This window comes from Candidatus Enterococcus huntleyi, assembly GCF_009933175.1.
In the GTDB taxonomy this organism is placed as follows: Bacteria; Bacillota; Bacilli; order Lactobacillales; family Enterococcaceae; genus Enterococcus_K; species Enterococcus_K huntleyi.
Map to the genome: position 1 here is coordinate 1 of NZ_MAEJ01000012.1, position 115,343 is coordinate 115,343.

115 protein-coding genes, 2 tRNA genes, 2 pseudogenes and 3 other annotated features (1 of these 122 running past the window's edge) are annotated in these 115,343 nt (G+C 38.1%); of the genes and pseudogenes, 100 read left to right on the forward strand and 19 right to left on the reverse strand.

What is annotated here, in order from left to right; genetic code table 11:
- Nucleotides 1-1,254: 1,254 nt before the first annotated feature.
- Together BAU15_RS07985 and BAU15_RS07990 are read right to left on the reverse strand one after the other, a co-directional pair.
- Nucleotides 1,255-1,575: a hypothetical protein gene (locus tag BAU15_RS07985; RefSeq protein ID WP_161842222.1), complete on the reverse strand. Its 321-nt coding sequence runs from the start codon at nucleotides 1,573-1,575 to the stop codon at nucleotides 1,255-1,257.
- A gap of 155 nt (nucleotides 1,576-1,730) precedes the next feature.
- On the reverse strand, nucleotides 1,731-2,219 hold the full coding sequence (locus tag BAU15_RS07990) for an LURP-one-related/scramblase family protein (protein ID WP_161842223.1): 489 nt from the start codon (nucleotides 2,217-2,219) through the stop codon (nucleotides 1,731-1,733).
- A 566-nt stretch (nucleotides 2,220-2,785) separates the two neighbouring features.
- Between BAU15_RS07990 and dnaX the strand changes: the two genes are divergently transcribed.
- The 9 genes from dnaX (at nucleotide 2,786) to rsmI (ending at nucleotide 9,771) form a co-directional block, all read left to right on the forward strand.
- Nucleotides 2,786-4,573, forward strand: coding sequence for a DNA polymerase III subunit gamma/tau (gene dnaX / locus BAU15_RS07995; protein ID WP_161842224.1), 1,788 nt, complete (start codon nucleotides 2,786-2,788; stop codon nucleotides 4,571-4,573).
- Nucleotides 4,574-4,585: 12 nt separating this feature from the next.
- On the forward strand, nucleotides 4,586-4,900 hold the full coding sequence (locus tag BAU15_RS08000) for a YbaB/EbfC family nucleoid-associated protein (RefSeq protein ID WP_161842225.1): 315 nt from the start codon (nucleotides 4,586-4,588) through the stop codon (nucleotides 4,898-4,900).
- An 88-nt stretch (nucleotides 4,901-4,988) separates the two neighbouring features.
- The gene (gene recR, locus BAU15_RS08005; RefSeq protein ID WP_161842226.1) at nucleotides 4,989-5,585 is read left to right on the forward strand and encodes a recombination mediator RecR; all 597 of its coding nucleotides are present in this window, start codon (nucleotides 4,989-4,991) and stop codon (nucleotides 5,583-5,585) included.
- A gap of 62 nt (nucleotides 5,586-5,647) precedes the next feature.
- The gene (gene tmk / locus BAU15_RS08010; RefSeq protein WP_161842227.1) at nucleotides 5,648-6,292 is read left to right on the forward strand and encodes a dTMP kinase; all 645 of its coding nucleotides are present in this window, start codon (nucleotides 5,648-5,650) and stop codon (nucleotides 6,290-6,292) included.
- A gap of 13 nt (nucleotides 6,293-6,305) precedes the next feature.
- Complete coding sequence (locus tag BAU15_RS08015) at nucleotides 6,306-6,635, forward strand: cyclic-di-AMP receptor (RefSeq protein WP_161842228.1); 330 nt, start codon at nucleotides 6,306-6,308, stop codon at nucleotides 6,633-6,635.
- 13 nt (nucleotides 6,636-6,648) lie between these two features.
- Nucleotides 6,649-7,590, forward strand: coding sequence for a DNA polymerase III subunit delta' (gene holB / locus BAU15_RS08020; RefSeq protein WP_161842229.1), 942 nt, complete (start codon nucleotides 6,649-6,651; stop codon nucleotides 7,588-7,590).
- A gap of 32 nt (nucleotides 7,591-7,622) precedes the next feature.
- Nucleotides 7,623-8,450 (forward strand): PSP1 domain-containing protein, encoded by an 828-nt coding sequence (locus BAU15_RS08025; protein WP_161842230.1) that lies wholly within the window; start codon nucleotides 7,623-7,625, stop codon nucleotides 8,448-8,450.
- Nucleotides 8,443-8,790, forward strand: coding sequence for a DNA replication initiation control protein YabA (locus tag BAU15_RS08030; protein ID WP_161842231.1), 348 nt, complete (start codon nucleotides 8,443-8,445; stop codon nucleotides 8,788-8,790). The genes BAU15_RS08025 and BAU15_RS08030 overlap by 8 nt, the downstream gene beginning before the upstream one ends.
- 102 nt (nucleotides 8,791-8,892) lie before the next feature.
- Nucleotides 8,893-9,771, forward strand: a complete 879-nt coding sequence (rsmI, locus tag BAU15_RS08035; protein ID WP_161842232.1) for a 16S rRNA (cytidine(1402)-2'-O)-methyltransferase — start codon at nucleotides 8,893-8,895, stop codon at nucleotides 9,769-9,771.
- A gap of 153 nt (nucleotides 9,772-9,924) precedes the next feature.
- On the opposite strand, the gene BAU15_RS08040 is transcribed toward rsmI, so the two are convergent.
- Together BAU15_RS08040 and BAU15_RS15730 are read right to left on the reverse strand one after the other, a co-directional pair.
- Nucleotides 9,925-10,527, reverse strand: a complete 603-nt coding sequence (locus tag BAU15_RS08040) for a YcxB family protein (RefSeq protein ID WP_161842233.1) — start codon at nucleotides 10,525-10,527, stop codon at nucleotides 9,925-9,927.
- A 229-nt stretch (nucleotides 10,528-10,756) separates the two neighbouring features.
- Complete coding sequence (locus BAU15_RS15730; RefSeq protein WP_237580158.1) at nucleotides 10,757-11,029, reverse strand: hypothetical protein; 273 nt, start codon at nucleotides 11,027-11,029, stop codon at nucleotides 10,757-10,759.
- Nucleotides 11,030-11,199: 170 nt separating this feature from the next.
- On the opposite strand from BAU15_RS15730, the gene dinB reads away from it, so the two are divergent.
- Nucleotides 11,200-12,330 (forward strand): DNA polymerase IV, encoded by a 1,131-nt coding sequence (gene dinB, locus BAU15_RS08045; RefSeq protein WP_337247992.1) that lies wholly within the window; start codon nucleotides 11,200-11,202, stop codon nucleotides 12,328-12,330.
- A 15-nt stretch (nucleotides 12,331-12,345) separates the two neighbouring features.
- On the forward strand, nucleotides 12,346-12,804 hold the full coding sequence (locus BAU15_RS08050) for a hypothetical protein (protein ID WP_161842235.1): 459 nt from the start codon (nucleotides 12,346-12,348) through the stop codon (nucleotides 12,802-12,804).
- Nucleotides 12,805-12,913: 109 nt separating this feature from the next.
- On the opposite strand, the gene nrdG is transcribed toward BAU15_RS08050, so the two are convergent.
- Together nrdG and nrdD are read right to left on the reverse strand one after the other, a co-directional pair.
- The gene (nrdG, locus tag BAU15_RS08055) at nucleotides 12,914-13,516 is read right to left on the reverse strand and encodes an anaerobic ribonucleoside-triphosphate reductase activating protein (protein WP_161842236.1); all 603 of its coding nucleotides are present in this window, start codon (nucleotides 13,514-13,516) and stop codon (nucleotides 12,914-12,916) included.
- Nucleotides 13,517-13,707: 191 nt separating this feature from the next.
- Complete coding sequence (gene nrdD, locus BAU15_RS08060) at nucleotides 13,708-15,900, reverse strand: anaerobic ribonucleoside-triphosphate reductase (RefSeq protein ID WP_161842237.1); 2,193 nt, start codon at nucleotides 15,898-15,900, stop codon at nucleotides 13,708-13,710.
- A 513-nt stretch (nucleotides 15,901-16,413) separates the two neighbouring features.
- Between nrdD and BAU15_RS08065 the strand changes: the two genes are divergently transcribed.
- From BAU15_RS08065 to BAU15_RS08130, 14 genes are all read left to right on the forward strand, one after another.
- Entirely contained in the window at nucleotides 16,414-16,791 is a 378-nt protein-coding gene (locus BAU15_RS08065) for a YccF domain-containing protein (RefSeq protein ID WP_161842238.1), read from the forward strand.
- Nucleotides 16,792-17,155: 364 nt separating this feature from the next.
- Nucleotides 17,156-17,923 (forward strand): ABC transporter ATP-binding protein, encoded by a 768-nt coding sequence (locus BAU15_RS08070; RefSeq protein ID WP_161842239.1) that lies wholly within the window; start codon nucleotides 17,156-17,158, stop codon nucleotides 17,921-17,923.
- Nucleotides 17,913-19,967, forward strand: coding sequence for an ABC transporter permease (locus BAU15_RS08075; RefSeq protein WP_161842240.1), 2,055 nt, complete (start codon nucleotides 17,913-17,915; stop codon nucleotides 19,965-19,967). The genes BAU15_RS08070 and BAU15_RS08075 overlap by 11 nt, the downstream gene beginning before the upstream one ends.
- Nucleotides 19,968-20,038: 71 nt before the next feature.
- Nucleotides 20,039-21,013 (forward strand): DUF4767 domain-containing protein, encoded by a 975-nt coding sequence (locus tag BAU15_RS08080; RefSeq protein WP_161842241.1) that lies wholly within the window; start codon nucleotides 20,039-20,041, stop codon nucleotides 21,011-21,013.
- Between the two features lie 262 nt (nucleotides 21,014-21,275).
- A complete protein-coding gene (locus tag BAU15_RS08085) occupies nucleotides 21,276-22,358 on the forward strand; it encodes a M42 family metallopeptidase (protein ID WP_161842242.1) in 1,083 nt (360 codons plus the stop codon).
- Between the two features lie 14 nt (nucleotides 22,359-22,372).
- Entirely contained in the window at nucleotides 22,373-23,191 is an 819-nt protein-coding gene (locus BAU15_RS08090; protein WP_161842243.1) for a DUF975 family protein, read from the forward strand.
- Nucleotides 23,192-23,450: 259 nt separating this feature from the next.
- Entirely contained in the window at nucleotides 23,451-23,993 is a 543-nt protein-coding gene (locus BAU15_RS08095; protein WP_161842244.1) for a MarR family winged helix-turn-helix transcriptional regulator, read from the forward strand.
- Nucleotides 23,980-24,342, forward strand: a complete 363-nt coding sequence (locus tag BAU15_RS08100; RefSeq protein WP_161842245.1) for a rhodanese-like domain-containing protein — start codon at nucleotides 23,980-23,982, stop codon at nucleotides 24,340-24,342. Before BAU15_RS08095 ends, BAU15_RS08100 begins: the two co-directional genes overlap by 14 nt.
- A 217-nt stretch (nucleotides 24,343-24,559) precedes the next feature.
- Entirely contained in the window at nucleotides 24,560-25,300 is a 741-nt protein-coding gene (locus BAU15_RS08105; RefSeq protein ID WP_161842246.1) for an MBL fold metallo-hydrolase, read from the forward strand.
- 12 nt (nucleotides 25,301-25,312) lie between these two features.
- Complete coding sequence (locus BAU15_RS08110; RefSeq protein ID WP_161842247.1) at nucleotides 25,313-26,317, forward strand: lipoate--protein ligase; 1,005 nt, start codon at nucleotides 25,313-25,315, stop codon at nucleotides 26,315-26,317.
- Nucleotides 26,318-26,489: 172 nt separating this feature from the next.
- Nucleotides 26,490-27,200, forward strand: a complete 711-nt coding sequence (locus BAU15_RS08115) for an O-methyltransferase (RefSeq protein ID WP_161842248.1) — start codon at nucleotides 26,490-26,492, stop codon at nucleotides 27,198-27,200.
- Between the two features lie 186 nt (nucleotides 27,201-27,386).
- Nucleotides 27,387-28,127 (forward strand): hypothetical protein, encoded by a 741-nt coding sequence (locus BAU15_RS08120; RefSeq protein WP_161842249.1) that lies wholly within the window; start codon nucleotides 27,387-27,389, stop codon nucleotides 28,125-28,127.
- Between the two features lie 692 nt (nucleotides 28,128-28,819).
- A complete protein-coding gene (locus tag BAU15_RS08125) occupies nucleotides 28,820-29,374 on the forward strand; it encodes a hypothetical protein (RefSeq protein WP_161842250.1) in 555 nt (184 codons plus the stop codon).
- 103 nt (nucleotides 29,375-29,477) lie between these two features.
- A complete protein-coding gene (locus BAU15_RS08130) occupies nucleotides 29,478-29,993 on the forward strand; it encodes a family 1 glycosylhydrolase (protein WP_337247994.1) in 516 nt (171 codons plus the stop codon).
- Nucleotides 29,994-30,207: 214 nt separating this feature from the next.
- Here BAU15_RS08130 and BAU15_RS08135 read toward each other — a convergent pair whose 3' ends face one another.
- On the reverse strand, nucleotides 30,208-30,942 hold the full coding sequence (locus BAU15_RS08135) for a LytR/AlgR family response regulator transcription factor (protein WP_161842251.1): 735 nt from the start codon (nucleotides 30,940-30,942) through the stop codon (nucleotides 30,208-30,210).
- 932 nt (nucleotides 30,943-31,874) lie between these two features.
- Here BAU15_RS08135 and BAU15_RS08140 point away from each other — a divergent pair.
- Nucleotides 31,875-32,162: a hypothetical protein gene (locus BAU15_RS08140; protein ID WP_161842252.1), complete on the forward strand. Its 288-nt coding sequence runs from the start codon at nucleotides 31,875-31,877 to the stop codon at nucleotides 32,160-32,162.
- Between the two features lie 103 nt (nucleotides 32,163-32,265).
- Nucleotides 32,266-32,730: a hypothetical protein gene (locus tag BAU15_RS08145; RefSeq protein ID WP_161842253.1), complete on the forward strand. Its 465-nt coding sequence runs from the start codon at nucleotides 32,266-32,268 to the stop codon at nucleotides 32,728-32,730.
- An 85-nt stretch (nucleotides 32,731-32,815) separates the two neighbouring features.
- Here the strand turns inward: BAU15_RS08145 and BAU15_RS08150 are convergent.
- Nucleotides 32,816-32,889, reverse strand: a tRNA-Arg gene (locus BAU15_RS08150).
- A 595-nt stretch (nucleotides 32,890-33,484) separates the two neighbouring features.
- Nucleotides 33,485-33,558, forward strand: a sequence feature (ribosomal protein L21 leader region).
- A 20-nt stretch (nucleotides 33,559-33,578) separates the two neighbouring features.
- Here BAU15_RS08150 and rplU point away from each other — a divergent pair.
- The 6 genes from rplU (at nucleotide 33,579) to BAU15_RS08180 (ending at nucleotide 35,910) form a co-directional block, all read left to right on the forward strand.
- Nucleotides 33,579-33,887, forward strand: a complete 309-nt coding sequence (gene rplU / locus BAU15_RS08155; protein WP_161842254.1) for a 50S ribosomal protein L21 — start codon at nucleotides 33,579-33,581, stop codon at nucleotides 33,885-33,887.
- A gap of 22 nt (nucleotides 33,888-33,909) precedes the next feature.
- The gene (locus BAU15_RS08160) at nucleotides 33,910-34,254 is read left to right on the forward strand and encodes a ribosomal-processing cysteine protease Prp (protein WP_161842255.1); all 345 of its coding nucleotides are present in this window, start codon (nucleotides 33,910-33,912) and stop codon (nucleotides 34,252-34,254) included.
- 12 nt (nucleotides 34,255-34,266) lie between these two features.
- Complete coding sequence (rpmA, locus tag BAU15_RS08165) at nucleotides 34,267-34,560, forward strand: 50S ribosomal protein L27 (RefSeq protein WP_010767121.1); 294 nt, start codon at nucleotides 34,267-34,269, stop codon at nucleotides 34,558-34,560.
- 591 nt (nucleotides 34,561-35,151) lie between these two features.
- Nucleotides 35,152-35,355 carry a hypothetical protein gene (locus tag BAU15_RS08170; RefSeq protein WP_237580159.1) on the forward strand — a complete coding sequence of 68 codons (204 nt, stop codon included), beginning with the start codon at nucleotides 35,152-35,154 and terminating at the stop codon, nucleotides 35,353-35,355.
- A 74-nt stretch (nucleotides 35,356-35,429) separates the two neighbouring features.
- Nucleotides 35,430-35,666, forward strand: coding sequence for a hypothetical protein (locus tag BAU15_RS08175; RefSeq protein WP_161842257.1), 237 nt, complete (start codon nucleotides 35,430-35,432; stop codon nucleotides 35,664-35,666).
- A 40-nt stretch (nucleotides 35,667-35,706) separates the two neighbouring features.
- Nucleotides 35,707-35,910 (forward strand): hypothetical protein, encoded by a 204-nt coding sequence (locus tag BAU15_RS08180; protein ID WP_161842258.1) that lies wholly within the window; start codon nucleotides 35,707-35,709, stop codon nucleotides 35,908-35,910.
- 213 nt (nucleotides 35,911-36,123) lie between these two features.
- On the opposite strand, the gene BAU15_RS08185 is transcribed toward BAU15_RS08180, so the two are convergent.
- Nucleotides 36,124-36,516, reverse strand: a complete 393-nt coding sequence (locus BAU15_RS08185) for a hypothetical protein (RefSeq protein ID WP_237580160.1) — start codon at nucleotides 36,514-36,516, stop codon at nucleotides 36,124-36,126.
- A 417-nt stretch (nucleotides 36,517-36,933) separates the two neighbouring features.
- On the opposite strand from BAU15_RS08185, the gene BAU15_RS08190 reads away from it, so the two are divergent.
- Nucleotides 36,934-37,221 (forward strand): hypothetical protein, encoded by a 288-nt coding sequence (locus tag BAU15_RS08190; RefSeq protein ID WP_161842259.1) that lies wholly within the window; start codon nucleotides 36,934-36,936, stop codon nucleotides 37,219-37,221.
- 45 nt (nucleotides 37,222-37,266) lie between these two features.
- Here the strand turns inward: BAU15_RS08190 and BAU15_RS08195 are convergent, their stop codons facing one another.
- From BAU15_RS08195 to BAU15_RS08205, 4 genes and pseudogenes are all read right to left on the reverse strand, one after another.
- Nucleotides 37,267-37,722, reverse strand: coding sequence for a type II toxin-antitoxin system HicB family antitoxin (locus tag BAU15_RS08195; RefSeq protein ID WP_161842260.1), 456 nt, complete (start codon nucleotides 37,720-37,722; stop codon nucleotides 37,267-37,269).
- 37 nt (nucleotides 37,723-37,759) lie between these two features.
- Nucleotides 37,760-37,876, reverse strand: a pseudogene (locus tag BAU15_RS15735) (type II toxin-antitoxin system HicA family toxin); the annotation flags it as partial.
- 94 nt (nucleotides 37,877-37,970) lie between these two features.
- Entirely contained in the window at nucleotides 37,971-38,240 is a 270-nt protein-coding gene (locus tag BAU15_RS08200) for a hypothetical protein (RefSeq protein ID WP_161842261.1), read from the reverse strand.
- A 101-nt stretch (nucleotides 38,241-38,341) separates the two neighbouring features.
- Nucleotides 38,342-39,046: a GntR family transcriptional regulator gene (locus tag BAU15_RS08205; RefSeq protein ID WP_161842262.1), complete on the reverse strand. Its 705-nt coding sequence runs from the start codon at nucleotides 39,044-39,046 to the stop codon at nucleotides 38,342-38,344.
- Nucleotides 39,047-39,205: 159 nt separating this feature from the next.
- Here BAU15_RS08205 and BAU15_RS08210 point away from each other — a divergent pair, with 159 nt between their 5' ends.
- The 19 genes from BAU15_RS08210 (at nucleotide 39,206) to BAU15_RS08300 (ending at nucleotide 59,961) form a co-directional block, all read left to right on the forward strand.
- A complete protein-coding gene (locus BAU15_RS08210) occupies nucleotides 39,206-40,189 on the forward strand; it encodes a sugar isomerase (protein WP_161842263.1) in 984 nt (327 codons plus the stop codon).
- A gap of 274 nt (nucleotides 40,190-40,463) precedes the next feature.
- Nucleotides 40,464-40,883 (forward strand): PTS sugar transporter subunit IIA, encoded by a 420-nt coding sequence (locus tag BAU15_RS08215; RefSeq protein WP_161842264.1) that lies wholly within the window; start codon nucleotides 40,464-40,466, stop codon nucleotides 40,881-40,883.
- Entirely contained in the window at nucleotides 40,880-41,350 is a 471-nt protein-coding gene (locus BAU15_RS08220) for a PTS sugar transporter subunit IIB (protein ID WP_161842265.1), read from the forward strand. The genes BAU15_RS08215 and BAU15_RS08220 overlap by 4 nt, the downstream gene beginning before the upstream one ends.
- 15 nt (nucleotides 41,351-41,365) lie before the next feature.
- Nucleotides 41,366-42,151, forward strand: coding sequence for a PTS mannose/fructose/sorbose/N-acetylgalactosamine transporter subunit IIC (locus BAU15_RS08225; RefSeq protein WP_161842266.1), 786 nt, complete (start codon nucleotides 41,366-41,368; stop codon nucleotides 42,149-42,151).
- 17 nt (nucleotides 42,152-42,168) lie between these two features.
- A complete protein-coding gene (locus tag BAU15_RS08230; RefSeq protein WP_161842267.1) occupies nucleotides 42,169-42,984 on the forward strand; it encodes a PTS system mannose/fructose/sorbose family transporter subunit IID in 816 nt (271 codons plus the stop codon).
- Nucleotides 42,985-43,074: 90 nt separating this feature from the next.
- Complete coding sequence (locus BAU15_RS08235) at nucleotides 43,075-44,052, forward strand: SIS domain-containing protein (RefSeq protein WP_161842268.1); 978 nt, start codon at nucleotides 43,075-43,077, stop codon at nucleotides 44,050-44,052.
- 183 nt (nucleotides 44,053-44,235) lie between these two features.
- Nucleotides 44,236-46,965 (forward strand): sigma 54-interacting transcriptional regulator, encoded by a 2,730-nt coding sequence (locus tag BAU15_RS08240; RefSeq protein WP_161842269.1) that lies wholly within the window; start codon nucleotides 44,236-44,238, stop codon nucleotides 46,963-46,965.
- 8 nt (nucleotides 46,966-46,973) lie between these two features.
- A complete protein-coding gene (locus BAU15_RS08245) occupies nucleotides 46,974-47,627 on the forward strand; it encodes an HAD family hydrolase (RefSeq protein WP_161842270.1) in 654 nt (217 codons plus the stop codon).
- 278 nt (nucleotides 47,628-47,905) lie between these two features.
- On the forward strand, nucleotides 47,906-48,103 hold the full coding sequence (locus tag BAU15_RS08250; RefSeq protein ID WP_161842271.1) for a CopG family transcriptional regulator: 198 nt from the start codon (nucleotides 47,906-47,908) through the stop codon (nucleotides 48,101-48,103).
- A 63-nt stretch (nucleotides 48,104-48,166) separates the two neighbouring features.
- The gene (locus BAU15_RS08255) at nucleotides 48,167-48,931 is read left to right on the forward strand and encodes an ATP-grasp domain-containing protein (protein ID WP_161842272.1); all 765 of its coding nucleotides are present in this window, start codon (nucleotides 48,167-48,169) and stop codon (nucleotides 48,929-48,931) included.
- 353 nt (nucleotides 48,932-49,284) lie between these two features.
- Nucleotides 49,285-50,610, forward strand: coding sequence for a serine hydrolase (locus BAU15_RS08260; protein ID WP_161842273.1), 1,326 nt, complete (start codon nucleotides 49,285-49,287; stop codon nucleotides 50,608-50,610).
- A 237-nt stretch (nucleotides 50,611-50,847) separates the two neighbouring features.
- Nucleotides 50,848-51,079: a binding site (T-box leader), on the forward strand.
- Between the two features lie 70 nt (nucleotides 51,080-51,149).
- Nucleotides 51,150-51,962, forward strand: a complete 813-nt coding sequence (locus tag BAU15_RS08265; protein WP_161842274.1) for a MetQ/NlpA family ABC transporter substrate-binding protein — start codon at nucleotides 51,150-51,152, stop codon at nucleotides 51,960-51,962.
- A 30-nt stretch (nucleotides 51,963-51,992) separates the two neighbouring features.
- Nucleotides 51,993-52,505, forward strand: a complete 513-nt coding sequence (gene msrA / locus BAU15_RS08270; protein ID WP_161842275.1) for a peptide-methionine (S)-S-oxide reductase MsrA — start codon at nucleotides 51,993-51,995, stop codon at nucleotides 52,503-52,505.
- A 382-nt stretch (nucleotides 52,506-52,887) separates the two neighbouring features.
- Entirely contained in the window at nucleotides 52,888-55,731 is a 2,844-nt protein-coding gene (locus tag BAU15_RS08275; RefSeq protein WP_161842276.1) for a sigma-54-dependent transcriptional regulator, read from the forward strand.
- A 237-nt stretch (nucleotides 55,732-55,968) separates the two neighbouring features.
- Nucleotides 55,969-56,463, forward strand: a complete 495-nt coding sequence (locus BAU15_RS08280) for a mannose/fructose/sorbose PTS transporter subunit IIB (RefSeq protein ID WP_161842277.1) — start codon at nucleotides 55,969-55,971, stop codon at nucleotides 56,461-56,463.
- 120 nt (nucleotides 56,464-56,583) lie between these two features.
- Complete coding sequence (locus BAU15_RS08285; RefSeq protein WP_161842278.1) at nucleotides 56,584-57,576, forward strand: mannose/fructose/sorbose PTS transporter subunit IIA; 993 nt, start codon at nucleotides 56,584-56,586, stop codon at nucleotides 57,574-57,576.
- Nucleotides 57,577-57,611: 35 nt separating this feature from the next.
- Complete coding sequence (locus BAU15_RS08290; RefSeq protein WP_161842279.1) at nucleotides 57,612-58,430, forward strand: PTS mannose/fructose/sorbose transporter subunit IIC; 819 nt, start codon at nucleotides 57,612-57,614, stop codon at nucleotides 58,428-58,430.
- Nucleotides 58,431-58,449: 19 nt separating this feature from the next.
- A complete protein-coding gene (locus BAU15_RS08295; RefSeq protein WP_161842280.1) occupies nucleotides 58,450-59,361 on the forward strand; it encodes a PTS system mannose/fructose/sorbose family transporter subunit IID in 912 nt (303 codons plus the stop codon).
- Between the two features lie 225 nt (nucleotides 59,362-59,586).
- Nucleotides 59,587-59,961, forward strand: coding sequence for a DUF956 family protein (locus BAU15_RS08300; protein ID WP_161842281.1), 375 nt, complete (start codon nucleotides 59,587-59,589; stop codon nucleotides 59,959-59,961).
- 771 nt (nucleotides 59,962-60,732) lie between these two features.
- Here BAU15_RS08300 and BAU15_RS08305 read toward each other — a convergent pair.
- The gene (locus BAU15_RS08305; RefSeq protein WP_161842282.1) at nucleotides 60,733-61,062 is read right to left on the reverse strand and encodes a hypothetical protein; all 330 of its coding nucleotides are present in this window, start codon (nucleotides 61,060-61,062) and stop codon (nucleotides 60,733-60,735) included.
- 97 nt (nucleotides 61,063-61,159) lie between these two features.
- Here BAU15_RS08305 and BAU15_RS08310 point away from each other — a divergent pair, with 97 nt between their 5' ends.
- The 12 genes from BAU15_RS08310 to recN all read left to right on the forward strand — a co-directional run bounded on the left by BAU15_RS08310 (nucleotide 61,160) and on the right by recN (nucleotide 72,614).
- A complete protein-coding gene (locus tag BAU15_RS08310; RefSeq protein WP_161842283.1) occupies nucleotides 61,160-62,155 on the forward strand; it encodes a LacI family DNA-binding transcriptional regulator in 996 nt (331 codons plus the stop codon).
- A gap of 87 nt (nucleotides 62,156-62,242) precedes the next feature.
- Nucleotides 62,243-63,616 (forward strand): glycoside hydrolase family 1 protein, encoded by a 1,374-nt coding sequence (locus BAU15_RS08315; RefSeq protein WP_161842429.1) that lies wholly within the window; start codon nucleotides 62,243-62,245, stop codon nucleotides 63,614-63,616.
- A 203-nt stretch (nucleotides 63,617-63,819) separates the two neighbouring features.
- The gene (locus tag BAU15_RS08320; protein ID WP_161842284.1) at nucleotides 63,820-64,884 is read left to right on the forward strand and encodes a M24 family metallopeptidase; all 1,065 of its coding nucleotides are present in this window, start codon (nucleotides 63,820-63,822) and stop codon (nucleotides 64,882-64,884) included.
- Nucleotides 64,885-65,147: 263 nt separating this feature from the next.
- The gene (locus tag BAU15_RS08325) at nucleotides 65,148-65,573 is read left to right on the forward strand and encodes an Asp23/Gls24 family envelope stress response protein (protein ID WP_161842285.1); all 426 of its coding nucleotides are present in this window, start codon (nucleotides 65,148-65,150) and stop codon (nucleotides 65,571-65,573) included.
- Nucleotides 65,566-66,015 carry a transcription antitermination factor NusB gene (nusB, locus tag BAU15_RS08330; RefSeq protein WP_161842286.1) on the forward strand — a complete coding sequence of 150 codons (450 nt, stop codon included), beginning with the start codon at nucleotides 65,566-65,568 and terminating at the stop codon, nucleotides 66,013-66,015. The genes BAU15_RS08325 and nusB overlap by 8 nt, the downstream gene beginning before the upstream one ends.
- A gap of 95 nt (nucleotides 66,016-66,110) precedes the next feature.
- Entirely contained in the window at nucleotides 66,111-66,956 is an 846-nt protein-coding gene (locus tag BAU15_RS08335) for a bifunctional methylenetetrahydrofolate dehydrogenase/methenyltetrahydrofolate cyclohydrolase (protein ID WP_161842287.1), read from the forward strand.
- Nucleotides 66,957-67,088: 132 nt separating this feature from the next.
- Nucleotides 67,089-68,444, forward strand: a complete 1,356-nt coding sequence (xseA, locus tag BAU15_RS08340) for an exodeoxyribonuclease VII large subunit (protein ID WP_161842288.1) — start codon at nucleotides 67,089-67,091, stop codon at nucleotides 68,442-68,444.
- Nucleotides 68,425-68,646, forward strand: a complete 222-nt coding sequence (locus BAU15_RS08345) for an exodeoxyribonuclease VII small subunit (RefSeq protein ID WP_161842289.1) — start codon at nucleotides 68,425-68,427, stop codon at nucleotides 68,644-68,646. Before xseA ends, BAU15_RS08345 begins: the two co-directional genes overlap by 20 nt.
- A 2-nt stretch (nucleotides 68,647-68,648) precedes the next feature.
- Nucleotides 68,649-69,551 carry a polyprenyl synthetase family protein gene (locus BAU15_RS08350; RefSeq protein WP_161842290.1) on the forward strand — a complete coding sequence of 301 codons (903 nt, stop codon included), beginning with the start codon at nucleotides 68,649-68,651 and terminating at the stop codon, nucleotides 69,549-69,551.
- A complete protein-coding gene (locus BAU15_RS08355) occupies nucleotides 69,548-70,363 on the forward strand; it encodes a TlyA family RNA methyltransferase (protein ID WP_161842291.1) in 816 nt (271 codons plus the stop codon). The genes BAU15_RS08350 and BAU15_RS08355 overlap by 4 nt, the downstream gene beginning before the upstream one ends.
- 106 nt (nucleotides 70,364-70,469) lie before the next feature.
- The gene (gene argR, locus BAU15_RS08360) at nucleotides 70,470-70,919 is read left to right on the forward strand and encodes an arginine repressor (protein ID WP_161842292.1); all 450 of its coding nucleotides are present in this window, start codon (nucleotides 70,470-70,472) and stop codon (nucleotides 70,917-70,919) included.
- A gap of 18 nt (nucleotides 70,920-70,937) precedes the next feature.
- Nucleotides 70,938-72,614 (forward strand): DNA repair protein RecN, encoded by a 1,677-nt coding sequence (recN, locus tag BAU15_RS08365; protein WP_161842293.1) that lies wholly within the window; start codon nucleotides 70,938-70,940, stop codon nucleotides 72,612-72,614.
- A 620-nt stretch (nucleotides 72,615-73,234) separates the two neighbouring features.
- On the opposite strand, the gene BAU15_RS08370 is transcribed toward recN, so the two are convergent.
- Both BAU15_RS08370 and BAU15_RS08375 read right to left on the reverse strand, forming a co-directional pair.
- Nucleotides 73,235-73,351, reverse strand: a complete 117-nt coding sequence (locus BAU15_RS08370) for a DUF4044 domain-containing protein (protein WP_161842294.1) — start codon at nucleotides 73,349-73,351, stop codon at nucleotides 73,235-73,237.
- Nucleotides 73,352-73,431: 80 nt separating this feature from the next.
- Nucleotides 73,432-74,388, reverse strand: a complete 957-nt coding sequence (locus BAU15_RS08375) for a magnesium transporter CorA family protein (protein ID WP_161842295.1) — start codon at nucleotides 74,386-74,388, stop codon at nucleotides 73,432-73,434.
- A 226-nt stretch (nucleotides 74,389-74,614) separates the two neighbouring features.
- Between BAU15_RS08375 and BAU15_RS08380 the strand changes: the two genes are divergently transcribed.
- The 17 genes and pseudogenes from BAU15_RS08380 (at nucleotide 74,615) to ileS (ending at nucleotide 92,759) form a co-directional block, all read left to right on the forward strand.
- Complete coding sequence (locus tag BAU15_RS08380; RefSeq protein ID WP_161842296.1) at nucleotides 74,615-74,977, forward strand: DUF3397 domain-containing protein; 363 nt, start codon at nucleotides 74,615-74,617, stop codon at nucleotides 74,975-74,977.
- A 175-nt stretch (nucleotides 74,978-75,152) separates the two neighbouring features.
- The gene (gene mraZ, locus BAU15_RS08385; RefSeq protein ID WP_161842297.1) at nucleotides 75,153-75,584 is read left to right on the forward strand and encodes a division/cell wall cluster transcriptional repressor MraZ; all 432 of its coding nucleotides are present in this window, start codon (nucleotides 75,153-75,155) and stop codon (nucleotides 75,582-75,584) included.
- A 14-nt stretch (nucleotides 75,585-75,598) separates the two neighbouring features.
- Entirely contained in the window at nucleotides 75,599-76,561 is a 963-nt protein-coding gene (gene rsmH / locus BAU15_RS08390; RefSeq protein ID WP_161842298.1) for a 16S rRNA (cytosine(1402)-N(4))-methyltransferase RsmH, read from the forward strand.
- A 4-nt stretch (nucleotides 76,562-76,565) separates the two neighbouring features.
- Complete coding sequence (gene ftsL / locus BAU15_RS08395) at nucleotides 76,566-77,045, forward strand: cell division protein FtsL (RefSeq protein ID WP_161842299.1); 480 nt, start codon at nucleotides 76,566-76,568, stop codon at nucleotides 77,043-77,045.
- Entirely contained in the window at nucleotides 77,046-79,229 is a 2,184-nt protein-coding gene (locus tag BAU15_RS08400; RefSeq protein WP_161842300.1) for a penicillin-binding transpeptidase domain-containing protein, read from the forward strand.
- Nucleotides 79,230-79,270: 41 nt separating this feature from the next.
- A complete protein-coding gene (mraY, locus tag BAU15_RS08405) occupies nucleotides 79,271-80,233 on the forward strand; it encodes a phospho-N-acetylmuramoyl-pentapeptide-transferase (RefSeq protein WP_161842301.1) in 963 nt (320 codons plus the stop codon).
- A 12-nt stretch (nucleotides 80,234-80,245) separates the two neighbouring features.
- On the forward strand, nucleotides 80,246-81,613 hold the full coding sequence (gene murD / locus BAU15_RS08410; RefSeq protein ID WP_161842302.1) for a UDP-N-acetylmuramoyl-L-alanine--D-glutamate ligase: 1,368 nt from the start codon (nucleotides 80,246-80,248) through the stop codon (nucleotides 81,611-81,613).
- Nucleotides 81,614-81,629: 16 nt separating this feature from the next.
- Nucleotides 81,630-82,715 carry an undecaprenyldiphospho-muramoylpentapeptide beta-N-acetylglucosaminyltransferase gene (murG, locus tag BAU15_RS08415; protein WP_161842303.1) on the forward strand — a complete coding sequence of 362 codons (1,086 nt, stop codon included), beginning with the start codon at nucleotides 81,630-81,632 and terminating at the stop codon, nucleotides 82,713-82,715.
- Nucleotides 82,716-82,736: 21 nt separating this feature from the next.
- Complete coding sequence (locus BAU15_RS08420; protein ID WP_237580161.1) at nucleotides 82,737-83,828, forward strand: cell division protein FtsQ/DivIB; 1,092 nt, start codon at nucleotides 82,737-82,739, stop codon at nucleotides 83,826-83,828.
- A 152-nt stretch (nucleotides 83,829-83,980) separates the two neighbouring features.
- Nucleotides 83,981-85,309: a cell division protein FtsA gene (ftsA, locus tag BAU15_RS08425; protein ID WP_161842304.1), complete on the forward strand. Its 1,329-nt coding sequence runs from the start codon at nucleotides 83,981-83,983 to the stop codon at nucleotides 85,307-85,309.
- Between the two features lie 22 nt (nucleotides 85,310-85,331).
- The gene (gene ftsZ / locus BAU15_RS08430; protein ID WP_161842305.1) at nucleotides 85,332-86,570 is read left to right on the forward strand and encodes a cell division protein FtsZ; all 1,239 of its coding nucleotides are present in this window, start codon (nucleotides 85,332-85,334) and stop codon (nucleotides 86,568-86,570) included.
- An 11-nt stretch (nucleotides 86,571-86,581) separates the two neighbouring features.
- Nucleotides 86,582-87,259 (forward strand): YggS family pyridoxal phosphate-dependent enzyme, encoded by a 678-nt coding sequence (locus tag BAU15_RS08435; RefSeq protein ID WP_161842306.1) that lies wholly within the window; start codon nucleotides 86,582-86,584, stop codon nucleotides 87,257-87,259.
- A gap of 13 nt (nucleotides 87,260-87,272) precedes the next feature.
- A complete protein-coding gene (locus BAU15_RS08440; protein WP_161842307.1) occupies nucleotides 87,273-87,893 on the forward strand; it encodes a cell division protein SepF in 621 nt (206 codons plus the stop codon).
- A gap of 23 nt (nucleotides 87,894-87,916) precedes the next feature.
- Nucleotides 87,917-88,171 carry a YggT family protein gene (locus tag BAU15_RS08445; protein WP_161842431.1) on the forward strand — a complete coding sequence of 85 codons (255 nt, stop codon included), beginning with the start codon at nucleotides 87,917-87,919 and terminating at the stop codon, nucleotides 88,169-88,171.
- An 18-nt stretch (nucleotides 88,172-88,189) separates the two neighbouring features.
- Complete coding sequence (locus BAU15_RS08450; protein WP_161842308.1) at nucleotides 88,190-88,972, forward strand: YlmH family RNA-binding protein; 783 nt, start codon at nucleotides 88,190-88,192, stop codon at nucleotides 88,970-88,972.
- A gap of 18 nt (nucleotides 88,973-88,990) precedes the next feature.
- A pseudogene (locus tag BAU15_RS08455) lies at nucleotides 88,991-89,614 on the forward strand (DivIVA domain-containing protein); the annotation flags it as partial.
- A 73-nt stretch (nucleotides 89,615-89,687) separates the two neighbouring features.
- Nucleotides 89,688-89,905, forward strand: a binding site (T-box leader).
- A 58-nt stretch (nucleotides 89,906-89,963) separates the two neighbouring features.
- Entirely contained in the window at nucleotides 89,964-92,759 is a 2,796-nt protein-coding gene (ileS, locus tag BAU15_RS08460; RefSeq protein WP_161842310.1) for an isoleucine--tRNA ligase, read from the forward strand.
- A 248-nt stretch (nucleotides 92,760-93,007) separates the two neighbouring features.
- On the opposite strand, the gene zwf is transcribed toward ileS, so the two are convergent.
- The 3 genes from zwf to BAU15_RS08475 all read right to left on the reverse strand — a co-directional run bounded on the left by zwf (nucleotide 93,008) and on the right by BAU15_RS08475 (nucleotide 95,886).
- Complete coding sequence (gene zwf, locus BAU15_RS08465) at nucleotides 93,008-94,534, reverse strand: glucose-6-phosphate dehydrogenase (RefSeq protein ID WP_161842311.1); 1,527 nt, start codon at nucleotides 94,532-94,534, stop codon at nucleotides 93,008-93,010.
- Between the two features lie 13 nt (nucleotides 94,535-94,547).
- Complete coding sequence (gene efaR, locus BAU15_RS08470; protein WP_161842312.1) at nucleotides 94,548-95,195, reverse strand: transcriptional regulator EfaR; 648 nt, start codon at nucleotides 95,193-95,195, stop codon at nucleotides 94,548-94,550.
- 346 nt (nucleotides 95,196-95,541) lie between these two features.
- Nucleotides 95,542-95,886, reverse strand: coding sequence for a DUF4828 domain-containing protein (locus tag BAU15_RS08475; RefSeq protein ID WP_161842313.1), 345 nt, complete (start codon nucleotides 95,884-95,886; stop codon nucleotides 95,542-95,544).
- Nucleotides 95,887-96,023: 137 nt separating this feature from the next.
- Between BAU15_RS08475 and sfsA the strand changes: the two genes are divergently transcribed.
- The 18 genes from sfsA to BAU15_RS08565 form a co-directional block, all read left to right on the forward strand.
- A complete protein-coding gene (gene sfsA, locus BAU15_RS08480; RefSeq protein WP_161842314.1) occupies nucleotides 96,024-96,755 on the forward strand; it encodes a DNA/RNA nuclease SfsA in 732 nt (243 codons plus the stop codon).
- 17 nt (nucleotides 96,756-96,772) lie between these two features.
- Nucleotides 96,773-97,774, forward strand: a complete 1,002-nt coding sequence (locus BAU15_RS08485) for a Gfo/Idh/MocA family protein (RefSeq protein ID WP_161842315.1) — start codon at nucleotides 96,773-96,775, stop codon at nucleotides 97,772-97,774.
- Between the two features lie 20 nt (nucleotides 97,775-97,794).
- Nucleotides 97,795-99,072 carry a DEAD/DEAH box helicase gene (locus tag BAU15_RS08490; RefSeq protein WP_161842316.1) on the forward strand — a complete coding sequence of 426 codons (1,278 nt, stop codon included), beginning with the start codon at nucleotides 97,795-97,797 and terminating at the stop codon, nucleotides 99,070-99,072.
- 68 nt (nucleotides 99,073-99,140) lie between these two features.
- Nucleotides 99,141-101,864 carry a sigma-54-dependent transcriptional regulator gene (locus BAU15_RS08495; protein WP_161842317.1) on the forward strand — a complete coding sequence of 908 codons (2,724 nt, stop codon included), beginning with the start codon at nucleotides 99,141-99,143 and terminating at the stop codon, nucleotides 101,862-101,864.
- Nucleotides 101,865-102,002: 138 nt separating this feature from the next.
- Nucleotides 102,003-102,329 carry a PTS sugar transporter subunit IIB gene (locus BAU15_RS08500; RefSeq protein ID WP_161842318.1) on the forward strand — a complete coding sequence of 109 codons (327 nt, stop codon included), beginning with the start codon at nucleotides 102,003-102,005 and terminating at the stop codon, nucleotides 102,327-102,329.
- 42 nt (nucleotides 102,330-102,371) lie between these two features.
- Nucleotides 102,372-102,692, forward strand: a complete 321-nt coding sequence (locus tag BAU15_RS08505; protein WP_237580162.1) for a PTS lactose/cellobiose transporter subunit IIA — start codon at nucleotides 102,372-102,374, stop codon at nucleotides 102,690-102,692.
- Nucleotides 102,693-102,827: 135 nt separating this feature from the next.
- Entirely contained in the window at nucleotides 102,828-104,234 is a 1,407-nt protein-coding gene (locus tag BAU15_RS08510) for a PTS sugar transporter subunit IIC (RefSeq protein ID WP_161842319.1), read from the forward strand.
- 165 nt (nucleotides 104,235-104,399) lie between these two features.
- Entirely contained in the window at nucleotides 104,400-104,621 is a 222-nt protein-coding gene (locus tag BAU15_RS08515; protein WP_161842320.1) for a hypothetical protein, read from the forward strand.
- Nucleotides 104,622-104,642: 21 nt separating this feature from the next.
- Complete coding sequence (locus tag BAU15_RS08520; protein WP_161842433.1) at nucleotides 104,643-104,837, forward strand: DUF3188 domain-containing protein; 195 nt, start codon at nucleotides 104,643-104,645, stop codon at nucleotides 104,835-104,837.
- A complete protein-coding gene (locus tag BAU15_RS08525) occupies nucleotides 104,837-105,250 on the forward strand; it encodes a DUF3284 domain-containing protein (protein WP_161842321.1) in 414 nt (137 codons plus the stop codon). The genes BAU15_RS08520 and BAU15_RS08525 overlap by 1 nt, the downstream gene beginning before the upstream one ends.
- A 48-nt stretch (nucleotides 105,251-105,298) precedes the next feature.
- Nucleotides 105,299-106,483 carry a GNAT family N-acetyltransferase gene (locus tag BAU15_RS08530; RefSeq protein WP_161842322.1) on the forward strand — a complete coding sequence of 395 codons (1,185 nt, stop codon included), beginning with the start codon at nucleotides 105,299-105,301 and terminating at the stop codon, nucleotides 106,481-106,483.
- A 196-nt stretch (nucleotides 106,484-106,679) separates the two neighbouring features.
- Nucleotides 106,680-106,751, forward strand: a tRNA-Arg gene (locus BAU15_RS08535).
- Nucleotides 106,752-107,214: 463 nt separating this feature from the next.
- The gene (locus BAU15_RS08540; protein ID WP_161842323.1) at nucleotides 107,215-107,742 is read left to right on the forward strand and encodes a helix-turn-helix domain-containing protein; all 528 of its coding nucleotides are present in this window, start codon (nucleotides 107,215-107,217) and stop codon (nucleotides 107,740-107,742) included.
- A gap of 287 nt (nucleotides 107,743-108,029) precedes the next feature.
- Nucleotides 108,030-108,428, forward strand: a complete 399-nt coding sequence (locus BAU15_RS08545; protein WP_161842324.1) for a hypothetical protein — start codon at nucleotides 108,030-108,032, stop codon at nucleotides 108,426-108,428.
- 1,395 nt (nucleotides 108,429-109,823) lie between these two features.
- On the forward strand, nucleotides 109,824-111,680 hold the full coding sequence (locus BAU15_RS08550; RefSeq protein ID WP_161842325.1) for a beta-glucoside-specific PTS transporter subunit IIABC: 1,857 nt from the start codon (nucleotides 109,824-109,826) through the stop codon (nucleotides 111,678-111,680).
- A gap of 9 nt (nucleotides 111,681-111,689) precedes the next feature.
- Entirely contained in the window at nucleotides 111,690-113,141 is a 1,452-nt protein-coding gene (locus tag BAU15_RS08555; RefSeq protein ID WP_161842326.1) for a glycoside hydrolase family 1 protein, read from the forward strand.
- Nucleotides 113,125-114,183 carry an aldo/keto reductase gene (locus tag BAU15_RS08560; protein ID WP_161842327.1) on the forward strand — a complete coding sequence of 353 codons (1,059 nt, stop codon included), beginning with the start codon at nucleotides 113,125-113,127 and terminating at the stop codon, nucleotides 114,181-114,183. Before BAU15_RS08555 ends, BAU15_RS08560 begins: the two co-directional genes overlap by 17 nt.
- 580 nt (nucleotides 114,184-114,763) lie before the next feature.
- Nucleotides 114,764-115,343, forward strand: partial view of a MurR/RpiR family transcriptional regulator gene (locus tag BAU15_RS08565; RefSeq protein ID WP_161842328.1) — the 5' portion only. 296 nt of this gene lie beyond the right edge of the window; 580 of the gene's 876 nt are visible here — the first part of the coding sequence; it begins with the start codon at nucleotides 114,764-114,766; its stop codon lies beyond the right edge, outside the window.

Below are 115,343 nucleotides of genomic sequence, written 5' to 3' on the forward strand. Positions count from 1 at the left end.
TATTCATTGTGGTTTCAAGCTGATTGCGAAAAACTTCTGTTAAATTTGTATTTTCTAGTAGTGCTTGAGCGATTTCTTTGTTAAACTGATTCATGGGAAGACCTCTTTCGTTGATTTGGTTTAGTCGCTTTAATCATACGAATAAGGTCTTCCTTTTTCAATACCCTAATTTACACAAACTATTTTACGCTCTCTATGAAACGACAAAAAAGGAAGTGTGGGTGATCTATATGACTATTTTTTGGCTTGTTATAATCTTTTTTATCTGTTTATATGCGCACCTTCAGGCAAAAAAGAACAATCGGCGTCCTTCAGAAAAAGAGAAAAAGTTCGCGTATGTACTTTTTTCTATGGTTTTTTACAGTTTTCATAGAAAGCTTCTATTTATCTGATTTCATAGTCCTCAATATGTTATTTAAAATGCCGTAAGCACTGAATAAAGAACAAAAAATATCGTTTTATTGGCCACTTGTGGCTAGACGGCATCTTTTAGGGATAAAAGTGACATAAAAAAGCTCGATTTAAGAGCAAAACCTATTAAGCGATGACTTCTTGGTTTTTGCTACTCTCCTGAGATGTTCGAAAACACCACGCCTAGCCACAAGTGAGCAACTTCTAAAAATTCTGACTAACTAGCAAAAGCAGCCTCACAATAATTAATGATTCCCCCGTAAATTAACCGTAGAATCCCATATTTATAGGATTTAGTAGCTCATATATATTTCAATTCAAACATTTACTGAACTAGTAAATGGCTAATTTATTCCCACTTGTGGCTAGTTGCGCATCTATTGAGAGTAAAAGTGGCGGGAAACTAACAAATAGTGCAGAGAAATACACTAAGCATAGGATTCTCGCTTATTCACGTCCGGTTCAAACGCTGGAAAACACCGCAACTAGCCACAAGTGGGTAATTTCTCGTTTTCCACCAAAAAATAACGTCCATGACTGACTACAGATTCAATTTCAGATTATTTAATAAATCGTAAGAAGAGCTCAATAGGTGTAGAACTTTATCATTTTTGTAAATTTCAAGTCAGATATTTATTCGGTATAAAAGGTGAGTAAACCGATTCTTTGGCAGAGACAAAAAAAGTCACAATTGCTTAAAAAGCTTGCGACTTCTTTTCCTGTCATTTTGTCTAAACGAAACCTTCGCTTAACTTTTCAACCATTTGAGAAGGAATCACTGAAACGACGGTTAGAACGGCTAGAGTTGCGAACCATTTCCACCAAAACTTTTCCTCCATAATCCTATCTCCTTTGCAGTCGTTGGACTTCAAGTGTGACTTTATTTTTTATGTATTTACGATATCTGAAAAGTAAATAGTGTACATTATAGATTGCTGTAAGTACCATGGTCATTTCTAATAAAGTGAGATGAAGGAATCGCTGAATTTGATTTACTTTCAAAAACTCGAGCAATCCTACAACAATTAAAGTAAACACCACAAGTGTGCCCACCGCAGAAAAAGCATTCATCTTTTCTTCGCCAAATTCTGAAATCCCCATAATAATTAAAAATAGGAGAATTGACAAACCACCTATACTATAAAGAATCCCTTCGAAATTCATCTTCCCACCTCTTTTCTTACTGTTAATTATAGTTAAGTCAAAGGAGCACAGGACAATTACGTCCTGAATGGTCGATTTCTCGTCCCGAATGGTCAATGATGAAAAGATGTCTGTTGGTTGGCAGAATCTCTCGCTATAGTTGAGTTATCAAGTCTTTAGCCTACAGAGCCTCCACTACCATTCATACTATCGATATAGTCTAGTGCTAATGAAAAGGCCACAAGCAAAGGTTCATCTGTCCGATGTAGACAGTCAATCTCATAGGAATCGGCCATCTTCATCCATTGCTTATTCACATAGCCAATCTGTTGGCCATTTCGCAAGACTTGAAACTTCGACATCCAGTTGCCCTCCATGACTATATCTGAGCCGATGATCTCAAATTTTGGTTTAAACGACATCATTTTTTGCTGAATCAGGAGTTCTTTGCCATCGGTTGTTCGTAAATAGAAGGCCGTAGACCAACTTTTCACCTTCTGAGCCACTTCGGCGACTTGAGTGCCGTCCTTGTCGTAGAGGAAAAACCGTTTAGCGAAGCTCATTAACTTCTCCTCCGCGTAATAGACATCGTTCCCCGCAGCATCTTTAATATAGAAACGATCCTTCATACTCAATAATTGCTGTTTGACATATAGTTTTCTCATAAATATCAGCACTCCTCATTTAATTTGTTTGTGACTGTCACCAAGTGATTGGGTTATTTTCTTGGTTACTATTGTTTATTTTAGAAACTCTTTCGTGCAAAAGTCGTATGCACAATTAACTTATAGACTAAGTTTAATCTATCACATGCTTTTTTTGGCTATTTCGAATTTATATATTCATTTTTGAAAGCAAGCAGTCAATTATTTTTAGCGATTGGTTCAAATTAGAACCTATAGTTTCCCTAGAATAGATGAGAATAATCAAAGCGGGCGAGTAGCTGAGGGTATTCAGCTTGAAGTGATTAATATGGAATCAATAATAGGGAATGAACAATAGGAAATGTTCAACTTAAAGTGAACAATCTGTCGGAAATCTCCGATAGTTGTGGGACTTAACTGAAGGGGAGTGGACAGAAAAATTAATCAATACGTGTGTTCATTTTTTTGTTCATTCTGCTTTTTTTAAAATCGAAATTTTTTTCACCGATTCTAGCCATCTGGTAGTTTTTTTTATATAAATCACGTATAATGTGTACTAGTGAAATTTTCTAAGGAAGGGGTCCAATATGGCTTATCAAGCGCTCTACCGTGTCTGGCGTTCGCAACGATTTGATGATGTTGTGGGACAAAAGGCCATTACCCAAACACTTAAAAATGCGATTACCCAAAAGAAGACCTCTCACGCGTATTTATTTACGGGTCCTAGAGGAACTGGGAAGACGAGTGCGGCGAAGATTTTTGCCAAAGCAATTAACTGTCCGAATAGTCAAGAGGGCGAACCGTGTAATGAATGTGAGATGTGTCAGTCGATTACAGCGGGTAGTCAAGAAGATGTGATTGAGATTGATGCGGCAAGTAACAATGGTGTGGAAGAAATTCGTTTTATTCGAGACAGAGCGAATTATGCGCCAACTAAAGCTGCCTACAAAGTCTATATTATTGATGAAGTGCATATGCTTTCGACCGGAGCCTTTAATGCCTTACTGAAAACATTAGAAGAGCCTAAAGAGCATGTTATTTTTATCTTAGCTACAACGGAACCACATAAGATTCCATTAACGATTATTTCAAGAACGCAACGATTTGATTTTAAGCGAATTAATGCGCAGGATATTGTCGATCATTTAAAACATATTCTACAAGAGATTGATATTGCCTTTGAAGAGCAGGCGCTCTATATTATTGCGCGAGCGGCGGAAGGTGGTATGCGGGATGCGTTGAGTATTCTCGATCAGGCGATTTCCTATAGCGATGGGACGATTACGACTGAGCATGCGATGCAAGTCACCGGTAGTTTGACGTTTGAGATGATGGATCAATATGTCGGGGCTTGTGTGAATCAAGAAGTCCAACGTGCCTTAACTGATCTGGAACAAATTTTGTCTGAGGGAAAAGAAGCGCGGCGCTTTTTAGAAGATTTATTGTTATATTGCCGCGATTTATTAATGTATCAACAGGCACCACAGCTTCTTTCAGAAAAATCAGGTCATTTGACTGAGGCGTTTAAAGCGTTGGCGGGTCAAGTGTCGCCAGAAGCCATCTATCAAATGATTCAAATTCTGAGTGAGACCCAAAATGAAGTGCGTTTTACGAATAATGCGACGATTTATCTAGAGGTTGCGACCGTAAAATTAGCGACACCTAGCACAAATCAAGGAGTGTCTCAGGCAAGTGGTCAACCAGCTGGTCAATTAATGCCAGAAGCGTCAGGTCAGTCGGCTCATTCAGGGCAAACAGCGAATGCAGGTGAATTGCATCAATTGCAAGCACAGGTGGCGGCTTTACAAAAAGAAGTCCAGAGTTTGAAACAAAACGGAACCGCTAATGGTGCGGAACCAGCGGCAGCTAAGCCAAAAGCGAAACCTGTGAAAACTACTTTCCGGGTACCGACTGAGCGGGTCTTCCAAGTCTTAGCTGAGGCAACAAAACAAGATTTGTTAAATCTCAAAAATGTTTGGGATGATGTCTTGATGGCGATGTCCGTGACGCAACGGGCGATGCTGAAATCCAGTGAACCTGTTGCTGCAGGCCCAAATAGCTTAGTGATTGCTTTTGAATATGAGATTGTTTGTCAGAAAGCTATGGGGGATGAAGAGCTGTCGCTGATGTTAAGTAACACGATTAGTCGAATGATTCCCAACTATGCGCCAACTGCGGTCTATATTACGCGGGAAAGCTGGCCGGCGATTCGACAATCCTATGTGCAGCAAAATAAGCACCAAGAAAAACCATCTGAATCGTTTAGCGAATCAGAAGAAGAAATGACCGCACCTCTTCCATCAGAGGAAGAAGTAGCTGTTGAAAAAGCCAAAGAATTTTTTGGTGAAGAATTACTAACAATTATTGATGATTAGGAGTGAAGAGATATGATGCGAGGCATGGGAAATATGCAAGGCATGATGAAACAAGTTCAAAAAATGCAAAAAGAAATGGTGAAAGCACAAGAAGCTTTAAACGAGAAAGAATTTACTGGTGAATCAACCAATCAATTGGTGAAAGCCGTCTTTACTGGTGACCGAAAAATGAAAGATATTCAAATTAATGCAGAACTGATTGATCCGGAAGATCCAGATATGTTACAAGATTTTGTGATTATGGCAGTCAATGATGCTCTTTCAAAAATCGAAGTAGAAACTGAGCAAACGATGGGTAAATACACTAAAGGAATGCCAGGGTTCTAAGCTGTAGAACGCAAATAATGTGTAAATAAAACTGCAAAATAGGTGACAAACAAGTTAAAACGACAGAAAATATAAGGAGCAGACGCCCATGCAATACCCAGAACCAATCGCTAAGTTGATTGATAGCTACATGAAATTGCCTGGAATTGGGCAGAAAACAGCGACTAGATTAGCTTTTTATACCATTGATATGAAGGATGAAGTGGTGAATGAATTTGCCAAATCCTTATTGAGTGTCAAACGTGATCTACATTTTTGTAGTATCTGCGGCAACATTACAGAGGAAGATCCTTGTGAGATTTGTCAGGATACGACCAGAGACAAGAGTATGATTCTGGTGGTTGAAGAACCCAAGGATGTCATGGCAATGGAAAAAATGCGTGAGTTTCATGGTCTGTATCATGTCTTACATGGGGTTCTTTCACCAATGGAAGGCACAGGGCCAGAAGATATTAATATCGCGCCGCTGATTCAACGCTTGCATGATGAAGAGGTTAAAGAAATAATTATTGCGACTAATGCAACGACAGAAGGAGAAGCAACTGCGATGTACCTGTCTCGTTTGATCAAACCGGCTGGCATTAAAGTTACCCGTTTGGCCCATGGATTATCTGTCGGCAGCGACATTGAATATGCGGATGAAGTGACTTTATTAAAGGCCGTTGAAGGTCGCCGAGAGTTATAAGTTTTCAATTGAATAAGTTTTCCAGTACAATAGAAGTGTATTGGATAGATGGAGGCAAAAACGTGAACGGATTATTTATCACCGTTGAAGGACCAGATGGGGCTGGCAAGACCAGTGTCATCGAAGAATTATTTCCGAGATTACAAGCATTGACCAATCAACCACTTATAAAAACTAGAGAACCAGGTGGGATTGCGATTGCAGAAAAAATTCGCCAAGTCATCTTAGATCCTAAGAATGATGCGATGGATGAACGGACAGAAGCGTTATTGTATGCGGCTGCTCGTCGTCAACATTTAGTGGAAAAAGTGTTTCCCGCTTTAAATGAAGGCAAGATTATCTTATGTGACCGTTTTGTCGACAGCTCGTTGGCTTATCAAGGAGCCGGTCGCCGCATTGGAGTGGCCGCGATTGCTGAGATGAATATATTTGCGACAGAGGGGTTAGCACCTAATTTCACTTTGTACTTGGATGTGGATTCTGATACGGGCTTGCGCCGTATTTCGCAACATCGTTCGCATCAAATGGATCGTCTTGATTCAGAAGGCTTAGAGTTTCATCAACGGGTGCGTCATGCGTATTTGAAGCTTGCTGAAGAAAATCCATCACGGATTACCAAAATCGATGCACGACAAGACTTATTTCATGTAGTGGAAGCTTGTTTTCAAGCAGTGGTCAGTCGTTATCCAGAGAAGTTTACTAAATAGGAGGGTGTTAAGTATGAAAATCGTATTAGCTATTGTTCAAGATAAGGATAGTAACCGTTTGGCCAATGAGTTTATTGATTCAAATATTCGTGCGACAAAATTGTCATCAACAGGGGGCTTTCTAAAAGCCGGAAACAGCACGTTTATTATTGGGATTGACGATGATCGTGTGGAAGAAACACTTGAATTGATCAAAAAGACTTGCCAATCAAGAAAACAATATGTTTCAACACCAGTAACATTAGATATTTCGATGGATGGCCAAGTACCTTATCCAGTTGAAGTCGAAGTTGGCGGAGCAACAGTCTTTGTTCTTCCAGTTGAAGGATTCCATCAATATTAAGAAGGAGAACCACATGGAAGAAGCACAATTTTTAGAAAAAAATCAGCCAATTGTGTTTACCCAACTTCAGAAAAGCTTTGAGCATGGGCGTCTTGCCCATGCTTATCTTTTTGAAGGTGAGTCAGGCACAGGCAAACATGAAGCCAGTATCTGGTTAGCCAAACACCTATTTTGTAGTAATCTGCAAAATAATCAGCCGTGTAATCAGTGTAATAATTGTCAACGGATTGAACGAAGTGAGCATTTAGATGTTCAATCGATTGAACCTGAAGGACAGACGATTAAGGTGGATCAAATACGTAAGCTACAATCTGAATTTTCAAGAAGTGGCTTTGAGACAAAACAAAAGGTCTTTATTATTAAAGATGCGGACAAAATGAATAGTAGCGCGGCCAATAGTTTGTTGAAATTTCTAGAAGAGCCTGTGGGTCAATTCTTAGCTATCTTAGAAACGGATTCTGTGGGACGCATTTTGCCAACGATTCAGTCTCGCTGCCAAATCCTACATTTTCAGCCACTTTCAAAAGAATTGTTGCAAACAAAACTAATGGAAAATGGCTTGGGCCAGCAGACAGCAAAACTTTTATCTTCATTGACAAATAGTTTCGCTAAAGCAGTTGAAATCTCGCAAAATGAATGGTTTAATGAAGCTAGGGATTCTGTTCAGCAATGGTTTAATTATCTGAAAGAAGCGGATCCACAAGCCTTTATTTATGTTCAAAAGAAGCTGGTCAAGGTCTTTAAAGAAAAAAGTCTGCAGTTTGAGTCGTTTAGTATGCTACTGTTTTATTATCAAAGTCAGTTAGCTGAAAAAACAGCGACCGGGACAGTTAATGAAATTGCGGAGACCAATCGAGTGATTGAACTTATTTTACAGGCGGAACAAAAGTTGAGAGCGAATGTTTCTTTTCAGAGTACAGCTGAGCAACTCGCAGTAAGAATTATTTATAAATAAATTAACTAACGAATTGATGAAGGAGGATGAAAATGGTAGAAGTTGTAGGGGTCCGATACCGCGAAGCAGGACATATCTATTATTTTACTCCTGGGAAATCAGAGTATGTTTACAATGATAAAGTACTTGTTGAATCACAACAAGCGAAGCAAATAGCTACAGTTGCCATTCCAAAACGGGAGATTCAACCAGAGGATTTGCCTGATGAATTAAAACCTATTTTACACAAGGCGTCACCGAAAGAATTGGAGAAGGCGGAGCAGAACGCAGCAGATGCAGAGGAAGCCTTCAAGATTGCAAAGGAAAAGATTCGTCTTCATGAATTAGAAATGAAATTAATTCGAGCGGAATATACTTTTGATAGAAGTAAAATGATCTTTTATTTTACTGCGGATGGGCGTGTTGATTTCAGAGAATTGGTCAAAGACCTAGCAGGGATTTTTAGAACGCGGATTGAACTGCGTCAAATTGGTGTGAGAGATGAGGCCAAGATATTGGGTGGTATTGGTCCATGTGGTCGTCAATTATGTTGTTCGACTTTCTTAGGAGACTTTATTCCTGTGTCAATTAAGATGGCAAAAGACCAAGGTCTATCGTTAAATCCAACGAAAATTTCTGGCTTATGTGGCCGTTTGATGTGTTGTCTGAAATACGAGAATGATGAATATGAAAAGGCTAAAAAAGAATTGCCTGATTATGGCAAAGAAATTGAAACACCAGACGGCAAAGGTCGTGTTGTAGGATTGAATTTATTGAGTCGGATTATTAAGGTTCGCTTGGTTGGGAAAGAAACGCCAGTCGAATATGATTATGAAGAGCTCAAAGAAGTGACAGCTAAAGCAGGTGAGATTCATGGATAAACGGTCGTTGTATGATGGCTTAAATCGGTTAGAATCCGAGTTGCGTAATACATTGACGGAGCTCGTTGAACTGAAAGAAGGTTTCCATGAAATTGTCGAAAAAAATACGACTTTAGAGATGGAAAACCAGCGTTTACGGGAGCATTTAAGAGAATTAAATCAAGTGGCTGAGGAACCTTCTGAAAAAATCAAGCAGGCTCTTTCAAAATCACGGATGAATTTAGAAAAAATCTACGAAGAAGGCTTCCATGTCTGTTACGATTTGTATGGCTCACGTCGAGAAAATGATGAACCTTGTGCGTTTTGTCTTGAGGTCATTTATCGTGAGAGCATTAAGTAAATGAATCTTATCGGAAAATCAAAAAGTTGAGAGTGAAGCTCGTTTCGTTCCTCTCAACTTTTTTGTGGATAACTTTGACTGTGGATGGAAAGGTGGGCCTATATGAATAAACAAAAAAGTTTTAAAGGAGCCCAGACAAGTGGGACGCTTTATCTAGTTCCGACACCTATCGGAAACCTTGAGGATATGACGTTTCGAGCGGTTAAAACGTTGCAATCAGCGGATTTAATTGCTAGTGAGGATACACGAAATACGCAAAAATTATTGAATCATTTTGATATACAAGTACCACAAAAAAGTCTACATGAGCATAATTATAAAGAACGTGTTCCACAGCTTGTGGAACAATTATTGACTGGGCAGACGATTGCTCAGGTTAGTGATGCTGGCATGCCATCAATTAGTGATCCAGGACACGAGTTGGTTTTAGCTTGTATTGAGAAAGACATTCCAGTGGTTTCTTTACCGGGACCAACAGCGGGCATGACTGCTTTGATTGCGTCTGGTCTATTGCCGCAACCGTTTTTATTTTATGGGTTTTTGCCGAGGAAAAAGAAAGAGCAACAAACAGCACTGACTGCATTAAAAAGTCAAGAAAGTACCTTGATTTTTTATGAATCACCGTATCGAGTAGCGGCGACTTTGAAGAATATGCAAGAGGTCTTAGGTGGACAAAGAAAAGCTGTCGTCTGTCGTGAGCTGACAAAAATTCATGAAGAATATTTACGTGGCACAATCGATGAATTGATTGACTATTTGGAGACGACTGAGTTGAAGGGCGAATGTTGCCTCTTAGTTTCAGGAAATGACGGGACAGAGCTTGAGATCAACGAGTCTATCGGTGGTAGCTTGAAAGAACAAGTGCAAGCGAAGATTGATCAAGGATTGTCTTCAAAAGCGGCGATTAAAGAAGTTGCTGTACTAAATAGCGTGAAAAAACAAGAAGTCTATCGGGTCTATCATGAGCTAGAAAATGAATAGAAAGCTTTTAATTTAAACGGATCAGAGATGGGAAATGTTACCCATTTTTGGTCTTTTTTGATATTAAAGGGATTATAAAAAAATAGAAGACTGAAAATCATTTTGACGATTTTCGGTCTTCTATCTTATTGGTTTTAGAACTAGTAAATCAAGTTATTTTTTATGCGTACACATAAGCTTCTTACTCATGAAGAGTTCTAAATCGTCCACAGAAAGTAAATGTTTTGGGAGGATAATAATTTTGTCTTCTGTAATTTGAATTATAAAATACTCATCTGCATCATGGATTTTTTTTAATTCGTCCCACCTCCATGTTTGATCATAGTCTGGCTGAGCACTTATTTTGCTAGATATGCCTATAGTATCGATCATAATTTGTTTTTCAGAAAATAATATATTATTTTCTGGGTCTGTAAGCTGATGATTTATTTTTTGATTCGGATATGTTACTGCACGATAGACAAAGTAAATACCTATTATAAGATATATGACTATTATTGTCAGATAGATGTACTGTTGAGAAAAGAATTCTTTAGCTAGCCGGTGGGCTATATATTTAGGATGCTCTTGGGTAAGTTGATATAGTTGAATAACTATTAAAACACCTATGAATACTGATGCGCTTAGTAAGGAAATTCCAGCTATAAAACTTCTAACGATTATTTTTTTACCCCTAGAGGAGCATTTTCGATTGAATTTTCTAATTGCTTTATGATAATCTTCTTTTTTTAAACAATAGAGATAGGTCAAATTCATCACCCTCAAATTTAAATTTATATTAACATTAACAGATGACTATTAGATTAGAGTGAGAATAATTTGTCTACTGGTTTAAATAACTCCATGTTAAACATCCCTGCTAAAAATAGGAACATTTCTATGCCTACTGATATTATTTCTCCAATACCTGTACCATGAGCAGCAACTATAGTGATTACTGCAGTAGCGACACCTACTGTTAATTCAGCAACGTGGATTTACTCGTTCATATTGAACTCATTAGTTGAATATTAAGATAAATATCATCGTAGTCTTCTTGAGATATTCTAATACTTGTAGGTAACATGGGCTTTGGATAAATTTCAATAATTAATTGTATTTTCTCTTTATATTGAGAATCTTCAATGCTTGTTTTGATAACTATTTTTGTACCAATTAAGTTGTTTCTAGCGCTAGATACAGTCTCTACAAATTTTTCTGAAATAAATTTATAGTCATTGGTGTAGTCAAATAAAAACTTTATATTTCTATCAATCAAAAAGTTACGCAGAAAGATTGAATGGGAACGGATGTTTGTATTATAATAAGAGAGAAGCTTGTGTGATGTTAGCTGATAAATAACAAATAACAAATGACAGGGTCAACGGCGAGCTGTTCAGATCTGTAATAAATAGATAAGATAATACATAAACAGAAAGGATGATCCCCGTGGTCGAGATGCGTTTTCCCTTAAAAAATGATACTTCTAGGAAAATTATTCATATTGATATGGATGCTTTCTTTGCGGCAGTCGAAGAACGCGATCATCCTGAACTGGTGGGACATCCTTTAGTGATTGCTCGCCATCCTAGCGATACTGGAGGACGTGGCGTGGTGACGACTGCCAACTATATCGCTCGCCAGTATGGGATTCATTCGGCGATGAGTGCCCAGAAAGCTTTTGAGTTGTGTCCTCATGCAATATTTAAGCCTGGTAGTTACGAAAAATATAGTCAAATATCTAAAGAGATTCGTCAGATTTTTGCGCGGTACACGGATGTTATTGAGCCGATGTCGATTGATGAAGCCTATCTTGATGTGACAGAAAATAAAGTGCAGTCAAAGTCGGCGATTAAGATTGCTCGCATGATCCAACAAGATGTTTGGCGAGAACTGCGATTAACTTGTTCGGCGGGGGTAAGCTATAATAAGTTTATTGCAAAGTTAGCTTCTGATTACCAGAAACCAAAAGGTATGACGGTTGTGATGCCAGAGGATGCGGTGACGTTTTTGACGGCTTTACCGATTGAAAAATTTCATGGAGTCGGTAAAAAGACGGTACCCAAAATGAATGAGATGGGAATTTTTACTGGGGCTGATTTATACCGACAGAGTGAAATGGAGTTGATTCGGAATTTTGGTAAGATGGGTTATTCGCTTTATCGAAAGGTTCGAGGAATTCATGATTCACCAGTAAATGTCACGCGAGATCGAAAATCAGTTGGGCGCGAACACACCTATGGCACACCTTTAATGACAGAGGATGCAGTTTTAGGTCAGCTACGTCAATTGGCAGAAAGTGTCGAAGGCTCATTACAGCGAGTCCAAAAACATGGGAAAACAGTGGTTCTAAAAGTCCGCTACACAGATTATACAACCATCACTAAACGTGTAACCTTGCCTGAGTATGTCTATCGAAAAGAGGCTTTGTATCATGAAGCGAGTTTAATTTGGGAAGACATTCTAGGGATTGAAAAGGGCATTCGCCTATTGGGAATTACTGTTACTAATTTGGATCCAATGTCCTATGAAAACATTGTCTTGCCACTGTGGGGGAAAGAGAAAGACGATAATAATTAGAAGTGAGGGAAAAGTATGAGTGAGTATATCTATCTTGCAGGGAGCAAGCCTTTTTTGACTGGATCGATTGGTGATAACCCGCGTAAAATAGTCGGGGATACCATATATTATGACAGTGATGTAGACCTGGAATCATTTTATTTTGAAGATAATTATGACGTTGAAGATGATAGTAGATATCCGTTCAGCACTCATTTTTCAAATTACAAATTTCAAGTTTGTTCTTCTGACTTGCATTTACCTGAAGAGGGGACATCTCGTTTGAGTCAGAGAGAAAAGAAGGCAGTAAACGAATTGTTTTCTTATATCCATCGATATTTTGAACAAGATGAGGTAAATCAGTTAGAAATTTTGTACAGTTTGAATAGCTATGAAGATGAGCCTTTGAAAACCAAAAAGACAATAAAATTATCTGAGTTAAAAATGGAGGATTTATTTTATAAGCATTTTAAGTTTTTGACGATAGAAAGATAGGCTCACAATAGCTATACTTTCTTTAACAGGTACAAAATAAAAATGTAGGAAACGACTAAGCGCGTGTGGCGGCTTCAGTCATTCCCTACATTTTTTATTTGCATTAGCTTTAAATTAAATCGGCTTTTTTGATTTGTTCAAAGGTTTGTTCGCCGTCGTGACCTTTTGCCCACAGCACAACTTTTTGTTGAGCCAGTGATTGTTTGACGTCGATGATGCGTTGGTTACTGCTGCCACGAAATTGTAATTTAAGATCGCGTTTTGCAAGCTCAAAGCGACCGTCGACTAAGATGTCTACTTGATTTAGTAGTTCAAGTTTGTCTTCTGATTCAAGCAATAATTCTTCAAAGGTGTAACCTGTCCAAGACCAAATATCTTTGGTTGTACCAAAGACGTTTCGGACACGGTTGACGACTTGCAGACAGACATCCGTGTTTAAGAAGGGTTCGCCACCTAAAAGAGTTAATCCTTGCACATAATCATGGCTCAGATCGGCGATGATTTGATCTTCTAATTCTTGTGTAAATGGCGTGCCGTACCGAAAATTCTGAACGGCTTTATTAAAGCACCCCTCACAAGCAAATAAACAGCCGCTGACATACAAACTATTGCGGACGCCTTCGCCATCAACAAAATTAAAGGCTTTGTAATCGGCGATATAATTCTGACTATATTCTTTTGCTAACCATTCTTTTGGTTGGGGATTATTCATTTGGGAAAACTTCTTTCTTTGTCAGTCTAGTTAAAACGTGAAAGCCAGCCTAGCTAGCTACTTACTAATAAATGTGCATTTTGCCTTTAATACCTTTAGCTACAAATGAAGCCAGGAGTAGTGAGCAGTCTTTCGTCTAAGTGGCGAGAGGCTGCTCAATCCTGGCTAATTAATTGTCGGATTGTAGCTAATTATTTCATGTGTTTAACGCGTGAAGAGATTTCTTTGTGGCGTCCGTGAACCATTGGACGTGCTTGAGGATTTCCAAGATAGCCACAAGTTCGTTTAACAACATCACATGTTTTTGGATCGTGGTTGCCACATTCTGGACATTCAAAGCCTCGTTCAGTTGGCGTGAAATCACCTTCAAAACCACAACCATAACAATGATCAATCGGAGTATTGGTTCCTAAATAGCCAACTTTATCGTAGGCATAATCCCAGACTGCTTCTAACGCCTTAGGATTTTGTTGAAGGACTGGATATTCACAATAATGAATGAAACCACCTGAGCAATATTCTGGATAATCTTTTTCAAAATCTAATTTTTCAAATGGTGTCGGATTCTTACGAACATCGTAATGGAAACTATTTGTATAGTAATCCTTGTCTGTAATATTTTCGACAAGACCAAATTTTTCTGTATCTAAACGACAGAAACGGTCAGTTAAGCTTTCGCTTGGTGTTGAGTACACGCTGAAATGATAGTCGTACTCGTCGCTCCAATCATCTGCATGAGCTTTAAGAGATTTTAAAATGCTTAACGTAAATTCTTTGGCTTCAGGCGTTTTTTCCCATTCGCCACCAAAGAAAGAAGAAGCGACTTCATAGAGACCGATATAGCCTAGAGAAACGGTTGCGCGGCGATTTTTGAAGAGCTCATTGACAGACTGCTTGCGGTCCAAACGTTTGCCAAAAGCGCCATACATATAAAGAATCGGTGCATTGGCAGGTGTTGCTTCTTTACAACGATCCACACGGTAGACCAACGCATCCTTCACGATACTTAAACGTTCTTCCAGTAAAGACCAGAATTTGTCCATGTCGCCGTTTGCTTCTAAAGCGATACGAGGCAAGTTTAAGGTAACAACCCCTAAGTTCATCCGGCCAACATTAATTTCTTCGCCGTTCTCATCATTCCATCCTTGAAGGAATGAACGACAACCCATCGGAACCTTGAAACTACCAGTTATTTCAACAATTTTATCGTAGTTTAGAATATCTGGATACATCCGTTTTGTGGCACATTCTAAGGCCAATTCTTTAATTTCATAGTTCGGATCAGATTTTTCCATATTTACGCCACGTTTTAAGGTGAAGATTAATTTAGGGAAAATCGCTGTCCGATGTTCGCTACCTAGACCATTAATTCTGATTTGTAAGATAGCTCGTTGAATTTCACGTTCAAACCAGCTAGTTCCTAAGCCAAATCCTAGCGAAGTAAAGGGTGTTTGACCATTTGAAGTGAAGAGCGTATTAATCTCATATTCTAAGCTTTGCATTGCGTCAAAAATATCTTTGCGCGTTTTTGATTTTGCGTATTCTTCACGACGATCAGGATTTTCAATCCATTCTTCAGCATCTTTTAAGTGTTTTTGATAATTTAATTCGGCAAAAGGAGCTAACAGTTCATCTGTCCGATCTGCTGAACATCCGCCATATTGGCTAGAAGCTACGTTAGCAATAATCTGTGAAATCTGAGCGGTTGCTGTTTGGATTGATTTTGGTGATTCAACTTCAGCATTACCAATCTTGAAGCCTTTCGTTAGCATGCCTTTAAAATCGATTAAACAACAGTTTGTCATCGGCGTATATGGATGGTAATCCAAGTCATGGTAGTGAATATCACCTTTTTGATGGGCATTTGCCACATGTGGCGGTAACATTTTTAGACCGATTGATTTACCAACGATACCGGCGGTTAAATCACGCTGTGTGTTGAAAACATCACTATCTTTATTGGCGTTTTCGTTAACCACTGATTGATCTTTGTTGATTAATTTGCCGATAGTGAAGTTAATATCAGTTAATTTACTGCGTTCAAAATCACGACGTGTCCGGTAATTGATGTATTCTTCAGCTAATTCATATTCATTTTTCTCTAATAGAATATGTTCAACGACGTTTTGAATTTCATAAATTTTGATATTTTGATTAAAGCGTTCAACGATTTCTTGATCCACTCGTTCAACGATATCTTGGATACGTTCATGGGAAAGAGGCGTCAATTCATTGGTTAATTTTTGTTCTGCCTTAATTAGTGCATCATAAATTTTGCGGTCATCGAAATCTACGAGACGGCCATCACGCTTGATAATTTTCATACTTGCTAAACGAGTTTTTTCTGTCGTTCCTTGTGTACTCGTTTCTTTAATTTCCATCATTTGTATCCACTCCTAATTTTTCGTTCATTAACATCATAAAACAATTCAAGAGAAGTATCAACAATATATAGTGTTTTTGTTGATAAAATTTTCTATTCGTACACTATATGTAGTGTGCGAAGAAATTGAAAATTTGTGAAAACTTGTGGTTATCAGCTTTGTGATGAGTTTCATAATATCCGAAAATTTTCAACAGATTTTTTATTAAAATTTTAGAAAAGCGGACGGAATTTTCAGTCAATTTTTGTAATTATCGGATGAATTAACTTTACCGATAGCCAAATAAGTGAATTATTTCTCATTTAGTGGTTAAATAATCCCAAGTTTGACTGGCAGTTTTTTTGATTCGTGTAGATTAGCCACGGGAGAGGGGAGGTTGTCCATGAACAGATACTGAGCCATCAAAACCAAAATATTTTTAAAACAAATAGAGAAATTTTGATTGTAAATACCTAAGAGCTTCTTACTATCGTATAATGGATGAATAGTAAGATTTGGAAGGGACTGTTTTGATTGGGATGTTTAGGAAATATTATTTGGTTTATTTTTGGTGGTTTCTTTGGCGGACTTACTTGGTTTTTTGCTGGCGTTATCTGGTGCATCACGATTGTCGGGATTCCCGTTGGCTTACAGTGTTTCAAGCTAGCTGGTCTGAGCTTTTGGCCGTTTGGCAAAGAAGTCGTCTATAGTAGTAGCAATGTTTCTTTTCTAATCAACATTATTTGGTTAATCATCAGCGGTTTTTGGCTAGCGCTGGGGCATTGCATCAGTGGCATTCTTTTGTGTATCACGATTATTGGGATTCCTTTTGGTAAGCAATCATTCAAATTAGCAAAATTAGCCTTGATGCCTTTTGGGGCAAGAGTTGTGCTTTCGAATCGTTCATGGTAAGACGAATACTATCGAACGAATCGGAAAATAAGCCTACAAAAACGACTAGAGCTGTTACGGAAATTACTTTCTCGTAGCAGTTTTTTTGGTGGTGAAGAGGTTCAGTATTGTTGATTGAGAGACAAATTCCTTTACAGAAAATACTTTCTTATCTGCTCGTTTAAAAAAGCGATATTTACAGTCGTAATTCACAAAAATGTGTCAGAAAAAGCCGGTAAACTATGCTACTATAAATAGAAATAGGAAAAAGCTACATTCACTAGATAAACAACCGTGGATTAGGTGGAATACTGGGCTTGTTGCGTAGTCAAAAAAGGACTGATCAGTAAACTAACTGATGCGAACGGTAGAAAGGTGGCAATCGATGAAAACGATGATTGATGTAAAACATTTGAGTAAAACATATGGCAATAAAGGCAACCATGCCAAAGTTTTGGATAACCTTTCTTTTCAAGTTGAGGAAGGGGAATTTGTAGGGATTATGGGGCCGAGTGGTGCGGGTAAGACCACTCTTCTAAATATTTTGGCTACCATCAATTTACCGACAATTGGGCGTGTTCGAATCGACGGACAAGACATCACCCACATGAAAGAAAATCAGTTGAATAGCTTTCGTCGAAACGAGTTAGGCTTTATTTTTCAAGAATTCAACTTATTAGATACCTTAACGAATCGAGACAATATTGTCTTGCCACTTGCGGTTAATCGCGTACCAGTCAAGGAAATTAATCGGCGGATTGAAAAAGTCTCTGCCATTTTAAATGTTGAAACGAGTTTAGATAAATACCCTGATGAGGTTTCTGTTGGTCAACGCCAAAGAATAGCGGCAGCCAGAGCGCTTGTGAGTAAGCCAAGTGTTATTTTCGCAGATGAACCCACTGGATCGCTAGACTCAAAATCAGCCACCGAATTGTTGCATTATTTGACTGAGATTAACATACAAGAGGATACGACCATCGTTATGGTCACACACGATCCGTATACGGCGAGTTTTTGTAATCGTATATTATTTATCAAAGATGGCATAATTTTTTCAGAAGTAGTGAAGAGAGGCACCCGTCAGGAATTTTTTGACAAAGTCATTGATATGCAAGCAGCAATCGGCGGGGGAGGCAAACTGAATGGTCTATAGATTAGCCGTCCGTAGTTTTTTGAAGCAACTACAAGTGTACTTTGGTTACTTTCTAAGTATGGCAGTGGCGGTCATGATTTATTATTCATTCAGCGCGATGACCTATGATCAACCGCTACTACGTCGTGCTAGTCAAGATGTTCGGATTGAGAGTTTTTTGAAAACGGGGAGCATTATGGTTATTCTCGTGATTTTATTCTTTATGGTGAGTGCCAATCGGTTCTTTGTTAATAAGCGCTACAAAGAGGTTGGACTGTATCGTTTATTTGGCATGAGCAAGGTGCGGATCTCCGTTCTTTTCTTTGGAGAAACAATTGTTTTGGGCAGCTTTTCTTCTATTGTTGGTATCTTTTTTGGAATCATTTTCTCGAAGCTCTTCTCGATGATTCTCGTCAAGGCGATGAATTTATCTGTGGAAAGTGATTTCTTTATTTCATGGCCCTCGATTGGCAATACGGTCGTCGTTTTTTTCTTTGTGCTTCTCTTGGTTTCAATCAGAAGTACGCTGATGATTTTCCAGTATCAGTTAACTGGCTTCTTCAAAAAGAGAACGAGTTTGTTAGCCAAGAAGCTTCGTATGACCTTTTGGACCTATTTTTTTGGGGTGTTAGGGGTAGTGATGATTGGGACAGGCTATGGTCTGGCCGTCTACGGCCGCAATGTCTTGCCGGAGATGATTGCTGCGACCGATAGCTTTGGCTGGATTGTAGTTTTACCCTTCCTGATTTTTATATTGTGTGTGCTGGGCACTTACTTATTTTTTGGTTATACACTGAAAGTTATCTATCATTTACTGGGTGCGTGGAGAAATCGTCTATACACGAAGTTGCATGTGCTGACATTGGGCAATGCCAAAGTTCATCTAGCCAATAACTGGCGAATGATGGCCTGGGTTGCGATTATTTTGGGTACCTCGCTCGCCTTGATTGGTGGAACGGCTTTTTTCGCTTCCGTGATTATGAGAACCGTTCAGTTAGACAATCCGGCTTCTTTTCAAGTGAAATCAGAGGAAGTTGATCAGGTTAAGCAGCTTTTAAATGAACGTGAAATTCCGATACTTGAGGAGGTTTCTCTGAAATATAAAGTGGTTGCGGCAGAAGTCACGACAGCCATCGCAGATAAAAAGGAAACTTTCGTGACCGTCACAAACTTAATCACTGAAAAAGAGTACAGTTCCTTTAGAGCCATCAATCCTAATTTACCTGAGGTGTCATTGATGGATGATAAGCATGCAGTCGTATTAGATAGTCTAAGAACAATCCCAGAAGGCATCGAACATTATGAACCAGACTTGTTATTTTCAGGTAATATTGCTGCGACTTATCAAAGCACTATCGCCGATTATCTGGGAGATTCCTCCTTACGTTACATGGGGATGTCCGGAGTGACGTTTGTGGTCTCTGATGAAGTTTTTAGCGAATCTAAAGGACTTATCTATCAGATTGATTCATTAAATATTTCAGCAGAAGATGAAGAAAAATATGGACAAGAGTTAGCTAGTCAACTAACGCAAACCTGGGGTGATGAGGTTATTTCTACCTATCACTCGACTGCATCAGGACTAGCCGGGACCATAAAGCCCGCCACTAATAAAGCCGAACTAAATGCGAATCAGGCAAGTTCTTTACGATTGAATCTGAATAATCGTTTTCCTAATATTCGTGCCTCAAGACGACAGATGGGTGTGTTGACTTATGTGGCCGTATTTATTGGGATGGTTTGTATGATCGCAACAGGCAGTATCTTGATGCTACGTCAATTTTCTGAGGCCAATACAGAGCGGGAAAATTATCGCTTATTAAAGAAAATGGGTATTTCCCGCAAACAATTAAATCACTTCACCTATGAGCGTAATGCCCGCGTCTTCTTTACACCAATGATTGTCGGGATTAGTCATGCCTATTTTGCGATTCATTTCTTTAGTGAGTTCTCAGCAACCGCCAGCTATTGGCTCGCCTATTTATTCTGTGGCCTCTTGATGCTCGTCTACATTTTTTTCTACGTATTAACTATTTTACTGTACGGACGAATTGTTGAGAAATAGAAATGTAGGGTAAGAATAGGTGCAAGAGGGGTTAATGAAGCATAGATTACGTGATTCATAGGAGGAAAAGGATGAAGTATCGAGTTGGGAAATCTGTTGTTGGTATCCTATTGTTACTGACTTTAAGTGCTTGTACGAAAGAGCAGGAGACTTCTGTAGGAACTATTGAAAGGGCAACATCAAGTAGTATAATTAAGTCGACGACAGGGCCAAGATTAGATAAGTCTGAAGACGTTAAGGCTTTATGGAATGATGCAAAAGCAACAAACTTGAAATCCTATATAGCTTATTGGGGAACGGTGATGAACCAACAATATAAGGAGTACACCAAGGATAATAGTGCCAATTTTTATGGAGTATCTATTCCACTAGGTATTATAGAACAAGAGATGCGACCCAAAGTAGGTGAGCAATTTGTTCAAATGGGCTGGATGGACGAAAATAAGTCGGCAGATTATAAAATAGTTGCTGTCTATTCCGATATAGAAACAGCACAAGGTGGAGAAGGGCATTGTTATTTATTTGCAATACACAAAAAGCAGCCGATTGTCTTGGTCACGATGCAAAACCAAGGGAATGCCGAAAATTCACTGACGTTCAATGAGACAGAAAATCAAGAGCTGAAGAAAAATTTTCAGGCAATTTTTGACAATACCTATGTAGCAAAAGAAAGCGAGAGGCCAGATAAAAACAGCGCATTTGATAGTAAGACGATAGAAGCCATCGCATTACTCCAAGGGATTTATTATAATACGGAGACCGGTGAAGCCAGTTTTTCTATAGATGATGAGTTTTATACCGATTTAATCAGAAAGCGGAAGTTTAAAATTATTCGAATAGATGTTTATGAAGCGGATGGATACGTGAATTATCATATAGCTTGGGATATTGATGAATTCGAGCGACGGTACGGTGAGGGGAGTGCAGGTCCAGGCCCTCAAGGATTTATGTATAGATATCTTGTCGTTGAAACGGGTGAAGATATTATGCTTGATGATTATGTTGGAAGGTTCTACACGAGAGATGAAACCAAATTATTAAATTGAGAGACTAGACAGCCACTTGTCGAAAATTGTCGGTAGTGCCACAACAACTATAAAAGTGAAGTACGAGTAGGGAAATAATAGAAATAGCAATGATCGGTTCCTATCAATAAGATGAATAAAGGGGAAACAAGTTGCGCAATCTACACCCATATGCTAAATCGCTCAAACAAGTTAAAATCAAGTTCAAATAAATAACAGAATTAAGTCTTATCATTCCAGTAGCGTCATGATATACTTTTCAAGAGAAGAAAGGAGTTTTTCGATGGATAAAAAGGAAGAAAACTTATTAATAGAATTAACTAGCGCGCGAGGCGTTCCCGGAAATGAAGAAGAGGTCCGCGAGGTCTTTAAAAAATATGCAAAGCCATTTGCTGAAGATATCTTTTTTGACGGCTTAGGTAGTGTGATTGCCAAACATTCTGGCACTGGCGGCGGTCCGAAGATTTTCATTTCAGGACACATGGATGAGGTTGGCTTCATGGTCACTAAGATTACTGAAAAAGGCTTTATTGAATTTCAAACGCTTGGTGGTTGGTGGGGACAAGTTATGCTCGCTCAACAAGTGGAAATTAAAACGCAAGATGGCAAAATTATTCATGGGGTAATTGGCTCAAAACCGCCACATGTTTTGACGGCGGCAGTGCGTAATAAACCTTATGATATTAAGGATATGTTCATTGATATCGGTGCTTCAAGTGCTGATGAAGCAAAAGGCTGGGGCATTCGTCCAGGCGATATGGTGACACCTTATATTGAATACAAACGATTAAATGAGAGTAAATTCTTATTAGCGAAAGCTTGGGACAATCGCATTGGGACAGCTGTTTCATTGCGCGTACTTGAGAATTTATCAAAAGAAGAACACCCGAATGTTTTATTTGCGGGCAGTGACGTGCAAGAAGAAGTTGGTTTACGCGGAGCTAGAACCAGTACGCACTTGGTTAACCCGGATATTGCCATCGCTTTGGATACAGGAACAGCCGGAGATACACCAGGCATGACAGCCAAAGAGGCAGACTCTGTGTTAGGTGAGGGGCCGCAAGTATTGATTTTCGACGCTTCAATGATTCCACATAAAAAATTATTGAATTTCGTGATTCGTGTGGCAGAAGAATTGGAGATTCCTTTCCAATACACTGTTATTACTGGTGGCGGAACCGACGCTGGACAGATGCATTTGACTAGAGATGGTGTGCCTGCTGTAGCCATCACTGTCCCAGTTCGCTACCTGCATTCGCATACTTCTGTGATTCATGAGGATGATTATTTTAATACAGTCAAATTAGTAACGGAAGTCGTTCGTCGTTTGGATCGTGAAACGGTCGAAGAACTTAAAAGTTACTAGGATAAGGAGCCTTTATGAAAATAAGTATTTCAGAATATAAAAACCGAGCAAGAAACGCCTTGGCAGGTCAATGGGGTGTCAATGCTGGAGTGATCTTTGTTTCCTTTTTGACAACAAGTATTGTCAGCTCAATTGTGATGTCACTTTCCAATTTTGAGACAGACAGTATTCAACAAGCGGGGTTAGATTGGATAATTTCCGCCTGTATTTTATTTGCTTTCACTTACGGTTGTTTCTACGTTTCCCTATTTGTCAGTCGTGGGGGACGCGCGAGTATTGGACAAGTTTTTAGCATATTTCAATCGAAATATTATTTCCCTCTGTTATTAATCAACTTGATTGAAACGGTGGCTCAATTTATCATCAGTGCCATCATCATGATTCCTGTCCTTTTAATTGCGGGCGCATCATTATATGCAACTATCTTACTGACCGACAATACTAATCGAGCGATTCAATTGAGAGAACTGGGGGGAATGACAATCGGGATAAGTCTCGGTGCGATTGTAGTCACCTTGTTACTCATCATTGCCGTGATTGTGTTATCTTTCCTTCTTTCTGGCGTTTTTCGCTTTGTCGTCCTTGCTAAAATGGATTTCCCTCATTTAACTATCACTGAAGCATTACGGTATGGTTGGTTTTTAGTAAAGGATCGCTTAGGACAATATTTACTACTACAGCTATCATTTATTGGCTGGTATATTTTAGGAACAATCTTATTTTTCGTTGGAGTATTCTGGGTCAATGCCTATCAAAATGTTACAAATGCAGCCTTCTATGACGAAGCACGCAAACAAAAAGGCAACCCACAAGAAGTTTCAATCGGGGAATAATAAGACAAATTGGATGTATGTGTTAACAATCGACTGCCCTCATTTTCTAGTGACGGGTGGTCTTTTTTGTTTAGGGAGAATTTATGCGGTGGGATTTTAGGTGAAATCGTGGGGTAATTAATTCGTATGTTATAAAAGAGGAGGGCGTAAAGGATAAAATAAATTTGCGAAAAATAAATTTCATCGAGGACTTGAATTCTAAAGAAAATTGATTTAAGATATAGTTAGCCGGCTAACTAAATGCAAAAGGAGGATGGACATGGCTTATTTTAATTTTTCGGATCGACCAACAGAACAAAGAATTGCTTCAATTGCCTCACAGTTTAACCTAGAAATAAACCCTAATTCAATAAATTTATATTTAGAATTTCAACAAGTATACCGAGAGATAGAAAAGAGATATGATCAATTATTAGAAAAATTTGATTTAACTGAGTCACGCTTTGCGATTTTGATGTTTTTATTTTATTCAGCAGACAAACAGCTTTTGCCTTCAGAAATCGCTGAAAAGCTCGGAGTCGCTAGACCAACTGCGAGCAAATTGCTTAAAGGAATGAAAACACAAGGACTTGTTACGATTGAGATGTCGCCTTCTGATAAACGAGCGAGTATTGTTGGTATTACAGAAAAAGGGATTGCGACGCTACAGCGTTTTTTACCTTATAACTACCAAGCAGTTGATCGCCTTTTTGAAGAGTTTACAGAAGAAGAAAGAGCCCAATTCTATCGCCTTTTACATAAATTAAACAGTGGGAAAAATAAATTACAATTATTGGAGGAATCACTCGATGGAGACAACTAAAATAAATTTACTTGAAACTTACCTAAGCTTATATATTAATCATTTTGAGGTACTGAATCATTTGGAAGAAGAAAATTCACCTTATGTTATGTTAGATGTCAGAAATGCTCCAGCTCAAATGAAAAAAGATCAGATTAAAGGGGCGCTAGCAATTCCTGCAAAAGAATTAGCCGCTCATTTAGAGGAACTCGATAAGACAAAAACGTATGTGGTCTACGATTGGACAGCAGGAACAATATTAGGTAAACAAGCACTCTTATTGTTATTAAAAGCAGGCTTCACTGCCTATGAATTAGCGGGCGCATTGGAAGGCTGGAAAGGCATGAACTTACCCGTAGAAGAAATTTAATTTTCCGGAGTAAAAAAGCTTACGATGTAAGAATCAGTCGATGCGAACTTCAGACTGATTTTCATCTGTTTTATTGTGAAATAAATGCGGAGCTTAGTCTATTTCTTTCATTTTCAATAAAAACTAGCCACCTTAAAAAAATCACCTCAAAATCGGACAGGATTTTGGTGTGATTTTCTTTTTTATGATAACATATCTTATGGAAGGTGGGAGTTTTATGAAATTAACGGTACTTGGTTGTTTAGGTGCCTATCCATACAATGGGCAAGGGACGACGGGCTATTTACTGACGTCTGGCGATTACAACTTGTTGGTGGATGCTGGCAGTACAACCTTAGTGAATTTGGAAAAACATCTGGATCCATTAGCTTTAGACGCGGTTATTTTGAGCCATTATCACCATGATCATATAGCTGATTTAGGGGTATTGCAATATTATTGGCAGTTATTTCCCACAGATGAGAAGAAACCTATTTTACCGATTTATGGTCATACGGAAGATGAGCGCCACTTTTTAGAGCTGACGATGGAGAATGTCAGTCAAGGCTATCCTTATCTTGGCTCAGATGAATTACAATTAGGGCCATTCACCGTGACATTTATGAAAACGATTCACCCAGTACCTTGTTATGCGATGCGCTTTACGGAGACAGCCACTGGAAAAGTCTTTGTCTTCACCGGAGATTCTGGTTATTTAGAAAGCTTTGTCGACTTTGCCAAAGGCGCTGACCTATTTTTAGCCGACACGTATTTATTTGAAGGTAACGAGCGCCATAAAGCCCATTTTACCTCTAAGGAATCTGGTGAAATTGCTAAGGCAGCCGCTGTGAAAAAATTAGTGCTGACGCATTTGCCGCAAATCGGTGATTTAAATCAATTAAAAGAAGAAGCGCAAGCCGCAGCAGGCTCAACTATTTCGGTAGAACTTGCTGAGCCAAATAAAGAATTTATCATTTAGGAGGAAATTTCTGTGATCTTTGTACCCAACGAAAATAACGACCCAAGAGTCAACCTAGCAATCGAAACATATTTATTAAAAGAGTTACCTTTAGACGAACCAATCTTGTTATTTTACATCAACGAACCGTCAATTATTATCGGTCGTAACCAAAATACAATCGAAGAAATTAATGTCGATTACGTGGAAGAACATGGCATTCATGTCGTGCGTCGTCTGAGTGGAGGCGGAGCAGTTTACCATGACTTTGGGAACTTAAACTTCAGCTTTATCATGCCGGATGACGGCAATTCATTCCGTGATTTTGCCAAATTAACAAAGCCAATTATTCAAGCTTTACACGAATTAGGAATTGATGGCGCTGAATTAAAAGGCCGTAATGATTTAGTGATTAATGACATGAAATTCTCAGGGAATGCGATGTATGCAACGAGTGGCAGAATGTTCGCTCACGGCACGATTATGTTTGATAGTGACGTCAACGAAGTCGTTAATGCCTTGAAAGTGCGTAAAGATAAAATTGAATCAAAAGGCATTAAATCAATCCGTTCTCGTGTAACGAATATCAAACCATTCTTACCGAAAGAAAAACAAGACATGACCACTAAAGAATTCCGTCAAGATATTCTCTTGAAAATCTTTGGTGTGGATTCAGTAGATCAAGTCAAAACTTATGAACTAACTGACAAGGACTGGGTCGAAATCAATAAAATTTCTGATGAATATTATCGCAATTGGGACTGGAATTACGGAAAATCACCTGAATTTGATATCGAAAGACGTCATCGTTTCCCAATCGGTTCGATTGAAATTCGTCTAAACGTCTCAAATGGTGAAATCGTTGATGCAAAAATCTTCGGTGATTTCTTCGGATTAGGCGAAATCTCAGATGTTGAAAAAGCTTTAGTTGGTGTAAAATACGAAAAAGCAGCCATCAACGAAGCAGTCAAAGACATCGATGTTAAGAAATACTTCGGTAATATTGAAGGCCAAGAATTAGCAGATTTAATCTATTAATAAAAAGAACAGATAAGGTTATGGGTGCCGTAAAAGACGGTCCTCATAACCTTTTTTTGCTGAATAAGTAGAATCTATTTGACTATCCGGAAATTATTTTTCGCTAACAGCGTTTCCTTATTGAAAGAACGGCGCACTCTTCGTATAATAGATAAGGAAATGAGGGGAAAGTATGCGTAATGAAATGATGCATCGTCCAGTAGTCAAACAAGAACTAGTGGACTTTATGAGAAATGAACAAAAAAAACTACCAGGTGAATTAGGCAAGCTCGAAGAAGAAGCTCATGCAGACGGCGTCCCAGTGATTCCGCATGAGACCGTTGTATTTCTACAATTCTTTTTAGGCCAACTAAAACCAAAAAATATTTTAGAAATCGGCGCAGCGATTGGCTTTTCATCTAGTGTGATGGCTCAATATGTCGGCGATGAAGGACAAGTTACAACAATTGATCGCTTCGATGTGATGATTAGAAAAGCCAAGAAAAATTATGAGCGCTTAGGCCTAGAAGACAAAGTTACTTTACTAGAAGGCCAAGCAGCAGAAATTCTGCCAACCTTAACCGGACCATACGACTTTATCTTTATGGACAGCGCAAAATCAAAATATATCGAATTTTTACCAGAATGCCTACGCCTTCTAAGAAAAGGCGGTGTCTTAATGGTGGATGACGTCTTCCAAGCTGGCACGATTCTCGATCCAATCGAAGAAATCCCGCGCAGTCAACGGACGATTCACCGCAAGCTCAATCAATTCTTGCAAACAGTCATGCAACACCCAGGGCTAACCTCAACACTATTACCTCTAGGCGATGGCGTTATCTTGATGACTAAAGAAGAAGAAAACATTCAGCTAGATGCACCAGATGGGAAAGAAGAAGTGTAAGGGAATAAATTGTTATGAATGTGTAATTGAATAGGTACGAATAAGAGATAAGCAAAGTGATCAAGCTTATCTCTTATTTATTTTCCTTCTAGGCATTTCCCCATCACAAACTTCAATCTTTAAAAATAACGAATTCTATATTATACTCAAAGAGTCAAAAATTATTATTTGGGGAATGGGATGAAGATGAAAAAAAGGTCGAATCAATTTAAAACAGTTGTCATGTTAGTCATGGCGGTGCTATTAGTGGGGTGTTCAGATAGTGCAAAAGATGGTTCAAAAAAGAATCCGGATGGGGAAAGTACGGAGGAAAAAATAATCAAGAAGCTGGAAGGCGATTGGCTAGCTGAAGAGTATGATGGGGAAATTCATACGATTGCCTATGAAAAAGGCATTCTTTCTTTCGATACGGCTGCCTTGGAGATTGAGGGAGCGAAGAAAAATAGTTTGTCGACACATGAAGTGAGTGAAGAACGTTCTCATTATAACTTCGAATTATCTAAGGACACAGTAACTGTCAAACGCTATTATGAAACGGAACAAGAATCAGGAAATCCTTCTGCGGGTGGAGCTCTCGCACCGATTAAGATGCGGCGACCGAAGCAAGTGACACAAGAAAATATTCTTGGAGAATGGCATTCGGTGGAAGAGGATTATCCAGTTTTTGTTCGAATAACAGAGACGGATACAAAAGATCAACTAACATTGGAAGAGTCAGAAGATCCATCATTTATGTATAGTGACAAAACACTTCTCAAAAAAGAATCAAAATCAAAGGAATTTAGTTATTTGACTGAAGAGGGATCAGTGCGCTACACATTTTCTTATGGTAGCCATGACAACCTATACATTATCAGTTCAACGACTGATGAAGCAAGTGAAGGAACTGCCAGACCTTATATTTTAGAGGAAATTAACGAAGAGTAAATGTAGTGAAACCGATGTGTAAGTGCCATAAATAATCTATGGGAAGTCATGAATCAAAGAGAGCAATAAAGCTCATTACTTGATTCGTGACTTTTTTCGTTAAAGAAAGTATAGCTATTGTGCGTGCTAGGAAGCATGGAGATACATAACACATCTGAAGGTAGATTTGAATTCAAAAATCTAGATTATCTGTTGAAAAAAAGCTAAAAGTATCGTTACTAAATTTTCTTATAAATTTTAAGAAAAACGAGGTTTTTATGTTTTTTGAGGAGTAATATATTGAAAGTCCAAAATTGTGGCTAAAAATATTAAGTATACCAAATTTTTTGGATAGCTCTTCTATTAAGTGTCAAAATTCTTCAAAAGGCAAATAGGGCAAAATATTAAGTATACCAAATTTTTCCTTATTAGGAGGATTTCCTGTTACTAGAAGTGGTAAGTAGCAATTTGATTAAAAGAATCAATAAGATAACACTAAATGGAAGACTGTAAAAATAATTTTCTGGAAACATCATGAAGCAATCTACACTATTTAATTTGTAAGGATAGCTAATCTAACTGAAGTGTAGATCTGTCGAAAATTTATAAGATTTCTTAAGAAATCTGTTACGAGTATTCTTTATTTGCTAATATTAGACGATGCTTTTTTAAGGATCGTTATTTATAAAAAACTAGATAAAGAAGGAATCATTATGAAAAAGTTTTATCCGGTAATTTTGTTAACAGGAATTATTTTATTGGGAGCTTGTGGACCATCAGAAAAAGAAAGAGCAGTAGCGCCAAATTCGAATGTCCATGAATCAAGCCAAGCACAATCTTCTACCACTGAAGAAAGTCAATCGACTGCAGTATCTTCGACAAATGAACAAACTCAGCAGACAGTAAGCTCAACGAATCAGCAAGAAGCGACTTCTTCCACACAAGTAAGTGCAGACAGTGATAGCTGGTCCTCAATAGATGAAGCAATCGAGTTTTATGAAGCAGTCTACAAAAATCCTGAAAATGAGATTAGCAAAAATATTCTGTGGGATAATTACAATCGCAAATGTTGGAGTCTAATCGAGCAAGAAGGCAATACGATTGTGCTTCATTGGAGCAATATCGGTGGCGCAGGCGGTAGCTATGATAAATTTGTGAAGGATGGCGACACTACTCAACTGATTAAATACGATGGCAATGCTTCTTATCCGGATAGTCCTACCAAGACGTATACGATTCGAAACAGCGATAATTTAGTTGTGGAGTAGAGTAGTAGAGTCGGGAGATAGAATGAGCAAACGTATGAATCAAAACTGGTAAAAATAATAAATGAAAAAGCAAGATCATAGTCAGTAAAAACCTATAGCAAAAATAAAAAGTGATTATATCGCATTTAGTTACTACTGTACCGGGTCAATTAGTCATAAAAACATTTCGAATGATGTTGCGCCTAATTACTACTTAAGGCATGGCGAGGTTGAGAATCCTTTTGTTCTAGAAAATAAGTGGGGACTTGGGATTGATTCACTCGGTTTTAGAGATATCATTAATAAGATTTATCAGAAGTATCATATCCCAATTTTTCCAGTTGAGAATGGGATTGGTACACAAGAAAAATGGGATGGTAACAACCCTATTCAGGACGACTATCGCATTTTCTATCATGAGCAACATATCAAAGCGATGATGGATGCAATTGAAATTGATGGTTGTGAAGTACTAGGATACCTTGGCTGGGGCTTGATTGATCTACCCAGTTCAAAAGGCGATATGGAAAAGAGATATGGGATGGTCTACGTCAATCGTGGCAACCATGATTTACGAGATATGAAGCGAGTCCCTAAAAAAAGTTTTTTCTGGTTTAAAGAGTTTCTAAGAGATAGATGAATTAGAAAAATATAGAAATAGACCCAGCTCCTTAGCTGTATCATTCTGAGGGACTGGGTCTGTTTTGTATATCGCTGAGTCTAAAGAATGCACAAGCAAACTATATTATAGAAGGAACTAGCGTTTAATTGAATATAGTCGTAAATGATAAGTGACTAGCAAGAGCTCAAACAGGTGGTAAATAAGAAAATGGCTTTTAGATAGTGAAAAAAATTCAAGCTTCCAGTTGAAAAAATGTCTGAATGCTTCTCTTTGTAGATTTTTTGTAGCGCCTACTGATGGGGAGCTTTCTCTCCTCAGAATTATTTATCAAGATCTGAGCATTATGAAAATGATCTTCTATCAAGATATACGTGAATGTATAGCCTTTTATATGAGTTAAATTTACGACATAGGCAGAATGAATCTGAATAAAATGCGTAGTATCCAATTGATCGAGTATTGATTGGATCGTCATATTACTTTTTGAAATGCCAGCTTCGTGATAGATATAGGCAATCCGGCCTTTCTTTTCAAAGTATAAAATTTTATCGACATCTAGAACGTAATTGATTTTTTTGTAGCTAAAATGAAAATACTTCTTATCGAGAGCCAGATAATGTTGAGCCCTTTGCAAAACACTGGTTAAATTTTCTTCTGTGATTGGTTTGATTAGATAGTCAAATGTTCGCAGCTCAAATACAAGAGGCATATATTCTTTTGAAGAAGTTAAGAACACAATCAATGCATTTGGGGCGAGCATTCGAATTTTTTTGGCTATTTCAAGTGAGACGTTGCCATCTGATTCAAGTGTCACAATATAGAGCTCAAATAATTGGCTATTCTCATTGATATCACGTAGCAGTCGATTGCTGTCTGAATAGACAGAGTATTCGACTGCATGCTGTGCTAAGAGTTGTTCTAAGGCACTCAAATCGGACAGGTTTTCTTCATACATCGCTATTTGCATACATTACCTCCAAAAATTGGGTGACTAGAAATTTTTTCTAGTTATGTACAGCAGAACACCAAAGTTTATGTAAGTAAATCTCAGGCTAGTATGAAGTTAATTGGTTGTTAATTTGTAGAGTTGGATTCTGTGTTTGTATAGCTCTAAATATTGTGCATAGAAAAGACTATTTATTGAGCTGGATTATCGAGTATAGAGGGATAAATGCTACTTGCATTATGTGCTAGAAATGAATGAAAAGCAACTGAATAAATAGTTTTCCATTTCGAACGACCAATTAATACAGCTTGCTAGTTATTTGTGACAGGATAATTTTCAAATTGATGATTCATGCTATATTTTAGACAGAGATAATCGACTAGAACATCAATCGTACAGTATTCTACAATGCCTATTATTGATTAGAAAATCCTTTTCTAAATGAATAAAAAATAAAAGGAACACTAATCAAGAATAATTAACGGCAGGTGATATTCGTGAGTAAATGTAAGATTACAGGAGGATTTTAGATGAATAAGATGGAAAAATTATTGTTTGTAGATGGAGGCATGATAATGGAGAATAATTTTGGAGGAATTGTTGTATGCTAGGAGTAACTTATGACGCAGTACTCATGGGATTTCCATTTTTAGTTTATAAATTTATAGGTCTTGATAGAAAAAAGTGGGTATCATGGACTAAAAAGAAACGATTCCTTTTTCTTTTCAGCTGGTTAGTCGTCTCCTCCGTACTAGTCTATGCCGATCTTTCTATCTTTGTTTTGGCCTCAATAATACTTTTTTTAATTGAAATATATCTGTAATTTTTTAAAATTAAAAATTAGATTTGTAAATAAGATTAAGCTAAAATCATTTGTGGAATCTGAAAATAGTTAAGCGTATATGCGAATAAACTACAGATAAATTAGATCTAAAAAGTAGGGGAGTAAGAAGATGAAAAAGGTAATTTATTATTTTTTGGGAGCTTGTATCTGTGCGATTCCTATCGTTCTTCAAGTCTATCAAGATAGAGTACCTGCAGAGAAGCAGATTGATATTTCTCCTTTCTGTATAGCAGTGCTAATAATGACTAAGCTATCATCGGTTAATCCAAAGGATAAGAACAAACTAATTCTTCCAATAGGTGTGGGCGTCGGCTATACACTGAATTTTTCAAATAAATGGATTTTTTATCCCCTTTTAATTTTGGCAATAGTTCTAATTGCTAAATATTTTATTTAGTATCTATAGGATATTATTAATACTATCACCAGTGATTGTGAACTAGTAGGCAGCCTAGTCACATATGATAAAACTATAAAAAAGTAGAGAGGATCATCGAGTTATGAAAAAGAAAGTTAAAGCTATTGGTATCACGTTTATTGTTTTATTGTGTCTAGCAGCAATTAGTTATACGGTATTATTTTTCCATTTTAGAAGTCAATTCGAACCCTATATAAAAGAATTTACGACATTAGAAGAGAATCGTTCGTACTATTATAATGATTCAGATAATGGCTTTTTACTGAATGTGAAATATCCTGGTTATGGAACGTTAACTGGCAATTTGGCTGTTCAAACATCGGATAGTCAATATGCATTAATTATTTGGCCAAAAGTGAATAATAAGATAGAAACAGGATTCCAAACGGCGATAATCAATCCACAAAAAAAACAAGATCAATACTTAACAGTAAAGAATGGTCAGATAGATTTGGAAAAGACAAGCTATTCGAAAAAAGAACAAGAGATGATTCTATCTTTGGAAAAAGAAGCTAAGAAGATCTGGGGAGCAGACGTGCTGGGATAGAGATAAAATTATTCCTCATAATTACCAAAATTTGGCACAAAACACATAAAAACCCTTGAGAACACAGTTCTCAAGGGTTTAAATATGTGCCAGGAGGGATTCGAACCCCCGACCGCTCGCTTAGAAGGCGAGTGCTCTATCCAGCTGAGCTACTAGCACGTAGTTTACTGAAGTGATTTAGTTACAGATGTTCTAAATCAGCAACATATTGAATTTTAGCAGATTAACCGTAGATATTCAAGAAGAATTTGAAATAAATTGTTATTTTCACAGAAAATATTTTGTTTGTCGAAATAGTAATAAATCAGACTATATCTAAAGTCTTACTAATAATAACAGTCTCAATCAAATAAAAGTATTTGTTTTTATTCTAAGGATGGAAATGATCAGCGTGAGAAGTGCCAATTTATTATACAGTGAAGAGGAATTTGGGTGGTATTCCTATAAATAGTGGTGATTATTAGAACGCGTATCGCAATAAAATCAAATCCTTAAATGAGATTAACGGGTATTTTCCGGGGACTCATTTTATTATTATTAACAGTCGTCTTGGCTCTGGTGGAAAAGTGATCAGAGCAATATGATACTGTGGCTGATGTGCTACACATGTTGAAGCTGTCTGACAATTCGCGGCTAATCGAGAGAGTAATGATGACGTCTTGAAAATGAATATCTGAAAACTTTCAGTTAAGCCAAGTTTTTGTTGACTCAGTAGCATTTATTTGATAAGATATGAATGTTGTAATTGTGGTCTCCACAGCTACAACCGCACAGAACAAGTTAATAAGAACAGTCATGTCACTTGGGATGGCGAGTCTAAGTATAAAAATAAGGAGGTGCTGTATAGCATGTACGCAATTATCAAAACTGGTGGGAAACAAATCAAAGTTGAGGTCGGCCAAACAATCTATATTGAAAAATTAGATGTTGAAGCTGGTGAAAAAGTTGTCTTTGACGAAGTAATTTTAGTCGGTGGTGAATCTACGAAAGTAGGCGCTCCAACTGTAGCTGGAGCTTCTGTTGAAGGAACTGTTGAAAAACACGGCAAACAAAAGAAAGTCGTGACTTTCAAATACAAACCTAAAAAACATTCTCATCGTAAACAAGGTCACCGTCAACCATATACAAAAGTTGTCATTGAAGCAATCAACGCTTAATTAGCGAAAGAAGGCCTTTATAATGATTAAAGGGACATTTAAACGAAATGACTCCGGTCAGATTGTTTCATTTACCCTAACTGGGCATGCTGAAGCTGGACCTTATGGTAGTGATATTGTCTGTGCAGGTGTTTCTGCATTAGCAATTAGCGCCATTAACGGAATCGATGCGTTAGCAGGTTTTGAACCAATTGTTGATATGAATGAAACAGAGGGTGGCTATTTATACGCCGAGGTTGTTTCAGGAATGACGCAGGAACAAAATAACATTGCCCAAATTCTACTGGAAAATCTTTTATTAGGTTTACAATCCATAGAAACTGAGAATGCAAACTATATTCAGATTGATACAAACACTCAAAACTAGGAGGTGCAGACTATGTTATTAAATATGAATTTACAATTATTCGCCCATAAAAAAGGTGGAGGTTCTACTTCCAACGGACGTGATTCAGAGTCTAAACGTCTAGGTGCTAAACGCGCTGACGGACAAACTGTTTCAGGTGGTTCAATTCTTTACCGCCAACGTGGAACAAAAATTTACCCAGGTGTGAACGTGGGTATCGGTGGCGATGACACTTTATTCGCTAAAGTTGATGGTGTGGTACGTTTCGAACGTAAAGGCCGCGACAAAAAGCAAGTGTCTGTTTACCCAGTAGCTCAAGAAGCTTAATTATTAATTGCTCTATCCCTTGTCTCATAAGGGGTAGGGCTTTTTTGTTTTTGGTAAACAAACACTTGAATGCCATATTGAATGCCATTAGTTAGAAATTAGCAAATTTTGCGAGTTTTTCAGCTGTGGCATTCTTTTGTTTTCTGCTTAAGTGCGTATAGATTGAATTAGTTATCTCTAAACTAGCATGGCCAAGTCTTTCTTGTGGGTGTGACTACCTAGCAATTTTTGAACAGAGTAGAAATTTTCGATCCCGTACTAAAAAGTACATGCTTTTGAGAGTAGACTAGATACTTTCTAGGTTGTTATTGGTTACTTTAATGTGAAAAGATATTCGTAGCCAAGTCGAACTAATCGACCTAGCTCAAACTCTTAGTATCTAATAAGCTAAGAAATTAAGAGTTGCAAAATTTTTAGACCGCCCTCCAATAGCGATTCAGTATTTCTGAGGTATGTCTAATATTGGACACACTCTTTTAAACAGGAATGAAATACAGTATTATAGATTTATAAAGGTATAGCAGTCCTCAGTATTCTAAACAGGGATAAGTTAGGAATGATAAAATGATAATCTTTTTTTATGATTTAGAATTGGCTTACGGAATTTTAGATACTCATTATTCTGATAGCGCAGTTGATAATTTTACTGAGATGTTTAATAGTTTGGAAGCAGAAGAAGATGAAAGAGGCTACATTCATTTCACCAATATAGAAAAATTTTATTTTAAAGGTATAACTGAAGAAGATAAAGTAATACTTGCTAAAGAAATAGAATCCAAAAAAATATCAACATAATAAGCACTCAGTAATAAATGAAAGCACAGCGATTTATAACTATGTTAAAGGGCTAAAAGAATGGAGGAAGAACAATGGTAACATTCAAATTAATCAAGATTGTAGATGGGGTTTATCATTATGAAATCTATCCTGATGGTAAAGAAGAATATGTCGGAACTTTAGTTTTTAATCCCGAAACGAAAGTGTTGAAAGAAAGAACTAATCCTCCTGCTCCGTATGATTTTGATAAGTGGGTTAGCATGGCAATCAATGGTTTGTTCGATGAAAACGGAAATTATAAAGAAAATGGTATGGTTGCCTGGTGTTAATATCACCCAGTTAGTATAGATAGAAAAGGAGTTGTCAACCATGAGCGAGTGGAAAGGTTGGAGAAGTGATCTAGCGACTAAAAAAGAAGTGCCGTATTCAGCGCTACGATGGACTGAAAATCCTCTCCCAACAATGATTGGGCAGACTCCACTATCTGAGGAACAGAAGAAGAGTAGGGAGAAATTTTTAAAAGACTTTGCTAAAATAACTGGTAAAAAAATAGCATCCAATCACAATGATTGAGTGCAGTCTTTTGCCAGTAATAAATATATAGCGCCCCACGTTAGATGAAGAATTTTTTTGAATGCCATGTAGCTCAAGAAGCTTAAGAAATTTAAACGCTCAACTCTTTGTCTGACAAGGAGTTGAGCGTTTTTCTGTATCTTCAAATTTTAGGATTTTCAAAATTGACCATACTTTTGACCATATTTTTTGAAAAGTTTACCTAGTTTACGATTATTCAAGTTCTAATTCTGAAATGCTGTCATCAAACATTTCGATAAAACCTATCTCATCCATAAAATCGACCCAAATTTGATAGCCATTAATGAGAGGCATGCCTTTTTGACCTCTAATCTTATCATAAGCACCTGTGACCGCTCGTTTCCATTCTGCTAATCCATTTCTGAGTACTTTCTTTTCATCCCATCTTTTCTTAGGTTGACGCTTTTTATTTTTTTCTACTTGAGAGGCAGCCCATTTGCCCAAAAATACCTCTTTTGATTTTGAGTTAAGTTCCAACCATTCCTGAAATTCTTTAAATTGCATTATTCTTCCTGCTCTCTTTTTTGCTTTTTCTCTAATTTGAAGTTGCGCACACAATTTCACTTGTGCTTCAATCTTAATCATTGAATAACTGCATTTAAATAAAAACGGAATATACGTTCTTTTTAAGTTAAAAAATAATAAGGTTGATTAGTCAGATATATGTAGAAAATCTGCTATTATAGGGAATTGATATATTTATTGAACTATGGGTAAATACTACAGCATTCGCTACTTATTATCAATATAAACTGGTTAATTTAATTAGCTTGTAAATTTTGCGGACTAATTGTTCTGTTCTTAAAAACTGAAAACATCGAGGAGACAGCAAATCAACTCGGGGATTATGAGATTTCCAAGCCTGAGCGAATTGTTTTTCCGTTATTTTTCAATTTAATAAAGTTATCTGCAAAGTGGCGCAATGCCTATCTACCCTATTTTAATAATAGTCCTTTTCAAATAGGATTCCAACAAGTCGATAATGAAAAGATAGAGAGAAGAATGAAGGCAAGAATGGTACCGAATAGTCAGAAGAACGGAATAACAGGGATTAAAACAATTACATATTATGGACCATTTGACGAGAAAGAGTTAGAACGACTCAAAAAAATATTTATCTGTATGGAAGAGAAGGAAAAACAGTTAGAAATTCCGTTGTTAAAAGGACAGTCTCTAATTATCCGTAATTCTGATGAAGTAAAGACCGAGGTTCAACTATTCAATCACGAAGGCGATATTTCACCATTAATGATTGAAAATGTGACAATTATGGAGAATCCGCTAACATAATAAGATAGAGAACAGCCTCCAATTCAATGAAGATGGAGGCTGTTTTCAGATATTCAATTTTCTGTCGGCGATGGCATCGGTCAGTGTTTTGGAGAAGTTTAACTGCATCTCTCTGCCAAGTTTATCCGCCCATTTGGGAATAGTTAGAGTTTTCTTTACAGGCTCTTGGCTACCTAAGTATTGGGAAACATCAACAGTAACCATTGATTTAAATGATTTTTCGGTATCAAACACTGTCTCAACCTCTTGGTCATTTTTTAATGGATGATTAGCTATAAGCGACAGTCTATTAATTGAGGAAGGTGTAGGGATTTCACGACCGTTTTCAATCGTATCGGCCAAAACCATTCCTAACCAATCGGAAGCCATGCACATTGCATCCGGAATATCTATACCCTGTGTTCCTGCTTGACCTGAAAAATCAGGGAATGAAACAAAGAATTTTGCATCAACATCGTCGCTATCATCATAATAGAAAAGAGCGGGATAACTAACTAACATACGATAAACCTCCTAGATTATTGATGAAAGACCCAGGCTATTTTAGCCCAGCATCCTTCTCTATTCCACGTTCAGTGAATTTATTTAACTCACCATGTGGAATTATGATAGGTCTCATATCGGCATCCGCCATTTTTATGAATCCGTTCCTGCCGATGGGTTTCATCCTACACGTAGTACACGTATCAGTCAAATGATATTGGTGTTACTTCCGATGGTCGTACTTTATTGGTTGAAGTGAATGATGGCTATGCATGAAAAGATATTTTCTGTTTTTCGAATTTTTTCTTTTGATCATCAGGTAAATCTATAAATCTATTTCTAGTTGAATATTCATAGTCCTGTATTTTTCGTAAATCATATTTTAGAGGCTCTAACTCAATTTCTTCAGGTCTCCCTATCTGTATATGCTCGAATGCTTCATCCATTGCCTTAATATCATCCCAAGTTAGTTTTTTTGAACTATCTTTTTCTGTTTTCCAATCATATTTTGGTGTTTTGTTATCTGGACTATTCACTTAAAATCTCCTTCTAATATTTTAATTAATAATATTGTCACCCTAATCAGTATTTACTTTAGAAAAGTCCTTTTTGAGCTAAGATAATTGCTGCACAAAATTTACAGATAATATTTAAATAAATCAGGTAAGTCGACACGTACTAATTCTTCTGAGATGAGTACCAATTGATTACTGGAATCGTAGACGGTTCCAGCATGATGAATGACCGAAATGCCGCTTTGAACATTGAAGAGTTTGGCTTGCTCTTGTGTTAGTTGGCTGATTGACACATGGTTCATTCCTTTATATTCAGGTTCGATACCTTGGGTTTGAAGAAGTTCGTACAGAGAACCGTTTAGCTTATTTTCTAATAAAAAATGAAAAGTATTAGGGAAAAAAGTATGCTCTAGCATAATTACGACACCATCAATTTTTCTAAGTCGTTCAATTTTTATCAGATTATCTGTTGAAAAAAATTGCGCATATTCTTGCGGGACTGGACTGTAGTCAGCAGATAAAACTTCTGAGCTGAGTTTTTTTCCTTGCTCTAAGCAAAGCTGTGTTAAAGAGAGTGTTTTTTGGCGATGCACCTTATTTTTTACAAAGGTTCCTTTACCATGAAGGCGGGTTAAATAATCTTCGTCGACTAGTTCATCTAATGCTTTACGTACAGTGATTCTACTGACATTGAATTCTTTTTGAAACTGCGCTTCGGAGAGTAACTTATCCCCTGGACGGAGCTCTTTTGTTTCAATTTGTCGTAGAATTGTTTCTTTTATTTGTAGATATAGTGGCTTTTTTGTATCCACTAAATGTTTATTCATCTTTAATCACCGTCCTGCTTTCTATTATAAATAATATATATTGACAATTCAACTATAGTATAAGTTTTGGCTAGTTGTTATAAAGATGTGTTGACTAAGTATCGCAAGTTGTACTATACTTGTATTGTTTTTAAGAATATTAATTAGGAGGTTCATCTTATGAATTATCAAGAAATGGTCAGAGAAATAAACGATAGCAAACAAGAGATTGGTGGTATTAAGCAAATAGTTTGGATAGCTGCGGGAGGGAGTCATGGTGGTTTTTATCCGGCTCACTATTTTTTGGATCAAGAAGCTACGACGATTCGTTCAAAAAATATAACAAGTAATGAATTTGTTAAAGCACCGCCAGCTTTTGTAGGAGAAAATACGGTTGCTGTTATTTGTTCTATGAGAGGGACTGCTGAAACAATTGAAGCGGCAAAAGTTGCAAAAAATTTGGGTGCTACAACGATTGCTTTGTACGTAGATGAGTCAGAATTGACAGAAATCTGTTCCTATAAAATAGCTTATGAGTCTTTGGCAATCGATGAGAGTGATTTTTCAAAAACGAATTCAGCATATGGTTTACTGTTGGCAATGTTGTTAATGGATGAGGTAGAAGGGTATCCGCATATGCAAACCGCTCTAGCAGAATTTGCTAAAGTAGATGCAGTGTATAAACAAGCAGCTTACGATATTCGACCTAGAGCAATCAAGTGGGGACTTCAAAATCGTGAATCTAAGTCTATCCATGTCATGGGGAGCGGTCCAACCTTTGGTGCGGCCTACATTTTCTCCATTTGTAATGTGATGGAGATGTTACAAATCGATTCACCAACTGTTAATAGCTGTGATTTCTTCCATGGACCTTTTGAGGTGATCAATGAGGAGACTTCTGTATTTTTAATCATCGGTCAAGGTAGAAGTCGTTCAAATGATGAACGTGCCGCTCGATTCCTCCAAGAATTTGGTGGGCGAAAAGTCTTTACACTTGATGCATTAGAAGTTGGTATTGGCCAGTTTGATGATCAAGTAAGTGAATATTTCAATCATTTAATTCTTGCTCCTATTTTAAATAATGTCTTTATGAGAGAGCTGGCTTATCAAATTAAAAAAGACTACAATACGCGTACGTATATGTGGAAAGCTGCTTACGAATAAAAGGTTAGCATGAGAGAAACGCTAAAAGCTTGCAAAGAATCAACGATAGTACATGTTGATTGGCGCAAATCTTTTAGCGTTTTTTGATGGTTTGAGTTCAAAATTGAAGACTGTATTTTTATTCAACACTTGCTATCCACACTGTTACATATATTTTTGAAAGTGTTGAGATGGGTTTCAAAAGCCTTATGAAATAAGAAGTTTATAGCGATTTTAAAAATTGGCACGGTTTTTGCATATTAATAAAGTGTAAGTTGAATGAGGAGGATAGCGAATGAACAAGATTATTTTAGCAAGCCATGGAGAATTATCTCAAGGGATGAAGCAAACGGCTTCGATGATTATTGGAGATGCTGGCAATATTTTTGCAGTTTCTGCATTCCGAGATGAAGATGAACCTATAAAAAATCAAGTAGAAAATTTATTAGCGAATATTGGAGATGAAAATGTCTATATTATGACAGATATTTTTGGTGGCAGTGTCAATAATGATTTATTGCAAGTCCAACAATTGCATCCGGGAATTCATTTATTAGCCGGAATGAATTTACCATTAGTCATCTCAATTGCCACACAGATATCAGCCGTTTCATCTGAGCAGATGGCAAACATTATTGAAGAAAGTCGTCAAGGGGTCATTGACTGTAAACAATTATTAACGACAAATATGAGTATTGGAGGAGACGATTTATGATTAAATTAGCCCGTATTGATTATCGCCTGTTACATGGACAGGTAGTATTTTCTTGGACCAAGACTTTAGGAATTAATCGAATTATCGTGGTCAATCATGAAGCAGCAACAGATGAATTTAAGAAGATGTCTTTAAATCTAGCAAAACCTACGGGAGTTAAATTAAACATTTTCACCGTTGAAGAAGCGTTAAGCAAGATGGAAAAAGTTGAACAGTTAAAAGAGAACATTATGATGATTTTTGGTAATACTAAAGAAACATTAGCTTTTTGTAAAGTATACTCAAAAATTCCCGAAATCAATTATGGTGGAATTCCTAAAAGCGGCGAAGCTAAACAGTTTGGTAGTGCAATCTTTCTGAATGAAGAAGAGCAAAACGAAGCGCGCGCGTTGAAGGAAATGGGTGTAAATCAATACATACAACAGGTACCAACCTCTAAATCAGAGGATCTTAATAAATTACTTTAGAAGGAGGGTTTTAAAATGTTGGTTCAATCGATAGTTTTAGGGTTGATCGGTGTATTTGCGATGTTGGATTCCCGTTTACTAGGCCGTTTGAATTTTGAACGTCCGTTGATTGTCGGGACGATGGTCGGGTTAGCATTAGGTGATTTGGAAAAGGGTCTATTGGTGGGAGCGTCTATTGAGTTAATTTCATTAGGTGTTGTGCAAGTCGGAGCGGCTGTACCTGCAGATATGACATTAGGCGCAGTTATCGCTACAGCTTTTGCAATTTTATCTGGTTCAAATGCAGAAACTGCTTTGACAATCGCCATTCCAATCGCAGTTTTAGGTCAGTTGTTAGGTATTCTGATGAGAACAGTTTTAGCAAGTTTAACGCACAGAGGGGACTTGTACATTCAGGAAGGTAAATTCAAAAAAGCACAGCATATACATATTGTGTGGGGAACGATTTTGTACTCATTAATGTATTTTGTACCGATTTTCTTAGCTATTTATTTTGGAACAGATTTAGTGAAATCAATTGTTGAAGCAATTCCTGAATGGGTAACTAATGGATTAAACTTAGCAAGTAAGATTTTGCCTGCCTACGGGTTTGCACTATTACTTCAAACAATGTTAACGAAGAAAATGATGGCTTTCTTATTCTTAGGGTTCTTGATTACCGCTTATTCTGGATTAGGCATTACAGGGGTAGCTTTGTTCGCTTGTATTGTAGCTTTTGTAATGTATCAAATTGAAACAGCAAAATCTGGTGGTGGGGGTAATGGCCCTATGCAAGAACCAGATCCATTAGATGATTTATAAAAAGGAGGGACTACAAAATGACAAAAGAAAAAGATTCAAATAAATTAAAATATTGGCAGTTTTTCTGGCGTTCATGGGCGATTCAAGACTCTTGGAATTATGAACGTGCGATGAACATGGGTTTCTTGTACGGGATAGCTCCGACTTTAGATCGTATATATAGTGATCCAAAAGACGAAGAATTGAAAAAAGAAGCGTATCAACGTCACATGTTGTATTACAACTGTACGCCACAAACGAGTGCATTCGTATTAGGCTTAACAGCTTCGATGGAAGAGCAATACTACGAAGATCAAGAAGGTTTCAATCCAGAAACAATCAGCTCAGTTAAAACTTCTTTAATGGGTCCTTTGTCTGGTATTGGTGATTCGTTCTTCCAGGGGACAGTTCGTGTGTTAGCGTTTGGATTAGGGATTAACTTAGCTCAACAAGGGAGTATATTAGGCCCGATTTTGGCGATGGTTATCTCGTTTGTACCATCTTTCTTAGTCACCTACTATGGTGGGAAATTTGGCTATAACATGGGGAATAAGTATTTAACAAAATTATACGAAGGCGGTTTGATGGACCGCGTAATGTACGTTTGCTCGATTATTGGTTTGATGGTTATCGGAGCAATGATTGCCAGCATGATCGGTATTACGACACCGTTAACATTTGGTGAAACATTCGTTTTACAAGATGTCTTAGATACAATTATGCCGCAAATGTTACCTCTAGGGTTGACGATGCTTATGTATTGGTTGTTGCAAAAGAAAGTCAATACTAGTGTTATGTTGTTAATTTGTATTGTAGGCGGATTAGTTTTAAGTGCATTAGGAATTTTTGTTTAACTAGTTAGTTAGAAATGGATTATTCTTTATCATGGGGTAATTGATTTCTCTAAATAAAAAATTGGAAAAACTCAGGAGGAATTGTAAATAATGAATTCAACAATGGGACCAAAAGAAATTATCAAAGAGATTGTAGCAAAAACTGACGTAAAACATGTTATTTTCGTCGGCTGCGGGGCATCTAAAGCAGATCTTTATCCAGCAAAATACTTTTTAGATCAAAACGCAAGCCAATTGCGTATTAGCCACTACACAGCCAACGAATTTAACTTTGCAACACCAGCATCAGTCAACGAAAATGCGGTAGTTATCTCGGCATCTCTTGGAGGTACGACTCCAGAAACAGTCGAAGCAAATGCAGTTGCTAAAGCGAAAGGCGCTACAGTTATTAGTTTAACACGAGTTGTTGATTCAGCGTTAACAAAAGATGCAGATTATGTAATTTATCATGGTTTTGCTGAAAACTACGCAACAAAATTAGAAAAGACTGGTTATTGTTTACAACTGGCTGTTGAGCTATTAAATCAAGTAGAAGGCTATGCTCATTATGATAAAATGATGGCTGGATTTGATGTTATTTACAAACTGTCACAAGAAAGTGCAGAATCAGCTCGTAAAGTCGCAAAACAGTTTGCAGAACGCTTTAAAGATGAAAAAGTTGTTTATGTAATGAGTAGTGGTGCGACACATGAAGTTGCTTACTCTAGTTCAATTTGTTTAATGATGGAAATGCAATGGATTAACTCAGGTACTTTCCATGCAGGAGAGTTCTTCCATGGACCATTCGAAATTGTTGATAAAGATGTACCATTTATCTTATTAATGAACGATGGTAAAACACGTAGCATTGATTCTCGTGCATTAGCGTTTTTAGATCGCTTTGATGCCAAAACAGAAGTGGTTGATGCATTGGATTATGGTTTATCGTCACATGTGGCTGAAGAAGTTGTTGATTACTTCAACCCATTTGTCATCACAGCTGTCTTCCGTGTGTATGCAGAAGAGTTGTCTTATGCAAGAGAGCATCCATTAACTAAACGTCGTTACATGTGGAAACTTTCTTACTAATCTGAGAATGATTTGAAAAAACTAAGGCCTTTGTCTTGGTTTTTTCAAACATTGTAAAAGTTGTATTCTAGGGCTAGCTAAACTTAGCCCTTTTTTTGCAAAAAAAGACTGCCATTTATGGACGAAATGTTTTACAGTATAAGTGAAGGTACATGAAAAAACGATTAAAAGTAGGTGAGAAGGATGAAAAAGGAACTAGATGAATACTTGTATGAATGGACTATTAATCTTAGTAATGAATCAAAGGACCGTCTTTCTGCGCATGAAATTGGCGAAGCATTGAAATTGACTCGTAGTACCGTGAGTAGCTACTTAAATCAAGCAGTCCGTGAAGGTGAATTAGTCAAAATAAAGAGTTACCCAGTCTTGTTTTTACATAAACGAGCATTAGAGGCTGCAAAATTTACTGTCGATAAAAACGAATATTTGTCGTTAGATGAGTTAATGTCAGAAGGTAAAAATCATGCTTTGGCAGAAATTATCGGAGCGACTGGCAGTTTGAAAGAAGCTATTGATCAGATTAAAACCGCTGTACTATATCCTCATAATGGGTTGCCGATTCTCTTGATGGGAATGAGTGGATCAGGAAAAACATTTTTGGCTGAACGAATTCATCAATATGCTATAGAAGAGCAAGTCATTACAAGTGATGCGCCATTTATTTCTTATAATTGTGCGCAATACTATAATAATCCGGAGTTGCTGTCTTCTGCATTATTTGGTCATACCAAAGGGGCTTTTACCGGAGCGGATCAGACACATTATGGCCTAATTGAAAAGGCGCATGGCGGAATCTTATTTTTAGACGAGGTTCATCGATTAAGTGAAGAAGGACAAGAAAAATTGTTCACGTTTATGGATACAGGTGAATTTTCACCTATGGGAGATACAAGTATTCGTCAACGAGCAGATGTGCGTTTAATTTTTGCAACAACTGAAAATGTCTACTCGACTTTTTTGCCAACTTTTTTGCGTAGATTACCGGTTATTGTCAATCTACCGAAGTTTCAACATCGACCTCAGTCTGAACGCTTGAGCTTGATTGATGCGTTCTTTATTGCTGAAAGTAATATTTTGTCAAAAGAATTGCAAGTTTCTTCTCAGTTAGTTGATTTTCTGTTGAATAGTGATTTAGAAGGTAATGTTGGGAAAATTAAGAATATAATTAAATACGCTTGCGGTAGTGCCTATGTTCATCAGAAACAAGAGATAAGTATTCAAGTTCGGTTGCGTGATTTACCGTTAGAATTTAGTCTGAAATTTAAGGAACAATTTAGTAAGCCGAAGAAGAAGCTTCCTAATCGGCGCTATTTACCGAATACTTCTCAACAAATATATCTTGAAAGTAAACAGACACAACTGCTGAAAGAATTTTTTTGGGAGATGCTAACCGAATTTAAAAAGGTGCAACAGCAAATATCTTCATCAACAAAATTTATCGAAGCTATGGCAAATAGAGTCACTCAGATTATGGATGAGTTTATGTTCCAAGAAACTTATCAAAAAGAGGAATCATTCTACTCGGTGTTGACCTATCATATTCGACAAACGATTGATATGATGTATGAAAATTATGGATTTGAACAAGATGGTCATCGAGTTGTGTCTCTAGCGAGTTATCTTTATTTAAAGGATAACGCAGATATTTTAGGTAGCCATTATGAATGGCAAGAGCAAAAGACGAGTTTGTTAGAATTTTTGGATACTTCTTTGGAGAATACTTACTGGTACGCAAAAAAGCTACTTTCTCATTTATCTCAGCAATTAGATCAAGATCTTTTTGAAGAGGACATTGTATTTGTTGCTTTTTATTTTTATAGTTTACACATTAATGATTTACCTAGCGATGTTAAAAGTATTGTCCTAGCGCATGGTTACTCGACAGCTAGTAGCTTGGCGAATGTCGTCAATCGAATGCTGGAGAAAAATGTTTTTCAAGCCTATGATATGCCAATTAATATCACTTTAGATAAAGTCGAATCACAGATTATACGCTATCTAAATGAATATCGTACAGATGCAGGCTTAATTCTTTTAGTAGATATGGGTTCTTTTAACCAGTTAGGTGAGCGGTTGGCTAAACATATCCAAAGCCCGATGATGATTATTGATAATGTCAGTACTCCACTTGTTTTGGAAGTGGGTAGTCATATTGTACAGGGAGCTAGTATTACTGAAATTTATGAGGCAATTTCGGTTGAGAAACGAATTCAAAAGCAGTTGATTATTCCAGAAGTCAACAAGAAAAAAGCAATCATTACTTGTTGTTATACAGGGTTAGGAAGTGCGACGCAGATTCAGGAAATTCTTCTGAAATGTTTAGGCGAATCGGCTAAAGAGTTGGTTATTTTGCCGTATGACTACAAAAAGTTATTGCAAAATAAGTTATATGAGGCGCCTTTTCAGCTATATGATGTGTTGATGATTGTAGGAACAGAAAGTCCTAAAATCCATCAAGTGCCTTATATTAGTGTCGACAAATTAATCAATGGGGAAGCTGTTGAAGAGTTTGCTAATCTTTTGCATTCAGAAATATCTTTAGATGCTCAAATACTTAAGAGTCAGCTTATTTTCAATTTTTCAATTAACAAAATTGTTGAAAATTTGACAATTTTAGATGCGAATAAGGTACTGCTTTTAGTTCAACGTGCGGTTAAGGAAATGGAAGAGTTGATGGGCATCGATTTTTCGAATAATCAACTATTTCTCTTATATATGCATTGTTGTTCCATGATTGAACGTATTTTACGAAAAGAAACAGTGGATGAACAAGAGGATATTGATGACTACATTCAACAAGAAGGCAAAAACATGGAATTAATTCATAAAGCTTTTCAGGAAGTCGAGAAAGAATATACAATCGAATTGCCGATATTAGAATTACGATTGTTAAATGACATTGTAAAGGATTAAGGTGGAAAATGAAAAAGGCAGTTATTTTCGATATGGATGGTGTACTGATTGATAGTGAACATTTTTACTTTGAACGTAGAATGGCGTTCTTTCGTGAAAAAGGACTGGTCCCTGGGTCGACGGACTTAGAGGATTACGTAGGGAAAACCGAGAAACAGTTGTGGGAAACTTTGGTGCCAAATGATGAAGAGTTACGGAAATCATTGTATCCAGATTACGTAATTTATAGAGAATTACATCCAATTGATTTCACCGTGGCACTAAGAAAGCAGGTGCCAGAAGTTTTAGGAAATTTAACTAGTCGAGGGATACTTGTGGGTTTAGCTTCTTCCTCTCCACGCAATGAAATAGATGAAATGCTCACACAGTGTCAGCTCACTCAGTACTTTTCTTTTGTTATCAGTGGAGAAGAGGTACAAGAAAGTAAGCCCAATCCGGCTATCTATTTACGTAGTATAGAGGCTCTAGATTGTGAGGGCTACATTGCTGTTGAGGATTCAACATTTGGTATTGCTGCGGCAAAAGCTGCAGGACTCTATACCGTTGCTTTAAAGCAAGCTTTTGAAATCGATCAAGAAGCAGCAGATGTTCGAATCTCTGAATTAAGTGAGCTTTGTCATTTGACAGAAAATGAACGTATCTTTACACATAGAAACGGATGAATCAGTGCTAAACACAGATAAAAGTGTTAGCTATATAGGATTAAAAGAAGTTGATTAGGTTTGCTAAATAGAAATTCCTTTATAATCATTTACAACTGAGTTTACGAACTCAACCGAGTAAATTTAATCAAAAGCGCTAAGTTCAGATCGTTGGACTTAGTGCTATTCTTTTTTTAGAAGTTTAAGAGGAGTGTTATACAAATTTATATTGTTGCCTTAGTGCAACACTTGTGTTATTGTTTTTATAGAACAAGTGTAACATTTAACAGGAGGTACTTATGGCTACAGATAAAAATCGTGTAATGATTAGTCTTGATGATAAAAATCTCGAGCATTTAGAAAATTTGATTGAAGATGCTAGAGACAGAAGAGGAATGAGATTAACAAAATCTCAAATCATTGAGCTGTTACTAAATACCGTTGAAACATTTGATGACATAATGGGTCATCTAAAACCGACTACGGATAAAGAATAGGAGGCAACTCCTTTTTCTTTTTGGTATAGGTGTTGCACTTGTGTATCAGTTAGGAGGATGGAAATGACTACATATATTAGAGAACTTAAATATCCAATGGAAGTAACAATTAATAAATATAATCTTCAGGTGGGGGCCTATCTTCTGGGTGAAGAAGTCAAAACATATCGTTCGCTTCATGAAATACCAGTAATAAAAGAAGAGGATTTAGTTGTTGATTATCTTTATGAAACCAGAATGATTCTTGAATTAATGGGTGTTGAACTAAATGAGCTTGATTATCCAGAAGTACTGAAAGAATTATTTGGGCGAACGATTCGGGAAGGAATTTTGGGAGAAATTGTAAATATGCCAGAGAACTGGGGCCAATTTGTTAAGCCAAAGTTAGGGACTAAAAGTTTTACAGGCAGAGTGGTGAATGGAACAAAAGATTTAGTTGGGATCGGGTTGCCATTTGACTATCCTGTTTGGATAAGTGAGGCAGTTGATTTCAAACGAGAATGGCGAGCATATATCCTTAACGGCGAGGTTTTAGACGTTCGTCCTTACAAAGGTGATTATCATTATACTTATAATCCTAGTGTAATCGATGAAGCAGTCAGATTATGGACGGATGCGCCTGCAGCGTATGGATTGGATATTGGTGTTACTTCCGATGGTCGTACTTTATTGGTTGAAGTGAATGATGGCTATGCTTTGGGAAATTATGGGCTTTCTCCGATTGATGCATTTAAGTTTCAAAAAGCGAGGTGGGCAGAAATGACGGCAAGTTATTTTAAAGAAAATAAAACGTTAGTCATCCCATCAGATTTCTTTTCGGAGTTGTAAGTAGGCTTCATTTCATAGTTACAAATAAATGACCTCTCCAGTCATTAGACCAGAGAGGTATAGCAGTAGAGATTTGCAAAATCATCAACAAAAATAGGGTAAGGAGTTGACTACTGCTAAATTAAGTATAACAGAATGGTCTTTGGATGATGTGCTGGATGCACTTGATTGTTAAAAAAAGTGTGTTCATCAGAGTAGATTAGTTGTTAGAAAGTAGAATAAAAAAGCAAATACTGAGCTAATTAGAGGTAAAAAGAGGGGAATGAACGAATAATTTCAGTAGAGGGTTTACAAGCGAGTTTTTCTTTCTATATAATGAAAGAAATAAGGAAGATTGGGTTGGTATATTGCGTATGAACAGACGGCAAAGAGGGTTTAGAAGAGAACGGCAGAAACGACAGCGGAGAAGGTTGGCGATAGCTAGTCTAGTGATTGTATTACTGGCTTGTTCGGCTTTCATTTTTGTGTATTTGAATCAACAGAATACGGCAGCTGTAGTGAAACAGAATAACACAATAAAAGAAAATAAGAAGACAGAAACGCTAGCCGCGGACAAGAATACGGATCAAACAAAAGAGAAAAGTGTCGAGCAACCGAAAGAAACTAAAAAGGATCAGGGTGCAGATAAAGGTAAAGAGAAACAAGCTGACTCTGCTAAATCCAAGGAACATAAATCTAAAAAACAGACAGCGGATGAGCAGTACGTTGTTACAGAGAAGACAAATATTTATTTGGATAACAAAATGCAAACAATTCGTGAGGAACAAATTCCTAAGGGAGCAATCATCAAAGTTAAGGCTGTTCCTGGTGATGAGCAGCTTGTTGAAGTATTGACGGAGCATAATAAGGGGTTCATTGGGAAAGAATTTCTAGTCCCGCGTTCAGAGGTACAAGAAAAGCGTGAGTCTTTAAAAGCACCGAGTTTAAGTGCGGATGAAGTAACGGGACTTCTAGATGATAAGATTCAGACGTTCATTAATCAAAATGGCGGAGATTTGAGTATCTACATAGAGACAGCGGATGGGACGCTCAAGTATGGTTATCAAGAGGCGGCGGTGCGCCGGACTGCGAGCAGTATTAAGCTGGCGTTCATCACCTACATGATGACTTTGGCTGATGCGGGCACGATTAATCTATCTGAAGAATTGACTTACCAAGAGAGCGATTATTATGGCGGAACGGGAATTATTCAATATGATCCTTTTGGTTCGAAGTATTCGCTGGAGCGCTTGGCGGAGTTGGTGATTCGGTATAGTGACAATGTTGCTTATCTGAAATTATTGGCTTATTTGGGCGAACAAAATTTTGTGGCATTCTTAAAAACGATGGATCCTGAGTCACAAAATGATCGATTCTTCTCGACGGCTAAAGTCTTAACCAGCTATCTGAAATATGTCAATAATCAAAAGGATTCGAGTCCGCATATTAAAAAGTTATATGATTGGTTACATCATAGTACCTTCGATGACGGAGTGGCTATTGGTATTCCTGCGGTAGATGTGGTGCATAAAACGGGCTGGATGCCTATGTATGCAGTCAGTAATGACATCGCGTTGGTGGAATCTGATCGACCGTATTATGTGACAATCATGACCAATGGCTATTCAGAAGACTACAGTGAACAAGCTATTTCTGATTTGGCTGAGTCGATTGACGGCTGTCTGTTACAATTAAAATAAATGATCTATTGAGTGGGGGAAACGTAGTTGTTTCTCTCACTTTTTGTGCTTTTTGTCGTAACGGCTATAGTTTTTTACGAGTAATAGAGTGAGTTATTTAGTGGAAATTTTTATCGAAAGAGTCGCTAAACTAATGGTGATATAGAGCTGATTCTAGTGAGTGTTGCGTGATGAATTATGCTACAAACAAAAATGTTGCAAAGGTTTGTGGTTTATATTAGAATAACATTAATTAAAAATGATGCTTTGAAGAGAAGAGTAAATAATTGTAGGTAATTAAAGAGACCCTTGTCTGGTGAAAATAGGGATTATTCGTGGTTATTGAAGATGAGCTCTGAGCTTTTGGTGCTGTTCACGCAGGCCAAACGGTATGCAACCGTTAGATTGCCAAGTATGTTTGTACTGTTGAGGTATTGTTTGTAAAAGCAATATAAATGAGGGTGGTAACACGGAAATATTCGTCCCTTTATCTATCAAGAGATTGGTAGGTAAAGGGATGGATATTTTTTTCTGTCAAAAAAAGGAAAGGGTGTTTTTGGATGAAAAAAAGAGGATTATTTTTATTATTATTGAGTGGCCTATTATTTGTTTCAGCGTGTGGCGCGAAGGAGGAAAAGGCCCAAAGTGTTTTAAAAATTGGAGCTTCACCGACTCCTCATGCTGAAATTTTGGAGCATATCAAACCGGAACTTGCGGAAAAAGGGATTGACCTTGAAATCGTCAAGTTCGATGATTACATACTCCCTAATAAAGCGCTAGATGATGGGGAGATTGATGCGAACTATTTTTCTACAGTGCCTTATTTTAATTTGCAAAAGGAAGAGAATGGTTATGATTTTGAAAATGTCGGCGCGATCCATATTGAACCGATGGGGATTTATTCGCATGATATTACTGATATCAATCAAATACCTGATGGCGCTAAAGTGATTGTCTCGAATATCCCTTCAGAATGGGGCCGTGTATTGAATATTTTTGTGCAAAATGATTTAATTAAGATTAAAGAAGGACTGGCGATTGATAAAGCGAGTTTCGAAGATATCATCGATAATCCGAAAAATCTCGAGTTTGATCATAGTATGGATCCGACGTTATTGACCGCTGCCTATGAAAATAAAGAAGGCGATCTGGTGGCGATTAATTCCAATTTTGCCTATGAAAAGGGCTTGAATCCAACAAAAGATTCATTGATGATTGAAAACGAAGACTCGCCGTATGTGAATATCGTGGCAACTAACACAAAAGACAAGAATAATGAAGCAATCAAAGAATTAGTGTCTGTTTTACATGAGGAAGATGTTCAAAAATGGATTGAGGATGAGTGGGGCGGCTCGATTGTCCCGGTAGATTAAAAATAGGTAGTGAGAAAGAAGGATGGATAGATGGAACGAGCAATTTTTGCAGGTGGCTGCTTTTGGTGCATGATTAAACCGTTTGATACACAACCGGGAATTATCTCGGTGCTGTCAGGGTATACAGGTGGTACGAAAGAAAATCCGACGTATGAAGAAGTCAAAGCGGGTGGCACAGGTCATACCGAAGCTGTCGAGATTATTTTTGATCCGGCTGTTATTTCTTTTGATGAGTTAGTCGAAATTTATTGGCAACAAACGGACCCGACTGATGCGTTCGGGCAATTCGAAGATCGTGGCGATAGCTATCGCCCAGTCATTTTCTATTTTACTGATGCGCAGAAAAAAGCAGCTGAAGAAAGTAAAGCACGTTTACAGGCAAGTGGTTTATTTGAAAAGGAAATTGTTACTAAGATTGAACCGGCTGCGCCCTTTTATCCAGCAGAAGCCTACCATCAGGATTATTATAAAAAGAATCCTGACAACTACACAAAAAATGCGCAACAAAGAATACAATTTATCGAGCAAGTGTGGCAAGATTAACGTGTGCAAACTTAGGATTTTTTCATGATAGAGACTGTGTTCCTTCGATTTATATTCTGGCTAGACCAGAATTTTATCGATGGAGCACAGTTTTTTTGTTCTTGAAGAGTTTTTTTCAGATAGTTTCTTCTATATAATAGTCTTCTAGTTGTGTATATAAATAGTAGGGTTGAAAAGTGAATCAGAAGGAGAGTCAGAAAATTGGAGCTGATGGCTTGGGAAAAAGATTCAGAACGGGTGGGTAATCTGCGTAATGGCTCAATAAATTCAATGAGAGTCCAGTTTATTTGAAAATCTAAAAAGAGTTTAGAAATGCATTTTGCCTGTAAGATAGGTATAATTGCGATAAGAGAAAAGAATGTGTTGAAAAGGGGGGCTCGATTTGCCGAAACGAATCGACCGAATCTATGCCTATGTAAAAGAGCAGACGGAACAGCTGTCTGAAGAGGCTATACAAAATGGTGCAGGGGTGACCACAGCGGAAATTGCTGACGTCCTGTCTATTCAGAGAACGAATAGTAGTAAAGACCTGAATCAGCTGGTAAAAGAGGGTAAGTTAACAAAACTATCTGGCCGTCCAGTACGCTATCGAGTCACTAAAGGTTGGCAAGAATTGCCGGCAAAAAAATATGTACCAAGTTATATGGAGACCCCAAAAGAGAAAAAAGAGCAAAAAATACGACAAAACCAGTCAGTCATGGCGAGTAAGGATATCTTTTCGCGGATTATTGGTTCTACTGGCAGTATGCGAAATTCGATTGAGCAGGCCAAAGCGGCGGTTCTTTACCCACCTAAAGGCTTGAATTGTTTAATCACTGGACCGACTGGATCCGGGAAGACGTATTTTGCCCATGCGATTTTTCAATATGCGAAAGTTAATCAAGTGATTGCGCCGGAGAAAGAATTGATTGTCTTTAATTGTGCTGATTATGCCAATAATCCAGAGCTCTTGATGAGTCATCTGTTTGGCTATGTTAAAGGGGCTTTTACTGGGGCGGATAGTGAGAAGGCTGGGATTATTGATGAAGCGGATGGTGGGATGCTTTTCTTAGATGAAATTCATCGATTGCCACCTGAAGGGCAAGAAATGATCTTTTATTTCATGGATCATGGGACTTATAGCCGACTAGGTGAGACGAGTAAAACGCATCAGGCAGCTGTCCGAATTATCGGCGCGACAACCGAGGATCCTAATTCGACTTTATTGGATACCTTTGTTCGTCGAATTCCGATTAATATTCAATTGCCGCCATTTGCCAAACGGCCGGCTTCTGAGAAAGTTGACTTGGTCAAAGTGATGGTGGCCCAAGAGGCTAATCGAATCGAACGCCGAATTTCATTGACTGAAGATGTGGTTAAAGCGTTGATTGGTAGCGTGACCTATGGCAATATTGGTCAACTAAAATCGAATATTCAGCTGGTTTGCGCGCGCGGTTTTCTGAATCATATGCAAAAGGAAGAGATTCCGATTACGGTCAACGATTTGCCAGAAGGAATTCGAGCAGGGGTCATCCAATTGGCGAGTGATCGTGAGGCGTCGATGGAACTGGCTAAGGTCTTGGAGCCGACGATAGATATTTCTCCAAATGCGTCAATCCTTGAAATACAATCAGATTCCTATGAGCTGCCGTACAATTTATACGATATTATTGGCGATAAGGCGACTTTATTAAAGTCAGATGGGCTAGATCAAGAAGCGATTAATCATTTTATTTCGACGGATATTAATATCCATTTGAAGTCATTTTATAAAGACCACGGGTTCTCATTTAATGCGGAAAATAAGTTATCTGAGTTTGTGGATCAGGCGATTATTGATGTCACTAGTCAGATTTATCAGCTGGTTAAAACAGAGCTGAATCATGAATATCAACAAAATTTCGTTTATGCTATGAGTTTGCATATTAGTTCGTTTTTGAAGAAAATTTATCTGGGTGAAGAGCGACACACCAATGATAATATCCGGGAAATGGCAGTGGATTTTCCAGAGGAATTCGAAATGGCTAAGAAAATCCGCCAATTTATTGCTGAACGCTTCCAAGTAACGATTCCTGAGAGTGAAGATTACTATTTGACGGTCTTGCTAGTTTCATTGAGAGATGATCAGTCGGTCGGGCGCGTGGGCGTGATCGTGGCTTCACATGGCAACAGTACGGCTAGCAGCATGGTCCAAGTAGTTAAGCAATTATTAGATGTGGATAAAATTATTGCGGTGGACATGCCGTTAGATATGCATCCGAAAACAGCCTTAGAGCGCATTGAGCATGCGGCCTTGCAGCTGGATGAAGGGAATGGCGTGATGTTATTGGTGGATATGGGCTCCTTAGCAACCTTTAGCGAAAAAATTCAGCGAGAGACTGGTGTGCCAGTCAGAACGATTGATATGGTCACGACTTCTTTGGTCTTAGAGACCGTCCGCAAAGCTTCTGTTATGGGGGCTGACTTAGATAATCTGTATGATTCTTTAAAGAATTTTAGAGGTTATGCGGATGTCAGTCCAGGAAAAATTGAGAAGCGTCTGGGCAATAATCAAGCTATTTTAGCCATTTGTGCTTCTGGCGAAGGAACGGCGCAAAAGATTAAAGAAATTATTGATGAGGCCTTGGTAAAACGTCAGAATGAGTCGATTGTGGTTGTGCCTTTATCTGTTTTAGAAGTCAAAGAGAAGATGGCTACTATTCAAGAAAGCTATGATATCATTGCAACGACGGGGATTATTGATCCCAAAATTCAAGCGCCGTTTATTCCACTGGAGCGTTTTATTGATCATGACGTTGATCATATCTTAGACCACCTGCTATTAGAGGATGAACTGGAAGAGTTGACCGAAATGATCGATGTTTCAGTTAATGAAGAGCAGGCGCAAACAATCTGTGTGAATTATATGGTGGAAAGTTTTACTTTTATTAATCCTACCAAGCTGATTCATCCGTTGTGGCAATTTACGATGAATATAGCAGAGAAGATTGGTTTAGATTCTCCTAGATATGCGTTTCAAATTAATTTAACTATGCATTTGGCGGGGATGATGGAACGTATCTTACTTGGTGATGTATTAACAGTGGAAGAAGAAGATTTAGAGGTCATGAGAGGGCAAGCAATCTATCAAACAGTGCAGCAGGCTGTGACTAAATTAGAGGAACAAGTCCGACTTTCGATTCCTTCTGCGGAAGTGTATTATTTGATGCAATCAATTACCAATCAGCAGATGAAAAAGATACAGTAATACGATAGAATGATACACTAATTGACACACTTAAGAAAAACGATACACTAGAAATAGTGTATCGTTTTCTTTTTATCAGTGGGCTCTAGGTAAAATAAAAGAGTGTATCATTTGAAAGTTGGCATACTTCTTGCTTATTATAAGTGTGAACGCAGGAGGTGATTTTAGAGTCTAGAAGAACACAAAGGTTATCGAATCGTGTTCTGCTAGAAAGAACAATGAAGGAGGTCCGTCAATATGGGGATGGATATTCGTTTGGCTCGGATTGATGATCGTTTGATTCATGGACAGGTGGCAACCGCGTGGTCAAAATCAACGGACATTAGTCGAATTCTCGTGGTCAGTGACGAGGTAGCACATGATGAGCTTCGAAAGTTTTTATTAAAAGAAGCTGCTCCACCAGGTATTAAGTCGAATGTAATCACAATCAAAAAAATGATTGAGGTCTACAATCACGACTTGTTTAATGGCATCAAGGTGATGTTGCTTTTCACTAATCCAGTAGATGTTGCTCAGTTAGTTCGTGCGGGTATCAAATTTTCGTCAATCAATATCGGTGGGATGCGTTTCACTGATGGGAAACGAATGATTACCAATTTTGTTTCGATTGATGAAACGGACATTGAAGCGTTTCGCTACTTAGATCAACAGGGTGTCGAGTTAGAAATCCGCAAGGTCCCGGCTGATCGCAAAGTCAATCTGATGGAGCTACTTCAAAAAGAGAAGAAGTGATAGCGCAGTATTTCGTAACTAAGCGATTACCGCGTTAGGCAATCTGCAATTATCTGTCGTTCATTATTATTTTTATGCGTTGTTGGAAAACAAAAAAGTAAGATTATAGGAGGTAAAAACATGGTAGGGATTATCCTTGCAAGTCATGGTGAATTCGCAAATGGCATTTTGCAATCAGGCTCAATGATTTTTGGCGAGCAAGAAAACGTAAAAGCTGTTACTTTGCAACCAAGCGAAGGTCCAGATGACTTAAAAGCCAAATTAGTAGCAGCAATCGACTCGTTTGATGATCAAGAAGAAGTCTTGTTCTTAGTCGATTTATGGGGCGGTACACCATTCAATCAGGCCAATAGTTTATTCGAAGAACACAAGGACAAATGGGCAATCGTCGCAGGTATGAATTTACCGATGGTGATTGAAGCTTATTCTTCACGCTTCTCAATGAATTCAGCCCAAGAAATTGCGGCTCACATTCTTGAAACAGCAAAAGAAGGGGTTAAAGTAAAACCAGAAGAACTAGAACCAGCAGACACTGCCAAAGCAGCAGTAGTTGATAACCAACCAAAAGGCTCTTTAGCACCAGGAACAGTGGTTGGCGATGGCAAAATCAAAATTGTTCTCACACGTGTGGATTCTCGTTTACTTCACGGTCAAGTAGCAACTGCTTGGACAAAATCAGTGACTCCATCACGGATTATCGTCGTGTCAGATGCAGTAGCGAAAGATGATTTACGTAAGAAATTAATCGAGCAAGCAGCTCCTCCAGGTGTTAAAGCCAACGTCATTCCAGTTCAAAAAATGATTGAAGTCGCAAAAGATCCTCGTTTTGGTGGAACAAAAGCCTTGCTTTTATTCGAAAATCCAGAAGATGTTTTACGCGCAATCGATGGCGGCGTGCCTATCTCAGAAGTTAATGTTGGCTCAATGGCCCATTCTGTTGGTAAAGTAGTCGTAAGTAAAGTCTTGTCTATGGGTACTGAAAATGTTGAAACATTCGAAAAATTGAAGGAAAAAGGGGTTACCTTTGATGTCCGCAAAGTGCCGAATGATTCAAAAGACAACATGGATGAATTATTAAGAAAAGCGAAAGCTGAGTTAGCAAACGTCAAATAAATGAAAAATTTAATTTAAAAAATAGGAGGCTTATCATGTCTATTATATCAATAATATTAGTAGTGTTCGTTGCCTTTCTAGCGGGTATGGAAGGGATTTTAGATGAATTCCAATTCCATCAACCGTTAGTCGCATGTACATTAATCGGTCTAGTAACTGGGAATTTAACTGCAGGAATCATGCTAGGTGGGTCATTACAAATGATCGCGCTTGGTTGGGCAAATATCGGTGCTGCCGTAGCACCAGATGCTGCATTAGCGTCTGTTGCATCCGCAATTATTTTAGTCAAAGCATTAGGTACTGATAACATTTCTGTTCAATCAGCTATTACAACATCAATCGCTGTCGCTATTCCATTGGCTGTTGCTGGTCTATTCTTAACAATGATCGTTCGGACACTTGCTGTACCAATCGTTCACTTGATGGATGCCGCAGCTGAAAAAGGAAATATTCGTCGAATTGAAGTTTTACACATTTTAGCCGTTTGTATGCAAGGGATTCGTATTGCGATTCCTGCTGGCGCATTGCTGTTCATTCCAGCTCAAACCGTTCAAAGCTTCTTAGAATCAATGCCTGCTTGGTTAACTGATGGTATGGCAATTGGTGGGGGTATGGTGGTAGCCGTTGGGTATGCAATGGTTATTAACATGATGGCAACAAAAGAAGTTTGGCCTTTCTTCATTATCGGTTTTGTCGTGGCAGCTGTTACTCAATTGACCTTGATTGCACTAGGCGCATTAGGTGTGGCTATGGCCTTAATTTACTTAAACTTATCTAAAATGGGTGGTTCAAGTAATGGCGGTGGCGGAAGCAACACTGGTGATCCGCTTGGCGACATTCTAAACGACTATTAATAAGAAGGAGGAGAAAAAAATGGCAGAAAAAATTGAATTAACTAAAAAAGATCGATTAGCCGTTGCATGGCGCTCTACCTTCATCCAAGGTTCATGGAACTACGAACGTATGCAAAATGGTGGTTGGGCATTCTCAATGATCCCAGCAATTAAAAAATTATATAAATCAAAAGAAGATCGCGCAGCAGCGTTAAAACGTCACTTGGAATTCTTTAATACCCATCCTTATATTGCTTCACCAATCTTGGGGGTTACTTTGGCGCTGGAAGAAGAACGCGCAAATGGTTCACCAGTTGATGATGTAGCGATTCAAGGGGTAAAAGTTGGGATGATGGGTCCTTTAGCCGGTGTCGGTGACCCAGTCTTCTGGTTTACTGTTCGACCAATGTTAGGTGCCCTTGGCGCTTCACTTGCTATGTCAGGAAATATCATGGGACCAATCATTTTCTTCGTTGCTTGGAACTTAATTCGTTGGGCTTTCATGTGGTATACACAAGAATTTGGCTACAAAGCTGGTTCTAAAATCACAGAAGACCTTTCAGGTGGTGTATTACAAGACGTAACTAAAGGTGCATCAATTCTCGGGATGTTCGTCCTAGCTGCCTTAGTTCAACGATGGGTTTCCATCAAATTCTTACCAGTTGTCTCTGAAGTTAAATTAGACAAGGGTGCTTATATTGAATGGGATAAGATCGATATGAGTGGAAAAGGGCTTCAATCAGCCTTTGAACAAGTCAACAGTGGTTTATCTCTGACTGAAACAAAAGTAACAACGCTACAAAATAACTTGGATCAATTAATTCCAGGTTTAGCAGCCTTACTTTTAACTTTCTTCTGTATGTGGTTATTGAAGAAAAAAGTTTCACCAATCGTTATCATCATCGGCCTATTCATCGTTGGGGTAGCCGGACATTATATCGGTCTATTATAATCTAGGTTGAGAAAAATATGGTTATTCAACTGAGGCGTAGCGGAATTTTCGACGAATCAGTATTTATCAGGATCAAGAGTTATTTAGTTGCTCTTGGTCCTGATTTTATCTATGTTGGAAAGAATGCCGAAGATAGTCTCAAAAAGATGTTTAGATTAGAAAAAATAGCCAAAGACTCGTATAATAAATGTATCGAATAGTAAGAACTAATAAGGAGTAGATGAGATGGTTCAGTCACTAAATACAAAAGTTGATTTAACAATTGATGCCACTGCGTTTAACGGAATCACTGAATATGGCAAAATTATGATAGGCGACAATGGCTTTGAGTTTTATAATGCGCGTGATACTCGGAAATTTATTCAAATTCCATGGGATGAAGTGGATAAGGTGATTGCTTCTGTCATGTTTAAAGGCAAATGGATTCCTCGTTATGCGGTGAAAACAAAGCAGAGTGGGACCTTTACTTTTGCTTCAAAAGAGCCTAAAAAAGTCTTGCGAGCAATTCGCGAGTACGTCAATCCAGAAAAAATGGTGCAATCACTAAGCTTTTTCGAGGTCATCAAACGTGGGATTTTATCGATTGGCAAGAAGAAATGAAGCAGCGTTTTGAACATATTAAAATAAGAACAAAGACCATTTGTAAGTAGGGTAACCTGGTTATGAAGGGTCTTTTTGTTTTCCTTGTAAAATGCTTCTACTCTGTGCGACTATTTAGTGGAATGCTAAGCTAAAGCTTTCAAATGACAAAATCTTGGGTGAATTATGGCGGCAGAAAAATGAGCTATCTATTGAAGATTGGCCCACGGATATTATTCTTGCTAGTCTAGGTAAATAATAGGAATGTGCTAGTTCATCTAGATCATACTTTGTTTACTATTATCGCATTACGTTTACCATCCTATTACTCTAAAACTTGGTAAGTAGAGCTGACAAATAACAAATACCTTGTCTACTGATTTTTCCTATAAGGCTGTTAACTAGATATTTGCGAGTTTCTAGTAAAAGGTTGTTTGTTGCGATGTTTTTACTTATTTTAGCAAAATGTCGAGTTGAAGGAATCCATTGTCTAGCAGGTTTTACTTTTAAAGTTACCTTTTTTAGCTCGTTTTTCATCTAGAATAGTACGCAACAAACAACCATTTTAGGAAAAGCAGCTAATTTATTGTCTATTGAATGAGAAGCTCGAAGATTATCGAAGCTATAAACCTTATAAACTCAGGGCTGTTATAGCTATTCTTTATAAAAGCCAGTTGAGTTAAGTGCCTATTTTTCTTAAAGTTAGAGACTTTTAGTGCTTTTTCAAAAAGGTTGTTTGTTGCGATGTTTTCACGCTTATTAGTAGAGCCGAAAATAGCAGAAGTCCTGCAGCTAGCGTTTTTTCTTTCCAAACTCGCTTTTTACCTCGATTTTCTCTCTAAAAGATGCGCAACTAGCCACAAGTATCTGAAAAGCAGGTATTTGTGGCTCTTTTACAGTGTTTGATGCCGTTTTAAATAACAAATCTGGAGTTATTGAATTTGATTTATGGAGCTTATGTGGGATTGTAGTTGGATTTAGGTGTCTTATTGCATTGGTGATGGGGAAGAGGAAGAGAGAAAGATAAGGGAATGAACGTAAGTCATATAGAGAAAAGCCGTCTTTTCCTCTAGAAATACAGGTAATTTTTAATTGAAATTCATCAAATTTGAATCGATTCAAAAAAGTCTTGATATTTAAGTTTTTGCTTGCTATCATATAATTGAATCGATTCAATTTTTGTTGTTTTTTGAGTGGGGATCAAAAATGGAGGGATGATATGGCGACTATCCAAGAGGTTGCGAAGTATGCGGGGGTTTCCGTGGGCAGTGTTTCACGGTATTTGAATGGCTATACCTTGAAAGCCGACAATATGAGTAAAATTATGGAAGCAATTGCGGCTTTGGATTACAGAGAAAATTTGCTAGCGAAGGGCTTGAAAAGTAATCAGAGTCTTTCTGTCGGGTTATTAGTCAACAATATGGGGAGTAATTTTAGTAGTACCTTAGTGGCGAAGATTGCTGAAGAGATGGAACGAGCGGGTTATAGTTTGTTGCTTAGCGGTTTTCAAGGAGATCCGGAGCAGGTTCAAAAGAAGATTGATTTTATGTTATCGCGATCTGTTGATGGTCTAATTTTATTTGAAGTGGAGCAACATTGGCCTGAGATTCAAGCGTTAAAGGAGCTTGATCTGCCAGTCTTATCTATTAACACGCCAGTTGAATTTGAGAAAGTCGATTCCATTTTGGTTAATAACCAACAAAGTACGAAGGAAGTTATTTTGCGGATGCTTCATTTGGGTCACGAGAAGATGGGGATTATTGCTGCGCCGCAAAAAGATTATGTTGCCCAGGAAAGATTGTCCGGTGTGCTGGCGGCTTATGAAGAAGCGGGGATTTCTACCGATAATTTAGCGATTTATTATGGTGATTACTCGAAAGAAAGTGGCATTAAAGGCGCGACTTATTTACTTAATGAGGAGAAAGTTTCCGCGTTGTTTGTCTGCAATTATAATATGTCGTTAGGTGCGCTGCAGGTGATTTATGAAGCGGGTCTTCAATTGGGGCAGGATTTATCTTTTGCCAGTTATGACTATTTTGAAGCGAGTGAGATTTTTACCCCAAAATTAACGGTTATTAAACAGCCGATTCTGGAGATTGGGACGCTGGCAGCAAATCGAATGATTGAGAGAATTCAACAGAAAAATCAGTTATCTGGAGAAACGTTGGTTTTGAATAATGAAGTATTATGGCGAGATTCTATCGCGCAAAAATAGATAGGTGATGAAGTTACTGAGAGTGACTACAACATATGAGTAAGAGAAATGTACGACAATACTAAAAAAGAAATGAGTGTCAAAAAAATGAAAAAATTTCCAAAAGGTTTCTTGTGGGGTTCAGCGATGTCAGCGCCACAAACAGAAGGACATGGGTCAAAGAATGGCAAATCTCCTTCAACGTGGGATTACTGGTTTGAAAAAAATCCGGAGAAGTTTAATCAGGATCAAGGACCAGAGAATACTTCGAATATGTATGAAACGTATGCCGAAGATTGCCTAAGAATGAAAGAAATCGGCTTGAATTCTATCCGGACATCGATTGCTTGGACGCGTTTATTACCTGATGGAAAGACGTTAAATCCTGAAGCAGTTGCTTTTTATCGCGATTATTTCCAAAAAATGAAGGACAATGGCGTGGAGCCTATTATGAATTTATTCCATTTTGATATGCCGATGTGGTTGATGGAAAAAGGCGGTTGGGAAGTTAGAGAATCAGTCGAAGTTTTTGCTTTTTATGCCAAGACCGCTTTTGAACAATTTGGCGATCTTGTGACGAAATGGACGACCTTTAATGAACCAATCGTTCATGTGGAGTGTGGTTATCTGTATGGCTACCATTACCCAGATGTGGTTGATTTTAAAAAGGCGGTTCAGGTAGGCTACAATACGCTGATGGCGCATGTGCGCGCGGTGGAAGAGTTCCGTAAAGTATTACCGAATGGCGAAATTGGGATTATTTTGAATATTTCACCGGCTTATGGCCGCAGTGCTAGTCCAGAAGACGAAAAAGCGAAAGAAGCTTCGGACTTGTTGAATATCAATAGTTTCTTAGATCCAGCCGTACATGGGCAGCTCCCTGAAGCACTGATTCAATTAGTTAAAGAGCATCAATTAACTCCTGAAACACAATCAGAAGATAAAGCTTTGATGCAAGACAATACGGTTGATTTTATTGGCTTAAATTATTACCAACCGAGACGTGTGCAAGCGCCAGAAAACCCTAAAGTGCCTGCAAAGATGCCAGAGGATCTGTATATGCCTTACGATTGGCCTGAGAAAAAGATTAATCCTTATCGTGGCTGGGAAATTTATCCGAAAGCTTTGTATGATGTAGCGATTATGATGAAAGAAAAATACAACAATATTCCGTGGTATGTCAGCGAAAACGGCATGGGTGTGGCAGATGAAGAACGCTTCTTACAGGAAGATGGCATGATTGAAGATGATTACCGTATCGAATTCATGCAGGAGCATCTGGATTATTTGCACCAAGGAATTGAAGAAGGTAGTAACTGTTTCGGTTATCATACCTGGACTTTTGTCGATTGTTGGTCATGGCTGAATGGCTACAGAAACCGTTATGGCTTCTACCGGGTTGACTTAGAAAATGATTATGAACGCACAATGAAGAAGAGTGGTCTCTGGTACAAAGCATTATCAGAAAATAATGGCTATTAATAAAAGTCAGTAAAATAACTCTGTAAAAAGATCAGTAAAAAAATAATTTTAAGTAGTTGTGTGAAGATTAATAAATAGAAAGAAAGCAGTCATGGAGAATTTTCTTCATGGCTGTTTCTTTCTATTTAAAGTGGTGATAGGTTTTACTTTTTCCATTTTTTGCTATAATGAACGAGACAGGAAAAGAAAGTAGGGATAATTCGATGATGAATCGTGTAAACAAATTAAGAGATGAAATGAAGAAGGATGGATTGGATAGCTTTTTAGTGACGAGCAAATACAATCTGCGTTATTTAACTAATTTTACTGGGACGACTGGTTTAGCAGTAATTACCTTAGATAAAGCTTTTTTTATTACTGACTTTAGATATACCGAACAGGCTGCTGAACAAGCACAGGGCTTTGAAGTGGTTCAAAATGTTGGACCGATTTTCGACGAAGTGGCTAATATTGTCAAAAAAGAAAAACTGCAAAAGTTGGCGTTCGAAGAATTACATGTCAGTTTTGCGGAATATTCTGTCTTAGATGAAGTGATTATGGCTGAGCTCATTCCGGTGGCGGGGCTGATCGAAGAGTTGAGAGAAGTCAAGGATGAGGAAGAGATTGCGTTAGTTAAGAAGGCCTGTGAGATTGCGGATGCTGGTTTTGCCTACGTGTTAAAAACCATCAAGCCAGGCATGACAGAAATCGAAGTGGCTAATCTGCTAGATTTTCATATGCGTTCGTTAGGTGCTTCAGAGGTTTCATTTGAGACGATTGTTGCCAGTGGTTATCGTTCAGCAATGCCTCATGGTGTGGCGAGTCAAAAAGTGATTCAACAGGGTGAAATAATTACTTTGGACTTTGGTTGTTATTATGAAGGCTATGTTTCTGATATGACACGGACGTTTGCGCTGGGTGATCCTGGTGAAAAAATGAAAGAAATTCATCAAATTGTTCTAGATGCACAGCTCAAAGTAATTGAAGCTGCCAAACCAGGTGTGACAGGGGTTCAATTAGATGCAGTTGCGAGAGATTATATTACCGAGATGGGCTACGGCGAAGCATTTGGCCACTCGACGGGTCATGGGATTGGTTTAGAAATTCATGAAGGACCGAATGTTTCTTTCAGAGCCGAGGAAGCTTTTGTGGCAGGAAATATTATTACCGATGAGCCGGGTATTTATTTGGCTGGCCTAGGTGGTGTGCGGATTGAGGATGATTTGTTGATTACAGCTACCGGAAATGAAATTTTGACGCATTCACCGAAAGAATTGATCATTTTATAGGAGATTTGTACTGGATTATTTCGTCAGATAGACGTCGAGATTTCCATGGGATTCTTTTTTTAAGGAAATTCAAAGATTTCGTAATTCCTTGTCGGTTTATTATAGATAATCACTGTAAATAATGATAAACTAAAACTGGACTATTCAGTAGTCAAAGAATGTCTATAAGCGTATGATTGTAGATGAGAAGGACGTTTCAAAAAATAATTGAGAAACAACCGTTGATACAAAGGTATCATGTGCGTAATTAAGGAGGCACTAGTATGGTAGAACAGAAAAATTTAGTATTAGATGCAAATCAAGAATTAGGAGAAATAGTTATCGCTCCTGAAGTGATAGAAGTCGTCATTGGCATTGCAGCATCAAAAGTCGAAGGTGTCTACGGCATGCGTGGGACATTTGCGAGTAATGTGACAGAACTTTTAGGTAGAGCTTCACATGGTAAAGGCGTATATCTAACTTTTGATGAGACTGGCTTAAAAGTTGACATCTATTGCTATTTAAAATATGGGGTGTCTGTACCTAAAGTAGCGATGGAGATGCAGGATCGTGTCAAACAACAAGTTTTATTTATGACTGATATTGAATTAGTTGAAGTTAATGTACATGTTGTAGCTGTTGTACCAGAAAAAATGGAGCAACCTGATTTTGATGAGTTGTTCGAAGATGATGAGGATACAAATGAGTAAAGAGCTAACCCGCCGAGAGATTAGAGAAATGGCTTTACAAGCCTTATTTCCATTAGATTTTAATACAGATTTAACTAAAAAAGATGCGATTATTAGTGCGCTTGAATTAGAACATGAAGAATTGCTCAGTGAAGAAGAAGATGCGTTTGTTCCGGTTTATTTGGATGTCTTAGTAGGGGGCGTTTGTGAGAAAAAAGCCGAACTTGATACCTATGTTCAAAGACATTTACGAGATAACTGGAAAATTAACCGGATTTCAAAAATGGATTTAGTGATTTTGCGTATCGCTACATTTGAGATGCTGTATGTCGAAGACGTTCCAAATACAGTGGCCTTGAATGAAGCATTAGAGTTAACCAAGACGTTTAGTGATGATCGTTCACGTAAATTCGTGAATGGTGTTTTATCTAATCTGATGAAAGAAATTGAAGCTGGGGAATGATCCTCGGCTTTTTCATATTTACAAGTCGAAATCTACGCAGATAATTGGTTGTATGCTAAAATTAAAACGTTCAATAATAATGAGGAGTGGTTGTTGTGGGAGAAATCATTAACGGGAAAGAATTGGCAGAAAAATTACAAGCAGAGATTGCTATAGAAGTCGCTGAATTGGCTAAAGAAGGGCTGGTTCCGGGATTAGTTGTTCTATTGGTAGGGGATAACCCAGCGAGCCAGGTCTATGTCAGAAATAAGGAAATAGCGGCTAATAAAATTGGGCTCCATTCGACTGTGGAACGTTACCCAGCAGACTTAACAGAAGAAGCTTTATTAGCAGAGATTGACCGTTATAATAAGGACGAAAACTTTCATGGAATCTTAGTTCAATTGCCTTTACCTAAACAAATTGATGAAGAAAAAGTGTTATTAGCGATTGATCCTAAGAAGGACGTTGATGGATTTCATCCAATGAATTTAGGGAAGTTATTTGCTGGAGATCCTGAGATGATTCCGTGTACCCCTTATGGCATCATGAAGATGTTTGAAGCGTATAATATTGCGCTTGAAGGGAAGCATGCAGTGGTGATTGGGCGCAGTAATATCGTTGGGAAGCCGATGGGTCAACTACTTTTGATGGAAAATGCGACAGTAACCATGACTCATTCTAAAACGAAAAATTTGCCTGCAGTGGCGAGAGAAGCGGATATCTTAGTTGTAGCAATCGGGCGCGGTCATTTTGTCACGAAAGAGTTTATTAAGCCTGGTGCAGTGGTAATTGATGTAGGTATGAACCGAGATGAGGCGGGTAAATTAATTGGCGATGTGAAGTTTGATGAAGTAGCACCTTTGACAAGCTACATTACCCCTGTGCCTAAAGGAGTCGGTCCTATGACGATTACGATGTTAATGAAACAAACGGTTGAAGCCGCTAAAAGGCAGAGATAATTGATAGTGGGAGCCACTATTGTGGGAGCAAAATAGGCTCGGATAGAGGCAAAAATTATCATGAGTATTCCTCAAATGATTAAGTGAAAGTTACCTAACTAAGGATAGAAATAAAGAAATAGAGGTGAGGAAATGGCGCAGCAATATCTGACGATTACCGCTTTAACTAAATATTTGAAACGGAAATTCGAGGCAGATCCTTACCTTGAGCGAGTGTATTTAACAGGAGAGATATCGAACTTTCGACCAAGACCGAATGCTCATCAGTATTTTAGTTTGAAGGATGATCAAGCGAAAATTTCGGCGATTATGTTTAAAGGAGCGTTCCAAAAACTGAAATTCGCCCCTAAAGAAGGGATGAAGGTTTTGGTGGTTGGCCGCATTTCATTATATGAAAGTAGTGGCTCCTATCAAATATATATCGAACATATGGAGCCTGATGGTGTCGGCGCACTCTATCAAGCGTTGGCTGAGCTGAGAGAGAAGCTGAGCAAAGAGGGATTGTTCGACGGACCTAAAAAAATGTTGCCACGTTATCCTAAGAAAATTGCGGTATTGACTAGCCCGAGTGGTGCGGTAATCCGCGATATTATTACGACGGTCAAACGAAGATACCCAATTGCTCAAATTGTGTTATTTCCGACCGTAGTTCAAGGCAATCAAGCAGCCGATGATGTGGTGAGAAATCTACAGCGTGTCGAAGAGTTGGGTGATTTTGATACGATTATCATGGGTCGTGGTGGTGGTTCAATTGAGGATTTGTGGCCGTTTAATGAAGAGCGAGTGGCGCGAGCGATTTACGCGGCGCATACACCTATTATTTCTTCGGTAGGTCATGAAACGGATACGACGATTGCTGACTTAGTAGCGGATGTGCGGGCAGCGACACCGACAGCGGCGGCCGAATTGGCTGTACCGGTGCTCTCTGAAGAATTATTGAGAATTAAAGAGCGGCAAGCTCGTTTGGAGCAAGCCTTCTTGTATCAGCTTCAGCGAAAACAAGAGCGTTATCAGCGTTCAGCTAATTCGTATGTTTTCCGTCAGCCGGGTCGATTGTATGATGCCCAATCAGTTAAGCTAGATCAAATGATGCAACGATTGAGACAGGCGATGCAACAGTCATTATATGAAAAGGACAAGTATGCGAGTCAGATTATTCATCGAATGTATCAGATGGAGCCTAGCCATCGATTGCAACAAGCACAACAACAACTTGAGTATAGTCAGCGTCGCTTAATTGAGCGAATGACGAGTTATATGGAAAAGCAACGTCGTTCTTATGAGACAGCTGTGCAGTCGTTAGACTTGTTAAGTCCATTGAAAATTATGGGACGAGGCTATAGCTACACAACGAAGGAGAATGAAGTCATCAAAAGTACGACTGAACTGGCCGTTAAGGATCAGGTCACTATTCATTATAAAGATGGCCAAGCGGTCGCTGAAATAACTGAGATTAAGGGGGATGAACATGGCGACAAAAACATTTGAAGCTTCATTACAAGAATTAGAAGAGATTGTTTTAAAATTAGAACAAGGCGATGTTCCGTTAGAAGAAGCCTTAGATGCTTTTAAAAAAGGCATGGATTTGAGTAAACAGTGCCAAGATACACTAACAAAAGCAGAAAAAACCTTAACGAAAATGATGACAGAGGCGAATGAAGAAGTCGTTTTTGAAGAGAAGGGCGAGTAGTTATGGCAGAAAATCAAACGTTTGCTGAACAACACTTACCTTATGTTGAAGAAGAACTGGTTTCTTTTATCGAAAAACATACCACGAATGAAGAGCTGAAAAAAAGTATGCTTTATTCAGTCAATGCAGGTGGGAAGCGAATTCGTCCGCAGTTACTATTAGCAGTAGTGGCGTCATTTCATAAAACGGTTGGCGCAGGTGCTTATCAAACCGCTGCTGCCTTAGAAATGGTGCACACGTACTCGCTCATTCATGATGATTTACCGGCAATGGATGATGATGACCTGCGTCGCGGCAAAGCGACTAACCACAAAGTTTTTGGTGAGGCGACAGCAATTTTGGCAGGTGATAGCTTACTGACAATGGCTTTTCAGCTAGTGAGCATGGCTCAGATTGAGAGTGAGCCGAAGTTATTATTAATTCAACAATTTGCGCAAGCTGCTGGGGGTGCGGGCATGGTTAGTGGTCAAGCCGCTGATATGCAAGCCGAAAATAAAACCATCACTGTGGAAGAGTTGGCAAAAATTCATGAGGATAAGACGGGCAAGCTGATTGAATTTGCGCTTGTTGCTGGAGGTGTCTTAGCAAACCAGCCTGTCGAAGTTTTAGAGGAATTACGACAATTGGCGGGGCATTTAGGCTTGGCTTTTCAGATTCGTGACGACTTATTAGATGTAACAAGTACGACTGAACAATTAGGAAAAAATACACAACGGGATGCCGAATTAAATAAAAGTACCTATCCGGGATTGCTGGGATTAGCTGAGGCCAAATTGGCTTTAGATGAAGAGTTGGTGGCGGCAGAACGCACGATTGATCGAATTCAGCAAACAGTTGCTAGTTTTGAAGCCAGATATTTGAAAGAATTGGTCAAGGCGTTTTATTTAGAAAGAGGCACAAAATGAAAAAAGAACGCGTAGATGTCCTTGCCTTTAACCAAGGCCTTTTTGAAACACGGGAAAAAGCCAAGCGTGGCGTGATGGCTGGGCAAGTGTATACGGATAAAAATGAACGTTTAGATAAGCCGGGAGAGAAGATTGCAATAGAAACTCTTCTTCAAGTTAAAGGACAAAAACTTCCGTATGTCTCTCGTGGGGGACTAAAGCTTGAAAAAGCCTTAGAAATTTTTGATCTGACGGTAGCGGAGAAAGTAATCTTGGATATTGGTTCTTCTACGGGCGGCTTCACGGATGCAGCGCTCCAAAATGGGGCAAAAATGAGTTATGCCTTAGATGTAGGCTACAATCAGTTAGCTTGGAAGATTCGTCAGGATGAGCGAGTAGTGGTAATGGAACGGACGAATTTCCGTTATTCCAAGCCAGAAGATTTTGATCAAGGGCAGCCACAGGTAGCAACGATTGATGTCTCATTTATCTCGCTGAAATTAATTTTGCCACCGCTCCATGATATCTTGGCTGATGGTGGCGATGTTATTGCCCTGATTAAACCGCAATTTGAAGCAGGCAAAGAATTCGTCGGCAAAAAAGGGATTATTCGTGATCCTCAGGTGCATAAAATGGTTTTGGAAAAGATCTTGTCTTTTGCTATGGCAACGAACTATGATGTGGCAGCTCTTAGTTTCTCACCGATTACAGGAGGCGAAGGGAATATCGAATTCTTAGCGCATTTAAAGAAATCAACTGAAGAGGGTCAGCTAGCTCCAGCAATTTCGATTGATGAAATTGTCCAGGCAGCCCACGGAAAATTGGATAAGTAATAAAAATTCGTTGTGTTTCTCTTAAGAAGCCAACGAATTTTCTTTATAATAACAAAAAAATAAGCTATGATAAATATGACTTTGAAACGAAGGGGCGTATATAGTTATGAGGAAGAAAGATAGACATCGTTTGATTACTCGATTACTTTCTGAACAAAGTATTCAAAAGCAGGAAGAGTTTGTTGAATTGTTGGATGCTAAAGGGGTAGAAGTGACTCAAGCGACCATTTCAAGAGATATCAAAGAAATGAAGTTGATTAAAATTCCTTCAGCTGAAGGCGGCTATCGCTACAGTTTACCGGCGGAAACTAGCGAAGATGTCGGCTTGAAATTAGAAAAACTTTTAAAAGATGCGTTTGTTTCAGTAGATCAGATGGAAAAATTTGTCAGCTTAAAAACGCTCCCTGGAAATGCTTCGGCAGCGGCTAACTTGATTGATAAGCGCTACAAAAAAGAGTTGTTTTCAACAATCAATGATGATGACAATGTCTTAATGATTACTAAAACAGAAGAAGCAGCGCGCTATTTGAAACAAGAATTTTTGCGCTATCTATAGGAACAGGAGGGAAACGTCTTGTTACAAGAATTAACCATAGAAAATTTTGCCATCATCTCGAAGCTACGATTGTCGTTTCATCAAGGAATGACGGCACTGACTGGTGAGACAGGTGCTGGGAAATCAATTATTATCGATGCCATGGGACTATTGGCTGGTGGTAGAGGCTCCGCGGATTACATTCGACAAGGAGCTCAGAAGTGTACCTTGGAAGGGTTATTTCAGCTGCCAAAACAAGCCGAGTTTTTGCACTTTATGGAAGAATTAGGAATTGATACTGAAGAGCAGAATTTGATTATTCAGCGGGATATGTCTACTTCTGGAAAGAATATATGTCGCGTTAATGGTCGGATTGTGACGCTTGCAACACTGAGAAAAATCGGTGAATTTTTGGTGGATATCCATGGTCAAAATGAACATCAAGAATTGATGCAAGCTGATAAACATTTAGGCTTACTGGATGAGTTTGGTAATCAGTCATTTAAGCGTGCCAAAAAAGCCTACCATAAAGCCTACGATTCTTTTCGTCAATTAGAGCAGCAGGTTAAGAAAATTCAAGCAAATGAAAAAATGTTTGTCCAACGAATTGATATGCTGAAATTTCAACAAGAGGAAATTGAAAATGCCGAGCTACAGATAGATGAAGAGGAGCAGCTGGTAGAAGAAAGAGAAAAATTAAGCAACCACCAAAAGATTGTGGATGGTTTGGCAGAAAGCTATGAAGCGCTAAATGCAGAAGGACTCAACAGTCTGGATGGAGTAGGTGCTGCGGTCAGCCATTTGCAGGGAATTGCGCATCTTGATACGGAATTTAACAGTATTTTTGAGAATGTGCAGAATGCTTATTATCTTTTGCAGGATTCAGTGGGGGATATTAGTCGACAGCTAGATAATTTGGAGTTTGATGAAAATCGCTTAGAAGAAGTTAATCATCGGCTTGAAGTGATTCGTCAGCTAAAAAGAAAATATGGCGAGTCAGTTGAAGCGATTATGGCTTATTATGAAGAGATTAGTCAAGAATTGGCAGAGTCAAATTTCTCAGACGGACAGATGGATAAACTCATCAAAAAATTAGCGGATCAAGAGGAACATGTTCGTGGATTGGCCCAAGAGTTACACAATCAGCGAATAGAGATTGCTAAAAAACTCCAAAAATCTATTTTGACAGAATTGAAAGAATTGTATATGGCGAATACCGATTTTGAGGTGAGTTTCTTAGAAATGGGTAATGCTCTTCAACGTGAAGGTTTCGACCAAGTTGAATTTTATATTACAACCAATCCAGGTGAGCCTTTGAAGCCTTTAGTAAAAGTTGCCTCAGGTGGGGAACTTTCTCGGGTTATGCTAGCCTTAAAAACGATCTTTTCGAAAAACCAAGGGATTACGAGTATTGTTTTTGACGAGGTCGATACTGGGGTAAGTGGTCGTGTGGCTCAAGCGATTGCGGATAAGATTTATCAAGTGGCACAAAATTCGCAAGTTCTTTGTATCACTCATTTGCCACAGGTTGCCGCTGTTGCAAATTACCAATACTATATCTCAAAAGATGTCAAAAAAGGCCGGACAGAAACAGAAGTTCAACAATTAACGTCAGAAGAAAGAGTAGCGGAGATTGCTCGGATGTTGGCGGGAAGTGAAATTACTGATTTGACGAAAAAACATGCAGAAGAGCTCTTGGCTATGGCCAAAAAATAGCCGTTAGGCATCGATTGATTGTTATCTAATGGCTGATAAATTTGGAATATTGAGTGACCAATCGACTATTTTTATAAGTTCAAGATAGAGGCAGCTGTTTTATCGTTTTAGCTAGGAGAATAATAAAAGGTGCTGGGAGGCTTTGTTAAATAAGCGTCCCAGCACCTTTTTCTTTGTTGTAAACGAGAGGGGTCAAAATCTATCGTAAATCTGTAAATAGAGGCATCTTTTATTAGTGAGTATTTGTGAATCTTTCAGGGGGAATATTGAGTTGGAAAGGGTTGTCAAAGAGAGGAAGCTGACTATCTGATGGATTCGTGACTGTTTATTTTCTATTGAAACCATCTAAACCACCACAAGAAACAACTACTAAATAAAAAGTAACTATTTCTTCGTTTGAAAATGATTTAGCTGTAATTTAATTCGTATCTGGAGTAAGGTATGCATCGGCTGATAAAAAATCTTATTAAACGGCCAAAATTTGTGATAAAAAGGAACGCCCCACTTTCTACCACAAATTTTCGGAAAAATCGAATTTTCAAGAAAATTAGTTAGAAATTTAAAAAACCCGCTTTGATTTTCTAGGTGTGCTAGAAAATCAAAGCGGGTTTTACTGGATATTACATAAAATAGACAAAAGCTGTAATAAATACAGAGCTTAACATAAGAACAAGCATTGTCCAGATAACGAATTTAGTTACTTTTGCAAATTTTGTTTTTTGTTTTGTTTCCTTCATAATAGACCATCCTTTTTTCCGTAATCCACTTCTATTCTTGAATAGTTTACAACCTTTTGCCTAAATCTTCAAGGATAGTTCTACAAAAGATGCTTTTTCTTTAAATAATAAATCGTACCGGTACATAAAAAAATTGTCAAGAGACAAAGCCAAAAGAAGGCATCTGAACGTCCAGCAAACGGTAATTTTACATTCATTCCGTAAAGACCGCCAATGATTGTTGGGATGGTCAAGACAATGGTTAAAGACGTCAATATTTTCATGACATTATTCAGATTGTTTGAGACGATTGCAGAGAATGTTTGGGTCATCTGATTGACAATCTTTAGTTGAATTTGAGACGAACTGAGTGCCTGTTTGGTTTCTACCAAGACATCGTGCAAATGAATTTTGTAAGCATGACTGCTAGTAAAAGTTTGTGTTCTATTCAATTTACTCAAGGTTTCTAAGTTTGCAGAAGTAGCCGTTTCGACATAAATTAAGCTCTTTTGAATATCCATTATTTGGTATAACTGGCTGTTCTCTGTTGAAACCTGTAGTTCGCCTTCTAGCTTATCGGATTGTGTTTTTAACAACTGTAAATAATGATTGTAGGAAAGTGACAATTCCCAGATGAGCTGAAGCAGCAGGTTCATTGAATGCGACATATCATTTCTTGGATACTTACGGCTAATGACTTCCTGCATAAATACAGGGGTATGATTTGTCACCGTGATAATCTTTTTCTCAGGGGTGACAATAACTGAGAAAGGCAGGGTCGTGATCTGCAAATACCCACTAGGACTGGTGATTGCATAAGGATATTGTAACAATAAGAGGGCTGGGTGCTCAAAATGCACTTGCTCTAATTCCTCAGACCGAGAGTTTTCGGAATCATCTAAGATCGACGTGATATAATCAGCCGGCATTTTGTATTTTTTGGTAAGTAGCGCGACTTCTTCTTTGGTGGGTGCTTCAGCGTAAACCCAAAACACGTTTTTTTCATCTGATGCTTGATTTTTAAAATATTCATTTTCTAACGAATAATAGTTGATCATTTCCGCACATCCTTCATCCGAATTCTTTATCCAAATCGATACCTATATTATAGCGAATATCGTGGGAAAAAGCCTTTAATAGTCCTTTTGAAAATGTAAATGAAAAAAATTGAGTGAAAACATGTAAAAACAGTGAAATAAGCATAAACTTTTAAAAAAACTGAAACATGAATGTAAAGAAAATGAAGTATAGTTAGGGTAGATATAATAAGAAAGGAAATAAAAAATGAGCTCGACGTCGTTGGTTGTGTTGTTTTGGTATATCTACCCAATCATTGTGTTATTTGCGTGTAATTTTTTAGTCACTACATTTTCATTAACACAACGATTCAAGGTGAAGGTACCAGATATTAGCATTCCTTTTTTATTAATTGGATTGCATGAATTATCAAGGGTGACCGCTTCTAAATCAATTTTACCCTACTTTTTAATTTCAGTATTTCTTTTAGGGATAGTGATTGCGGTATTTCTAGCCTACTACAAAGGGGAGATTGTGTATCCTCGTTACTTTAAAATGTTTTGGCGGCTAGTCTTCTTATTAAGCATGGTCGTTTATATATTCATAGTTTTAATAAGTCTTGTTTTTTAATGAAAAAAACAGCGGAAAAACTTTTTGAAAACTCCTAAAAGTCTTTTGTTCCCTGTAATTCACTAAAGTAAAAATAGGTCAAAAAAATTCCTGATTTATTCTTCCCAAAAGGTGGTAGAAAGTGGGGGATTGTGGTAGACTATTTTTAGCTGGTGGAGGATAAGGGGGATTTTCAATGTTTATGGGCGAATTCCAACATAATATTGATGCAAAAGGCCGTCTGATTGTTCCCTCAAAACTTCGTGAGAAACTGGGCGAGAAATTTGTGGTAACGAGAGGACTGGATGGCTGTTTATTTGGTTACCCTTTATCAGAGTGGGATAAGCTTGAAGAAAAATTAAGTGAAATGCCACTTGCTAAAAAAGATGCTCGGACTTTTGTTCGTTTCTTTTACTCAGCTGCTACAGAGTGTGAGATCGATAAGCAAGGAAGAATTAATATTCCTGGGACCTTACGCACACATGCGCAACTTGAAAAAGGCTGTGTGATTATCGGTGTCTCAAATCGAATTGAGATTTGGGATGAGAGCCGTTGGCAAGAATTCTCAGCAGAAGCAGAAGAAAATTTTGATGAAATCGCTGAGACCATGATTGATTTCGGCTTGTAGAAAGAGGCTATTAGATGACGGAAGAATTTCAACATTATACAGTTTTGTTAAAAGAAACTGTTGATGGATTACAAGTGAAGCCGAACGGGATTTACGTAGATTGTACCTTAGGTGGTGCCGGACATAGTGAATACTTATTAAGCCAACTCAATGAAGACGGTCATCTGTTCGCTTTTGATCAAGACCAAACAGCCATTGATCATGCAAAAAAAAGATTGGCTCCTTTTGTTGAAAAAGGTCAAGTTACGTTTATCAAAAGTAATTTTAGAGAACTTAAACAACGGTTACTAGAACAAGCTGTTTTTTCGGTAGATGGAATTTTATACGATTTAGGTGTTTCCTCTCCACAATTAGATGAAGCAAGTCGCGGATTTAGTTACCACCAAGATGCTCCTTTAGATATGCGGATGGATCAAGAAGCGTCGTTCAGCGCGTTCGACTTGGTCAATACTTACGATTATCATCAGCTAGTAAAAATTTTCTTCCGTTATGGTGAAGAAAAATTTTCTAAGCAGATTGCTCGTGAGATTGAAAAAGTTAGACAAGTTAAACCAATCGAGACAACACAAGAGTTAGTTGAGATTATTAAGACGGCTATTCCGGCTCCAGCTAGACGAAAAGGTGGTCATCCAGCAAAACGCGTGTTTCAAGCTATTCGAATTGCTGTGAATGATGAGCTGGGTGCGGTGGAAGATTCGCTTGAACAAGCGATTGACTTATTAGGGCTAGAAGGCCGAATAAGTGTGATTACGTTTCATTCATTAGAGGATAGAATTGTAAAAAGTATGTTTAAAGAATACAGCATGCCAAAGGATTTACCTCAAGGGCTGCCTGTTGTTCCAGAAGAATTTAAACCGGAATTGAAGATTGTTAATAGAAAACCAATTCTTCCTTCAACGGAAGAACAAGAAGAAAATAACCGCTCACGTAGTGCTAAACTACGGATAGCAGAAAAAATCAAGTTGAAAGAGGAGTAGGAGAATGGCTGAATTAAAAAAAGCACATCAATATTCATATGATTATGTTCCTATGGCAGATCCAATGGACTCTCCGATGGATCATCCAACCGACTATCCAATGGATACTCAGTTAGATGAATTTCATGATGAACCGAATATCGATCAACTGCCAGAATTCGCTCCAGAAGTGGAAGAAGAAGTGATCATTTCTATTTCTCCTGCTAAACGTTTAAAACGATTTACAAATCTAGAAAAAGTTCTCATTGTCGCTCTTGCTCTAGTTATCGTAGGATTGTCTGTTATGACTATCAAACTACGGACGAGTATCAGTAGTGTTGAACGAGATATTTCAGGTATGACGTCAACGATTGCTACAAATAAATCAGAGATTAGCCGCTTGGAGCAAGAAAAAAATGAACTTTCACGCTCAGATAGAGTGAAGAAAATTGCTGAAAAAGAAGGCTTGACGATTAATGATGATAATTTAAGGAAAGTGAAGTAAATGTCAAGTAAACGTAAGAACCAGGATGCAAAAAAACAAAAAAACTTAAACCCGATGAACAATCGCAAAAAAGTAGGTATTCTTTTATTTGCTACGAGTATTGTATTGTTCTTTTTATTTGTCGCTCGTTTCTCTTACATCGTCGTAAAAGGCGAGGTGGCTGGGACTTCTTTAAAGGACAAGACAGCGGCTCTTTACAAAGGAAGCGAAGTAGTTAAAGCTAAGCGTGGAACTATTTATGATAGAAATGGGATTGCCATAGCTGAAGATGCGACTTCTTATTCTATTCGCGCTACTTTAGACAAAAAATACGTGATTGGTAAAAATAAACTTTATGTGCAAACAAAGGATTTCGCAGCGGTTGCTAAAATCTTACATACGAATTTAAAGATTAAAGAAAGCGATGCGTTGACTATTTTGCAGAATGGCCATGAAGAGGGGAAAATTCAGGTTGAATTTGGTTCTTATGGAAAGAATATCTCTCTGGCAACTAAACAAAAAATTGAAAATGAAATGACCAAGCAAGGACTTAAAGGACTGTACTTTGACGAGCATACGGCTAGAATGTACCCGAATGGCATCTTTTCTTCTCATTTAATTGGCTATGCAGTGCCGAATGAAGAGGATAGTGGACTAGAAGGGAAACTAGGTATCGAGCTAATCTATGATGAGATGTTGAAGGGGACCGATGGGAAACGTATTTTTGAAAAAGATAATGCGCAGAACCCATTGCCTGGAACAGTGGCAGAAGAAACGCCAGCCCAGGATGGAAAAGACATTTACACAACTTTAGATAGTCGTTTGCAAACGATGCTGGAAACTTCTATTGAGGAGACCTATAAAGAGGTCGAGCCTGAGAGTATGACAGCAATGTTGGTTCAAGCAAAAACAGGCGATATTGTTTCACTGGCTCAGAGACCTACTTTTGACCCGGAAAACCTTGATAATATTAAGGTTTGGCGTAATCTTTTAGTGGAAGACCAATATGAACCGGGTTCGACAATGAAATTATTTACGACGGCTGCTGCTTTGGATGAAGGAGTCTTTAACGAGAATGAAAGCTTCACTTCTGGAGAAATCGAGGTTGCCGATCGAACCATCTCGGATCATGATTATGGGGCAAAAGGTGTTTTGACCATGCGTCAAGCTTTATCATGGTCAAGTAACGTCGGAATGGTGAAACTAGAAGAAAAATTAAATGATAGCTGGCCTCGTTATTTGAAAAAACTTGGTTTTGGTCAAAGTACTCATTCTGGCTTAGTTGAATCGGCTGGACAATTACCAACAGATAACATAGTGGATCAGGCGATGAGTTCATTTGGACAAGCAGTCAATGTAACCAATTTTCAAATGATGCGTGGATTTACAGCAATTGCTAATGATGGAACGATGCTACAACCACACTATATTAGTAAGGTGGTAGATCCACAAACTGGTGATGAAACGGTGACGAAAAAAGAAGTTGTGGGGCATCCATTTAGTGCAGAAGCCACACAAAAAGTACGTGAGTATATGCGTGATGTCGTGGAAGATCCTGAGTATGGAAGTGCGTATGGCTTATACAGCGTTCCAGGTTATAATGTAGCTGCAAAAACCGGGACTGCCCAAGTAGCTTCGGATAAGGGGGGCTATATTACTAAGGATACGATGCCGACTCCTTACTTGTATTCGATTGTTGAAATGGTTCCTGCAGAGGATCCAGAATATATCTTATATTTGACGATGAAATTACCTGAAAATTATGATCGTGAGGCTTTACCTAGCATTGCTAATCCGTTATTAAAACGGGCAATGGAATTTACAGAGGATACGACAGAAGAGGAAGCAACAGATAATACACCCTCTGTAAAGGTTTCTGATTATCGCAATTTAGCAACGGATGCTGCGGCAACAGATGCACAAAAGAAAAACTTAACGCCGGTCGTAATTGGTGAGGGAGATAAGATTATTAAACAATCCACACCAAATGGCGATGAGTTATTAGCTTCAGAGAAGATTATTTTATTGACTAATGGCACAAAAACGATGCCTGACGTAACGGGTTGGTCCAAAGCGGACCTGCTAAAACTTGCCAATATTTTGGATGTGGAAGCAACCTTTACTGGCGATGGTTACTGTAAAGAACAGAGCGTCGTGGCCTTTGAAACTGTCACAACAGATAAATTACATTTTGTTTTAGAATAGAAAAACTAGAAAATGATTAGCAGAATTAGGGGAGAATAAGAATGGAATGGACACAAATTTTAATTCCGATAGCAAGTAGTTTCGCCATGACTATGGCGACAATGCCTTTGTTTATTGGCTATTTCCAAATGAAAAAATATGGGCAATCAATTCGTGGCGAAGGTCCAGAATGGCATAATGTGAAGGCCGGCACACCAACAATGGGTGGGGTTGTTTTCCTAATTGCTAGTGTTTTAACGAGTATTTGGGTAGCGGCTTGGCAAAAAGAATTGACTCCTTCATTATTTATTCTGCTCTTTATTCTAGCCTTGTATGGCTTGTTAGGATTTCTAGATGATTTTATCAAGATTTTTAAAAAACGGAACATGGGCTTGACTTCATTGCAAAAATTGATTGGTCAATTAGCTGGTGGAGTAATATTTTACCTAGTCTATAGAAGTGAATTAAATACAAATTCACTGAACTTCTTCGGTATTGAAGTGCCACTAGGGATTTTATATGGTGCTTTTGTGTTATTTTGGTTAGTTGGTTTTTCCAATGCAGTGAACTTAACAGATGGCATCGATGGACTTGTGTCAGGTCTCGGTGTAATCTCATTTGGGACCTATGCGATTATCGCATGGAACCAAAAGCAAATTGACATTTTTATCGTTTGTATTAGTGTGATTGGTGGGTTACTAGGATTCTTCCCTTACAATCGCAAACCTGCAAAAATATTCATGGGGGATGTAGGCTCACTTGCTTTAGGTGGACTACTTGCTGCCATTTCGATTTTATTGCATCAAGAATGGACATTATTGTTAGTTGGTTTGATTTATGTGTGTGAAACGGCAAGTGTTATTTTGCAAGTTACGTCATTCAAATTAACTGGTAAGCGAATCTTTCGCATGTCTCCAGTACACCATCATTTTGAAATGGGTGGCTGGTCTGAATGGAAAATCGATGGGGTCTTTTGGGCAATCAGTTTTGTATGCTCATTGATTACTTTATGGATTGTTTTGTAGGAGATGATAACGATGAAAAAAATAACAAATTATCAAAATAAAAAAGTTCTTGTGCTAGGATTAGCCAAGAGTGGAGTTAGTGCGGCCAAATTGTTACATGAATTGGGCGCACTTGTTACCGTTAATGACGGGAAACCATTCGAGGAGAATCCAGAAGCACAAGATTTATTAACGTTAGGGATTAAAGTGGTGACTGGTAGTCATCCGATTGAATTATTGGATGAAGGCTTTGCTGTGGTGGTGAAAAACCCGGGGATTCCTTATGAAAACCCACTTGTCGCAAAGGCAGTCACGCTAAATATCCCAGTATTGACGGAGGTCGAATTGGCCTATCAAATTGCTGATTGTCCAATTATTGGAATTACCGGCACGAATGGGAAAACGACTACGACAACCATGACGGGATTGCTGTTGAATACAGAACGAAAATCTGGTCAAGCACGTTTATCAGGAAACATTGGTTTTCCTGCTAGCTCTGTCGCAACAGAAGCGACAGCAGAAGACGAGATGGTGATGGAATTATCGAGTTTCCAATTAATGGGCATTGAGACCTTTCATCCTAAAATTGCCGTGATTACAAATTTGTATGAAGCACATTTAGATTATCATGGTAGCCGTGAAGCATACGTAGCTGCCAAATGGGCGATTCAAAAGAATATGACTGCAGATGATTATTTACTTTTAAATTGGAACCAAGAAGAATTACAACAGCTTTCTAAACAGACGAAAGCAACAGTCTTACCATTTTCAACAAAACAAGTCGTGACCAACGGCGCTTATCTAAAAGATGGCTGGCTATATTATAAAGAGGAAGCAATTATGGAAAGTCAGGCGTTGGGGGTACCAGGTCAACACAATGTAGAGAATGCGCTGGCGGCAATCTTAATTGCCAAGCTGCAAGGTGTCTCGACTGAAGGAATTAAAGAGGCTTTGACTCATTTCCATGGCGTACCTCATCGAACACAATTTGCTGGTGAAGTCGAAAATCGGAAATTTTATAATGACTCAAAAGCTACAAATAGTCTGGCAACCGAGATGGCTTTAGGCGGATTTGATCATTCGAAGCTGATTTTGTTAGCTGGAGGATTAGATCGTGGCAATGATTTTGATGAGCTGATTCCATCTTTGACGGGTCTTAAGGCGATGGTTGTTTTTGGTGAAACAAAAGAGAAGTTGAAAGAAACAGCCAAGAAAGCTGGCATTACGCTTGTTGTAGAAACCGAAAATGTCGAAACGGCGGTTCCATTAGCTTTTTCTCTTAGTGAGAGTGGCGACGCTATTTTACTTTCTCCGGCTAATGCTAGCTGGGATCAGTATCCAAACTTTGAAGTCCGTGGCGATAAATTTATGGCAGCAGTCAAGCAGTTGAAAACTAAGTAGAAAAGTGAGAGATAATATGAAAGTTTTAGTAACAGGTGGTGGGACCGGTGGACATATCTATCCAGCGCTGGCGTTTGTCGATTACGTAAAAAAGGTGGAGCCTGATGCCGAATTTATGTATGTCGGTGCAAAGCGTGGATTAGAAAATAAGATTGTTCCTCAGCGTGACCTGCCTTTTGAAACAATCGAGATTCAAGGATTTAAGAGAAGTCTGTCATTAGCTAACGTGAAGACTGTCCATTTATTTATAAAAAGTGTTTTTACCGCCAAAAAAATTCTTAAGAATTTTCAACCAGATGTAGTAATCGGGACGGGTGGTTATGTTTCTGGAGCGGTTGTGTACGCAGCAGCTAAGATGGGGATACCAACCATCATTCATGAACAAAACAGTGTGCCAGGAATCACTAATAAATTTTTGAGTAAATATGTGACCAGAGTAGCGACTTCTTTTTCTGGTGTTTCAAATTATTTTCCCAAGGAGAAAGTTACGCTTGTCGGTAACCCGCGTGCGCAAGAAGTGGTAACGGCACAAAAGTCTACGATTCTCTCCAATTATGATTTGGATCCAGAGCAGCCGACTGTTTTAATATTCGGAGGTAGCCAAGGGGCGCTGAAAATTAATGAGGCGGTTGTTGAAGCCTTAGCAGATTTCTCGAAGAAAGAGTATCAAGTGCTCTATGCTTCAGGCGAGCGTTATTACACTGCGGTTTCCGAAAAAAGTCAGCAGTTAGAGGCGAAAAATATCAGTGTTCAGCCATATATTCATGACATGGCTGAAGTGATGGTTAATTCGACTTTATTAGTAGGACGAGCAGGTGCAACGTCAATCGCCGAGTTTACGGCGTTGGGCTTACCAGCTATCTTGATTCCTAGTCCTTATGTGACAAATGACCATCAAACGAAAAATGCGCAAAGCTTAGTTGAAGCAGGCGCAGTAGAAATGATTGCTGATACTGAATTAACTGGTGCAAAGTTAGTTTCGCTGATTGATTTAATTATGGATAATCCGGCAAAACAAAAAACCATGGCTGCAGCTTCAAAAACGCAAGGAATACCTGATGCAGCAGAACGATTATATAACATGGTAAAAGAAATAATTTAAGAGTAATATATGTGAGAGGGGGTGACTTCTATTACAAAGAAGATAGAAGATAATAAGGAAGAAACTGAAGAGATAATTTTGTCAAAGCGGGCAGCAGAAATTGAGGAAGAAGAGCTGACGCCCTGGCAAAAGGAAAACTTACGCTACATGGAAAAACAAGGCGAAAAGCCTGCTTGGCAACCTTCTGTAATCGACGGTAAAGGAGAAACCCCAGAGGATGATGAAGCAATAGAGCAGACCGAGTCGACTGATGAGTCAATGGAAGAAGAGGCCGAAACTGTCGAGGAATCTTTAAAGATAAAAAAACATGAGAATGGACCAATCAATGGATCCTTTGCTGATCGTTTGCCTCAACTAAAAAAACAAAGGAACACGGTTTTATATCGCCGTTTGACTTTAATTATTGGTATCTTAATAATTCCTTTACTTTTTTTCCTTTATTATGTTTCTCCTCTAAGCAAATTAAATAAAGTCATCGTTGAAGGAAATCAGCAAGTCAAAGCAGCAGATATTTTGACTGTTTCTGATTTTACTTCTGGTGATAGCCTGTGGCAGCAATATTGGAATAGAAAGGCTGCTGTGGAGAAGGTTGAGAAAGATTCTCCTCGGATTAAATCAGTAAAAATAACAATCGACGGATTGAATAATTTGAAGATTAAAATTTCTGAGTATAAAGAAGCAGCGTTGCTTGCACAAAAGGATGGCTATTTCCCGATTATGGAAAATGGCGCAATTGTTCAAGAAAAAATTGCTAAAAATGCTGAGAATTTACCGATTTTAGAAAACTTCTCCGATGAGAAAAAAATCAAAGCCTTGCTAGAAGAGTATGGAAATGTTCCAGAAGAAATTCAAAAAGGAATTTCACAAATTAAATATGCACCGCGAAAAAATAACGATGAATTATTAGAGATTTTTATGAATGATGGGAATCAGATTCTTGTAAATATCTCAAATCTAAGCCAACAAATTGTCTATTATCCGCAAGTTTCTAAAGAAATGAAAGAAAAAGGGATCGTTGATATGGAGGTTGGAATTTTCTCTTCTCCTTATGAAAATGAAAGCTCAGATGAAAATAATTCGCAAACAGATGAAAGTTCTGACACAAATCAATAAATTTAGGTGAAGAAATTAGATAATCTGCTTTCTAAAAAGCCCTGTTTTGTGTTAGAATTGGTAACAGTGAATATTAATTATAAGATGTAGTTTAATACGGACGAAAATAGTTCGCTTGTATAAGGAAAAGTAAGTAGGAGGGAATCCCATTCATGGCAAAATCAGGTATGTATGTCGGCCTTGATATTGGTACAACATCTGTCAAAGTTGTTGTTGCTGAATATATTGACAGTCAGATGAATATTATTGGTGTAGGGAATGCAAAATCAGAAGGAATTAACCGGGGGATTATTGTCGATATCGACAAAACCGTTCAAGCAATACAAAGAGCAGTAAGACAAGCAGAAGAAAAGGCTGGTATTCAGATTAAGAGTGTGAATGTTGGATTGCCTGCGAATTTACTTGAAGTCGAAAGCTGTCAAGGAATGATTGCCGTTAATAGTGAGTCTAAAGAAATTACAGACGAAGACGTACGAAATGTAGCATCAGCTGCTCTTGTTCGTTCAACACCACCAGAACGTCAGATCATTTCTATTTTACCGCAAGAATTTACGGTAGATGGTTTTGAAGGCATTAAAGATCCTCGTGGCATGATTGGTGTGCGTATGGAGATGTTTGGTCTTGTTTTCACTGGACCAAAAACGATCGTGCACAATATTCGTAAATGTGTGGAGCGAGCAGGGTTAGTCGTTGCTGAATTAGTAATTACACCACTTGCTTTGACAGAATCAATTTTAACAGATGGTGAAAAAGATTTCGGTACGATTGTCATTGATATGGGTGGCGGTCAAACAACAACTTCTGTGATGCACGACAAACAATTGAAATTTACACACGTCAATCAAGAAGGTGGCGAATTTGTTACGAAAGATATCTCAATCGTATTAAATACTTCCTTCAATAATGCAGAAGCTTTAAAGATTAATTATGGCGATGCTTATCCAGAAAGAACCTCTGCCAGCGAAGAATTTCCTGTCGATGTGATTGGGAAATCTGAACCAATTAAGATTGATGAACGTTATTTGTCAGAAGTAATTGAAGCACGTATCGAACAAATCTTTAGAAAATCTAAAGAAGTGCTTGATGAAATTGATGGCTTAGATTTACCAGGCGGCGTAATTCTAACGGGTGGTGCAGCAAGCCTTCCTGGCGTGGTTGATTTAGCGCAAGAAATCTTCGATACAAATGTCAAATTGTATGTACCTAATCATATGGGCTTACGTAACCCAGTCTTTACAAATGTGATTAGTATTGTTGACTATTCAGCAAACTTAACCGAAGTCTATCATTTAGCTAAGACTTCAGTGACTGGTGAGAAGGTTGTATCAACACAACCGACTGTAGCAAGTCCGAAAGATACGAGCTATGAAGCCACTTATCAAGAACCTGAAGAACAACATTATGAACCAGAAGAGGAACACTCAACTGGGGAAAATGTCAAAGGGAAGATTTCTGATTTCTTTAAGAATATTTTCGATTAATCAAATCCAGGAGGAATAAAATATGGAATTCTCAATAGATAATAATATTAATGACGGCGCAGTAATCAAAGTTATCGGCGTCGGCGGTGGCGGTGGAAACGCTGTGAACCGTATGATCGAAGAAAATGTTAAGGGCGTAGAATTTATCGCCACTAATACAGATGTTCAAGCACTTAAATATTCAAAAGCTGAAACAGTCATCCAATTAGGCCCTAAATATACACGTGGTCTAGGAGCTGGTTCACAACCTGAAGTTGGCCAAAAAGCTGCGGAAGAAAGTGAACAAGCCTTACAAGAATCATTAGAAGGCGCAGACATGGTCTTCATCACTGCCGGAATGGGTGGTGGAACAGGGACAGGTGCTGCTCCAATCGTTGCAAAAATTGCAAAAGAATTGGGCGCTTTAACTGTGGGTGTTGTGACCCGTCCATTTAGCTTTGAAGGACCTAAACGTGGTCGTTTTGCCGCTGAAGGAATTGCTCAATTAAAAGAGAACGTTGATACTTTGTTAATCATCTCTAACAACCGTTTGTTAGAAGTAGTCGATAAGAAGACACCTATGTTAGAAGCGTTCCGTGAAGCGGATAACGTATTACGACAAGGGGTTCAAGGGATTTCAGATTTAATTACAGCACCAGGCTATGTCAACTTGGACTTTGCTGATGTGAAAACAGTGATGGAAAATAAAGGAACAGCCTTGATGGGTATCGGTGTTGCTAGCGGTGAAGATCGTGTGATTGAAGCAACTAAAAAAGCTATCTCATCACCATTACTTGAAACGTCAATCGCTGGCGCTGAGCAAGTTTTATTAAACATTACTGGTGGCTTAGACATGACATTGTTTGAAGCACAAGATGCTTCTGATATTGTTTCTAGTGCAGCTACAGGAGACGTAAACATCATCTTAGGAACGTCTATTAATGAAGAATTAGGAGATGAAATCCGCGTAACAGTTATTGCAACCGGAATTGATCCTTCAAAAAAAGAAAAAAAGTCTAACCGTCCAGCTAGACAATCTCAAATCCAACCAGTTTCACAAAAACCTGTGTTAGAGATGGATACACCAAGACCGACACAAGAAGAAGAAAATGGCTTTGGCGATTGGGATATCCGCAAAGAACAAAATGTGAGACCAAAAGTGGAAGATACTCAATTTGACTCTATTGAAAAGAAAGAATTTGAAACATTTAATAGAGAAGAAGTTAAAACAAATGACGACGATGAATTAAGTACACCACCATTTTTCCGTCGTAAAAGATAGGAGGGGAGCACATGATTACTGATAACTTGTGGGAAATCAGGCAAGCCATTCAGGATTCGTGTGCTTTTGCTCACAGAAATCCTGAAGAGGTGACCCTGATTGCGGTCACCAAAACAGTGGATTCTGCTGCTGCAAAAGTCCTTGTTGAAGCGGGTATAACTGATTTAGCTGAAAATAGGGTAGATAAATTACTTGAAAAGCAATATAATCTAAAAGATGAGCCACAAATAAAGTGGCATTTGATTGGTAATTTGCAACGAAGAAAGGTAAAATCGATTATAAATCAAATCGATTATTTTCATGCCTTAGATAGCTTATCTCTCGCAGCTGAGATTGATAAGCGCGCAGAGAAAGTTATTTCCTGTTTTGTGGAAGTAAATGTTTCAGGTGAAGCATCTAAGCATGGCATCACACCTGATGAGTTGTTACCATTTATCGATCAGCTAAGTCAATATTCTGCGATTAAAGTCGTAGGGTTGATGACGATGGCCCCTTATGAGGCAAATGAACAAGAAATACGTGATATATTCAATAGATTGAAAATTCTTCAAGAAGATGTGAGACAACGAACATTAGCTCACGCACCTTGTACAGAGTTAAGTATGGGAATGAGTAATGACTTCCCGATTGCTATTGAAGAAGGATCAACATTCATAAGAATCGGAACAGCATTATTTAAAGATGCGTGAAGGAGGAAAAACAATGGCGATATTCAACAAAGGTGCCCTTGCTAATTTTTTTGGTCTGGCAGATGAAGAAGAATACGAATATTCAGAGAAAACAAAACCACGGCCAGAGGTTGTTCAACAAGCACCTCAGATGCGTCAACAAGCTCAACCTATGCGTCAACAGAGCAATGTGAAGACTCAATCTAAAGAATTTGTTAGACCTGAGGCACGTCCAGTAAATCCAAGCACTAATGGTGGACAACAACAGCCATTTAGAAGTTCAAAATCGGTTCAACCGAACAAACAAGAAGAGAAAAAAGTGGTGTCTATGCGTCAAAATGGCGCTGGCTCAAATGCACAAGCGACAGCACCAAAACAATCAAATAAGATTACAATTGTTGAACCAAGAGTCTATTCTGAAGCGATGACTATTGCTAAACGATTGATTGCTAGTGAATCAGTCCTTGTTAATTTTCATCTAATTGAAGAGGGACAAGCACGAAGAATTGTCGACTTTTTAACAGGAACTGTTTATGCCTTAGATGGCGATATTAAACGTGTTGGGGATGAAATTTTCCTTTGTACGCCAGCCAATGTTGAAATTGATAACTCTACTGCTCAGTCGATTGCTCAGTCTCAATTTTTTGATTTCTAGAGGGGGAAATTTCTATTTCAACTATCATCTATTTATTACTTAAAGGGGTAGAGCTTTATTCTCTATTATTAGTTATTTATGCCCTACTTTCTTGGTTTCCCGGTGGCTATCAATCGCCTTTTGGGAAGTTATTAGCACGTCTATGTGAGCCATATCTTAGTTTGTTTGATCGTTTGAATCTGCATTTTGGACCAATCGATTTCACAATTATGGCTGCTATTCTACTCTTGAATTTTGCTAGCAGAGGTCTAGTCATTTTAATAGGTACTTTTCTTTGATAAAGGGGGTGATTATCTGTGAACGCGAATGTGTATCAACATTTCCGAGTAGATGAGCACCCTTTTATTGATTTAATAGGTGATTGGCTCGAACAAGTCCAAAGTCAGTATGCACCTTATCTGACGGATTTTCTGGATCCACGACAAGCATATATTTTAGAGACATTAATTCGTCAGGATAGTGATTTACAATTCACTTTTTATGGCGGATATGAGTCTGCGGAACGTAAGCGTTGTTTAATCTATCCAGACTATTATCAGCCAACTGATGAAGATTTTGAAGTGACTTTACTAGAAATTAATTACCCCAAAAAATTCGTCACGCTTTCTCACGGGAAAGTCTTAGGCACCTTATTAGCTTCTGGTGTCAAAAGAGAGTTTTTTGGTGATATTATTTCTGATGGAGAACGCTGGCAAGTTTTTCTCGATAAGGGTGTGGCTTCATTTATCGGTATTCAAGTGGATAAGATGGGGAAAGTGTCGGTTCGCTTGGAAGAAAAAAGCTATACTGAGATATTGATTCCAAAAGATGGTTGGTCTGAGGAGCATGAAACAGTCAGCTCATTGAGGCTGGATAGTGTGATTTCGACTGTCTATAATATTTCTCGGCAGCGCTCCAAACAGCTGATTGAGTCAGGTAAAGTCAAAATTAATTGGACTGAAAACACGCGACCAGATTTTGTTCTGGATTTACTGGATATCATTTCGGTAAGAGGATTTGGTCGGATTCAGATTCAAGGGTTAGAGGGAAAAACGAAAAAAGACAAGTTTCGGTTGTTACTGGGAGTTTTACGAAAATAAGACGAAGAGGTGAACAAAATGGCATTAACACCATTAGATATTCAAAACAAAAATTTCCCTACAAAGATGAGAGGGTATAATTCCGATGAAGTCGATGATTTCTTAGATTTAATCGGGCGAGATTATGAAATAGCGATTCAAAAAAATCGTGAATTAGAAAAAGCGTTGAAACATGCAGAAGAAAAACTAGAATATTTCAACGAATTAAAAGATGCCTTGAACCAATCAATTATCGTTGCTCAGGATACAGCAGATAAAGTTAAATCGAGTGCTTCTAAAGAGTCAGAAGTCATCGTAACCTCTGCTCAAAATAGAGCGAATGAATTAATTTCAAATGCTGAAAAACGTGCGAATGCCTTGAATATCGCAGCGGAAACTAAAGCGAAAGAAATTATTACAGATGCGACTTCAAAAGCCCGTCAACTAGCAACAGAAACAGACGATTTGAAGAAGAAGACACGGGTCTTCCATCAACGTTTGAGTTTAATGCTAGAATCGCAGCTTGAACAAGTTAAGAGTCCTGAATGGGATGAAATTCTGCAACCATTCTCTTCATTTGTGACAGATAGCCATGAAGTAATTAAAGAAGTCTTATCAAAAGAACTTGACAACGAAAATGATTCTGAAGTAAACTCTAATTCAGATGATGAATTACTAGTGAACAAAAAAGAAGTTATTGAGCAACCAGAAATGACTGATACAGTAACTGAAGATAAAGAAGACAAAGAATAGAACAGAAAAGCTGACTAATACTCTTTAAGCGAGCCAATGATAGTGGAAGATTGGTAAGACCCTGTAGTCAGAAAGATCCTCTAGGCAGTATTATTTCTGAATCAAGTAAGAAGTAACGGGTGATTCCGTTAACAATCACACAAGTGAACCGGTAAAAGGGTTCTAAATTTGGGTGGTACCGCGAACACGTTCGTCCCTTGGGATGCACGTGTTTTTTTAATACAATAAAATACATTTTAAATAAGGAGCGAAACATTCTATGAAGATGAAAGAGACACTTCAATTAGGAAAAACAGCCTTTCCGATGCGTGGAAATTTACCAAATCGGGAAGTGGAATGGCAAAAAGAATGGGAAGAAAAGGATTTATATGGTCGTCGTCAAAAATTAAATGAAGGCAAACCAACCTTTGTCTTACACGATGGACCGCCCTATGCGAATGGAAATATCCATTTAGGTCATTCATTAAATAAAATTACGAAAGACATCATCGTACGTTCAAAATCGATGTCTGGTTTCCGTTCTCCTTACGTACCTGGTTGGGATACACATGGCTTACCAATCGAGCAAGTATTAACCAATAAAGGTGTTAAGCGCAAAGAAATGACATTAGCTGAATATCGTGAGAAGTGTGAAGAATATGCACGCTTGCAAGTTGATACCCAACGGACTGATTTTAAACGTCTAGGAGTTTCTGGGGATTGGGAAAATCCTTATATCACATTGGATCCTTCCTATGAAGCAGCTGAAATTCGCGTCTTTGGTAAGATGGCTGAAAAAGGCTATATCTACAAAGGTTTAAAACCAATTTACTGGTCTCCTTCTAGTGAATCTTCACTGGCTGAAGCTGAGATCGAGTATAAAGATGTAAAATCGGCCTCAATCTATGTAGCATTTCCAGTCAAAGATGGCAAAGGAATCTTGGATGAAGATACTTCATTAGTTATTTGGACAACAACTCCTTGGACGTTGCCTGCCAATCAAGGAATTGCAGTAAATCCTGAATATACGTATGTACTTGTCAATGCAGATGATCGCAAGTTAGTAATCGCTAAAGATCTGGTTGAAACAGTTAAAGAAGCGATTGGCTGGGAATCTGTCGAAGTATTAAAAGAAATTAGCGGGAAAGATATGGAATATATGGAAGCTCAACATCCATTCTATGACCGTACATCATTAGTAATTCTAGGAGATCATGTGACACTAGAAGCCGGAACTGGCTTGGTTCATACGGCACCTGGACACGGGGAAGATGACTATATTGCTGGACGTAAATATGATTTAGCAGTGCTTTCACCTGTCGATAATAAAGGAATCTTCACCGATGAAGCGCCTGGTTTTGAAGGAGTCTTCTACGATAAAGCTAATCCGATGATTACTGACTTATTGGAAGAAAAAGGAGCGCTCTTGAAGCTGGACTTCTTTACCCATAGCTATCCGCATGATTGGCGTAGTAAAAAGCCTGTTATTTATCGTGCAACACCTCAGTGGTTTGCTTCTATCGATAAATTCCGTGCCAATATTTTGGATGAAGTTGAAAAAGTTGAATGGGTAATTCCTTGGGGTAAAACACGTCTATACAATATGATTAGAGACCGTGGCGATTGGGTAATCTCAAGACAGCGTGCCTGGGGTGTACCATTACCAATTTTCTATGCTGAAAATGGCGAACCAATCATTACACCAGAAACAATCGAACATGTAGCCAATTTAGTGGCTGAAGAAGGATCAAATGTTTGGTTTAAACGAGAAGCAAAAGATTTATTGCCAGAAGGATTCACTCATCCAGGTTCACCAAATGGCGAGTTCACTAAAGAAACGGATATCATGGATGTCTGGTTTGATTCTGGTTCTTCACATGAAGCTGTATTGCGTCAACGTCCTGAATTAACTTTCCCAGCTGACATGTACTTGGAAGGTTCTGACCAATATCGTGGTTGGTTCAATTCAAGTATCACTACCAGTGTGGCAATTAATGGCGTGGCTCCTTACAAATCAGTCTTATCTCAAGGATTTACTTTGGATGGCGAAGGCCGTAAGATGAGTAAATCATTAGGAAACACTATTCTTCCAGATAAAGTAATCAAGCAAATGGGTGCAGATATTCTACGTCTATGGGTAAGTAGTGTCGATTATGAATCTGATGTACGCGTTTCGATGGACATTTTAAGTCAAGTTTCAGAAGTTTACCGTAAAATCCGTAATACGATGCGTTTCTTGTTAGCTAATACGACGGACTTTGAGCCGAAAACACAGGCTGTTTCTTTCGATGAATTACGTTCTGTCGATAAATATATGCTTGTTCGTTTGAATCAAGTTGTAAAAGAAATTCGAGTAGATGGCTATGAAAAATATAACTTCAACCACATCTACAAAACAGTCATTAACTTCTTAACTGTTGAATTGTCTTCTTTCTACTTGGATTTTGCTAAAGATGTTGTGTACATTGAAGCAGAAGGTGATTACCAACGTCGTTGTATGCAAACTGTCTTTTATCAAACAGCTGTTACCTTGACTAAATTATTGACGCCAATCATTCCACATACAACGGAAGAAATTTGGTCATTCTTGAAAGAGGAAGAAGAGTTTGTTCAACTAGCTGAATTCCCTGGCTATGAAGAATTTGCTAACCAAGAAGAGTTATTAGATACTTGGAATGCTTTCATGGACTTCCGTGATAACGTCTTAAAAGCCTTAGAGGAAGCCAGAAATGAAAAATTAATTGGTAAATCTCTGGAAGCAAAATTAACTATCTATCCAAATGAGCAAGTTCGTACGCTACTTACAGCGATTGATGCTGATTTGCCGCAATTGTTGATTGTTTCGCCTGATTATTTTGAAGTAGCTGAACCAACAGCGAGCGTTCCTGAGCAAGCTGTGAAATTCGATGATGTGGCAATCCTAGTGGAAAAAGCTGAAGGTGAAACGTGTGATCGTTGCCGCCAAGTACGTAAAGATGTCGGTACAAATGAAAAATTACCGGATTTATGCGGACGTTGTGCACAAATCGTTGAAGAAAATTATCCAGAAGCTGTAGCTGAAGGTTTCGAAAAGTAATTAGCACTCGATAGGAAATATTATATAAATCTAGAGAGCTGAGAAATCATAAGAACGTCAGAAAATATGCCTGAGGGCGCGTTTTCTGGCGTTCTTTTTTTCTGAATGGGGCTAGCAGTCAAAGCGACTATCGAGAGGATTTACTTTTGAGAAGATTATGGGTAATCGCTCATGGAAAATAGGCGGCAATTAAACACAATTATAAAAGGAACCTCGAGCCATAAGATCGCTCGAGGTTCCTTTTAATGTTATTTATCTAGTTTGCCACGTTCACGATACCAAACATCTGGTTCCCAGATCCACTGGAAGCCATCTTGTTCAAGTAGATCAAAGGCAGCTTTAGGTCCCATAGTTCCTGCAGCATAATTCGGGAAGTCAGGAGTTGTTTTGTCCCAGACTGAACGAATGACATCGACTAAATGCCATGACTGAGCCACTTCATCCCAATGTGAGAAGTTTGTACCATCGCCATTTAAGGCATCTAAGATTAATTTTTCATAGGCTTCAGGGCTGTTGCTGACCGTTTCAGCGCTATGACGGAAATCAAGTTTGACAGGAGAAGTATTAAAGCCCTGACCCACTTCCTTACCATTTAAAGTCATTGAGAAGCCTTCAGTTGGTTGAATATAGATTGTTAAGACATTTGGTGGCAAATCGCTATTTTCGCAAGTGCCATCGATAGACGACTTGAAGACGTTAACTGGAACTTGCTTGAAGACGATATTAATTCGCGTGCCTTTTTCAGTAAGACGTTTACCAGTACGCACATAGAAGGGCACACCTGACCAACGGAAGTTATCAATCATAAATTTACCTGCGACAAAGGTTTCTGTCTCGGAAGTTTCAGAGACATTGTCTTCATGGCGATAATCGACATAAGTTTGTCCATCTAGTGAGCCTTGATCGTATTGTCCACGTACAAAATTAGCTAAGGCTTCTTTTTCATCATATTGGCGAATAGCATTTAGAGCTTTGACTTTTTCTGTCCGAATTTCTTTTTCAGAAAAGGCCACAGGGGGTTCCATTGCAAGAAGAGAGACCACTTGAAGGATATGATTTTGGACCATATCTTTTAGCGCACCACTATGTTCATAGTAGCCCCCGCGATCTTCAACACCCAGATTTTCAGCGAAAGTAATTTGGACATTATCGATATAGCGGTTATTCCACTGTGATTCGAAAATATTATTGGCAAAACGAATAGCCGAAATATTTTGAATCATTTCTTTACCTAAATAATGATCGATTCGGAAGATATCTTGTTCTGGAAAAACTTGTCGAATTTGTTGATTTAATTCAGCAGCTGACTGATAGTCAGAGCCAAAAGGTTTTTCAATGACTAAACGATTAAAGCCATTTTCAGTCATAATTTTTTGAGATTTTAAGTGTGCAACAATCGTTCCAAAAAATTGTGGAGCCATCGCTAAATAGTATAGACGGTTGCCATTAAGGGCGTATTTCTCATCTAGCGTATCGGCTAGATTTTTTAAAGTGTCGTAATGATCTGAGTCAGTTACATTGTGTGATTGGTAATAAAAATGACTAGAAAATTCAAGTGCTTCTTGCTCAGTTGGCTGTAAATCTTGAATAGTCTCACGAACGATTTCCCGGTAATGGTCATCGCTCCATTCTCTGCGGGCGGTACCGATGACGGCAAAGTGAGAAGCTAAATTGCCTTTTTTGTACAGGCGGAAGAGAGAAGGGTACAGTTTTCTCTTCGCTAGGTCACCAGTTCCACCAAAGATGGTGAAAAGTACGGTATTTTCATGTGCCATAATAATTGCTCCTTTATAATTTATCTACAAAAATTGTACTAGCCGCTTTATAGCTGACTGCAATTTGCGTGTGCTCGTTTTCTAATGTAATCGGACCTTCGTAAGCCGCGATTTCTTTAATTCTGAATTCATCATGGATATTCAAATTAATTGAGACTAAGTAATCCAATAAATCTTTTTCATCTAGGACTCGGGCAATCCGAATCGTTGTATCTACTGGATAATCCGCAAGTGTTTTTCGGAGCTTCTCGTGAATAATCTGATCTTCTTTCGGAATCATGCCACCATGGGGACAATAATCTGGGAAATTGAGATATTCTTCGAGGCGCTTAGCCAGATGTGAGGAGGTTACATGTTCCAAAACTTCGGCATCATCATGTACTTCATTCCAAGTGAAGTTTAAATGCTCCACTAGAAAGACTTCCCAAAGGCGGTGTTTACGAATTAAGGTACTTGCTTTTTTTAAGCCCTCTTCTGTCAGCTGAGCGCCTTTGTATGGGGAATGCTCAACGAGGCCTTCTTTGACCAGTTTTGAAATCATTTCACTAACGGAAGCAGCCGATACACCCAGACCCGAAACAATTTGCTTGTTGCTTACACTGTTCTCGTCTCCGCCGAGTTCTAAAATGAGTTTTAAATAATCTTCACGATTTGGTGTCATCTTTTGCCATCCTTTCATGGTAGAAACCATCATCTTTAAGTGTATCAAAAAAAAGAACCTTTGACTATTTATTAAGAAAAAAATAGATATAAAAATTTGATTTTTCTGAAAATAAATAGAGAAATAGTTAAATGTATGAAAAACACCTGTAAAATCTTTTGGTTAAAAGAGTTACAGATGTGACAGAATATTTAATTATTTATAGGAGTCCTGACAGAAAACTACTTCTGGTGTCCCAATTATTCGAAAAAACTGGGCTAGGACTAGGCCAAGACTTATATCATCGAGTATCTTAGACAAATAGCCTATTTTAATAGAGTAATTTGGCTGTTTCTAATTATATAAGCTAGTTATAGAGTTTGTAGCGTTCGTCGTCTGCTTCATCGTAGAAGTAGGCGGGTTGATCAATGGGTGCTTCAATAATTAGATGGTAGCCATATTCATCTTGAAAGACGAGACGATTCATATTCAGCTCCACTAACAGAGTTTTGACTGCGTGATCATCGATTATTAACGAATAGTCTTTATTAATGGCTAGAGTGTGTAATTCTTTATTTTTATCATAAAAACGCCAATCGCCTTCAAAGAGCGAATAATCTTCGGAAGAGCCAGGTTTTTTCTTTCGTAAGATAAGAGAACCGGCTAAACCGATTAAAGAGGCACCTAGTATGAGAGGAAATCTTTTTTTCAAGTGAAAGCCACTCCTTTTTTACTACTGAATTTATCACTCTTTTATTATACCAAATAAATGCAGAAATACATCAGTCAAAAGTCTGACCGAGAGGTTTTTTTCGTTGGTTTATGCTAGGATAGAACTGAGGTGGGTCTATGAAATATCCAAATGTTTATTTAGCAAAATTTATCGAACGGCCAAATCGTTTTATTGCACATGGTCGTTTGTTTGAGACAGGCCAAGAAGTGGTGGCTCATGTAAAGAATACTGGACGGGGCAAAGAAGTCTTTTTACCTGATGCACAGGTTGCACTTGTTCATTGTCCTAGTGAAAAAAGAAAGACGGATTATGATTTAGTAGCAGTTAAAAAGAAAGATGCCTGGATCAATATTGATAGTCAAATTCCTAATGCGCTAGCAGCAGAGGGCTTACTTTCAGGTAAGATTCAGCTACCAGGGATTCAGGGGAAGATTCATTATTTGAAACGCGAAAAGACGTATCGGCACTCAAAGTTTGATATTTATTTGGAGACGGATCAAGAGGAGAAAGTCTTTGTCGAAGTCAAAGGGATGACGCTGGAAAACCAAGGGATTGGCGCCTTTCCCGATGCACCAACGATTAGAGGTTTGAAGCATGTAGAAGAATTAATCTTGGCGCAAGCGGAAGGCTATCATTGTTATGTCCTTTTTATTATTCAATTTGAAGAAGTGGCTGTGGCGACCATCCATACTGCGATGCAACCAGCCCTTTTTGAAGCTATTCAGAGAGGAAAACAAGACGGACTGCAAGTTTTAGCGTATAATTGTTATGTAACACCCGATGAAATTACAGTCAAAGAAGCAATACCATTTCAACTAGACTATGAATTTGTGGATCCAAATAATTAGAAACGGGGTTTGAAAAAATGATTAATTTAGGTGTAATTGGAACAAACTGGATTAGTGGACAATTTGTCGAGGCAGCGTTAGCAACCAAAGAATATGAACTTGCGGCTGTTTACTCGCGAAAACTAGCAACAGCTCAAGCATTTGGCGAGTCTTTTGGTGGGGCAGAATATGCCATCGATTTGGAGACATTTTTTGGCATTCAACATATGGATACCGTATATATTGCTTCACCGAATAGCTTGCATTTTGAACAAGCAAAAGCAGCTATCCTGGCGAAGAAGAATGTAATCGTCGAAAAGCCAGCTTTTTCAACTCCTGAAGAAATGGCTGAAATTATTGATTTAGCCAATACGCAACGGGTTTTCTTTTTTGAAGCTGCGCGGAATTTCCATGAGCAAGGCTTTCAAAAGGTTCGCGATTTGTTACCTTTGAAGAATCAAATTTTAGGGGCAAGTTTAACTTATATGAAATATTCTTCGCGCTATGATCAAGTTTTGGCAGGACAAGAACCGAATATCTTCTCGCCCCATTTTTCAGGTGGTGCTTTGATGGATTTAGGTGTCTATTTAATCTACGCGGCCGTGGGCTGGTTTGGCATGCCAAATGAAGTTCATTATTTTGCCCGTCCGATTGTTACAGGAGTGGATGGTTTAGGTTGGGGCATTTTGCGCTATGATCTGTTTGATGTCACTATTCAGCCGGGGAAAATTGGCGATTCTTATGCGACTTCTGAGATTTATTTTGATCAAGGGACGCTGGTTTTAAATGGAGTCAATGCCATCGAAGATGTTGTTTATCATGATCGTAACCACCAACGTCGTGAGAAGATTGAAGTTGTGCCAATGGACAATCCAATGGTAGAAGAAGCGCTGGCCTTTGCCAATGTAATTACTCATCCAGATGACCCAACATGGGGTATCCGTTACGAGGAATGGGTGGAATTAGCAAGAAATGTCAACCAAGTGATTTATGATTTACGAAAAAGTGCAAATATCGTCTTTGATGCCGATACTAAGTAAGAAAGAGGAACGAATAACTTATGAGTGATTATCAAGTACAACTGCCAGAGGTTTGGCAAAAAAAATGGCAGGGTGCGGGATTTACTGCAGCGACAGCGATACAGACGCGTTGTTTTGCGCCACTGAGTGAAAAAGAGGATGTAGTGGGAATCTCGCCTACGGGCTCCGGGAAAACCTTAGCTTATCTGTTGCCACTACTATTAAAAGTAGAGCAAGGGCAAGCAAACCAATTATTAATCTTAACCTCTTCACAAGAGTTAGCTATTCAAGTGACTGAGGTCGCGCGACAATGGGCGCAAGAGATTGGCTTGAAGGTGCAGCCTTTAATTGGTGGGGCGAATGTTAAACGACAACTAGAAAAACTCAAGGCAAAACCTGAAGTGATTGTTGGAACGCCAGGACGAGTGCTAGAATTAATGAAACAGAAGAAAGTTAAAGCCCATTTATTTCAAACAATCGTGATGGATGAGGCAGATCAGCTGTTCCAAGAAGGTACTGAAAACTTGACCAAACAAATTTTAAAACAAGCACCGGTCGATTACCAATTGGCTTTCTTTTCAGCTACGGCAGACAGAGCCTTAGAAACAATCAAAACACTGAAAGAAAGTTCATTCAACGTGATTGATGTGACAGAAGAAGATGACAGTCAAGGGGAAGTCCAACACGTCTATCTGCGTATTACGGAAAGAAAAAAAGTGGATAGCTTACGTCGTTTGGCGTACTTAGATAACTTTCAAGCTTTGGTCTTCTTTAACCAAGTGGGCGACATGGGAGCAGCGGAAGAAAAGCTCTTGCATCATGGTGTAGAGGTAGCAAGCTTAGCTTCGGATCAGAGTAAACTGATGCGGAAAATGGCGATTCAACAATTCAGAGAAGGAAAGCTGTCTGAATTATTAACGACTGACATCGCAGCTAGAGGATTAGATATTCCGCAACTTCCTTACATTGTCAATGCGGATATTCCGATGACGCAAGAAGGGTATATTCATCGCTCAGGACGAGTGGGTCGGATGGGCACACCAGGTGTCGTTTTAAATCTCGTGTCCCCAGGGACGATTGATGATTTAAAACGTCTTGCAAAAACGATGGGCATTCCTTTATCCGAAGTCTTCCTACATGGAGGCCAACTGCACACTGAACGGCCAGTGATGGACGATGCGGCTCGTGAGTTACACACTAAAAGCATAAAAAAAGAAAAAAAGCCAGTAAAAGCTACACACAATTTTTCTGAATCCCCACAAATCAAAAAGAAGAAAAAACAAAAAAATCAAAAGAACAAGGGAGCAAGGCGCAAATAAGCGCCTTTTTTTCTGGCTTTTGTGTTACTATGTAGGTGGGAATGTGTGACAAAATAGGAGGGCTTTTTGTGAATTCAAGAAAAAGCGAGATATTAAAAACTCTGGAACAAAAAAAACAAGGGATGACTGCAGCCGAAGTCGCAGAAATTTTAGAAATCGATCGTAGCAACGCAAGTAGGTATCTCAGTGATTTGTATAAAGAACATAAAATAACCAAATCGTCTGGGCGGCCAGTGGTTTATTCGATGGCTGGCGAGAAGAGTATTGAGTATGTTGATCACTCGAGTGAAGTGACGTTTGATAATTTGGTTGGGGCCAATGATTCATTAAAGGTTAGTATTCAACAAGCCAAGGCAGCGATTCTCTATCCGCCTAAAGGATTACACACTATTATATTTGGTGAGACAGGAACAGGGAAGTCGATGTTTGCAGAGTGTATGTATCATTTTGCTGTAGATTCACACACACTAGAAAATAATGCGCCGTTTGTCTCTTTTAACTGTGCTGATTATGCTCAGAACCCTCAATTATTGTTTGGTCATATTTTTGGGATTCGAAAAGGGGCCTATACAGGTGCCACAGAGGACAGTCTGGGTCTGATGGCTAAAGCCGATGGTGGGATTTTATTCTTAGATGAAATTCATCGCTTGCCGCCAGAGGGTCAAGAAATGCTCTTTACTTTTATTGATAAAGGCGTCTATCGTCCACTGGGTGAGAGTGAGCAGGTCTATCACGCATCTGTTCAAATTATTGGTGCGACGACAGAATCTTCAGAGAGCTTTTTGACAACCTTTAATCGTCGAATTCCGATGTCGATTACCTTGCCTAATTTGACTTCACGCTCGCTAGATGAACGTTATGAAATTATTTCTTTATTTATTAAGCAAGAAGCTAATCGATTGAATCAACGGATTGATGTCGAACGCGATGCGATCTTCGCTTTTATGTTATATGAAGCAGAAGGTAACATTGGTCAAATCAAGCGGGATTTAAAATTAGTCTGTGCAAAGGCGTTTCTGCATTATCGAACGCATGATGAAAAGCGCTTGGTGATTTATAAGAAGGATTTGTCATTGCAGGTGCAAAAAGGCTTGCTGAAAGTTAAAGAGCTGCCGGATCGTTTGGATTATTTGGCAGATGGTAAGAGTAATTATTTGAGTTTTGAGCCAGGTTCGCCAGATGTTGTATGGTCGCAAGATCCAGAAAGAGATATGCAGGTCTATAATGAGATAGAAGAAAAAGTTTCTTCTCTTTCAAAGGACGGCTTGGAAAATATCGATTTGGAATCCTTAATTTCAAGGGATGTGGATGCCTATTTCCAAACGTATGTTGAAGAGCTTGCACAAAGTGAAATCCATAAAGAGCTGTTGCCAGGAGATATTTGGGATTTAACTAATCGCCTATATGACATGGCCGAATCACGGCTGGATCGGCGATATAGTGAGAAAGCCCGCTTTGCTTTTGCCTTACATTTGCAAAGTACGATTGAACGAGTCAAGGATGGGCACGTGATTGTTCATCCAGATTTGAACAATGTCCGCAAGAAGCTTAAAAAGGAATTTCAAGTAGCCATTGATTTATCGACAGTTATAGAAGAAGAAAAACAAATTGAGATTCCTTTTGATGAGATTGGTTTTATCAGTATGTTCCTCTCGATTAATGTCGGTGAGAAAGAGCGAATCAAGGAAAATATCGTTGGCGTCGTTGTCTTGATGCATGGTAGTTCAACGGCGTCGAGCATGCTAGAAACGGCGCAGGAATTATTGGGTATTGATTCAGGAATTGCTATGAATATGTCGCTAACGATGGAAGTTCAGACGATGTATGACCAGCTTCTCTACTACGTGAAGAAGAATCAGGCACAGCTCACTAACGGCATGCTACTATTAACGGATATGGGTTCGTTGAACTCATTCGGGAATATGATTTATGAAGAAACAGGGATTCGCACGAAGGCGATTACGATGTCCAGTACGATGATTGTGCTAGAGGCGATTCGAATGGCAAATATTGGGCGGAGTCTGGAAGATATTTATCAGAATATCCAAATGTCCTTCGAAAGTATCGTTCGCCAACAGTTCAAAGTGATTCCTCAGGACCGCGAGGAGATTAAGAAAGCTGTGGTGGTGACTTGCTTTACTGGTGAAGGGGTAGCGGCCAAATTGTATGAACGGATCGCTCCAGTGATTGATCAGAGCAAAGTCGAGATTATTCAAATGCAATTTATCGAGCGTGATTCGTTCAAGAAACACATCGATAGCTTAATGGAAGATTATGAAATTAAGGCGATTGCCGGTACGGTTGATGTGGAATATCAAAATATTCCGTTCTTTTCCGCACTAGATATCTTTAATGATGAGAAATTAAATAGTTTGAAACGGATTGCTGGCGATGAGATTCCGGTAGAAAAAATCGTGACATCTTTGCAAGGAACGATTACGCAAGTCGCTTCTTTACAGCGCTTAATTCAACTCTTGCAAAAGACCGTCCATCAAATCCAGACAGATATGCATGTCATTGTTGAGCCGGGAGTGGATGCTGGAATTGTGATTCACCTAGCCTTCTTAATCGATGGCTTACTAAATGGCGATGAAAGTCGAGTTTTTGCCAATCTACCAGCCTTCTCAAAGAAATATCGGTTGGAGTCTGATGTAGTGCGCACCAACTTAATGGTCGTCGAAAAAGCCTACCGTGTATCCATCTCAGAAGATGAAATTGCATATCTAGCTCAGATGTTTATTGAAAATAAAATAAAAAGCGGAGTGGATGTTACACACAAATCCAGTGTGTAATTTTAAAAACTTAGTGTGTGCACAATTAGTATAGACCAAAAGGGCTTGAACTCGTCCTTTTGGTCTATTTTATTTTTGGCACGCTTTTTGCATTAATATATAGTGTAATCAAAAATTCTAAAAGGAGTGGCAAATAATATGGCTAAAAAAACAATCATGTTAGTATGTTCTGCAGGAATGAGCACAAGTCTATTAGTAACAAAAATGCAAAAAGCAGCTGAAGAAAAGGGCGTAGAAGCAGAAATCTTCGCAGTATCAGCATCAGATGCGGATAACAATTTGGAAGCAAAAAATGTTGACGTTTTACTTTTAGGCCCACAAGTTCGTTTCATGAAAGCGCAATTTGAACAAAAATTAGCACCTAAAGGAATTCCATTAGATGTTATCAACATGCAAGATTATGGCATGATGAACGGCGAAAAAGTATTAGCACAAGCCGAAAAATTAATCGACGAAAACAAATAATACACAGAAAAACGAATTATCGAAAAGCCGGAGGACAGAATAGTGGAAGATCAAAAAAACTTAGAAGCAATCATGGGCTTAATCATGTACGGCGGAAACGCTAAGAGCGATGCTATGGAAGCTATTGCAGCTGCAAAAGAAGGCAAATTTGACGAAGCTGATCAAAAGATTGCTGATGCAGAAGCGTCATTAGTGGAAGCGCATCATTCTCAAACAGGATTATTAACACAAGAAGCACAAGGAAATCATATGGAAGTGACTTTATTAACAGTTCATAGTCAAGACCATTTGATGACAGCGATTGCTTTCACTGATTTAGCAAAAGAGATTATCGCGTTATACCGTCGTCTAGACGAAAAATAGACTCTAACTCTTTTTTTGAACGGGAAGAGTTGGAACCATCAATAAAAAATTTTTGAACGGATTTTTTATGATTATTTGGGTATAAAGAAGCTTGTCTTCATTTATATAAAATGAACTTATAGGAGGATTATTAAAATGAATGCATTAACAGCATGGTTAGAGAAGTACATTCTTCCGGTGGCGGCAAAAATTGGTGCACAAAAACACCTAGTTGCTTTACGTGACGCCTTTATCGGAACTATGCCAGCAACAATGGCCGGCTCAGTAGCGGTTATGCTTAACGCAATTATTCGTGATTTACCACCGCAATTTTTTGATGGGTATGATGGGAACACGATCCCAGTTATCAAAGAAATCATTCAGATCAATGGATTTATCTGGAATGGTACTTTGGCAATTGCCGGTGTAATTTTCGCCTTTTCATGGGGTTACAACTTAGCCCGTGCTTACGGTGTCAATGACTTAGCCGGTGGGATTGTTTCATTAGCTGCATCAATTGCTGGTGTCAGCTATTCATTCTCAGGGTCTTTAAAAGATGTTGTTATCAGCCCTGAATTAATGGACTCAATCAACGCTAACTCAGCAACAACTGGTTGGTCTGCAACTGCTGATCAATTAAATGTGGGTGCGTGGGGTTGGATTCCATTAAGCAACATGGATAGTAACTTCTATTTCACTGCTATGATTGTTGGTTTTGTTGTTACAGTTATCTTTGCTAAATTAATGTTAGCAGATATGACAATCAAATTACCTGATTCAGTGCCACCTGCAGTATCAAAAGCCTTCGCGGCGATTATTCCTGCAACAGTTGCATTATACACAGCAGGTATTTTCTACTGGTTATTCTCTAAAGTCGTTGATGTAACATTTATCGCTTGGTTACAAAAAACAATTGCTGAACCATTGTTGGGTATGACTCAAGGATTTGGTGCAGTTGTAGTTGTTACATTGTTTGTACAAATTTTCTGGTTCTTCGGTATTCATGGACCAAACGTATTGGCTCCAATCTTGGAAGGTGTGTTCGGCGTTGCTCAATTGAAAAACGTGAACTTATTCCAAGAAGGCGGTATGGATGCAGTCTTAAAAGATGGTTACAAATGGGTTCGTGGTTCTTGGGATGCGTTTGCATGGTTTGGTGGATCAGGCGGAACAATCGTCTTAATCATCGCTATCTTGCTCTTCTCTAAACGTGCCGACTTCCTAACAGTTGCTCGTCTATCTGTAGGACCTGGTATCTTCAACATTAACGAACCAGCAATGTTTGGTATTCCAATCGTGTTGAACGCACTATTGTTTATCCCATTCTTACTTGCTCCAGTTGTGGCAGTAGCGATTGGTTACTTTGCAACAGATTTCGGCTGGGTAAATCCAGTATCACAACAAGTAGTATGGGTAACACCTCCATTCTTACTTTCATTCTTAGCAACAGGTGCTGACTGGCGTGCGCCAATCGTAACCTTAGTAAGTATGTTAGCGACATTCGCTATCTGGACACCATTCGTACTTGCTGCAAATAAAGTTGATCCATCATTAGGTGAATAAAACTTTTTAGTGAAAACCGCGATCGCTTCTTGAGGTGAAGCGGTTTTCACTTCATTTTTTTTAATATTTGAATTTGTAAATAGAGACTGCTACAATGGCAGTGTGAGAAATGAATAATCGGTTGAATTACGGTCGGTTTAATGGAAATAAAGGGAGGAATTACAAATGATCAGTATTGCTAGTGCGATGCAACAAGAACCAATCAAAGAATTATTAGAGGGATATAACGAAGATGGCATCAGCTTCACTTTTAAAGAAAAACAAGGGATCAAATTAATTTTTGAAACAACTGCAGATGATAAAGATGCAGCAGCAAAAAAAGCCAAAGAACTGATTAAAGCAGAACCTTGGGGAAGCGTATTATTTTTCCAAGCAGCGGCGGTTTAAAAAAAGATTGGACGGATGAAAATGATTAAGAATGGTTTATTTTTATGCAGTATCGGCTTTTTGATTATTTTATACAGCCTAAATCCGCAGAACTTGCAATATGATGTTTTAAGTATGGTGACAGGATTTACTCTGATTGGCTTAGGTATCTTTTTCTTCATGAAAGGCAAAAAGAAGGAAGATCTTAAGAAAAAAGAGGACGGGGGTAGTAAATAATGGAAATCGTTCAAAAACTTAATATTCCAGCAGAATTTTTCTTTGATAAAGTGGTGGACTCAGTTATTTTTGATATTCGAAAAGCAACGGGAAAAACAGTCTCAAGAAAGCAACTGCGCAATTATGAATATGTGAAACAATTTTCTAAAGATAGTCGGGCGAGAATAAAAATTGATAAACTTATCGAAAACCAAGCCTATCATTTCAAAACGTCAACGACACGGAATGCTTATGTCGTGCAATATGATATTCGTCCGATAGATGAAAAAAGCTGTGAAGTACATTATACCGAAACGATGGAATCCTTTGGGCTCATCCAAAAAGCAAATGACTTCCTAGTAGGAATGGTCCTAGGCTTTTTCAAAAAACGTCAATTGAAAAAAATGTTGACTATGATAGAAGCATCATACTAAAGGGGTCTACTGGACGCCTTTTCTTTTTTTAGTCAGAAAGAGGAGTATATGAATAAAGCAGAGAAATTAACAGAATCACATATTCCACAGATGCTTGATTTGGCAGCTTATGCGTTTAATTTTCCGGATCCGGAAGCTGCGCGTGAACGTTTCGAATTTCTGGCGCAACATTCGTGGAATTATGGTGATTTGGATAAAGACACATTGACGAGTCAAGTGATGGCTACGCCTTTTACAGTTGATTTTCATGGTCAGGAGTATTCGATGGCGGGCGTTGGATTCGTGGCTTCTTATCCAGAATATAGAGGGCAAGGTGGCATTAATCGGACGATGAGCTATCTTTTAGCTGATTTGAATGAGCAAGGCATTGATTTGTCTTATCTGGCACCATTTTCGTATCCATTTTATCGTCGATATGGCTATGAATTGTTATTTGAACGAATCAAATATAAATTGTCTTCTGCGGAATGGCCGAATGTTGGGAAAGTTCCTGGACGGATGAGACGGATGACTTATGACGGAATCAAAGCATCGTTGGCTGAGATTTATCATGCGATGCCAGCCCACACACGTGGCGGACTTAAACGCGAAGAATGGTGGCTGGATTATAAATTATCGATGAAGCCTGGCAAAAAGTTTGCGCAGTATGAGGCGGAAGACGGGACAGTCGAAGGTTATCTTGTCTATCGCGTGGACGGTGGGACTTTTGTAATTGAAGAGATTGGTTACTTAAATGCGACAGCGCTTAAAGCCATCACTGGTTTTATCGGCTCGCATAGTGGCGCTTTCGCAGAATTTGTCTATGAATCAGCCTATACTGGCAGCAATCTGAACTACTTATTACCAAGCGCGCGCTTTGAGATGAGTATTCGCCCGGAAATGATGGGCAGAATTATTAATGTCGAACGGTTCTTACAAAAATATCCATTCAAAACAGGAAAAGCAGCTGAATTCTATCTGAAAGTAACAGATGATCCATTTGCTGAATGGAATGAAGGAATCTATTGCGTAGAAATTTCTGCTGAAGGACAAGCTCAAGTCGAAAAATTAACGGAAACAGTCGATCGCCCAGTCATCGAAGGAACGATTCAGGCACTGACGCAGTTATTATTTGGTTATAAGACAGGGGCGGAATTAGCCTTTTATGAACGACTACAAGCAGAAGAATCTGTTCTAGAAAGATTCTCTAGTTATTTAGTCGAAGAATTGCCTGTCTTGGAAGATTACTTTTGAGAAAACGGACAAGAGGAAATGCTCAGCTTGCTGTAAGAAACAAGACGAGTACTTCCTCTTTGATGTTGAGCAGCTGAGCTCATTCTCTAGTAAATTAAATGACGGCGATGAATTGACAGTTGTCGGTTACTGCTTTAGAATAATCTAGTGTGTTTCTTTTAGGAACAGGCAGTTAGGCATCGTGCCAAGTGAATTAGCCCTTGTAGTTAAACGGATATAACAGACCCCTCCTAAGGGTCAATTATCAGTTCGATTCTGGTCAGGGGCGTAAATGAAATTAAGTCGGAACCTTTTATTTATAAGGTGTTTCGGCTTTTTATTTGTTTTTGAAATTCATGATTATTTTAGTGATAGAATATTAATAACAAAAATAGTGTATAACTACATGATAAATTCTTGCTAATTGGGAACGAACTATTTTTCTATTTGCTAAGGAATCAGATACAATGAAACGAGCAAAGACTTCGTTTCTTTTAATTAGCAAGATAAAAGTAAGCATTAATTTTCCTTTTTTGAAGAGATAAGTTGAGCTAACGTATTTGCTAATTCTGGAGATTTTTGTAACTGTTCAATTAAGTATTTAAATCAAGAACAGGTTCTATTTTTTCTTCAGAAAAATAAACCTTGATTTATAGGGTTTAGTAACATGTTTCTATGGTATTTTTTTGCTTTAGTAGGTAGATTGGGTAGAGTAGATAAACAAATGATAGTAAGGTGAGGGTGTAAAAAATATGGAACTTAGTGAAACGTTGAAGGAAAAAAGAAAAGAATTGTCAATGACACAAGAACAGGTTGCAGAAAAAATTTTTGTATCTCAAAAGTCTGTTTCAAATTGGGAAACTAAAAAGACATTTCCTGATATTGAAAGTTTAATCCGTTTAGCTCATTTGTATGACTTATCTTTAGATCATTTATTACTGGAGGGATCAGATATCGTGAAAGATATTAAGGTTCAAGCTGAACTAAGCACAATGAAAAAACTATCCATACCACCGTTTATTACCAATATTAGTTTAGTTATTTTATTAGTAAGTCAAAAATGGTGGGGGAATCTTTCAACACAAGCAACGATTATTATTGCAATTAGCCTATTTTCTAATTTTATACCACTGTTCTATTTTAAAAGTAGAGCTGTTAATTTAAAGAATGAATTAAAGAATAGTAAAATCAGTAACTGGTTTGTAGTTCCTTTGTTAGTGATGATTATAATTTTTGCAGTAGGGTTGATCATTTTTACTCCCACTCTTTTTAAAAAATAATTTATCAGTTAAATTTGTAGAAATATAGCAAGCGGTTAACTGTTTAATAAGTTTTGAATAGTTCGATTTAAATTAGTTGTATAGAAATAATACCTAATGGAGGTGAGAGGGTTTTTATAGGGTTCAAAGGCTATAAACAAAAAGCAACTAAATAATTTTATGGTGGATAATGAAGGATAAACATTGTTGATTAAGAATTCCTTCTATTTATCAATTAAGAATTTCTTTTTTCTACTGACTAGAATAGAATTGGAGTGTTCCGGTAGTAATAAGAAGGGCGGGCACTTATGAGCAAAATTGATTGGTGTAACTATGATGAAGAAAATCTACATCAATTAAGATCACGTGGCTGTGGATATCTCTTTCTATTAATAATTATTTTATGTATACCTATAGGATTCCTATTTTTGAAAACTATCGATTCTTTCATAAATGATCCAAGAGAGCAAATTAGGTCGCAAATATCTGATTTTGTAGATATTCCGGCTTATGATCCTAGAGATAATTCGTTTAGTGTAGAAAAAATAGACCAGCCATCAGAAGACATGGTTTTGTATGAAGTTAAAATTATAAAAAATGAGAATGGTAGCATGGGAGGAGAGTATTCATTTATTGTGAAAGCGCGTATAAAGAAGCGGTTATTTTTTAGTTCAAAAATAGAAATAATTGAGGCGTTCAAAGACTAGTAATAAAGTTTTAATTTTATAGCAAAAAAGAAATGGAACTATATTTAAAGATGAGTCATCTGGTACTATTGTAAAGTTTTTTTGTGATATAAGTCCTAGTCGTTTCTCGTTGAATCTAAATCTTTATGTAACAACAGTAATTGAATATATTCTAATATAGGAGGAACTATAAATGAAAAAGTATTCTTTTTAGGGATTTTGGTAAGCGTTTTATTTTCTGGCGTGACTGCTTACGGAAATGAAAAAAATGCAGATTAGGAAACGATAGTAGCGCTTGATATTTATACTCTTTAAGAGGGGAACATACTGATTACTGAGTCCAAGCATACGCGTATTCACCAAGAGCGGTAAGTACAGCAACAGGATATTGGACTGAATATGTAATGCACAAGTTTGGAACTTTAAATTAAAATATTGCTGCATGTGGTTGGAATATAGTTAGAAACTCTAATAGGCTTAACCATGAATTACGAATCAATGTTGCCCGTTCTACTAAAAGTGTTGTTGATGAGATTAATTTTCGTATTTTAGATTAAAAATGTGTAACTTATTATAGACAAATTGTACGGATGATTTGAGCATTTGCTCAAGTCATCCGTTTTTTACGTGTGTCAGACATGGTACTTATCTAGCGGGTGCAAGTCTAGTCGTGGATAGTTACCACCAAGCGTAGCGAACCACAAGCCGACGTCAGTAATGACGGAGGGGGAGAAAGATGTGTAGCAAAACTTTGAGCCTGCGAATAGAAACTTGATAAGGCTAAATGGTGGATGAGGATACATTACAAACTGAAGTTCAAAAGGTAAACGTAAAACAAAGACAGTAAATCAAGAGGTTGTATAGTGAAAGATAAGTGTCTTACTTAGGGAGATTCTATGGATAAGCACAAGAAGCTTTAAAATCAACAATCGTTAAAGCCGGTCGAAAAAGGTTAACTGTAGGAAGTAAGCTGAGATTCTGGATGAATTACTCCCCCGGCAGCCGACTGTTCAAGAGCAGTGTGCAGCAGGATACAAAAAATACCAAATAGCCTAAGCATAGTATAATGCTTGGGCTATTTGGTGTGTAGATACTAGATGATTAGGCACATACGTACAAATGTTATCTAAATCAATAGTTGAAATAGTGAAACGATGCTCCAAAAATGAATTAATAAAAATATAAAAAATTAGAGCAGTGTTTTTGAATCTTCTTTTTCTCTATGAAACAGGTTTTCCATATGATATTAATTAGAAAGAGTAATAAAGTAAATAAAATAGATTATTTGAAAAAAAATACTGTTTACTCTAATTCAGAATTTAAGTAGGGAAAGATGAAAACTATTTTCGTTAATGTACACTTCAAATACGGCCGATTTGATGAGTGTTTATTAAAATATAAAGGTTGGAGGATATTATGGATTACTCTAAAACAGCTCAAGATATTCTTAAAGAAGTTGGTGGTGAAACGAATGTAATTTCACTAGCACATTGTATGACGCGTTTGCGTTTTGTATTAAAAAACAACGAGCTTGTCGATGATCGTAAGTTAGAAACTATTGATGGTGTAGTCGGAGTCAACCGTCAAGGTGAGCAGTATCAAGTTATTATTGGAAATGACGTAGTCGATGTATATAAAGAGATTGATCGTATTGCTAAGTTTGATGCTATTTCTGAAGAAAGTAACGAGGAGAAAAAAGGACCTGTTTCAAAAGTGTTTGATTTTATATCTGCATGTATGTCCCCACTTTTTCCAGCATTAATTGGCGCGGGTCTTATTAAAGTACTGCTAGTCTTATTAGGCCCTAGTACCTTCAATGTCGTTAGTGAAGCGAGTAGTATCTATGTTATTTTATCAGCATTGGGCGATGCAACGTTCTACTATATGCCATTAGCAGTTGCAGTGACAGCTTCCCAGCGCTTGAAAGTGAATACGTTTCTAGCAATTGGTGTGGTTGGACTTTTGATTCATCCTGATATTGTTACTTTATTAGGAGGAGAAGATCCAACAAAACTATTTGGGGTAATCCCAGTTGTACATGCTAGCTATGCTTCATCTTTAATTCCAGCATTATTAACTGTAGTTCTTTTAAAATATGTTAGTGATGGTTTTGATAAAGTCTTACCTTTGTGGACAAAGAACTTTTTGAAGCCTATGCTAGCGATGCTTGTTACTGCCTTTATTTCATTAGTTGTTTTGGCACCATTAGGAACAATAGTGGGTGAATGGGTCATGACATTGATTACTTCAGTTTATGACTTCGCCCCATGGTTAGCTATAGCCTTATTAGCAGGAGGTATGACATTTATTATTATGTCTGGGATGCATTGGGCATTTGTGCCAATTACGATTATGTCATTAAGTACAACAGGTTATGACGCGTTGTTAATCCCTGCAATGATGGCTTCAAATCTAGCACAAGGTGGCGCAACTCTAGGAGTAGGGTTTAAAACGAAGGATAAAAGTTTAAAATCAATCGCTTTTTCATCAGGAATCACAGCAACTTTTGCCGGGGTGACTGAGCCAGCTTTATATGGCGTAACTTTGAAATTGAAGAAACCACTCTACGCTGTTTGTGGTGCTGCAGCAGTTGGCGGACTTCTGGCAGGGATAGTTGAGTTAAAAGCTTATGCATTTGCAACACCTAGTTTAGTCGCTATTGTACAATTTATTTCACCAGATGGTGGTATGAATTTTATCTATGCTTGCGTGATTGGCCTTGTATCATTTGTTGGCGCATTAGTAGGGGCTTATATTTTAACAGATAAAGGTGAATCGAAGAGTACCTCATCATCAAATGACTATACAGAAGACAAAGATTTATTGACCGTTTATAACCCTGTAGAAGGAGAAGCCAAAGAATTAAGTAGTGTCACTGATGAGGTTTTTGCATCTGGAGTGATGGGAAAAGGCTATGCGGTTGAGCCAAGTGTCGGTCTAGTGAAAGCACCGTTTTCCGGTATAGTTGAAGTATTTATGGATTCCCATCATGCATTAGGTCTCATTTCAGATAGTGGCATCAATGTGTTGATTCATGTTGGAATGGATACAGTCGAGCTTTCTGGCAAGTATTTTACGCCTAAAGTTAAAGTCGGAGATAGAATAACAACAGGCCAAACGTTACTAGAGTTTGATATGGATAAGATAAAAAAAGCCGGCTATGTTTTGACAACGCCAGTGGTTATTACAAATACAAATGAATATTCTGAAATTAATCTTTCGACTCTTGGTCAGCGAACATTTACTGACAAGATGATTCGTATAGAGAAATAGGGGATTACTATGAAAAAGACTACATTTAAAGAAAATTTTTTATGGGGTGGCGCGATTGCTGCCAATCAAGCTGAAGGAGCTTGGGATGTCGATGGAAAAGGGGTTTCAGTACCCGATATCTGTACTGGAGGTAAATTTGGTCAGAGTAAGCTCATCACACCTGTGATGGATAAAGAAAAATACTTTTATCCAAGTCATGAAGGTATTCAACATTTCTACCGTTTTAAAGAAGACATTAAATTATTTGCTGAGATGGGCTTCAAAACATTTCGTTTCTCAATTAATTGGACCCGGATTTTTCCAAATGGGGATGAGGAAGAGCCGAATGAAGCAGGCTTGAAACACTATGATGAAGTAATTGATGAATGTTTAAAATATGGAATTGAACCGTTGATTACTATTTCTCACTATGAAGCACCTTTTGGTCTAACGAAGAAGTGTAATGCCTGGGTGAGTCGAGATATGATTGGTTATTATCTCAACTATTGCCGAACACTTTTTACTCGTTATAAGGGGAAAGTAAGGTATTGGCTGACATTTAACGAAATTAACTCAGCAACAGAACCGATTGGAGCTATTCTGGGCCAAGGTATTCTTAACGATTTAAAAAATCCTACCCCTTTCATGGAGCAACCAGATCTTCCTGAGCAACGCTATCAAGCGCTACATCATCAACTAATAGCAAGTGCGTTAGCTGTAAAACTAGCAAAAGAAATTAGTTCAGAAAATCAAGTGGGAAATATGCAAATATATGCGGGGAGTTATCCGTTAACTCCTAATCCAGCTGATGTCCTTTTAAATCAGCAATATAATCAAATGAAGAATTATCTTTGCTCTGATATACAAGTAAAAGGAAAATATCCATATTATTTCGAAACCTTTTTACAGAAGGAAGGTATTGAGCTGATTAAAGAGCCTGGTGATGATGACATTCTAATGGAGGGGAAAATTGACTTTATCAGTCTGTCTTATTATGTATCTTCCTGTCAATCAACAGACCCTTCGATAGGAGTAGGCGAAGGGAACATTATGGGAGGGGCAAACAACCCATATTTAGAAGCCAGCGAGTGGGGTTGGCAGATTGATCCCAAAGGTCTTCGGATTGCACTTAATGATTTGTACGATCGTTATCAGATTCCATTGATGGTTGTTGAAAATGGACTAGGAGCGAAGGATGAACTAGAGAAAGATGGTACAATTCAGGATGATTATCGAATTGATTATCTGAGAAAGCATATTGAGCAAATGGCTTTAGCTGTGGAAGATGGTGTTGATCTGATGGGATATACCACTTGGGGATGTATTGATTTAGTCTCAGCAACAACTGGTGAATATGCTAAACGCTATGGTTTCATCTATGTTGAGCGTTACGATGATGGAACAGGTGATTTTAGCCGACGGAAGAAAAAATCATTTGAATGGTATAAGGAAGTTATTGTTTCAAATGGATTATGTTTATAATTTATATGAAATTGGAGGGATTTGGTGTGAAAAAAGATTTTTAGGAGATATTGAGGTTGGTGTAATTGGCCTAGGATGCATGGGATTCTCTCATGCTCATGGTGATCCGGCGCCTCGTGAAGATTGTATAGCTATGATTCGTAAGGCATATGAACTAGGTGTTACATTGTTTGATACAGCTGATGTTTATGGCGATGGTCATAATGAAATTTTAGTTGGAGAAGCTTTAAAACCTATCAGAGAAGAAGTAGTGATTTTGACTAAGTTTAATCCGGAAAAGAGCCCCATTTCAGATTCAGCAAAAGGATCAGTGGAAGAACAAATTGAACAGCGTCTAGATGCTTCACTAGAAAGGCTCGGTACAGAGTATATTGATATTTATATGATGCACCGCGTAACAGATGATGTTCCTATAGAGGAAGTTGCACGAGCAATGAAAACATTTAAAGAAAAAGGTAAAATCCGTGGCTGGGGTATGTCAAGAGCTACAGAGAAACAGATTCGAAATGCTCATGATATTTTACCAGTGAATGTCGTTCAAAATGAATTTTCAATGATGGTAAGAACGCCTCTGGAAAATGGTGTGATTGCTACGTGTAAAGAGTTAGGTATTGGATTTACGCCATATATGCCATTAGCTTCAGGTTTTCTGAGTGGAGCTTATAAGCCAGGAATGACCTATAAGAATGATGACATTCGTCGTGTGTTCTCATGGTTCACTGACGAAAACATGAAAAAGAATCAGCCAATCTTAAGCATGCTGGATAGCTTGGCAAAAGAAAAAGATGCTACCTATGCACAAATCGCACTGGCTTGGTTGATGCACAAATTTGATCGTTTAGTGCCAATTCCAGGAATGTATGAAGAGCGCTATATTCATGAAAACCTTCGTACAGCTGAAATTGAGTTGACGGATGAAGACATGCAAGTCATTGATCATACCTTGGATAATATTACCGTTTATGGTGATGGACAGGAATGGCGCGTTGATCAATTACGAGAACTGTTGAAAGAAGAAGGATATGAGTTGAATGAAAAATAGTTAGAAATTAATTTTCATTTTTAGGTAAGTACAGTAAATATTTCTTCTCAAGTAGCAAAAGAAATGACTAGCGGTTAAAAATTATCTTGGTTTTACGATTTAACGGTTATGAAGGGATAAAAGCAAATTTTCAATTCATTCATACTGATTTTAAGTCAATTATTTTATGAACACTTACTTGTTAGTACTAAAAAATAACAGGTAAGTGTTTTAGGTCTTATCTCAAAATCATAGATAAAATCAGGCACATTTAATATGGGGTTAGTCATTATTCATGAAAAGTACTTTTACTGCTTTCAGATAAATCAAAAAGTAGAGGATATGAAATCCCTATTTCTCCTGAATATAGATTTGATTAAGGGATATGTTACTATTTTTAAGTGGATTCAATAGCAAAATGCGAATGTTACTAATATATCAAGCCAAGCAATTTGCGAATGACGTTCTGTTCCGGTCAAAGAATGAAAAATATGTCATCAAATCATTTTCTTCTCTATGAATTTGTTTCCAAATATGTTATTAAATAAGAAGACAATAAAATTTAATGAATATATTTTTATGGACTAGGGAGAGAAAAACTATGCTATTAGAAAAGCGAATGAAACTGGCGCAGTTGACAAAAGTAGAGAAGAGTATTGCTGAGTATATTATGACTCATAAGAATGACTTAGAAAAACTTTCGACTAGAATGATTGCCAATGCGACTCACACTTCCTCATCAGCAGTTATTCGTTTAGCGCATAAACTGGGGTTTGCTGGGTATAAAGAGTTGAAAGCGCATTACATTCAAGAGATGGCCTATTTACAATCTCATTTTCAAAGTATTGATGCAAATATCCCCTTTACGGAAACCGATACTATAATGTCAGTTGCTCATATTATGAAACAAATGATGATTGAATCTGCAAATGATACCTCTTCATTGATACGGCATGATTCATTACAGCAAGCCCTTAATCTACTTGAGAAGGCGGCCCATATTTACATATTTGCTTACAGCAGTTATTTACCATTGGCACAGGTATTTCAGGTGAAAATGGCTAGAATAAAGAAACAAGTTATTGTACAGAATATGATTGGAGAGGCAAACTATCAAGCGAATCTAATAACAAAAGAAGATTGTGCCATTATCATTTCGTATTCTGGAGAAAATCCATATT

Excerpts from the sequence above, each read along its gene's own strand:
- BAU15_RS07985 (WP_161842222.1), bottom strand. The coding sequence starts at position 1,575 with ATGAATTTCGAAGGGATTCTTTATAGTATAGGTGGTTTGTCAATTCTC.
- BAU15_RS07990 (WP_161842223.1), bottom strand. The coding sequence starts at position 2,219 with ATGAGAAAACTATATGTCAAACAGCAATTATTGAGTATGAAGGATCGT.
- dnaX (WP_161842224.1), top strand. The coding sequence starts at position 2,786 with ATGGCTTATCAAGCGCTCTACCGTGTCTGGCGTTCGCAACGATTTGAT.
- BAU15_RS08000 (WP_161842225.1), top strand. The coding sequence starts at position 4,586 with ATGATGCGAGGCATGGGAAATATGCAAGGCATGATGAAACAAGTTCAA.
- recR (WP_161842226.1), top strand. The coding sequence starts at position 4,989 with ATGCAATACCCAGAACCAATCGCTAAGTTGATTGATAGCTACATGAAA.
- BAU15_RS08015 (WP_161842228.1), top strand. The coding sequence starts at position 6,306 with ATGAAAATCGTATTAGCTATTGTTCAAGATAAGGATAGTAACCGTTTG.
- holB (WP_161842229.1), top strand. The coding sequence starts at position 6,649 with ATGGAAGAAGCACAATTTTTAGAAAAAAATCAGCCAATTGTGTTTACC.
- BAU15_RS08025 (WP_161842230.1), top strand. The coding sequence starts at position 7,623 with ATGGTAGAAGTTGTAGGGGTCCGATACCGCGAAGCAGGACATATCTAT.
- BAU15_RS08030 (WP_161842231.1), top strand. The coding sequence starts at position 8,443 with ATGGATAAACGGTCGTTGTATGATGGCTTAAATCGGTTAGAATCCGAG.
- rsmI (WP_161842232.1), top strand. The coding sequence starts at position 8,893 with ATGAATAAACAAAAAAGTTTTAAAGGAGCCCAGACAAGTGGGACGCTT.
- BAU15_RS08040 (WP_161842233.1), bottom strand. The coding sequence starts at position 10,527 with ATGAATTTGACCTATCTCTATTGTTTAAAAAAAGAAGATTATCATAAA.
- BAU15_RS08050 (WP_161842235.1), top strand. The coding sequence starts at position 12,346 with ATGAGTGAGTATATCTATCTTGCAGGGAGCAAGCCTTTTTTGACTGGA.
- nrdG (WP_161842236.1), bottom strand. The coding sequence starts at position 13,516 with ATGAATAATCCCCAACCAAAAGAATGGTTAGCAAAAGAATATAGTCAG.
- nrdD (WP_161842237.1), bottom strand. The coding sequence starts at position 15,900 with ATGATGGAAATTAAAGAAACGAGTACACAAGGAACGACAGAAAAAACT.
- BAU15_RS08070 (WP_161842239.1), top strand. The coding sequence starts at position 17,156 with ATGAAAACGATGATTGATGTAAAACATTTGAGTAAAACATATGGCAAT.
- BAU15_RS08075 (WP_161842240.1), top strand. The coding sequence starts at position 17,913 with ATGGTCTATAGATTAGCCGTCCGTAGTTTTTTGAAGCAACTACAAGTG.
- BAU15_RS08080 (WP_161842241.1), top strand. The coding sequence starts at position 20,039 with ATGAAGTATCGAGTTGGGAAATCTGTTGTTGGTATCCTATTGTTACTG.
- BAU15_RS08085 (WP_161842242.1), top strand. The coding sequence starts at position 21,276 with ATGGATAAAAAGGAAGAAAACTTATTAATAGAATTAACTAGCGCGCGA.
- BAU15_RS08090 (WP_161842243.1), top strand. The coding sequence starts at position 22,373 with ATGAAAATAAGTATTTCAGAATATAAAAACCGAGCAAGAAACGCCTTG.
- BAU15_RS08095 (WP_161842244.1), top strand. The coding sequence starts at position 23,451 with ATGGCTTATTTTAATTTTTCGGATCGACCAACAGAACAAAGAATTGCT.
- BAU15_RS08100 (WP_161842245.1), top strand. The coding sequence starts at position 23,980 with ATGGAGACAACTAAAATAAATTTACTTGAAACTTACCTAAGCTTATAT.
- BAU15_RS08105 (WP_161842246.1), top strand. The coding sequence starts at position 24,560 with ATGAAATTAACGGTACTTGGTTGTTTAGGTGCCTATCCATACAATGGG.
- BAU15_RS08115 (WP_161842248.1), top strand. The coding sequence starts at position 26,490 with ATGCGTAATGAAATGATGCATCGTCCAGTAGTCAAACAAGAACTAGTG.
- BAU15_RS08120 (WP_161842249.1), top strand. The coding sequence starts at position 27,387 with ATGAAAAAAAGGTCGAATCAATTTAAAACAGTTGTCATGTTAGTCATG.
- BAU15_RS08125 (WP_161842250.1), top strand. The coding sequence starts at position 28,820 with ATGAAAAAGTTTTATCCGGTAATTTTGTTAACAGGAATTATTTTATTG.
- BAU15_RS08135 (WP_161842251.1), bottom strand. The coding sequence starts at position 30,942 with ATGCAAATAGCGATGTATGAAGAAAACCTGTCCGATTTGAGTGCCTTA.
- BAU15_RS08140 (WP_161842252.1), top strand. The coding sequence starts at position 31,875 with ATGAAAAAGGTAATTTATTATTTTTTGGGAGCTTGTATCTGTGCGATT.
- BAU15_RS08145 (WP_161842253.1), top strand. The coding sequence starts at position 32,266 with ATGAAAAAGAAAGTTAAAGCTATTGGTATCACGTTTATTGTTTTATTG.
- rplU (WP_161842254.1), top strand. The coding sequence starts at position 33,579 with ATGTACGCAATTATCAAAACTGGTGGGAAACAAATCAAAGTTGAGGTC.
- BAU15_RS08160 (WP_161842255.1), top strand. The coding sequence starts at position 33,910 with ATGATTAAAGGGACATTTAAACGAAATGACTCCGGTCAGATTGTTTCA.
- rpmA (WP_010767121.1), top strand. The coding sequence starts at position 34,267 with ATGTTATTAAATATGAATTTACAATTATTCGCCCATAAAAAAGGTGGA.
- BAU15_RS08175 (WP_161842257.1), top strand. The coding sequence starts at position 35,430 with ATGGTAACATTCAAATTAATCAAGATTGTAGATGGGGTTTATCATTAT.
- BAU15_RS08180 (WP_161842258.1), top strand. The coding sequence starts at position 35,707 with ATGAGCGAGTGGAAAGGTTGGAGAAGTGATCTAGCGACTAAAAAAGAA.
- BAU15_RS08185 (WP_237580160.1), bottom strand. The coding sequence starts at position 36,516 with ATGATTAAGATTGAAGCACAAGTGAAATTGTGTGCGCAACTTCAAATT.
- BAU15_RS08190 (WP_161842259.1), top strand. The coding sequence starts at position 36,934 with ATGAAGGCAAGAATGGTACCGAATAGTCAGAAGAACGGAATAACAGGG.
- BAU15_RS08195 (WP_161842260.1), bottom strand. The coding sequence starts at position 37,722 with ATGTTAGTTAGTTATCCCGCTCTTTTCTATTATGATGATAGCGACGAT.
- BAU15_RS08205 (WP_161842262.1), bottom strand. The coding sequence starts at position 39,046 with ATGAATAAACATTTAGTGGATACAAAAAAGCCACTATATCTACAAATA.
- BAU15_RS08210 (WP_161842263.1), top strand. The coding sequence starts at position 39,206 with ATGAATTATCAAGAAATGGTCAGAGAAATAAACGATAGCAAACAAGAG.
- BAU15_RS08215 (WP_161842264.1), top strand. The coding sequence starts at position 40,464 with ATGAACAAGATTATTTTAGCAAGCCATGGAGAATTATCTCAAGGGATG.
- BAU15_RS08220 (WP_161842265.1), top strand. The coding sequence starts at position 40,880 with ATGATTAAATTAGCCCGTATTGATTATCGCCTGTTACATGGACAGGTA.
- BAU15_RS08225 (WP_161842266.1), top strand. The coding sequence starts at position 41,366 with ATGTTGGTTCAATCGATAGTTTTAGGGTTGATCGGTGTATTTGCGATG.
- BAU15_RS08230 (WP_161842267.1), top strand. The coding sequence starts at position 42,169 with ATGACAAAAGAAAAAGATTCAAATAAATTAAAATATTGGCAGTTTTTC.
- BAU15_RS08235 (WP_161842268.1), top strand. The coding sequence starts at position 43,075 with ATGAATTCAACAATGGGACCAAAAGAAATTATCAAAGAGATTGTAGCA.
- BAU15_RS08240 (WP_161842269.1), top strand. The coding sequence starts at position 44,236 with ATGAAAAAGGAACTAGATGAATACTTGTATGAATGGACTATTAATCTT.
- BAU15_RS08245 (WP_161842270.1), top strand. The coding sequence starts at position 46,974 with ATGAAAAAGGCAGTTATTTTCGATATGGATGGTGTACTGATTGATAGT.
- BAU15_RS08250 (WP_161842271.1), top strand. The coding sequence starts at position 47,906 with ATGGCTACAGATAAAAATCGTGTAATGATTAGTCTTGATGATAAAAAT.
- BAU15_RS08255 (WP_161842272.1), top strand. The coding sequence starts at position 48,167 with ATGACTACATATATTAGAGAACTTAAATATCCAATGGAAGTAACAATT.
- BAU15_RS08260 (WP_161842273.1), top strand. The coding sequence starts at position 49,285 with ATGAACAGACGGCAAAGAGGGTTTAGAAGAGAACGGCAGAAACGACAG.
- BAU15_RS08265 (WP_161842274.1), top strand. The coding sequence starts at position 51,150 with ATGAAAAAAAGAGGATTATTTTTATTATTATTGAGTGGCCTATTATTT.
- msrA (WP_161842275.1), top strand. The coding sequence starts at position 51,993 with ATGGAACGAGCAATTTTTGCAGGTGGCTGCTTTTGGTGCATGATTAAA.
- BAU15_RS08280 (WP_161842277.1), top strand. The coding sequence starts at position 55,969 with ATGGGGATGGATATTCGTTTGGCTCGGATTGATGATCGTTTGATTCAT.
- BAU15_RS08285 (WP_161842278.1), top strand. The coding sequence starts at position 56,584 with ATGGTAGGGATTATCCTTGCAAGTCATGGTGAATTCGCAAATGGCATT.
- BAU15_RS08290 (WP_161842279.1), top strand. The coding sequence starts at position 57,612 with ATGTCTATTATATCAATAATATTAGTAGTGTTCGTTGCCTTTCTAGCG.
- BAU15_RS08295 (WP_161842280.1), top strand. The coding sequence starts at position 58,450 with ATGGCAGAAAAAATTGAATTAACTAAAAAAGATCGATTAGCCGTTGCA.
- BAU15_RS08300 (WP_161842281.1), top strand. The coding sequence starts at position 59,587 with ATGGTTCAGTCACTAAATACAAAAGTTGATTTAACAATTGATGCCACT.
- BAU15_RS08310 (WP_161842283.1), top strand. The coding sequence starts at position 61,160 with ATGGCGACTATCCAAGAGGTTGCGAAGTATGCGGGGGTTTCCGTGGGC.
- BAU15_RS08315 (WP_161842429.1), top strand. The coding sequence starts at position 62,243 with ATGAAAAAATTTCCAAAAGGTTTCTTGTGGGGTTCAGCGATGTCAGCG.
- BAU15_RS08320 (WP_161842284.1), top strand. The coding sequence starts at position 63,820 with ATGATGAATCGTGTAAACAAATTAAGAGATGAAATGAAGAAGGATGGA.
- BAU15_RS08325 (WP_161842285.1), top strand. The coding sequence starts at position 65,148 with ATGGTAGAACAGAAAAATTTAGTATTAGATGCAAATCAAGAATTAGGA.
- nusB (WP_161842286.1), top strand. The coding sequence starts at position 65,566 with ATGAGTAAAGAGCTAACCCGCCGAGAGATTAGAGAAATGGCTTTACAA.
- xseA (WP_161842288.1), top strand. The coding sequence starts at position 67,089 with ATGGCGCAGCAATATCTGACGATTACCGCTTTAACTAAATATTTGAAA.
- BAU15_RS08345 (WP_161842289.1), top strand. The coding sequence starts at position 68,425 with ATGGCGACAAAAACATTTGAAGCTTCATTACAAGAATTAGAAGAGATT.
- BAU15_RS08350 (WP_161842290.1), top strand. The coding sequence starts at position 68,649 with ATGGCAGAAAATCAAACGTTTGCTGAACAACACTTACCTTATGTTGAA.
- BAU15_RS08355 (WP_161842291.1), top strand. The coding sequence starts at position 69,548 with ATGAAAAAAGAACGCGTAGATGTCCTTGCCTTTAACCAAGGCCTTTTT.
- argR (WP_161842292.1), top strand. The coding sequence starts at position 70,470 with ATGAGGAAGAAAGATAGACATCGTTTGATTACTCGATTACTTTCTGAA.
- BAU15_RS08370 (WP_161842294.1), bottom strand. The coding sequence starts at position 73,351 with ATGAAGGAAACAAAACAAAAAACAAAATTTGCAAAAGTAACTAAATTC.
- BAU15_RS08375 (WP_161842295.1), bottom strand. The coding sequence starts at position 74,388 with ATGATCAACTATTATTCGTTAGAAAATGAATATTTTAAAAATCAAGCA.
- BAU15_RS08380 (WP_161842296.1), top strand. The coding sequence starts at position 74,615 with ATGAGCTCGACGTCGTTGGTTGTGTTGTTTTGGTATATCTACCCAATC.
- mraZ (WP_161842297.1), top strand. The coding sequence starts at position 75,153 with ATGTTTATGGGCGAATTCCAACATAATATTGATGCAAAAGGCCGTCTG.
- rsmH (WP_161842298.1), top strand. The coding sequence starts at position 75,599 with ATGACGGAAGAATTTCAACATTATACAGTTTTGTTAAAAGAAACTGTT.
- ftsL (WP_161842299.1), top strand. The coding sequence starts at position 76,566 with ATGGCTGAATTAAAAAAAGCACATCAATATTCATATGATTATGTTCCT.
- BAU15_RS08400 (WP_161842300.1), top strand. The coding sequence starts at position 77,046 with ATGTCAAGTAAACGTAAGAACCAGGATGCAAAAAAACAAAAAAACTTA.
- mraY (WP_161842301.1), top strand. The coding sequence starts at position 79,271 with ATGGAATGGACACAAATTTTAATTCCGATAGCAAGTAGTTTCGCCATG.
- murD (WP_161842302.1), top strand. The coding sequence starts at position 80,246 with ATGAAAAAAATAACAAATTATCAAAATAAAAAAGTTCTTGTGCTAGGA.
- murG (WP_161842303.1), top strand. The coding sequence starts at position 81,630 with ATGAAAGTTTTAGTAACAGGTGGTGGGACCGGTGGACATATCTATCCA.
- ftsA (WP_161842304.1), top strand. The coding sequence starts at position 83,981 with ATGGCAAAATCAGGTATGTATGTCGGCCTTGATATTGGTACAACATCT.
- ftsZ (WP_161842305.1), top strand. The coding sequence starts at position 85,332 with ATGGAATTCTCAATAGATAATAATATTAATGACGGCGCAGTAATCAAA.
- BAU15_RS08435 (WP_161842306.1), top strand. The coding sequence starts at position 86,582 with ATGATTACTGATAACTTGTGGGAAATCAGGCAAGCCATTCAGGATTCG.
- BAU15_RS08440 (WP_161842307.1), top strand. The coding sequence starts at position 87,273 with ATGGCGATATTCAACAAAGGTGCCCTTGCTAATTTTTTTGGTCTGGCA.
- ileS (WP_161842310.1), top strand. The coding sequence starts at position 89,964 with ATGAAGATGAAAGAGACACTTCAATTAGGAAAAACAGCCTTTCCGATG.
- zwf (WP_161842311.1), bottom strand. The coding sequence starts at position 94,534 with ATGGCACATGAAAATACCGTACTTTTCACCATCTTTGGTGGAACTGGT.
- efaR (WP_161842312.1), bottom strand. The coding sequence starts at position 95,195 with ATGACACCAAATCGTGAAGATTATTTAAAACTCATTTTAGAACTCGGC.
- sfsA (WP_161842314.1), top strand. The coding sequence starts at position 96,024 with ATGAAATATCCAAATGTTTATTTAGCAAAATTTATCGAACGGCCAAAT.
- BAU15_RS08485 (WP_161842315.1), top strand. The coding sequence starts at position 96,773 with ATGATTAATTTAGGTGTAATTGGAACAAACTGGATTAGTGGACAATTT.
- BAU15_RS08490 (WP_161842316.1), top strand. The coding sequence starts at position 97,795 with ATGAGTGATTATCAAGTACAACTGCCAGAGGTTTGGCAAAAAAAATGG.
- BAU15_RS08500 (WP_161842318.1), top strand. The coding sequence starts at position 102,003 with ATGGCTAAAAAAACAATCATGTTAGTATGTTCTGCAGGAATGAGCACA.
- BAU15_RS08510 (WP_161842319.1), top strand. The coding sequence starts at position 102,828 with ATGAATGCATTAACAGCATGGTTAGAGAAGTACATTCTTCCGGTGGCG.
- BAU15_RS08515 (WP_161842320.1), top strand. The coding sequence starts at position 104,400 with ATGATCAGTATTGCTAGTGCGATGCAACAAGAACCAATCAAAGAATTA.
- BAU15_RS08520 (WP_161842433.1), top strand. The coding sequence starts at position 104,643 with ATGATTAAGAATGGTTTATTTTTATGCAGTATCGGCTTTTTGATTATT.
- BAU15_RS08525 (WP_161842321.1), top strand. The coding sequence starts at position 104,837 with ATGGAAATCGTTCAAAAACTTAATATTCCAGCAGAATTTTTCTTTGAT.
- BAU15_RS08530 (WP_161842322.1), top strand. The coding sequence starts at position 105,299 with ATGAATAAAGCAGAGAAATTAACAGAATCACATATTCCACAGATGCTT.
- BAU15_RS08540 (WP_161842323.1), top strand. The coding sequence starts at position 107,215 with ATGGAACTTAGTGAAACGTTGAAGGAAAAAAGAAAAGAATTGTCAATG.
- BAU15_RS08545 (WP_161842324.1), top strand. The coding sequence starts at position 108,030 with ATGAGCAAAATTGATTGGTGTAACTATGATGAAGAAAATCTACATCAA.
- BAU15_RS08550 (WP_161842325.1), top strand. The coding sequence starts at position 109,824 with ATGGATTACTCTAAAACAGCTCAAGATATTCTTAAAGAAGTTGGTGGT.
- BAU15_RS08555 (WP_161842326.1), top strand. The coding sequence starts at position 111,690 with ATGAAAAAGACTACATTTAAAGAAAATTTTTTATGGGGTGGCGCGATT.
- BAU15_RS08560 (WP_161842327.1), top strand. The coding sequence starts at position 113,125 with ATGGATTATGTTTATAATTTATATGAAATTGGAGGGATTTGGTGTGAA.